General features: G+C 67.2%; 108 protein-coding genes, 4 pseudogenes and 1 riboswitch (2 of these 113 running past the window's edge). Of the genes and pseudogenes, 65 read left to right on the top strand and 47 right to left on the bottom strand.

Annotated elements, in window-relative coordinates:
* Nucleotides 1-295: the 5' end (the start) of a hypothetical protein gene (locus tag JVH1_RS14340; protein ID WP_009477467.1), read on the bottom strand. 1,025 nt of this gene lie to the left of the window's left edge; 295 of the gene's 1,320 nt are visible here — the first part of the coding sequence; it begins with the start codon at nt 293-295; its stop codon lies beyond the left edge, outside the window.
* Between the two features lie 82 nt (nt 296-377).
* Between JVH1_RS14340 and JVH1_RS14335 the strand changes: the two genes are divergently transcribed.
* Nucleotides 378-1,208, top strand: a complete 831-nt coding sequence (locus tag JVH1_RS14335; RefSeq protein WP_009477468.1) for a crotonase/enoyl-CoA hydratase family protein — start codon at nt 378-380, stop codon at nt 1,206-1,208.
* 114 nt (nt 1,209-1,322) lie between these two features.
* Entirely contained in the window at nt 1,323-3,020 is a 1,698-nt protein-coding gene (locus tag JVH1_RS14330) for an MDR family MFS transporter (RefSeq protein ID WP_157174048.1), read from the top strand.
* 86 nt (nt 3,021-3,106) lie between these two features.
* On the opposite strand, the gene JVH1_RS14325 is transcribed toward JVH1_RS14330, so the two are convergent.
* Entirely contained in the window at nt 3,107-3,598 is a 492-nt protein-coding gene (locus tag JVH1_RS14325) for an inorganic diphosphatase (RefSeq protein WP_009477470.1), read from the bottom strand.
* Between the two features lie 131 nt (nt 3,599-3,729).
* On the opposite strand from JVH1_RS14325, the gene dacB reads away from it, so the two are divergent.
* Genes dacB through hpt form a run of 4 tightly spaced genes read left to right on the top strand, consistent with a single transcriptional unit; the run spans nt 3,730 to nt 7,720 of the window.
* On the top strand, nt 3,730-5,115 hold the full coding sequence (gene dacB / locus JVH1_RS14320) for a D-alanyl-D-alanine carboxypeptidase/D-alanyl-D-alanine-endopeptidase (protein ID WP_016884167.1): 1,386 nt from the start codon (nt 3,730-3,732) through the stop codon (nt 5,113-5,115).
* Entirely contained in the window at nt 5,115-6,161 is a 1,047-nt protein-coding gene (locus tag JVH1_RS14315; RefSeq protein ID WP_011596818.1) for a zinc-dependent metalloprotease, read from the top strand. The genes dacB and JVH1_RS14315 overlap by 1 nt, the downstream gene beginning before the upstream one ends.
* Nucleotides 6,162-6,183: 22 nt before the next feature.
* The gene (gene tilS, locus JVH1_RS14310) at nt 6,184-7,161 is read left to right on the top strand and encodes a tRNA lysidine(34) synthetase TilS (protein WP_043780735.1); all 978 of its coding nucleotides are present in this window, start codon (nt 6,184-6,186) and stop codon (nt 7,159-7,161) included.
* A gap of 4 nt (nt 7,162-7,165) precedes the next feature.
* Entirely contained in the window at nt 7,166-7,720 is a 555-nt protein-coding gene (gene hpt / locus JVH1_RS14305; RefSeq protein WP_005244976.1) for a hypoxanthine phosphoribosyltransferase, read from the top strand.
* Between the two features lie 15 nt (nt 7,721-7,735).
* Here the strand turns inward: hpt and JVH1_RS14300 are convergent, their stop codons facing one another.
* On the bottom strand, nt 7,736-9,838 hold the full coding sequence (locus JVH1_RS14300; RefSeq protein WP_009477474.1) for a serine/threonine-protein kinase: 2,103 nt from the start codon (nt 9,836-9,838) through the stop codon (nt 7,736-7,738).
* Nucleotides 9,839-10,002: 164 nt separating this feature from the next.
* On the opposite strand from JVH1_RS14300, the gene JVH1_RS14295 reads away from it, so the two are divergent.
* The 18 genes from JVH1_RS14295 to JVH1_RS14210 all read left to right on the top strand — a co-directional run bounded on the left by JVH1_RS14295 (nt 10,003) and on the right by JVH1_RS14210 (nt 28,354).
* The gene (locus JVH1_RS14295) at nt 10,003-11,349 is read left to right on the top strand and encodes an amidase (protein ID WP_009477475.1); all 1,347 of its coding nucleotides are present in this window, start codon (nt 10,003-10,005) and stop codon (nt 11,347-11,349) included.
* A 211-nt stretch (nt 11,350-11,560) separates the two neighbouring features.
* Nucleotides 11,561-13,831, top strand: coding sequence for an ATP-dependent zinc metalloprotease FtsH (gene ftsH, locus JVH1_RS14290; protein WP_043780738.1), 2,271 nt, complete (start codon nt 11,561-11,563; stop codon nt 13,829-13,831).
* Nucleotides 13,832-13,891: 60 nt separating this feature from the next.
* A complete protein-coding gene (gene folE / locus JVH1_RS14285) occupies nt 13,892-14,509 on the top strand; it encodes a GTP cyclohydrolase I FolE (protein ID WP_009477477.1) in 618 nt (205 codons plus the stop codon).
* On the top strand, nt 14,506-15,363 hold the full coding sequence (folP, locus tag JVH1_RS14280; protein WP_083849814.1) for a dihydropteroate synthase: 858 nt from the start codon (nt 14,506-14,508) through the stop codon (nt 15,361-15,363). The genes folE and folP overlap by 4 nt, the downstream gene beginning before the upstream one ends.
* Nucleotides 15,356-15,718 carry a dihydroneopterin aldolase gene (gene folB / locus JVH1_RS14275; RefSeq protein ID WP_009477479.1) on the top strand — a complete coding sequence of 121 codons (363 nt, stop codon included), beginning with the start codon at nt 15,356-15,358 and terminating at the stop codon, nt 15,716-15,718. The genes folP and folB overlap by 8 nt, the downstream gene beginning before the upstream one ends.
* Nucleotides 15,715-16,227 carry a 2-amino-4-hydroxy-6-hydroxymethyldihydropteridine diphosphokinase gene (gene folK, locus JVH1_RS14270; RefSeq protein WP_011596823.1) on the top strand — a complete coding sequence of 171 codons (513 nt, stop codon included), beginning with the start codon at nt 15,715-15,717 and terminating at the stop codon, nt 16,225-16,227. Before folB ends, folK begins: the two co-directional genes overlap by 4 nt.
* 20 nt (nt 16,228-16,247) lie before the next feature.
* Nucleotides 16,248-16,715, top strand: coding sequence for a DUF3180 domain-containing protein (locus tag JVH1_RS14265; protein WP_192817860.1), 468 nt, complete (start codon nt 16,248-16,250; stop codon nt 16,713-16,715).
* A 70-nt stretch (nt 16,716-16,785) separates the two neighbouring features.
* On the top strand, nt 16,786-17,754 hold the full coding sequence (locus JVH1_RS14260; RefSeq protein ID WP_192817859.1) for a DUF6779 domain-containing protein: 969 nt from the start codon (nt 16,786-16,788) through the stop codon (nt 17,752-17,754).
* A gap of 147 nt (nt 17,755-17,901) precedes the next feature.
* Entirely contained in the window at nt 17,902-18,828 is a 927-nt protein-coding gene (locus JVH1_RS14255) for a Rossmann-like and DUF2520 domain-containing protein (protein WP_043780743.1), read from the top strand.
* Between the two features lie 5 nt (nt 18,829-18,833).
* A complete protein-coding gene (gene panC / locus JVH1_RS14250; protein ID WP_009477484.1) occupies nt 18,834-19,772 on the top strand; it encodes a pantoate--beta-alanine ligase in 939 nt (312 codons plus the stop codon).
* An 18-nt stretch (nt 19,773-19,790) separates the two neighbouring features.
* Nucleotides 19,791-20,237 carry an aspartate 1-decarboxylase gene (panD, locus tag JVH1_RS14245; RefSeq protein WP_005262154.1) on the top strand — a complete coding sequence of 149 codons (447 nt, stop codon included), beginning with the start codon at nt 19,791-19,793 and terminating at the stop codon, nt 20,235-20,237.
* 3 nt (nt 20,238-20,240) lie between these two features.
* Nucleotides 20,241-21,056 carry a type III pantothenate kinase gene (locus JVH1_RS14240; RefSeq protein WP_009477485.1) on the top strand — a complete coding sequence of 272 codons (816 nt, stop codon included), beginning with the start codon at nt 20,241-20,243 and terminating at the stop codon, nt 21,054-21,056.
* 122 nt (nt 21,057-21,178) lie between these two features.
* The gene (locus tag JVH1_RS14235; RefSeq protein ID WP_005244961.1) at nt 21,179-21,712 is read left to right on the top strand and encodes a cysteine dioxygenase family protein; all 534 of its coding nucleotides are present in this window, start codon (nt 21,179-21,181) and stop codon (nt 21,710-21,712) included.
* A complete protein-coding gene (locus JVH1_RS14230; protein WP_005244960.1) occupies nt 21,709-22,131 on the top strand; it encodes a rhodanese-like domain-containing protein in 423 nt (140 codons plus the stop codon). Before JVH1_RS14235 ends, JVH1_RS14230 begins: the two co-directional genes overlap by 4 nt.
* Nucleotides 22,132-22,176: 45 nt before the next feature.
* A complete protein-coding gene (lysS, locus tag JVH1_RS14225) occupies nt 22,177-23,688 on the top strand; it encodes a lysine--tRNA ligase (protein ID WP_009477486.1) in 1,512 nt (503 codons plus the stop codon).
* A 138-nt stretch (nt 23,689-23,826) separates the two neighbouring features.
* Nucleotides 23,827-24,177, top strand: a complete 351-nt coding sequence (locus JVH1_RS14220; protein WP_005244957.1) for an Lsr2 family protein — start codon at nt 23,827-23,829, stop codon at nt 24,175-24,177.
* Nucleotides 24,178-24,276: 99 nt separating this feature from the next.
* The gene (locus JVH1_RS14215) at nt 24,277-25,212 is read left to right on the top strand and encodes a triacylglycerol lipase (protein ID WP_043780746.1); all 936 of its coding nucleotides are present in this window, start codon (nt 24,277-24,279) and stop codon (nt 25,210-25,212) included.
* 604 nt (nt 25,213-25,816) lie between these two features.
* Nucleotides 25,817-28,354, top strand: coding sequence for an ATP-dependent Clp protease ATP-binding subunit (locus JVH1_RS14210; protein WP_005244954.1), 2,538 nt, complete (start codon nt 25,817-25,819; stop codon nt 28,352-28,354).
* 68 nt (nt 28,355-28,422) lie between these two features.
* Here the strand turns inward: JVH1_RS14210 and JVH1_RS14205 are convergent, their stop codons facing one another.
* Nucleotides 28,423-29,031, bottom strand: a complete 609-nt coding sequence (locus tag JVH1_RS14205; RefSeq protein WP_009477491.1) for a TIGR03086 family metal-binding protein — start codon at nt 29,029-29,031, stop codon at nt 28,423-28,425.
* Between the two features lie 37 nt (nt 29,032-29,068).
* Between JVH1_RS14205 and JVH1_RS14200 the strand changes: the two genes are divergently transcribed.
* Nucleotides 29,069-30,019 carry a YafY family protein gene (locus JVH1_RS14200; protein ID WP_043780765.1) on the top strand — a complete coding sequence of 317 codons (951 nt, stop codon included), beginning with the start codon at nt 29,069-29,071 and terminating at the stop codon, nt 30,017-30,019.
* A 39-nt stretch (nt 30,020-30,058) separates the two neighbouring features.
* Entirely contained in the window at nt 30,059-30,496 is a 438-nt protein-coding gene (locus tag JVH1_RS14195; protein ID WP_005244949.1) for an OsmC family protein, read from the top strand.
* A gap of 10 nt (nt 30,497-30,506) precedes the next feature.
* On the opposite strand, the gene JVH1_RS14190 is transcribed toward JVH1_RS14195, so the two are convergent.
* The 5 genes from JVH1_RS14190 to JVH1_RS14170 are packed head-to-tail and all read right to left on the bottom strand — an operon-like array spanning nt 30,507 to nt 32,481.
* Nucleotides 30,507-30,842 carry an SH3-like domain-containing protein gene (locus tag JVH1_RS14190; protein ID WP_009477493.1) on the bottom strand — a complete coding sequence of 112 codons (336 nt, stop codon included), beginning with the start codon at nt 30,840-30,842 and terminating at the stop codon, nt 30,507-30,509.
* Nucleotides 30,839-31,528, bottom strand: coding sequence for a thiocyanate hydrolase subunit gamma (gene scnC, locus JVH1_RS14185; RefSeq protein ID WP_009477494.1), 690 nt, complete (start codon nt 31,526-31,528; stop codon nt 30,839-30,841). Before scnC ends, JVH1_RS14190 begins: the two co-directional genes overlap by 4 nt.
* Nucleotides 31,525-31,824: an SH3-like domain-containing protein gene (locus JVH1_RS14180; RefSeq protein ID WP_009477495.1), complete on the bottom strand. Its 300-nt coding sequence runs from the start codon at nt 31,822-31,824 to the stop codon at nt 31,525-31,527. The genes scnC and JVH1_RS14180 overlap by 4 nt, the downstream gene beginning before the upstream one ends.
* The gene (locus tag JVH1_RS14175) at nt 31,821-32,264 is read right to left on the bottom strand and encodes an SH3-like domain-containing protein (protein ID WP_009477496.1); all 444 of its coding nucleotides are present in this window, start codon (nt 32,262-32,264) and stop codon (nt 31,821-31,823) included. The genes JVH1_RS14180 and JVH1_RS14175 overlap by 4 nt, the downstream gene beginning before the upstream one ends.
* A 22-nt stretch (nt 32,265-32,286) precedes the next feature.
* Nucleotides 32,287-32,481 (bottom strand): CbtB domain-containing protein, encoded by a 195-nt coding sequence (locus JVH1_RS14170; RefSeq protein WP_005244942.1) that lies wholly within the window; start codon nt 32,479-32,481, stop codon nt 32,287-32,289.
* Nucleotides 32,482-32,734: 253 nt separating this feature from the next.
* Between JVH1_RS14170 and JVH1_RS14165 the strand changes: the two genes are divergently transcribed.
* Nucleotides 32,735-33,400 carry a DsbA family protein gene (locus JVH1_RS14165; RefSeq protein WP_009477498.1) on the top strand — a complete coding sequence of 222 codons (666 nt, stop codon included), beginning with the start codon at nt 32,735-32,737 and terminating at the stop codon, nt 33,398-33,400.
* Here JVH1_RS14165 and JVH1_RS14160 read toward each other — a convergent pair.
* Complete coding sequence (locus JVH1_RS14160) at nt 33,397-33,852, bottom strand: membrane protein (RefSeq protein WP_043780752.1); 456 nt, start codon at nt 33,850-33,852, stop codon at nt 33,397-33,399. The two genes, JVH1_RS14165 and JVH1_RS14160, sit on opposite strands and share 4 nt — an antisense overlap.
* Before the next feature lie 142 nt (nt 33,853-33,994).
* Here JVH1_RS14160 and JVH1_RS14155 point away from each other — a divergent pair, with 142 nt between their 5' ends.
* Entirely contained in the window at nt 33,995-34,936 is a 942-nt protein-coding gene (locus tag JVH1_RS14155) for a DUF5996 family protein (RefSeq protein ID WP_009477500.1), read from the top strand.
* An 11-nt stretch (nt 34,937-34,947) separates the two neighbouring features.
* On the opposite strand, the gene JVH1_RS14150 is transcribed toward JVH1_RS14155, so the two are convergent.
* The 3 genes from JVH1_RS14150 to JVH1_RS14140 all read right to left on the bottom strand — a co-directional run bounded on the left by JVH1_RS14150 (nt 34,948) and on the right by JVH1_RS14140 (nt 36,449).
* Nucleotides 34,948-35,742 carry a CbtA family protein gene (locus JVH1_RS14150; RefSeq protein WP_009477501.1) on the bottom strand — a complete coding sequence of 265 codons (795 nt, stop codon included), beginning with the start codon at nt 35,740-35,742 and terminating at the stop codon, nt 34,948-34,950.
* On the bottom strand, nt 35,733-35,927 hold the full coding sequence (locus JVH1_RS14145) for a CbtB domain-containing protein (protein WP_005244930.1): 195 nt from the start codon (nt 35,925-35,927) through the stop codon (nt 35,733-35,735). The genes JVH1_RS14150 and JVH1_RS14145 overlap by 10 nt, the downstream gene beginning before the upstream one ends.
* Nucleotides 35,928-35,949: 22 nt before the next feature.
* Nucleotides 35,950-36,083: riboswitch (cobalamin riboswitch) on the bottom strand.
* A gap of 51 nt (nt 36,084-36,134) precedes the next feature.
* Nucleotides 36,135-36,449 carry an antibiotic biosynthesis monooxygenase gene (locus tag JVH1_RS14140; protein WP_009477502.1) on the bottom strand — a complete coding sequence of 105 codons (315 nt, stop codon included), beginning with the start codon at nt 36,447-36,449 and terminating at the stop codon, nt 36,135-36,137.
* Between the two features lie 32 nt (nt 36,450-36,481).
* On the opposite strand from JVH1_RS14140, the gene JVH1_RS14135 reads away from it, so the two are divergent.
* From JVH1_RS14135 to JVH1_RS14110, 6 genes and pseudogenes are all read left to right on the top strand, one after another.
* On the top strand, nt 36,482-37,237 hold the full coding sequence (locus JVH1_RS14135) for an alpha/beta fold hydrolase (protein ID WP_009477503.1): 756 nt from the start codon (nt 36,482-36,484) through the stop codon (nt 37,235-37,237).
* Between the two features lie 59 nt (nt 37,238-37,296).
* Nucleotides 37,297-37,488 (top strand): annotated as a pseudogene (locus tag JVH1_RS14130) (DNA-binding protein); the annotation flags it as partial.
* A 4-nt stretch (nt 37,489-37,492) separates the two neighbouring features.
* Nucleotides 37,493-37,798, top strand: a complete 306-nt coding sequence (locus JVH1_RS14125; protein ID WP_157180194.1) for a hypothetical protein — start codon at nt 37,493-37,495, stop codon at nt 37,796-37,798.
* 80 nt (nt 37,799-37,878) lie between these two features.
* On the top strand, nt 37,879-38,052 hold the full coding sequence (locus tag JVH1_RS14120) for a hypothetical protein (protein WP_009477505.1): 174 nt from the start codon (nt 37,879-37,881) through the stop codon (nt 38,050-38,052).
* A 147-nt stretch (nt 38,053-38,199) separates the two neighbouring features.
* Nucleotides 38,200-39,219, top strand: coding sequence for a methyltransferase (locus tag JVH1_RS14115; RefSeq protein ID WP_009477506.1), 1,020 nt, complete (start codon nt 38,200-38,202; stop codon nt 39,217-39,219).
* A gap of 58 nt (nt 39,220-39,277) precedes the next feature.
* Nucleotides 39,278-40,504 (top strand): ATP-grasp domain-containing protein, encoded by a 1,227-nt coding sequence (locus JVH1_RS14110; protein WP_009477507.1) that lies wholly within the window; start codon nt 39,278-39,280, stop codon nt 40,502-40,504.
* On the opposite strand, the pseudogene JVH1_RS14105 reads toward JVH1_RS14110, so the two are convergent.
* The 6 genes and pseudogenes from JVH1_RS14105 to JVH1_RS14080 all read right to left on the bottom strand — a co-directional run.
* Nucleotides 40,459-40,716, bottom strand: a pseudogene (locus JVH1_RS14105) (transposase); the annotation flags it as partial. The gene JVH1_RS14110 and the pseudogene JVH1_RS14105 sit on opposite strands and share 46 nt — an antisense overlap.
* Before the next feature lie 326 nt (nt 40,717-41,042).
* Complete coding sequence (locus JVH1_RS14100; protein ID WP_009477508.1) at nt 41,043-42,302, bottom strand: acetyl-CoA carboxylase biotin carboxylase subunit family protein; 1,260 nt, start codon at nt 42,300-42,302, stop codon at nt 41,043-41,045.
* Between the two features lie 124 nt (nt 42,303-42,426).
* Nucleotides 42,427-43,245 carry an aminotransferase class IV gene (locus tag JVH1_RS14095; RefSeq protein WP_005262186.1) on the bottom strand — a complete coding sequence of 273 codons (819 nt, stop codon included), beginning with the start codon at nt 43,243-43,245 and terminating at the stop codon, nt 42,427-42,429.
* 37 nt (nt 43,246-43,282) lie between these two features.
* Nucleotides 43,283-44,209, bottom strand: coding sequence for a hypothetical protein (locus JVH1_RS14090; protein WP_009477510.1), 927 nt, complete (start codon nt 44,207-44,209; stop codon nt 43,283-43,285).
* Nucleotides 44,175-47,615, bottom strand: coding sequence for an ATP-binding cassette domain-containing protein (locus JVH1_RS14085; protein WP_043780754.1), 3,441 nt, complete (start codon nt 47,613-47,615; stop codon nt 44,175-44,177). Before JVH1_RS14085 ends, JVH1_RS14090 begins: the two co-directional genes overlap by 35 nt.
* Nucleotides 47,609-48,661 carry a cupin domain-containing protein gene (locus tag JVH1_RS14080; protein ID WP_009477512.1) on the bottom strand — a complete coding sequence of 351 codons (1,053 nt, stop codon included), beginning with the start codon at nt 48,659-48,661 and terminating at the stop codon, nt 47,609-47,611. The genes JVH1_RS14085 and JVH1_RS14080 overlap by 7 nt, the downstream gene beginning before the upstream one ends.
* Before the next feature lie 217 nt (nt 48,662-48,878).
* Here JVH1_RS14080 and JVH1_RS14075 point away from each other — a divergent pair, with 217 nt between their 5' ends.
* A complete protein-coding gene (locus tag JVH1_RS14075) occupies nt 48,879-50,135 on the top strand; it encodes a hypothetical protein (protein WP_043780756.1) in 1,257 nt (418 codons plus the stop codon).
* 65 nt (nt 50,136-50,200) lie between these two features.
* On the opposite strand, the gene JVH1_RS14070 is transcribed toward JVH1_RS14075, so the two are convergent.
* On the bottom strand, nt 50,201-50,419 hold the full coding sequence (locus JVH1_RS14070; RefSeq protein WP_237724173.1) for a hypothetical protein: 219 nt from the start codon (nt 50,417-50,419) through the stop codon (nt 50,201-50,203).
* 12 nt (nt 50,420-50,431) lie between these two features.
* Between JVH1_RS14070 and JVH1_RS14065 the strand changes: the two genes are divergently transcribed.
* The gene (locus tag JVH1_RS14065; protein ID WP_237735242.1) at nt 50,432-51,133 is read left to right on the top strand and encodes a methyltransferase; all 702 of its coding nucleotides are present in this window, start codon (nt 50,432-50,434) and stop codon (nt 51,131-51,133) included.
* Between the two features lies 1 nt (nt 51,134).
* Here the strand turns inward: JVH1_RS14065 and JVH1_RS14060 are convergent, their stop codons facing one another.
* Nucleotides 51,135-52,013 carry an A/G-specific adenine glycosylase gene (locus JVH1_RS14060; protein WP_009477515.1) on the bottom strand — a complete coding sequence of 293 codons (879 nt, stop codon included), beginning with the start codon at nt 52,011-52,013 and terminating at the stop codon, nt 51,135-51,137.
* Between the two features lie 100 nt (nt 52,014-52,113).
* On the opposite strand from JVH1_RS14060, the gene JVH1_RS14055 reads away from it, so the two are divergent.
* Nucleotides 52,114-52,740 carry a carbonic anhydrase gene (locus JVH1_RS14055; RefSeq protein WP_005244926.1) on the top strand — a complete coding sequence of 209 codons (627 nt, stop codon included), beginning with the start codon at nt 52,114-52,116 and terminating at the stop codon, nt 52,738-52,740.
* A gap of 59 nt (nt 52,741-52,799) precedes the next feature.
* Nucleotides 52,800-53,564 (top strand): hypothetical protein, encoded by a 765-nt coding sequence (locus JVH1_RS14050; protein WP_009477517.1) that lies wholly within the window; start codon nt 52,800-52,802, stop codon nt 53,562-53,564.
* Here JVH1_RS14050 and JVH1_RS14045 read toward each other — a convergent pair.
* Genes JVH1_RS14045 through JVH1_RS14035 form a run of 3 tightly spaced genes read right to left on the bottom strand, consistent with a single transcriptional unit; the run spans nt 53,557 to nt 57,425 of the window.
* Complete coding sequence (locus JVH1_RS14045; RefSeq protein WP_009477518.1) at nt 53,557-54,519, bottom strand: asparaginase; 963 nt, start codon at nt 54,517-54,519, stop codon at nt 53,557-53,559. The two genes, JVH1_RS14050 and JVH1_RS14045, sit on opposite strands and share 8 nt — an antisense overlap.
* A 15-nt stretch (nt 54,520-54,534) precedes the next feature.
* Nucleotides 54,535-55,980 carry an amino acid permease gene (locus JVH1_RS14040; protein WP_009477519.1) on the bottom strand — a complete coding sequence of 482 codons (1,446 nt, stop codon included), beginning with the start codon at nt 55,978-55,980 and terminating at the stop codon, nt 54,535-54,537.
* Entirely contained in the window at nt 55,977-57,425 is a 1,449-nt protein-coding gene (locus JVH1_RS14035; RefSeq protein WP_009477520.1) for an aspartate ammonia-lyase, read from the bottom strand. The genes JVH1_RS14040 and JVH1_RS14035 overlap by 4 nt, the downstream gene beginning before the upstream one ends.
* Before the next feature lie 222 nt (nt 57,426-57,647).
* Here JVH1_RS14035 and JVH1_RS14030 point away from each other — a divergent pair, with 222 nt between their 5' ends.
* Nucleotides 57,648-58,367, top strand: a complete 720-nt coding sequence (locus tag JVH1_RS14030; protein WP_009477521.1) for a FadR/GntR family transcriptional regulator — start codon at nt 57,648-57,650, stop codon at nt 58,365-58,367.
* 15 nt (nt 58,368-58,382) lie between these two features.
* On the opposite strand, the gene disA is transcribed toward JVH1_RS14030, so the two are convergent.
* On the bottom strand, nt 58,383-59,468 hold the full coding sequence (disA, locus tag JVH1_RS14025; RefSeq protein WP_009477522.1) for a DNA integrity scanning diadenylate cyclase DisA: 1,086 nt from the start codon (nt 59,466-59,468) through the stop codon (nt 58,383-58,385).
* Between the two features lie 85 nt (nt 59,469-59,553).
* Here disA and JVH1_RS14020 point away from each other — a divergent pair, with 85 nt between their 5' ends.
* Entirely contained in the window at nt 59,554-60,117 is a 564-nt protein-coding gene (locus tag JVH1_RS14020; protein ID WP_043780759.1) for a PaaI family thioesterase, read from the top strand.
* A gap of 20 nt (nt 60,118-60,137) precedes the next feature.
* Here JVH1_RS14020 and radA read toward each other — a convergent pair whose 3' ends face one another.
* Nucleotides 60,138-61,520, bottom strand: coding sequence for a DNA repair protein RadA (radA, locus tag JVH1_RS14015; protein WP_037206067.1), 1,383 nt, complete (start codon nt 61,518-61,520; stop codon nt 60,138-60,140).
* A gap of 46 nt (nt 61,521-61,566) precedes the next feature.
* The gene (locus tag JVH1_RS14010; protein ID WP_009477524.1) at nt 61,567-62,199 is read right to left on the bottom strand and encodes a hypothetical protein; all 633 of its coding nucleotides are present in this window, start codon (nt 62,197-62,199) and stop codon (nt 61,567-61,569) included.
* A 263-nt stretch (nt 62,200-62,462) separates the two neighbouring features.
* On the opposite strand from JVH1_RS14010, the gene carD reads away from it, so the two are divergent.
* From carD to JVH1_RS13980, 6 genes and pseudogenes are all read left to right on the top strand, one after another.
* A complete protein-coding gene (carD, locus tag JVH1_RS14005; RefSeq protein WP_005262216.1) occupies nt 62,463-62,951 on the top strand; it encodes an RNA polymerase-binding transcription factor CarD in 489 nt (162 codons plus the stop codon).
* Nucleotides 62,952-62,969: 18 nt separating this feature from the next.
* Entirely contained in the window at nt 62,970-63,650 is a 681-nt protein-coding gene (gene ispD, locus JVH1_RS14000) for a 2-C-methyl-D-erythritol 4-phosphate cytidylyltransferase (protein ID WP_043780761.1), read from the top strand.
* The gene (gene ispF, locus JVH1_RS13995) at nt 63,650-64,126 is read left to right on the top strand and encodes a 2-C-methyl-D-erythritol 2,4-cyclodiphosphate synthase (protein WP_009477526.1); all 477 of its coding nucleotides are present in this window, start codon (nt 63,650-63,652) and stop codon (nt 64,124-64,126) included. The genes ispD and ispF overlap by 1 nt, the downstream gene beginning before the upstream one ends.
* Nucleotides 64,127-64,137: 11 nt before the next feature.
* On the top strand, nt 64,138-65,532 hold the full coding sequence (cysS, locus tag JVH1_RS13990; RefSeq protein WP_009477527.1) for a cysteine--tRNA ligase: 1,395 nt from the start codon (nt 64,138-64,140) through the stop codon (nt 65,530-65,532).
* A 2-nt stretch (nt 65,533-65,534) separates the two neighbouring features.
* Nucleotides 65,535-66,503: a 23S rRNA (guanosine(2251)-2'-O)-methyltransferase RlmB gene (gene rlmB, locus JVH1_RS13985; RefSeq protein WP_009477528.1), complete on the top strand. Its 969-nt coding sequence runs from the start codon at nt 65,535-65,537 to the stop codon at nt 66,501-66,503.
* A 172-nt stretch (nt 66,504-66,675) separates the two neighbouring features.
* Nucleotides 66,676-67,871 (top strand): annotated as a pseudogene (locus tag JVH1_RS13980) (fatty acid desaturase).
* A 4-nt stretch (nt 67,872-67,875) separates the two neighbouring features.
* Here JVH1_RS13980 and JVH1_RS13975 read toward each other — a convergent pair.
* The 3 genes from JVH1_RS13975 to JVH1_RS13965 form a co-directional block, all read right to left on the bottom strand.
* Complete coding sequence (locus tag JVH1_RS13975; protein WP_011596859.1) at nt 67,876-68,757, bottom strand: biotin-dependent carboxyltransferase family protein; 882 nt, start codon at nt 68,755-68,757, stop codon at nt 67,876-67,878.
* 57 nt (nt 68,758-68,814) lie between these two features.
* Nucleotides 68,815-69,912: an alanine dehydrogenase gene (gene ald / locus JVH1_RS13970; protein WP_009477530.1), complete on the bottom strand. Its 1,098-nt coding sequence runs from the start codon at nt 69,910-69,912 to the stop codon at nt 68,815-68,817.
* A gap of 214 nt (nt 69,913-70,126) precedes the next feature.
* The gene (locus JVH1_RS13965; protein WP_009477532.1) at nt 70,127-71,734 is read right to left on the bottom strand and encodes a PucR family transcriptional regulator ligand-binding domain-containing protein; all 1,608 of its coding nucleotides are present in this window, start codon (nt 71,732-71,734) and stop codon (nt 70,127-70,129) included.
* 132 nt (nt 71,735-71,866) lie between these two features.
* Between JVH1_RS13965 and JVH1_RS13960 the strand changes: the two genes are divergently transcribed.
* The 3 genes and pseudogenes from JVH1_RS13960 to JVH1_RS13950 all read left to right on the top strand — a co-directional run bounded on the left by JVH1_RS13960 (nt 71,867) and on the right by JVH1_RS13950 (nt 78,196).
* Nucleotides 71,867-73,384 carry a CoA-acylating methylmalonate-semialdehyde dehydrogenase gene (locus tag JVH1_RS13960; protein WP_371112983.1) on the top strand — a complete coding sequence of 506 codons (1,518 nt, stop codon included), beginning with the start codon at nt 71,867-71,869 and terminating at the stop codon, nt 73,382-73,384.
* A gap of 20 nt (nt 73,385-73,404) precedes the next feature.
* Entirely contained in the window at nt 73,405-74,793 is a 1,389-nt protein-coding gene (locus JVH1_RS13955; protein ID WP_009477534.1) for an aspartate aminotransferase family protein, read from the top strand.
* A 126-nt stretch (nt 74,794-74,919) separates the two neighbouring features.
* Nucleotides 74,920-78,196: pseudogene (locus JVH1_RS13950) on the top strand (NAD-glutamate dehydrogenase domain-containing protein).
* Here the strand turns inward: JVH1_RS13950 and JVH1_RS13945 are convergent.
* The gene (locus JVH1_RS13945; RefSeq protein WP_016884117.1) at nt 78,193-78,813 is read right to left on the bottom strand and encodes an allophanate hydrolase subunit 1; all 621 of its coding nucleotides are present in this window, start codon (nt 78,811-78,813) and stop codon (nt 78,193-78,195) included. The pseudogene JVH1_RS13950 and the gene JVH1_RS13945 sit on opposite strands and share 4 nt — an antisense overlap.
* Nucleotides 78,813-79,571 (bottom strand): LamB/YcsF family protein, encoded by a 759-nt coding sequence (locus JVH1_RS13940; RefSeq protein WP_009477537.1) that lies wholly within the window; start codon nt 79,569-79,571, stop codon nt 78,813-78,815. Before JVH1_RS13940 ends, JVH1_RS13945 begins: the two co-directional genes overlap by 1 nt.
* Nucleotides 79,572-79,700: 129 nt before the next feature.
* On the opposite strand from JVH1_RS13940, the gene JVH1_RS13935 reads away from it, so the two are divergent.
* Genes JVH1_RS13935 through JVH1_RS13920 form a run of 4 tightly spaced genes read left to right on the top strand, consistent with a single transcriptional unit; the run spans nt 79,701 to nt 82,596 of the window.
* The gene (locus tag JVH1_RS13935) at nt 79,701-80,849 is read left to right on the top strand and encodes a hypothetical protein (protein WP_009477538.1); all 1,149 of its coding nucleotides are present in this window, start codon (nt 79,701-79,703) and stop codon (nt 80,847-80,849) included.
* The gene (locus tag JVH1_RS13930) at nt 80,846-81,607 is read left to right on the top strand and encodes an ESX secretion-associated protein EspG (protein ID WP_009477539.1); all 762 of its coding nucleotides are present in this window, start codon (nt 80,846-80,848) and stop codon (nt 81,605-81,607) included. The genes JVH1_RS13935 and JVH1_RS13930 overlap by 4 nt, the downstream gene beginning before the upstream one ends.
* A gap of 51 nt (nt 81,608-81,658) precedes the next feature.
* Nucleotides 81,659-82,072 (top strand): hypothetical protein, encoded by a 414-nt coding sequence (locus tag JVH1_RS13925; protein WP_009477540.1) that lies wholly within the window; start codon nt 81,659-81,661, stop codon nt 82,070-82,072.
* Complete coding sequence (locus JVH1_RS13920; RefSeq protein ID WP_009477541.1) at nt 82,069-82,596, top strand: DUF3558 domain-containing protein; 528 nt, start codon at nt 82,069-82,071, stop codon at nt 82,594-82,596. Before JVH1_RS13925 ends, JVH1_RS13920 begins: the two co-directional genes overlap by 4 nt.
* A gap of 73 nt (nt 82,597-82,669) precedes the next feature.
* Here the strand turns inward: JVH1_RS13920 and JVH1_RS13915 are convergent, their stop codons facing one another.
* From JVH1_RS13915 to JVH1_RS13905, 3 genes are read right to left on the bottom strand one after another with little or no spacing between them, the layout of a single operon-like run.
* A complete protein-coding gene (locus tag JVH1_RS13915; RefSeq protein ID WP_009477542.1) occupies nt 82,670-83,563 on the bottom strand; it encodes a metal ABC transporter permease in 894 nt (297 codons plus the stop codon).
* Nucleotides 83,560-84,438, bottom strand: a complete 879-nt coding sequence (locus JVH1_RS13910) for a metal ABC transporter ATP-binding protein (protein WP_009477543.1) — start codon at nt 84,436-84,438, stop codon at nt 83,560-83,562. Before JVH1_RS13910 ends, JVH1_RS13915 begins: the two co-directional genes overlap by 4 nt.
* Before the next feature lie 13 nt (nt 84,439-84,451).
* On the bottom strand, nt 84,452-85,423 hold the full coding sequence (locus tag JVH1_RS13905; RefSeq protein WP_009477544.1) for a metal ABC transporter solute-binding protein, Zn/Mn family: 972 nt from the start codon (nt 85,421-85,423) through the stop codon (nt 84,452-84,454).
* A gap of 138 nt (nt 85,424-85,561) precedes the next feature.
* Here JVH1_RS13905 and JVH1_RS13900 point away from each other — a divergent pair, with 138 nt between their 5' ends.
* A complete protein-coding gene (locus JVH1_RS13900; protein ID WP_009477545.1) occupies nt 85,562-86,650 on the top strand; it encodes a substrate-binding domain-containing protein in 1,089 nt (362 codons plus the stop codon).
* A gap of 13 nt (nt 86,651-86,663) precedes the next feature.
* Here JVH1_RS13900 and otsB read toward each other — a convergent pair whose 3' ends face one another.
* Nucleotides 86,664-89,204 carry a trehalose-phosphatase gene (otsB, locus tag JVH1_RS13895; protein ID WP_009477546.1) on the bottom strand — a complete coding sequence of 847 codons (2,541 nt, stop codon included), beginning with the start codon at nt 89,202-89,204 and terminating at the stop codon, nt 86,664-86,666.
* Nucleotides 89,205-89,272: 68 nt separating this feature from the next.
* Nucleotides 89,273-89,911 (bottom strand): cholesterol catabolism transcriptional regulator KstR, encoded by a 639-nt coding sequence (kstR, locus tag JVH1_RS13890; protein WP_009477547.1) that lies wholly within the window; start codon nt 89,909-89,911, stop codon nt 89,273-89,275.
* 94 nt (nt 89,912-90,005) lie between these two features.
* Between kstR and JVH1_RS13885 the strand changes: the two genes are divergently transcribed.
* From JVH1_RS13885 to JVH1_RS13860, 6 genes are all read left to right on the top strand, one after another.
* Nucleotides 90,006-92,171: an acyl-CoA dehydrogenase gene (locus JVH1_RS13885; protein ID WP_009477548.1), complete on the top strand. Its 2,166-nt coding sequence runs from the start codon at nt 90,006-90,008 to the stop codon at nt 92,169-92,171.
* A gap of 82 nt (nt 92,172-92,253) precedes the next feature.
* Nucleotides 92,254-93,294 carry an acyl-CoA dehydrogenase family protein gene (locus tag JVH1_RS13880; RefSeq protein WP_009477549.1) on the top strand — a complete coding sequence of 347 codons (1,041 nt, stop codon included), beginning with the start codon at nt 92,254-92,256 and terminating at the stop codon, nt 93,292-93,294.
* On the top strand, nt 93,279-94,430 hold the full coding sequence (locus JVH1_RS13875; RefSeq protein ID WP_009477550.1) for an acyl-CoA dehydrogenase family protein: 1,152 nt from the start codon (nt 93,279-93,281) through the stop codon (nt 94,428-94,430). Before JVH1_RS13880 ends, JVH1_RS13875 begins: the two co-directional genes overlap by 16 nt.
* Nucleotides 94,431-94,444: 14 nt before the next feature.
* Nucleotides 94,445-95,455: a bifunctional MaoC family dehydratase N-terminal/OB-fold nucleic acid binding domain-containing protein gene (locus JVH1_RS13870; protein ID WP_009477551.1), complete on the top strand. Its 1,011-nt coding sequence runs from the start codon at nt 94,445-94,447 to the stop codon at nt 95,453-95,455.
* Nucleotides 95,452-95,874, top strand: coding sequence for a MaoC family dehydratase (locus JVH1_RS13865; RefSeq protein ID WP_009477552.1), 423 nt, complete (start codon nt 95,452-95,454; stop codon nt 95,872-95,874). The genes JVH1_RS13870 and JVH1_RS13865 overlap by 4 nt, the downstream gene beginning before the upstream one ends.
* Nucleotides 95,871-97,040: a lipid-transfer protein gene (locus tag JVH1_RS13860; protein ID WP_009477553.1), complete on the top strand. Its 1,170-nt coding sequence runs from the start codon at nt 95,871-95,873 to the stop codon at nt 97,038-97,040. Before JVH1_RS13865 ends, JVH1_RS13860 begins: the two co-directional genes overlap by 4 nt.
* On the opposite strand, the gene JVH1_RS13855 is transcribed toward JVH1_RS13860, so the two are convergent.
* Both JVH1_RS13855 and JVH1_RS13850 read right to left on the bottom strand, forming a co-directional pair.
* Entirely contained in the window at nt 97,012-98,121 is a 1,110-nt protein-coding gene (locus JVH1_RS13855) for an NAD(P)/FAD-dependent oxidoreductase (protein ID WP_009477554.1), read from the bottom strand. The two genes, JVH1_RS13860 and JVH1_RS13855, sit on opposite strands and share 29 nt — an antisense overlap.
* 109 nt (nt 98,122-98,230) lie before the next feature.
* Nucleotides 98,231-99,871 (bottom strand): helix-turn-helix transcriptional regulator, encoded by a 1,641-nt coding sequence (locus tag JVH1_RS13850; protein WP_009477555.1) that lies wholly within the window; start codon nt 99,869-99,871, stop codon nt 98,231-98,233.
* Between the two features lie 149 nt (nt 99,872-100,020).
* Here JVH1_RS13850 and JVH1_RS13845 point away from each other — a divergent pair, with 149 nt between their 5' ends.
* On the top strand, nt 100,021-100,977 hold the full coding sequence (locus tag JVH1_RS13845) for a daunorubicin resistance protein DrrA family ABC transporter ATP-binding protein (RefSeq protein ID WP_009477556.1): 957 nt from the start codon (nt 100,021-100,023) through the stop codon (nt 100,975-100,977).
* On the top strand, nt 100,974-101,792 hold the full coding sequence (locus JVH1_RS13840; RefSeq protein ID WP_007295540.1) for an ABC transporter permease: 819 nt from the start codon (nt 100,974-100,976) through the stop codon (nt 101,790-101,792). Before JVH1_RS13845 ends, JVH1_RS13840 begins: the two co-directional genes overlap by 4 nt.
* A 10-nt stretch (nt 101,793-101,802) precedes the next feature.
* Here the strand turns inward: JVH1_RS13840 and JVH1_RS13835 are convergent, their stop codons facing one another.
* The 3 genes from JVH1_RS13835 to JVH1_RS13825 all read right to left on the bottom strand — a co-directional run bounded on the left by JVH1_RS13835 (nt 101,803) and on the right by JVH1_RS13825 (nt 103,944).
* A complete protein-coding gene (locus JVH1_RS13835; protein WP_043780790.1) occupies nt 101,803-102,231 on the bottom strand; it encodes an ester cyclase in 429 nt (142 codons plus the stop codon).
* Between the two features lie 103 nt (nt 102,232-102,334).
* A complete protein-coding gene (locus tag JVH1_RS13830; protein ID WP_011596887.1) occupies nt 102,335-102,916 on the bottom strand; it encodes an NTP transferase domain-containing protein in 582 nt (193 codons plus the stop codon).
* 35 nt (nt 102,917-102,951) lie between these two features.
* Nucleotides 102,952-103,944 carry an isopenicillin N synthase family oxygenase gene (locus JVH1_RS13825; protein WP_009477559.1) on the bottom strand — a complete coding sequence of 331 codons (993 nt, stop codon included), beginning with the start codon at nt 103,942-103,944 and terminating at the stop codon, nt 102,952-102,954.
* A 245-nt stretch (nt 103,945-104,189) separates the two neighbouring features.
* Between JVH1_RS13825 and JVH1_RS13820 the strand changes: the two genes are divergently transcribed.
* Entirely contained in the window at nt 104,190-105,134 is a 945-nt protein-coding gene (locus tag JVH1_RS13820; protein WP_043780794.1) for an alpha/beta fold hydrolase, read from the top strand.
* On the opposite strand, the gene JVH1_RS13815 is transcribed toward JVH1_RS13820, so the two are convergent.
* Nucleotides 105,131-106,030: a LysR family transcriptional regulator gene (locus tag JVH1_RS13815; protein WP_009477562.1), complete on the bottom strand. Its 900-nt coding sequence runs from the start codon at nt 106,028-106,030 to the stop codon at nt 105,131-105,133. The genes JVH1_RS13820 and JVH1_RS13815 overlap by 4 nt on opposite strands.
* Before the next feature lie 154 nt (nt 106,031-106,184).
* Here JVH1_RS13815 and JVH1_RS13810 point away from each other — a divergent pair, with 154 nt between their 5' ends.
* On the top strand, nt 106,185-107,489 hold the full coding sequence (locus tag JVH1_RS13810; RefSeq protein WP_009477563.1) for an NAD(P)/FAD-dependent oxidoreductase: 1,305 nt from the start codon (nt 106,185-106,187) through the stop codon (nt 107,487-107,489).
* Between the two features lie 9 nt (nt 107,490-107,498).
* Nucleotides 107,499-107,963 (top strand): NUDIX domain-containing protein, encoded by a 465-nt coding sequence (locus JVH1_RS13805; RefSeq protein ID WP_011596890.1) that lies wholly within the window; start codon nt 107,499-107,501, stop codon nt 107,961-107,963.
* 32 nt (nt 107,964-107,995) lie between these two features.
* Here JVH1_RS13805 and JVH1_RS13800 read toward each other — a convergent pair whose 3' ends face one another.
* The 4 genes in view from JVH1_RS13800 to pucL are tightly spaced (at most 4 nt apart) and all read right to left on the bottom strand, a layout consistent with a single transcriptional unit that may run on beyond the window.
* Nucleotides 107,996-110,707 carry a molybdopterin cofactor-binding domain-containing protein gene (locus tag JVH1_RS13800; RefSeq protein WP_009477565.1) on the bottom strand — a complete coding sequence of 904 codons (2,712 nt, stop codon included), beginning with the start codon at nt 110,705-110,707 and terminating at the stop codon, nt 107,996-107,998.
* Complete coding sequence (locus tag JVH1_RS13795; protein ID WP_009477566.1) at nt 110,704-111,513, bottom strand: xanthine dehydrogenase family protein subunit M; 810 nt, start codon at nt 111,511-111,513, stop codon at nt 110,704-110,706. The genes JVH1_RS13800 and JVH1_RS13795 overlap by 4 nt, the downstream gene beginning before the upstream one ends.
* A gap of 4 nt (nt 111,514-111,517) precedes the next feature.
* Complete coding sequence (locus JVH1_RS13790; RefSeq protein ID WP_009477567.1) at nt 111,518-112,885, bottom strand: 8-oxoguanine deaminase; 1,368 nt, start codon at nt 112,883-112,885, stop codon at nt 111,518-111,520.
* Nucleotides 112,885-113,580: the 3' portion of a factor-independent urate hydroxylase gene (pucL, locus tag JVH1_RS13785; protein WP_009477568.1), read on the bottom strand. It continues 216 nt past the right edge of the window; only the last 696 of its 912 coding nucleotides appear in the window; its start codon lies off the right edge, out of view; the stop codon is at nt 112,885-112,887. Before pucL ends, JVH1_RS13790 begins: the two co-directional genes overlap by 1 nt.

Raw genomic sequence — 113,580 nt, 5'->3', positions numbered from 1 at the left:
CGACGATCCACCGGATGTCGCCAAGTGCGTCGCCCGCGGTGGCGCCGAGGGCCAGGAGCTCGGACACGAACCCCGGCAGGAGGTCCTCCATCGCGGCCTGCCCGCCTGCGAGAAGCGCGTGCACGTGCCGGGCCTGCGGCACGCACCTGCGCGGGACGGCCGTGTCGGGCAGGATGTCGCGGTCGAGGACGACGACGCTCCGGAACGAGCCGGCGAGAGCCGCCGCGGCAAGCAGTCCCCCCATTCCGGCGCCGACGACTACGGCGTTGCCGGCCGGGGTCGTCCGGTGCGTCATGGCGGCTGTCCGTTCACAAGACGGTGCAGAGACCTCCAGGGTATTTCGCCTGACCTCGGAGAGCGGTGGTTACTCTGGAGTAATGACCGAACAGAAGACCTGGAATGCGTTCTCCGTCGAGCGCAAGGATCACGTCGCGCAGGTGACGCTCATCGGACCCGGAAAGGGCAACGCGATGGGCCCGGATTTCTGGAGCGAGCTTCCCGAGATCTTCGGGGAACTCGACACCGATCCGGACGTGCGGGCCGTGGTGATCGCCGGCTCCGGCAAGAACTTCTCCTTCGGTCTCGACCTGCCCGCCATGAGCGGCAGCTTCGGGTCCGTCCTCGCCGACAAGGCGCAGGCCGGCCCGCGTACCACGTTCCACGACATGATCAAGCGGATGCAGTCCGGCATCAACGCGGTCGCCGACTGCCGCAAGCCGGTAGTCGCGGCCGTCCAGGGCTGGTGCATCGGCGGCGGCGTCGACCTGATCTCCGCGTGCGACATCCGCTACGCCAGCACCGACGCGAAGTTCAGCATCCGTGAGGTGAAGGTCGCGATCGTCGCCGACATGGGCAGCTTCGCCAGGCTGCCCGCCATCATCGGCGACGGCCACCTGCGGGAACTCGCGCTCACCGGCAAGGACATCGACTCCGGGCGCGCCGAGAAGATCGGTCTCGTCAACGACGTCTTCGCGGACGCCGACGCCGTCCTCGCCGCCGCGCACGCGACCGCGGCCGAGATCGCGGCGAACCCGCCGCTCGTCGTGCACGGCATCAAGGACGTCCTCGACCACTCCCGCGCGGCCGCCGTCGACGACAGTCTCCGCTACGTCGCCGCGTGGAACGCCGCGTTCCTGCCGTCGCAGGACCTGACCGAGGCGATCACCGCCGTCTTCGAGAAGCGCGCCCCCGAATTCACGGGCGAATAATCGGTCCGCCGACGCGGCCGCACCTCCGGGACGGGGTGCGGCTGTGTCGCAGACGCTTATCCGCAGGTAAAGCCCAGTTCATCAGTTGCCCGAAACCTCGACGCCCTCGCATACTTGCGGACTACAAGTAAACGACAGCGCAGCGAGGAAACAGTGTCGAATTCGGTCGAAACGCCGGTGGCCTACACCCACCGGCAGATCCTGGCTGTACTCAGTGGGTTGATGCTCGGCATGTTCCTCGCCGCGCTCGACCAGACGATCGTGGCGACGGCGATCCGGACCATCGCCGACGACCTCGACGGGTATTCGCTGCAGGCGTGGGCCACCACCGCGTACCTCGTCACCGCCACCCTGGCGACGCCGCTCTACGGCAAACTGTCCGACATCTACGGCCGCAAGCCGTTCTTCATGTTCGCGATCACGGTGTTCGTGATCGGCTCGGTGATGTGCACGTTCTCGACGTCGATGTACATGCTCGCGGCCTTTCGCGCAGTGCAGGGACTCGGCGCAGGCGGTCTGTTCTCGTTGGCGCTCACCATCATCGGCGACATCGTCTCCCCGCGTGAACGGGCCAAATACCAGGGCTACTTCCTGGCCGTGTTCGGCACCTCCAGCGTCCTCGGCCCCGTCCTCGGCGGAGTGTTCGCCGGGCAGGACGTGATCCTCGGAATCGATGGCTGGCGTTGGGTTTTCCTCGTCAACGTGCCGGTGGGACTGGTCGCGCTCACGGTCGTCTCCCGCGTGCTGCACCTGCCGCGACGACCGAGCGGAAGCCGGCGGATCGACTGGTGGGGCGCGATCGCCCTCGCAGTGGGTGTGGTGCCGCTGCTCGTGGTCGCCGAACAGGGGCACAGCTGGGGATGGGGCAGCTCGAAGTCGTTGGCGTGCTACGTGATCGGCGTCATCGGTGTGCTCGCCTTCGTGTCGGTGGAACTGGCGATGAAGGACGACGCACTCATCCCGATGCGCTTCTTCCGCAACAGCACCTTCGCGCTCGGTGTCGTGATCAGCCTCGTCGTTGGCGCCGTCATGTTCGGCGGCATCACCCTGCTACCGCAGTACCTACAGGTGGTGAAGGGCTCGAGCCCCACCCTGGCCGGGTTCCAGATCCTGCCGATGGTCCTCGGGCTCATGGCCGGCTCGGTGGTCAGCGGTCAGATGATCTCGCGGACCGGGCGGTACCGGTACTTCCCGATCCTGGGCACCGCCCTGATCGGGATCGGCGCGTTCCTGCTGCACACGCTGGCCGCGGACACCCCGATGCCCGTCGTGATGGTGTTCATGCTGATCCTCGGACTCGGTCTCGGAAACCTGATGCAGCCCCTCACCCTCGCCATTCAGAACGCACTGCCCCCGCAGGACATGGGGGTGTCGACCGGAGCGGCCACGTTCTTCCGGCAGATCGGCGGCACCGCAGGCGTCGCAATCTTCCTGTCGATCCTCTTCTCCCGCCTCACCCCTGCCATCGGCGAGCGGGTGACAGCCGCCGCCGGCACAGCCGACTTCCGTCGAGCCGTGGCCGCGGCCGCACAGAGCAACGACCCCGCGGAGGCCGCCATGGGCCAGGGCATGCTCAGCCCCGACCACACCGGCGTCAGCGGAGTCCTCACGGACAGCTCGGTGATCGGAAAACTCGACGACGTGCTGGCCCTGCCCTTCCGGGAAGGATTCGCCGACGCAATCGGATCCGTCTTCCTCAGCGTGTCGATGCTCGCCGTCGTCGCCTTCGTCCTCACCCTGATGTGGAAGGAAGTGCCGCTCCGCAGCGAGTCCGGCCTCCAGGCCGCGGCGCGGGGAGACGCGCAGGAGTGAGACGCCAACGGCGCCCACCCCCCGCGGGGGTGGGCGCCGTTGCCGCAAATATCGGGAGGCTCAGTGCCAGACGGTTCGCCGCCGGCTCAGTGCCCGCCGTTGTCCTTCAGACGCTTGAACGAGGCCTCGACCTCGGCCTTCGCCTCGGCCACCCCGACCCAGTCGGCGGCCTCGACGTGCTTGCCCGGCTCGAGGTCCTTGTAGTGGACGAAGAAGTGCTTGATGGCATCCAGTTCGAACTGCGGGACGTCGCCGATGTCCTGGATGTGATCCCAGCGCGGGTCGCCGGCCGGCACACACAGCACCTTGTCGTCGCCGCCGGCCTCGTCGACCATCTTGAACATGCCGACCGGACGTGCCTCGACGATGACGCCGGGGAACACGGACTCGGGGAGCAGGACCAGCGCGTCCAGCGGGTCGCCGTCCTCGCCGAGCGTGTTCTCGATGAAGCCGTAGTCGGCCGGGTAGCCGAACGCGGTGTAGAGGTAGCGGTCCAGCTTCACGCGACCGGTCACGTGGTCGACCTCGTATTTGTTTCGCTGACCCTTGGGGATCTCGATGGTGACGTCGAACTCCACGCCGATTCCTCGCTGTCGTGTCGATGATGATTCGGGGAGAGGATATCGGGTCGAGGATAAGGTTGGTTGTCTGACCACCCACGAATCACAGTGAAGACGGAGGCGCGTTGCCGGGCCAGGGAAAGAAGAAGATGGGCTCGTTGGCGGGACGCCACCGTCGGAACATGCGAATTCTGTTCGCGTCGGTCGTCGTCGTGGTGCTCGCGATGGCGGCTGTACTCGTGGTCGCGGTGACCGCGCACAACGCGTCGGCGGGCCGCGGTGAACTGACGATCGCGCCCGAACCGGCGCCGATCACGGCGGCCCCGCAGGTCACGCCGGTGCCGGACGACGCCCCGATGCCGACGGCGCAGGGGATCGCCGCCGCGGTCGGTCCGGCCGCCGCGAACCCCGACCTCGGCAAGTTCAGCGGAACGGTCGCCGACGCGGTCACCGGTCAGGTCCTGTGGAGCGTCAACCCGCAGACCCCGATGACCCCGGCGTCGACCACCAAGGTCCTCACCGCGGGATCCGCGTTGCTGGCGTTGCCGACCGACCGCCGTGTGACGACGAAGGTGGTGCAGGGCGCGACTCCCGGCGAGATCGTCCTCGTCGCCGGTGGTGATCCCACTCTCACCGCGAAACCGGTCGGGGAGAACGGCTACTACCCGGGTGCGGCGCACATCTCGCAACTGGTCGATCAGATCCGGAACGCGGGCATCCAGGTCACGAGCATCGTGGTCGACACCAGCATCTACTCGGGCGACACCATGGCGCAGGGGTGGTTCCCGACGGACGTCGGCGCCGGATTCATCACCCCCACCGAACCGATCATGATCGACGGCGGACGGGCCGACCCGCTCGTGGACGAATCGCCGCGCAGTTCGACACCCGCGCTCGACGCCGGGCGGACGCTCGCCGGTGCGCTCGGCGTCGCCCCGTCGGCGGTCACGTCGGGGGTCGCGGCGCCCGGTGCGGCTACCGTGGCGAGCGTGCAGTCCGCGCCGCTGCGCGACCGGTTGCGGCAGATGATGGAACACTCGGACAATGTGCTTGCCGAAGCGATCGGGCGGGAGGTTGCCATGAATGCCGGCGCGGAAGCATCGTTCGACGGCGCCGTCGCGACCATCGGCCAGACGCTGACCGCGGCCGGATTCGATCTGTCGGGGTTCACCCTGCACGATGCCAGCGGGTTGTCCGTCGACGACCGCATCGCCCCGCACACGCTCGACCAGGTCCTCACGGCCGCCGCGGGCGACGGCAATCCCGCCCTGCGGCCGATGCTCGACTACCTGCCGGTGGCCGGTGCCACGGGCAGTCTGTCGGACCGGTACGCGTCGGGGAACCGCACGGGCGCCGGATGGGTGCGGGCGAAGACCGGCACCCTGTCCACGGCCAGCGCGCTCGCCGGCTACGTGGTGGACCAGAACGGGCGTGTGCTCACGTTCGCGCTGATGTCCAACGACCGCCCGCCGGAGGTCAGCCGTCCCGCGCTCGACGCACTGGCGGCCGCGCTCCGCACGTGCGGGTGCCAGTGATGGCCGCCGAGGGAAATGCCTTCAGCGGTGCCGTCGACTGGAAGCTTGCAGCCAGGACGGGGGTGAAGCTCGCGCGCAGCGGACCGGTGACGTCGCGGTACACCGCCGAAACCGTGGTCGCGGAACTGGCCGACGCGTCGATGCGCGCGGAACTGCCCGTCCGGGAAGTCACCGGCCTCGCCGACGGACTTCCGGTGCCGACCGCCCAGATCCTCGACCGGGCCGGGTGGATCCACGCCGCCGCGCACTCGATGTCGCAACTCACGGGCGGCGACGCCGCTCCCGGCACGCTGGTCGGCAAGCCGGCAGGCATTCAGGCCGGGGCGATGCTCGCGTACCTGTCGTCGGCGATCCTCGGCCAGTACGACCCGTTCACCGGCGACAACGGAACCCTGCTGCTCGTGGCGCCCAACGTGGTGTCCGTCGAGCGCACATTGCGGGTGCGGCCCAGCGACTTCCGGCTCTGGGTGTGCCTCCACGAGGTGACGCACCGGGTGCAGTTCTCGTCCTCACCGTGGCTCACCGGATACATGCAGGAGTCGGTGGAGACCCTCGGATCCGCCGAGGACGAGTCCGTCACCGACATGGTCGGCCGATTGTCGTCCGCGCTGCGCGCCCGCGGGCGCACGGAACCGGACGAGTCGGGCGCACCGGGCGGCATCGTCGGACTGCTGCGCGCGGCTCAGGCGGAGCCGCAACGCGAAGCACTCGACCGTCTGCTGGTACTCGGCACCCTCCTCGAGGGACATGCGGACCACGTGATGGACGCCGTCGGCCCCGCGGTCGTGCCGTCGGTGGCCGCGATCCGGGCGGCGTTCGATCAGCGGCGCCGCCGCAAGAGCAATCCGGTGCAGCGTCTCATCCGGGCACTGCTCGGGATGGACGCCAAGATGGCGCAGTACGTGCGCGGCAAGGCATTCGTCGACGCGGTCGTGGACAGGGTCGGGATGGACCGGTTCAACGTCGTGTGGACCGGCCCCGACACCTTGCCGCGGCTCGCGGAGATCGACGCGCCGGACGCCTGGGTGTCCCGGGTTCTGGGCTGATTCGAGGAAGGGCTGAGCGGTGATGGTGCTTCCCGAGGAGCCGGCGATCCTCGAGGTTCGTCACGCCGTGCGGCGCTGGATCGCGGCGCACGCCCCGGACGGTGAGATCGCGGTCGCGTTGTCGGGTGGCGCCGACTCACTGGCACTGACCGCGGCGGCCGCCGCCGAGGCACGGTCGGTGTGTGTCCTCGTCGTCGATCATCGGCTGCAGCCGGGTTCCGCCGACGTGGCCGACGAGGCGGCCGCCCGTGCCCGAGCGCTCGGCTGCGCGTCCGCCGAGGTGCTTCCCGTCGATGTGACCGGGTCGGGCGGACTCGAGGCGGCCGCCAGGCAGGCCCGTTACCGCGCCCTCGACTCGGCGCGCGGAACCCGTCCGGTGCTGCTGGGACACACCCTCGACGACCAGGCCGAAACGGTGTTACTGGGGTTGTCGCGCGGTTCGGGCGGTCGATCCATCTGGGGGATGAGCGCGTACGACAGCCCGTGGGGGCGTCCGCTACTGGACGTGCGCCGCGCGGTGACCCGGCAGGCCTGCGCGGAACTGGGACTGAGCCCGCACGAGGACCCGCACAACGCCTCCCCCGACTTCGTGCGGGTGCGGCTGCGCACCGAGGTGCTGCCGCTGCTCGAGGACGTCCTGGGCGGCGGCGTCGCCGGGGCCCTCGCCCGCACCGGGGAACACCTGCGCGAGGAAGGTGCGGTCCTCGACGCGATGGCCGCCGACGCCCAGGCAAAAGTCGTGGTGGAAGGCGAAATCGACACCGCCCTGCTCGCTCTGTCGGCGCCACCGGTCCGCCGGCGGGTGCTGCGCAGCTGGCTCCTCGCGGCCGGTGCGCGCGGTCTCGGAGACACCCAGCTGCGGGCCGTGGACGACCTCGTCGCACGGTGGCGGGGACAGGGGCAGGTGGCGATCGGGGGCGGAACACCGGACGCGAGGTTGGTGGTCCGCCGACGACGTGGCAGGCTGAACGTCGGATTGGACGACCGACGAAGGGTTTGATCGCGTGTACGAAGGCGACATCGCATCGGTACTGATCTCCGAGGACGAGATCCGTCGACGTACCGTCGAACTGGCCGAGGAGATCGCCAAGCGCTACCCGGAGGGCGCCCCGGAGGGGGATCTGCTCCTGGTGGGTGTCCTCAAGGGCGCCATCTTCTTCATGACCGACTTCGCGCGGGCCCTCCCCATCCCCACCCAGATGGAGTTCATGGCCGTCAGCTCCTACGGGTCGTCCACGTCGTCCTCGGGCGTCGTGCGCATCCTCAAGGACCTCGACAAGGACATCGCAGGCCGGCACGTGCTGATCGTCGAGGACATCATCGACTCCGGTCTGACGCTGTCCTGGCTGATGCGCAACCTGTCGAGCCGCAACCCCGCGTCGCTCGAGGTCGTCACGCTGCTGCGCAAGCCCGACGCCATCAAGGTCGACGTCAACGTCGCGAACGTCGGCTTCGACATTCCCAACGAATTCGTCGTCGGGTACGGCCTCGACTACGCCGAGCGTTACCGCGACCTGCCGTACATCGGGACCCTCGAGCCTTCCGTCTACGGCGGCTGATCTCCGCGCCGCCCGTCAGCGGACGGGTTCGTGGGACACGGCGAGCTCCAGCGCCCGCAGGTCCTGCTCCAGTTGCCGGAACAGCCAGTACACGCCGACGAACGCGAAGATGCCGCCGACGCACAGGATGCGGACCGCGATGATCACCAGCGTGATCTCGTCGGGCGACAGGAACGTCACCCCGGCCACACCGGCCAGCGGAACCGAGGCGGCCACCGCGAGATACAGCGTGCTCCGGCGGTCGAGACCCCGCAGTTTGTGCGCGTCGGCGCTGCTGGCGATGTCCTGCGGCAGCAGGGTCGGGTAGATGCAGCGCACCGCGAAGAACGCCACCACGAAGAACGGGTACGCCACCGACACGGCACCGCACACGATCAGTGATGCGATGAAGTGCACGTACGCGCCCGGCGGCACGTTCCCCGCCGCGAGCTGCAGGGAAATCGGATAGGCGATGCCCGCGATGACCCACAACCCGAACACCACGAGCACGACGCGGTCGCCGAGCAGCAGCGTGTCGGTGCGGGCCCGGGCCAGCGTCTGGCGGTCGTACGTTTTTCCCTTACGCAGACCCCGCGGAACGAGCAGCGGATATCGGCACCAATAGAGCAGCATGATCGCGCCCAACGGGAACGCGATCGAATTGATCACCAATTGGATCGATTCGAACGAGTGCTGGGCCTCCGGCGTCAGATTGCTGATGATCAGCATCTTGTTGTGGTGATAGTTGTAGGCGCCCGCGAGGGCATTCGGCACCGCGATACCGATCACCAGAATCGGGAGCGCGAATCGGCGCAGCCGCATGCGCCAACTGTTCGGCGGCGGATCGACGAGGTCCCGGGCCCGCGGATTCAGGCACAGGTCGAATTGCTGGGCCAGTTCGGCGCCGGACGACCACCGGTCCTCCGGTTTCGGTGCCAGACACGTCAGCAGCACCCGTCGCAGCGACGGCGGGCAGTCGTAGGGCAACTGGTCCAGAAATTCGGGGTCGATGTCGCGGCTGCGGCGGTCCAGCATCGCTTCGAGTGCGACGAGCGACTCGCTCGACACGTCCTCGTCCTCGAACGGACGCCGCCCGCACATCAGCTCCCACAGCATCACCCCGAGGGCGAAGATGTCGCTGCGGGTGTCGAGGTCCGCCGCCGTCCCCGGCATGCCGCGGTGACACGCCTCGAGTTGTTCGGGCGACATGTACGCCAGGGATCCGCCGAAGTAGGCGAGCGGAGACGCCCCGGTGACGGTGTCGCTGAAACTGATGTTGAAATCGGCGAGCTTCGGCACACCCTCGGCCGTCAACAGGATGTTGGCGGGCTTGATGTCGCGGTGCAGGACGCCGCGCTTACCGGCGTAGTCGAGGGCTTCGGCCAGTCGCCGCCCCAGCCACGCGATGGTCTCCGGCCAGGTGAGCGACGCGATCTCGTCCCGCACACTCGAGTCGGTGGGCCTTAGCTCGCCCTTCTCCCGCATCTCCTCGTCGACCACGTCCAGCAGCAGACTGCCCGTCCGGTCCTGTTCCGGGGTCACACGCACGCGGCGCAGCACCCGCAGCAGGGTGCCACCCGGGAGGTACTGCATGTAGAGGAGGCGCAGCTGGCGGTCTTCGAGCAACCGCTGGTCGAACACACGCACGATGTAGTTGTGGTCGAGCTGAGCGAGGGTCTGCGGCTCGTTCCCCTTGTCGTGCGAGATCTTCACCGCGACGAGTCGCTGCATCGACCGCTGTCGTGCCAGGAACACGCGGCCGAACGCGCCGCTGCCCAGGCCCATCAGCAAGTCGAAGTCGTCGACCTGCTGACCGACCTCCACATCGTCGAGAGCCGCATTGCTCGGCGGCTTGGTGATGAGCGTGTCCGGCTGCCTGGCGGTCACGGTCGGACCGGCGGCCGCGGTTTGTTCGGCCGCGGCGGTCTGCTCGGCGGCGGCGGTTTGTTCGGCGGCGGCGGTCTGCTCGGCGGTCATCGTCCGTGCGGACACGGTGTGCGCAGCAACCACCGTCGACGGGCCGGCCGCGACCGTCGCTTCGCTGCTCTCGTGTTCGGAGTTCGTGACTCCGACGGTCCGTTCGGCAGAGTCCGATCCAGCGGCCGATCCGTCTCTGCCCGACCCGTTTCCTCTGGTCATTGCACATCGAGGGTTCTACTGGGCGGGTTCTCTGGGCACATCGAGGTTGTCTGGAGCGGTGTGAAGAGTCCCATCCAGGGACAAGCGAATGGTAACCCCACAGACCTACCGTATCCAGCGCGAATACTCGAAATGCCTGCTTCGCTGCACCATATACTCGGGTAATGGGGGACTCCCCGTTCACCTCAGCCGTCGTCGTCGCCGAGCAGGTTCGCTCGGGCGTCTCGAGCCCGATGGAGCATGTCGAGGCCGCGCTCGCGGCCATCGAACAGCGTGAACCGAAGATTCAGGCGTTCGTCACCGTCCTCGCCGAACAGGCCCGAGCCGACGCGCTCGCCCTCTCCCGCAGGCCGGATCTGTCCACACTTCCGCTGGCAGGAGTGCCCGTCGCGATCAAAGACGTCATCTCGGTGGCCGGGCTGCCGATGCGCGAGGGATCGGGTGCGACCAGTGCCGAACCGAGGGTCGCCGATCACCCGGTCGTCGCGCGACTGCGGGCGGCGGGAGCGGTGGTCGTGGGTCTGACCACCCTCCCCGAACTGGCGGTGTGGGGAACCACCGACGCGCCCGGCCACATCACCCGCAATCCGTGGAATCCGTCCCTGACCTGTGGGGGTTCGTCCGGGGGAGCGGCCGCCGCCGTCGCCGCGGGGATGGTGCCCCTGGCCCACGGGACCGACGGTCTGGGGTCGATCCGCATCCCGTCGGCGAACTGCGGAGTGTTCGGTATCAAACCGGGCAGGGGAGTCGTGCCGTCCGAACTCGGCGCCACCTCGTGGTTCGGCATGGCCGAGAACGGGCCCATCGCCACGACCGTCGACGACGCTGCCCTCATGCTGTCCGTCCTCGCCGATCGACCCGAACTCGCGCGGATCGGCGCATCGGAACCGTTGCGGATCGCGGTGGCGGCAGGGTCGCCGACGTTCCTTGCCACGGTCGATCCGCAGTGGCGGGACGCGGCCGTGCGCGCCGGCACGGAACTGACCGGCTCGGGTCACGACGTCGAGCCCGCGACGTTGCCCTACCCGGTCAACCTGCTCCCCGTGCTCGCCCGCTGGACCGCGGGAACGGCCGCCGACGCGAAGGGACTCGATCTGCGGCGACTGCAGCCGCGGACCCGCAGGCACGTCGCGCTGGGCCGCGCGCTGGGCCGGTTCGTCCGCCCGGAGCAGGTGGGCAGGCTCGAAGAGTCGCTACGCGCTTTCTTCGAGAACTACGACGTGGTGATCACACCCGCTCTCGCGCAGCCGCCGCTCGCGGCGACGACGTGGAGCGAGCGGTCGTGGCTGTCGAACATCGTGGCCAACGTGCGGTACGCCCCGCTCAGCGCGCTGTGGAATCTCGTCGGGTGGCCTGCGGCGAGTGTCCCCGTCGGCACGCACTCGCATTCGGGCACCCCGCTGGCCGTGCAGATCGCGGCGCCGCCCGGGGGTGAGGCCAGGATCCTGGCCCTGGCCGCTCACATCGAGCGGGTGGGCGGCGGCTGGCCGAGGGTCGCGCCCGCGCGGTGAACTCCCGCACATTCGGACCCGGATCGAGTCCGAGGGAACCGATGGGCAACCGCATGCGTTGAAAGAAAAGAGACCGCTCCCAACGGCGGTTGGCTGCTACCTGGAGTCGCCGGGGTGCCTTCGCGGTAACCTGGTTTGTCCGGTTGGCAGCCGGAAGGCGCACCCGGAAGACCCGCACTCTCGAAAGGACCGGCCATATCGGCCGACCTGTATGAACCGTAAGACTGTGTTTCGAAACCTGGCGATAGTTGCCGGCATCCTGCTGGTGATCTACGCCTTCAGCTACTTCGGCAACGACACGCGCGGATTCCAGGGTGTCGACACCTCCGTGGCGATCGCGCAGCTCGACGCGAACAACGTCGACAAGGCGCAGATCGACGACCGGGAGCAGCAGGTGCGCCTGTGGCTGAAGGACGGCAACGACGCCACCGACGGCAAGACCGAGATCCTCGCGAAGTATCCGGCGTCGGCGTCCGAGCAGATCTTCAACGAGATCTCGGACAAGGGCCTGCAGAGCTACAACACCACGGTCACGCAGGAGAGCTGGCTCACGTCCATCCTGCTGTTCGTCCTGCCGATGGTGATTCTGCTCGGCATCTTCTTCTTCGTGATGAGTCGCATGCAGGGCGGCGGTCGCGGCGGCGTCATGGGCTTCGGCAAGTCGAAGGCCAAGCAGCTCAACAAGGACATGCCGAAGACCACGTTCGCCGACGTCGCGGGTGCGGACGAGGCCGTCGAAGAGCTGTACGAGATCAAGGACTTCCTGCAGAACCCGATGCGCTACCAGTCGCTGGGCGCGAAGATCCCGCGCGGTGTGCTGCTGTACGGGCCGCCCGGAACCGGTAAGACCCTGCTCGCCCGCGCGGTGGCAGGTGAGGCCGGCGTCCCGTTCTTCACAATCTCCGGTTCGGACTTCGTCGAGATGTTCGTCGGTGTGGGTGCGTCCCGCGTGCGCGACATGTTCGACCAGGCCAAACAGAACAGCCCCTGCATCATCTTCGTCGACGAGATCGACGCCGTCGGACGCCAGCGTGGCGCCGGCCTCGGCGGCGGTCACGACGAGCGCGAGCAGACCCTCAACCAGTTGCTGGTCGAGATGGACGGTTTCGGTGACCGCACCGGCGTCATCCTCATCGCCGCCACCAACCGCCCCGACATCCTCGACCCGGCGTTGCTGCGCCCGGGCCGCTTCGACCGTCAGATCCCGGTCGGCGCCCCCGACCTCGCCGGTCGTCGCGCCATCCTGAAGGTCCACTCGCAGGGCAAGCCGATCGATCAGCACGCCGACCTCGAGGGCCTGGCCAAGCGCACCGTCGGAATGTCGGGTGCCGATCTGGCCAACGTCATCAACGAGGCCGCGCTGCTCACGGCCCGCGAGAACGGCACCGTCATCACGGAGGCCGCGCTCGAGGAGTCCGTCGACCGTGTCGTCGGCGGTCCCCGCCGCAAGAGCCGCATCATCAGCGAGCACGAAAAGAAGATCACCGCGTACCACGAGGGCGGGCACACGCTCGCCGCGTGGGCGATGCCCGACATCGAGCCCGTCTACAAGGTCACCATCCTCGCCCGCGGCCGCACCGGCGGTCACGCGATGACGGTGCCCGAGGACGACAAGGGCCTGATGACGCGGTCCGAGATGATCGCTCGACTCGTCATGGCGATGGGTGGCCGCGCGGCCGAGGAACTCGTGTTCCACGAGCCGACCACCGGTGCGTCCTCCGACATCGACATGGCGACGAAGATCGCCCGGTCGATGGTCACCGAGTACGGCATGAGCGCCAAGCTGGGTGCGGTGCGGTACGGCCAGGAGGGTGGAGACCCGTTCCTGGGCCGGTCGATGGGTCAGCAGTCCGACTACTCGCACGAGGTCGCGCGCGAGATCGACGAAGAGGTCCGCAACCTCATCGAGGCCGCGCACACCGAGGCGTGGGCGATCCTCAACGAGTACCGCGACGTGCTGGACATCCTGGCCACCGAACTGCTCGAACGCGAGACGCTCACCCGCAAGGATCTCGAGAAGATCTTCCACAGCGTCGAGAAGCGCCCGCGTATCACCGCGTTCAACGACTTCGGTCACCGGACGCCGTCCGACAAGCCGCCGGTCAAGACGCCGCGGGAACTCGCGGTCGAGCGCGGCGAGCCGTGGCCCCAGCAGCCCGAGCCGGTGTTCGCCCAGCAGCAGTCGCAGCAGGCTCCGCCGCAGCAGCAGTACCCGCAGCCGGCGCCCGCCAACGGTTACTCGCAGCCGGCACCGGCCCGGCCGCAGGGTGGGATGACGCAGCCGCGTCCGGACTACGGCGCCCCCGCGGGTTGGTCGGCTCCGGGCTGGCCGCCTCGCGATCCGGGCAACCAGAACCCGGAGGGGCAGTACCCCGGGAACCAGGGTCCGGGGAACCAGTGGAACCCGCCGCACGAGCAGCGTGGCACCGGCGACGACGACGCGCAGACGAGGGCCTGGAAAGGACCGGACGGATCCAACTGATCCGCCCGACACTAGGCTGTTGCTTCGGGACGATCGGTCCCGGTACTGGAGGAGTTTCGGTTGTCGGTGAATCATCTCGGTAGTGAGCCCGTGGCACTCGAGACGGGCCGGGTGTTCGATCAGCCGCGTGCCGAAGCTGCGGTGCGCGAACTGCTGATCGCGATCGGTGAAGATCCGGACCGTCCCGGACTCCGGGATACGCCCTCCCGCGTGGCGCGGTCGTACCGCGAGGTCTTCGCGGGCCTCTACACCGACCCGGACACGGTGCTGAACACGACGTTCGACGAGGGGCACCAGGAGCTGGTGCTCGTTCGCGACATTCCGCTGTACTCCACGTGTGAGCACCATCTCGTGTCGTTCCACGGGGTTGCCCACGTCGGGTACATCCCCGGTAAGACGGGCAAGGTGACCGGGCTGTCGAAGCTGGCGCGCGTCGTCGACCTGTACGCCAAGCGTCCGCAGGTCCAGGAGCGTCTGACCAGCCAGATCGCCGACGCCGTCATGCGCAAGCTCGACCCGCGCGGTGCGATCGTGGTCATCGAGGCCGAGCACCTGTGCATGGCGATGCGGGGCATCCGCAAGCCTGGTGCGAGTACCACCACCTCCGCGGTGCGTGGTCTGCTCCAGTCCAGCGCGGCCTCACGTTCCGAGGCTCTGGACCTTATTCTGCGGAAGTGACCGTGATCGAGCTGCCCTCGCCAGGCCGAACCGTGGTGATGGGCGTCCTGAACGTCACCACCGATTCCTTCTCCGACGGCGGACGCTTCCTCGATCGTGACGCCGCACTCGCGCGCGGTCTCGAGCTGAAGCGTCTCGGCGTCGACATCGTCGACGTCGGTGGCGAGTCCACCCGCCCGGGCGCGGCGCGGGTCGATCCCGACGTCGAAGCTGGTCGCGTCGCACCCGTGATCGCGGATCTGGTGGGCGAGGGCATCTGCGTCAGTGTCGACACGATGCGGGCGTCCGTCGCGGAGGCCGCGATCGAGGCGGGTGCGTCGATCATCAACGACGTCGCCGGTGGCCGCGCGGATGCCGCGATGGCCTCGGTGGTCGCGGACGCCGGAGTGCCGTGGATCCTGATGCACTGGCGTTCGGCTGCCGACTACGTGCACCGCGGCACCGCCGATCACTACGACGACGTGGTCCGGGAGGTTCGGGACGAGCTGATGACCCAGGTCGACCTGGCCGTGAAGGCCGGGGTGGATCCGGGTTCCCTGGTGCTGGATCCGGGTCTGGGTTTTGCGAAGAACGCCGACCACAACTGGGCGCTGCTGAAGGCGCTGCCCGAGTTCAACGAGCTGGGATTCCCCGTCCTGATCGGCGCGTCGCGCAAGCGGTTCCTGGGTTCGCTGTTGGCGGATGCGGACGGGGAGCCGCGGCCGCCCTCCGGACGGGAGATCGCGACCGCCGTCGTTTCGGCGCTCGCCGCGACCCACGGGGCGTGGGGAGTGCGCGTGCACGATGCGCAGGGTTCCCTCGACGCCATCGCGGTCGCCGAGGCCTGGGCAAAGGGTGCAGCCGGACGTGAGTGATCGAATCGAGTTGCGCGGCTTGAAGGTTCGTGGCAATCACGGCGTCTTCGAACACGAGAAGCGGGACGGTCAGGACTTCTACGTCGACATCACCGTGTGGATGGACCTCGCCCCGGCGGCCGCATCGGACGACCTCGACGACACCCTCGACTACGGCGGACTGGCCGAGCGCGCGGCCGCGATCGTCGCGGGGCCCCCACGGGACCTCATCGAGACCGTCGCCGCGGAGATCGCGGACGGGGTGATGACCGACCCTCGCGTCCGGAGCACGGAGGTGGTGTTGCACAAGCCGTCCGCGCCGATCCCGCTGACGTTCGCGGACGTCGCGGTGGTCGCGCACAGGTCGCGGCCATGAGTCGCGCGGTGTTGTCGATCGGATCGAACGTCGGCGACAGTCTTGCCCATCTGCAGTCCGTTCTCGACGGGCTGGGTGACGCGGTCGTGGCGGTCTCTCCGGTGTATTCGACGGCGCCGTGGGGCGGTGTGGAGCAGCAGGACTTCCTCAACGCGGTTCTCGTCGTCGACGATCCCGCACTCGACGGTTACGGCTGGCTGCGACGCGGGCAGGAACTCGAGGCCGCAGCCGACCGGGTGCGGATCGAACGGTGGGGCCCCCGCACGCTCGACGTCGACGTCGTCACGTGCGACGACGTCCGCAGCGACGACCCGGAACTGACGTTGCCGCACCCGAGAGCACACGAGCGTGCGTTCGTGCTGATTCCGTGGCTGGACGTCGAACCCGAGGCCGTCCTGCGGGTCGACGGGACGACGACCCGGGTGGATGCGCTGCTGCCACTGCTGGACGACGACGAACGGGCCGGCGTGCACCGGACGCAACTCGTTCTGGACCGGCGGTCGCGATGAAGCCGGAACCGACGGGCACGATGAAACCCACCCGGATCTGGGATCTGCTGTTCCTGGCCGCTCTCGCCGTCGCCGCCACCTGGATCCTGGTCCGGGTGTTCTACGGCTCGTTTCCGCCGATTCCCGTGTACGCCGGGGCGTCGCTGTACCCGGTCGCGCTGATCGAGGTCGTGCTCGCGTTCATGGTGCGATCCCGGGTCAGCAATCATCAGGTGGGCGACGGACCGCGTCAGCTGCACCCGATCACCGCCGCCCGGGTGGCGGCGCTCGCCAAGGCGTCCGCGCTCGTCGGTGCCGCAACGGCGGGGGTGTGGGGCGGTTTCCTGCTGTACCTGCTTCCGCAGCGGTCGGTGCTCCGGGCCGCGGTCTCGGACACTCCCGGCGCATGGGTGGGTCTCGTCGCCGCGCTTGCCCTCGTCGGCGCGGCGCTGTGGTTGGAACACTGCTGCCGCACCCCCGACGACCCCTCGGACGAGCCGGCGCATTAGGGACACGGGGGATCGCCGCAGGTCCGATGGAATGCGCGGCGCACCCTTCACGGCCAAGTACCCTGGCACCATGACGAATCCTGGTCGCCTCAAGTCTGCGCGCCGCAACAGGCGCAGCGCGAGCCAGATGATCGTTGCGGGGTTGCTCGCCCTCGCGGTGATCGCGTCCCTCTTCCTGATCTTCAGCGACAGCGTCCAACTCCTGCGGGTGGGCCTGGTGGCCGCACTGTGGGCCGCCACTGTCGGTGCCATCGCCATGACGAAGTACCGGCGCGAGTCGGCGCTCGACAAGGCGAAGGTCAACGACCTGCAGACCGTCTACGAGTTGCAGCTCGAGCGGGAGATCTCGGCACGGCGCGAATACGAGCTCACCGTCGAGAAGCGGGTGCGCAGCGAGGTGCGCGCCGACGCCGAAGAACTCGCCGCGCTGCGTGCCGAACTCTCGTCGCTCCGCAAGAATCTCGAGGCCCTGTTCGACGGCGCGATGCCGACCGAACGGATCGCGCTGCGGGCGGATTCGACGCGTGTGCAGGAACTTGCCGGCGGGTCGTACAGCAGCTACCAGCCTGCTGCGTCGGGCCTGTACATCCCGGGAGCGGGACATGCCGCCGGGGCGGGGCATCAGAGCGGTTCCGCCCAGTCGTCGCACCATTTCGCGAATCCGGACGACGACCCGGTCACCGCCGAGACGTCCATCGTCGAGCCCGCCTATGCCGGATCCACCGAACCCGAGATCGAGGTCGAGCCGGAACCGGAGCCCGAGCAGGTGGCCGAGACCCGGCAGGCACCCGAGCCGGAGCCGGTCGCGGAGGTCGAGCCCGAACCTGTCGCGAAGCCCGAGCCGGAGCCCGACTCAGAGGCAGCGGCAGGGGCAGAGGCCGAGTCCGAAGCGCGGCCGGGCCGCCGACGGGCGCCCGAGGACGACGAACGGCCGGGTGCGCACTCCAACGGGCTGTCCGTCGCCGAGATCATGGCCAACATGCAGTCGGCATCGGGGGCCGCCCAGAGCACCGGCGGCAGGCGTCGCCGGGCCGAATAAGGCCGGACGCGCCCGAGGATCAACCCGCATCGTGTGAGGCATATATCACTCTGCCTGCGCATGGCGGGGTGTGTTCGAGCCGGGCTATCCTCACCCTGGAACGTCTGGTACCCGCCGAGCGGGACTGGAACGAACGAGAGGACGAAGGTGACCTCTTTCGGGATCACTAATGGCCCTGCGCCTGCGAGGTTGACGGTGGGAATCGTCTCCGCCGGCCGGGTCGGTACAGCAATCGGTGCCGCGTTGGAGCGGGCAGGTCACGTCGTCGTCGCCTGCTCGGCCGTTTCCGACGCGTCACGTCACCGGGCGCGGACCCGGCTTCCCGAGACCGAGATTCTGCCGGTGGCAGAGGTCGCGGCCCGCTCCGAACTGCTCGTTCTCGCCGTCCCCGACGCCGAACTGCCGTCGCTGATCGCGGGGCTGGCCTCCACCCGTGCGGTGCCGAGTCGCGCAATCGTGGCCCACACGTCCGGCGCGAACGGCATCGGGATCCTCGACCCCCTCACCGAGCAGGGCGTCGTTCCGCTCGCGATTCACCCCGCGATGACGTTCACCGGGCACGACGAGGACACCGTCCGTCTCGCGTCCGCCTGTTTCGGCATCACCGCTGCCGACGACATCGGTTACGCCATCGCGCAGTCGCTGGTCCTCGAGATCGGCGGCGAGCCCGTCCGGGTCCGCGAGGACATGCGACCGCTGTACCACGCCGCTCTCGCCCACGGCAGCAACCATCTGGTGACGCTCGTCGTCGACGCCGTGGCCGCGCTGCGAGTCGCCCTCGAAGGCCAGGAACTGCTCGGCCAGGAGTTGATCGGCGACGATCCGAACGGCCTGGCCGAACGGGTTCTCCAGCCGCTGCTGTCAGCGGCGCTCGACAACGCCCTGCGGCGCGGGCCTTCGGCGCTGACCGGGCCGGTCGCGCGGGGCGATTCGGAAGCGGTGGCCACGCATCTGCGGGTGCTCGAAGAGGTCGATCCGCGGATCGCGGCCGGCTACCGCGCCCTGTCCCTGAGGTCGGCGCAACGCGCCGGTCCGACACCTGAACTGCTGGAAATCCTGGAAGACCGGAGGTGAGTTCCGTGAGCGACCTGCAGGGCGGATACAAGCGCGGCGAACTGACCGTGCACCACGACCCGAGCGTGCTGACCCGGGTCTCGAAGGCGCTGCGCGGTGTCGGCCGCCAGGTCGCGCTCGTGCCGACGATGGGGGCCCTCCACACGGGTCATCTGGAGCTGGTGCGGCAGGCCAAGCTCACCGGCGCGGTGGTGATCGTCTCGATCTTCGTCAACCCGTTACAGTTCGGTGCCGGCGAAGACCTCGACGCCTACCCGCGCACCCTCGACGCCGATCTCGAACTGCTGCGCGAGGCCGGAGTCGAGCTGGCGTTCGTGCCCACCGCAGCCACCATGTACCCGGCAGGACCGCGGACCACGATCCATCCCGGACCGCTGGGCGCCGAGTTGGAGGGCGCGTCCAGGCCGACGCACTTCGCGGGCATGCTCACCGTCGTCGCCAAGCTGCTGCAGATCGCGGCGCCCAACGTCGCGTATTTCGGTGAGAAGGACTACCAGCAGCTGACGTTGATCCGGCAGATGGTGACCGACCTGAATTTCGACGTCCGGATCTTCGGCGTGCCCACGGTGCGTGAGCACGACGGACTGGCACTGTCTTCGCGCAACCGCTACCTCGACGAGGCGCAGCGCAGCGCGGCGACGGCACTGTCCGCGGCTCTGATCGCCGGCGCCCACGCCGCCGCCGGTGGCGCCGAGGCGATCCTCGCCACTGCGCGCGAGGTGCTGGCGTCCGTCCCGGAGGTCGAGGTCGACTACCTCGAGGTGCGAGGCGTCGATCTCGGCCCCGCCCCCGAGCGCGGCGACGGCAGGCTGCTCGTCGCCGCCAAGCTCGGGACCACCCGCCTGATCGACAACGTCGGTGTCGCCGTCGGCACCGGATTCCTCGAACGCGACGCCGAACCACCGTCGGACGCGTCGGCCGCAGACGAACTTCTTTCCCGCTAGAAGAGTAAGGACCACAACATGTTTCGCACCATGATGAAGTCGAAGATTCATCGCGCCACCGTCACGCACGCCGACCTGCACTACGTGGGCTCGGTGACGGTCGACCAGGATCTGATGGACGCCGCCGACCTTCTCGAGGGCGAGCAGGTGTGCATCGTCGACATCGACAACGGCGCGCGGCTCGAAACCTATGTGATCGCAGGCGAGCGGGGAAGTGGCGTCATCGGGATCAACGGTGCGGCAGCACATCTGGTCAAGCCCGGCGACCTCGTCATCCTCATCGCGTACGGCGTCATGAACGAGCAGGAGGTGCGCGACTACGAGCCGCGTGTCGTGTTCGTCGACGCCGCCAACTCGCCGATCGAGCTCGGCGCCGACCCGGCGCACGCGCCGGAGGGCTCCGGTCTCATCACCCCGCGCATGCTGTCGACGCTCGACGCCGAGCGCGAATCCAGTTTGGTGTAACCCATGCTCCTCACCGTCGACGTCCGGAACACGAACATCGTTCTCGGACTGTTCACCGGTTCCGGTGAACACTCGAAGTTGGTGCAGGACTGGCGGATGCGCACCGATGCGAGGATGACGGCGGACGAACTGGCCCTCATCTTCCGGGGGCTCCTCGGCACGCACACCGATCAGATCACCGGTGTGTCCGCGCTGTCGACGGTGCCGTCGGTGCTGCGGGAGATCCGCGTGATGCTGACGCGGTACTGGGGGCACGTCCCGCACGTGCTGGTGGAACCCGGGGTGCGAACCGGTGTTCCGCTGCTCGTCGACAACCCCAAGGAGGTGGGCGCCGACCGGATCGTGAACAGTCTTGCGGCGCATCACCTCTACGACGCACCGTGCATCGTGGTCGACTTCGGGACGTCCACATGTGTCGACGTCGTGTCCGCCAAGGGCGAGTTTCTCGGCGGCGCCATCGCGCCCGGCCTCGAGATCTCCTCGGACGCACTCGCGTCGCAGTCGGCGGCGCTGCGCAAGGTCGAACTGGTGCGGCCCCGCTCCGTCGTCGGCAAGAACACCGTCGAGTGCATGCAGTCGGGTGCGGTGTTCGGTTTCGCCGGCCTCGTCGACGGGCTGGTCCGCCGCGTGCGCAAGGAACTGCCCGCCTTCTCCGGTTCCGACGTGGTGGTGATCGCGACCGGTGACCGCGCGCCGCTGATCATGCCCGAGACGGAAACCGTCGACGAGCACGAACCGGATCTCACGCTCGAAGGGCTGCGCCTGGTCTACGAGCGAAATCAGGCTCGCCGGGGTGCGCGTCGCAGCCCGCTCGAGTGACGGGTTCCCTCTTCGCGGAAGTTATGTCAGAATGGTCCCCGTGAATCTCTGCACGAGTGCTCAGGAGTGTTGTCGAGGCTGAACGCTGCCTTGACCAATTCACACTTCTGGGAGTCTCTCTCGTGCTCGCAACGTATTCTTCTGCATCTGTACCTACCCGTCTTCGCCCGGCTGACCTGCTGCGCATCACCGATCAGGGTGCATCCGAGGTACTCGACGGCCGCCACGACGTCCTGCTCCCGCAGAGCTGGCCCACCGACGAGCGCTGGTCGACCCGGCTCTACTCGGACGACGACGTCGACGTCTGGCTGATCAGCTGGGTTCCCGACCGGAACACCGAATTGCACGACCACGCAGGCTCTTTCGGCGCACTCACGGTTCTCAGTGGTGCACTGTCCGAGTTTCGTTGGGCGGGTGACCGTCTGCGTCACCGCACTCTCGAGGCCGGCGATCAGGCCTCGTTCCCGCTCGGCTGGGTCCACGACGTGGTGCGTGCGCCGGACGCGCCCGGGGCGGAGGTGGTGACGCCGACGCTGAGCGTGCACGCCTACTCACCGCCACTATCGGCCATGTCCTATTACGAGGTCACCGACCACGGCACGCTGCGCCGTACCCGGACCGAGCTCACCGATCTCCCCGAGGGTGGTTCGAAGTGAACATCGACCAGATGCTCGAAGAGGCCCGCACCCAGATCGACCGCATGTACGCATTCGAGCTGCCCGAGGCCGTGGCGCGTGGCGCGATCGTCGTGGACATCCGCCCGCAGGCGCAGCGGGCGATCGAGGGAACGCTCCCCGGCGCACTCGCCATCGAACGCAACGTCCTCGAGTGGCGTTGCGATCCCACCAGCTCGGCGCACCTGGCGCTCGCGGTGGACCACGACGTCGAGTGGATCATCGTCTGCTCCGAGGGCTACACGTCGAGTCTCGCCGCGGCGGCGCTGCAGCAGCTGGGTCTGCACAAGGCGACCGATCTCGTCGGCGGGTACAAGGCGATCAAGGCTGCGGGGTTGCTGGGCTCGCTCATCGCCACGCAGCACTGCGTGCGGGAGCTGGCCACCGTCTCGGCTCACTGACCTCTCAATAGGGGCACGCGCGGGCGTCGATTAGGCTGGTGACCCGTGAGTGAAGTAGCAGCCCAGCCAGTCGACGACACCCCCGAGCAGCTTCGCATCCGCCAGGAGAAGCGTGAGCGCATCCTCGCGGAGGGACGCGAGGCGTACCCGGTGTCGGTGGCGCGCACCCACTCGCTGGCGGAGATCCGGGCCAAGTACCCGGAACTCGAGCCCGACACGGCCACCGGCGACCAGGTCGGTGTCGTCGGCCGGGTGATCTTCGTGCGCAACACGGGCAAGTTGTGCTTCGCGACGCTGCAGGAAGGCGACGGCACCCAGCTGCAGGCGATGATCAGTCTCGCCGCTGTCGGTGAGGATGCTCTCGCGTTGTGGAAGGCCGATGTCGACCTCGGTGACTTCGTGTTCGTGCACGGCGAGGTGATCAGTTCCCGTCGCGGTGAGCTGAGCGTGATGGCCGATTCGTGGCAGATCGCGTCCAAGTCGCTCCGGCCCCTGCCGGTTGCGCACAAGGAGATGAACGAGGAGTCGCGGGTCCGGCAGCGTTACGCCGATCTGATCGTGCGCTCCGAGGCGCGGGAGAATGCGCGTAAGCGGGTGGCTGTCGTCCGTGAGCTCCGGAACGCGCTCGAGCTGCGCGGGTTCCTCGAGGTCGAGACGCCGATGCTGCAGACGGTGGCGGGTGGCGCCGCGGCCCGCCCGTTCATCACTCATTCCAATGCCCTGGATATCGACCTCTATCTCCGTATCGCTCCCGAACTGTTCCTGAAGCGGTGCGTCGTCGGCGGTATCGAGAAGGTCTTCGAGATCAACCGGAATTTCCGCAACGAGGGTGTCGATTCGACGCACTCGCCGGAATTCGCGATGCTCGAGACATACGAGGCGTACGGCACGTACGACGATTCCGCCGTGATGATCCGCGAACTCGTCCAGGAAGTGGCGCAGGCCGCTTTCGGTTCGCAGGTCGTCACACTCGCCGACGGCACCGAATACGACCTCAGTGGTGAATGGAAGACCCTCGAGATGTACCCGTCGCTGTCGCAGGCGATCGGTGTCGAGGTCACTCCGGATACCACCGTCGAGGAATTGCTGGCGCTCGCCGAGAAGGTGGGCCTCGAGGTCCCCAAGGACAAGGGTTACGGGCACGGGAAGCTCGTCGAGGAACTGTGGGAGCACCAGTGCGGCGACCAGCTGTTCGAGCCGACGTTCGTCCGTGATTTCCCGGTCGAGACGTCGCCGCTGACTCGTGACCACCGCAGCAAGGCCGGGGTCACCGAGAAGTGGGACCTCTACATCCGCGGGTTCGAGTTGGCCACGGGCTATTCGGAATTGGTCGATCCGGTCATCCAGCGTGAGCGGTTCGTCGATCAGGCGCGTCTCGCGTCGGCTGGTGACGACGAGGCGATGGCCCTCGACGAAGAATTCCTCGCCGCTATGGAGCAGGGAATGCCGCCGACCACCGGCACCGGAATGGGAATCGACCGTCTGCTGATGGCTTTGACAGGATTGGGAATCCGCGAAACAATCCTCTTTCCCATTGTTCGCCCTTCTTCTCGCTGATTCACCAGGGTGAATTCGCGCGGATAAATTCGATCCATTCCTCGTATTCCGAATCGGAAGAACAGGGGTATGGTTACCTCCGGGTCGTAGCTCACGTTGACGATGAGACGTCGCTTCATTCGAGAGGAATTTCATCCCATGGCTAAGAAGGTCACTGTCACCCTGATCGACGATGTCGATCAAGAGGCGTCTGCCGACGAGACGGTCGAGTTCGGCCTCGACGGTGTTCAGTACGAGATCGACCTTTCCTCGGAGAATGCGGCGAAATTGCGCGAGCAACTCGACGTGTGGGTTTCCCACGCGCGCAAGGTGAGCTCGCGCAAGCGCGGCAAGGCCGTGGCGGCTCCGGCCGCCACCAAGTCCCGAGTTTCGGTCGATCGAGAACAGAGCGCCGCTATCCGGGAATGGGCGCGCAAGAACAACAAAAAGGTTTCTGCGCGCGGACGTATCTCCGCGGAAATTATCGACGCCTACAACAAGGCGAACTGAAAGTTAGCTGGGGACAGAATTTGCTGATTCGCTCCGCGAGGTGACCTGCACTGTTACCGTCCCGCACTGATTCGTTAATCGGGAAGTCGGGGGGTAGCCGTGCGGCGCTGCGTGACCGTTTCAGGGATTCTGTTCCTGGCGTTCGTGATGTGGGCCGGGGTGGCGTCCGCGGCGCCGACCTATCCGGTGCCGGATTCGTTCCTCGCCGGCGTGCCTCTCGAATTGCGAAATCCGGGCGGTTCGGCCCCGGGTTCGAACGACTGGTCCTGCCGACCGAGTGACGCGCATCCCGAACCGGTGGTCCTCGTCCACGGCACGGGAGGCGCACGCCAGACCAACTGGGCGGTGTACGCACCGCTCATTGCCAACGAGGGCTACTGCGTGTATTCCCTCACCTACGGCAACTTCCCCGACCTGCCGTGGCCGCTCGATGCGATCGGCGGGATGACTCCCATCGATACAGGCACCGCTCAGATCGCCGTATTCGTCGATCAGGTGCTGTCGAGCACAGGCGCCTCGAAAGTCGACCTGGTGGGACATTCCCAGGGCACTCTGCAGGCGAACAACTACGTGAAGTTCTTCGGCGGAGCAGACAAGGTCGCGAAAGTCGTGTCACTGGCACCGCCGTGGCACGGCACGTACGGCACCGATCAGATCAGCGTCGGGCGGTACATGCGGTCGCTCGGCATCGACGACGAGGTGGCGGCAGGTTTCCCCGTCTGCCGGGCCTGCCCCGAGATGCTGCAGGGTTCCGCGTTCATCGACCGCATGCGGGCGGACGGGGTTTACGTCCCCGGCGTCGAGTACACGAACATCGCCACCCGCTACGACGAACTGGTCGTCCCGTACACGAGCGGCATCGAGCCGGGCCCCGACACGACGAACATCGTCGTCCAGGACGGTTGCGAGCAGGACTACTCCGACCACGTCGCCGTCGCCGGTTCTGCGCGGGCCGCGGGATTCGTGCTGAACGCGCTGGATCCCGCGCGCCCGCGCGACGTGCCCTGCCGGTTCGTCGCCCCCATCGCGGGGTAACCCTTTCTGGCCTCGTCGCCGGTTACCGGGAGAGTCCTGAGCAACCCGCTGGGTATCGCGGTCGCCGCCGGCGGAAACGTAAGGGTGGCGAACTCACAGCTCATCGACATACCCTGTCCGGACACGCAGGTCTGGCTTCCTTCGGAAAGCGGGCCGCGAACTTCGCGGGCAAGCGGTTGTCGCATTTCTGTGACACCACGGCCAGGACGTGCCCGGAGGATCCCGTACAGGACCGTCTGGATGGGGAACAACTGGAAAGAAGTGTCCATTCGAGCCGGTCCCGGCGGCTACGACATGGTGGTCCGCATCGGCATCGCGGAACCTGTTCGCTCCAGGCGTACAGCGAAGGGGAAACGATTGCCGGAGCTGGGGCGTTAAATACGGGTAAGCAGGCCTGCACTTCCATCTAAAGGGGTGGAGGGGCAGCAGGTCGATCGGCAGCCAACTAGAGTAATAGCTGGGGTCGTGGAACCTTCGTCGGTTCGGGGCTTCGGCCCTCGCAGCAGGCGCTGGCGATCTGCTTGTAGTGCCGGAGCGAAACGCGGCGAACAGGAACGAGACACCCGGTCTCGTGACTGCACGTCGGAAAGTGTGAGGGAGAGCGATGTTCGAGAGGTTCACCGATCGCGCACGGCGCGTTGTTGTCCTGGCTCAAGAAGAAGCCAGGATGCTCAACCACAACTACATCGGTACGGAGCACATCCTGCTCGGCCTCATTCACGAGGGCGAAGGTGTCGCTGCCAAGTCGCTGGAGTCGTTGGGCATCTCCCTCGAAGGAGTGCGCAGCCAGGTCGAGGAGATCATCGGCCAGGGCCAGCAGGCCCCGTCCGGCCACATCCCCTTCACCCCGCGTGCCAAAAAAGTCCTGGAGCTCAGCCTGCGCGAGGCACTGCAGCTCGGACACAACTACATCGGCACGGAGCACATCCTGCTCGGCCTCATCCGAGAGGGTGAAGGCGTCGCGGCGCAGGTGCTGGTCAAGCTCGGTGCCGACCTCAACCGGGTGCGTCAGCAGGTCATCCAGCTGCTCTCCGGCTACCAGGGCAAGGAGCCGGCCGAGGCCGGCGGCACTCGCGGCGAGGCGGGCACCCCGTCCACGTCGCTGGTGCTCGACCAGTTCGGTCGCAACCTCACCCAGGCCGCCCTCGAAGGCAAGCTCGACCCCGTCATCGGCCGCTCGAAGGAAATCGAGCGCGTCATGCAGGTGCTGTCGCGCCGTACCAAGAACAACCCGGTCCTGATCGGCGAGCCCGGTGTCGGTAAGACCGCCGTCGTCGAGGGTCTCGCTCAGGCCATCGTCAACGGCGAGGTCCCCGAGACGCTCAAGGACAAGCAGCTGTACACGCTCGACCTCGGGTCGCTCGTGGCAGGCAGCCGCTACCGCGGTGACTTCGAAGAGCGCCTGAAGAAGGTCCTCAAGGAGATCAACACCCGCGGCGACATCATCCTGTTCATCGACGAGCTGCACACCCTCGTGGGTGCAGGCGCGGCCGAGGGCGCCATCGACGCGGCCTCGATCCTCAAGCCGAAGCTCGCCCGCGGTGAGCTGCAGACCATCGGTGCCACCACCCTCGACGAGTACCGCAAGTACATCGAGAAGGACGCCGCACTGGAGCGCCGCTTCCAGCCGGTGCAGGTCGGCGAGCCGACGGTGGAACACACCATCGAGATCCTCAAGGGTCTTCGCGACCGTTACGAGGCGCACCACCGCGTGTCCATCACGGACGGTGCACTCGTCGCCGCGGCCACCCTGGCCGATCGCTACATCAACGACCGCTTCCTGCCGGACAAGGCCATCGACCTCATCGACGAGGCCGGAGCCCGGATGCGTATCCGCCGGATGACCGCACCGCCGGACCTCCGCGAGTTCGACGACAAGATCGCCGACGCCCGCCGCGAGAAGGAGTCCGCGATCGACGCGCAGGACTTCGAGAAGGCCGCGAACCTGCGCGACAAGGAGAAGACCCTCGTCGCCCAGCGTGCGGAGCGGGAGAAGCAGTGGCGTTCCGGCGACCTGGACGTCATCGCCGAGGTCGACGACGAGCAGATCGCCGAGGTCCTGGGTAACTGGACCGGCATCCCCGTGTTCAAGCTCACCGAGGAGGAGACCACGCGTCTGCTCCGCATGGAGGAGGAGCTGCACAAGCGGATCATCGGTCAGGAAGACGCGGTCAAGGCTGTCGCCAAGGCCATCCGTCGTACCCGTGCCGGCCTGAAGGACCCGAAGCGTCCGTCCGGTTCGTTCATCTTCGCCGGCCCGTCCGGTGTCGGTAAGACCGAGCTGGCCAAGTCGCTCGCCAACTTCCTGTTCGGTGAGGACGACGCTCTCATCCAGATCGACATGGGTGAGTTCCACGACCGCTTCACCGCGTCGCGGCTGTTCGGTGCCCCTCCCGGCTACGTCGGCTACGAAGAGGGCGGCCAGCTCACCGAGAAGGTGCGCCGCAAGCCGTTCAGCGTGGTGCTGTTCGACGAGATCGAGAAGGCACACCAGGAGATCTACAACACGCTCCTGCAGGTGCTCGAGGACGGCCGTCTCACCGACGGTCAGGGCCGGACCGTGGACTTCAAGAACACGGTGCTCATCTTCACCTCGAACCTCGGTACCTCGGACATCTCCAAGGCTGTGGGTCTCGGCTTCACGTCCGGTAAGGGCGACGAGTCGAACTACGAGCGGATGAAGCTCAAGGTGCACGACGAGCTGAAGAAGCACTTCCGTCCCGAGTTCCTCAACCGCATCGACGACATCGTCGTGTTCCACCAGCTCACCACCGAGCAGATCGTTCAGATGGTGGACCTGATGGTGGCGCGTGTCGAGGTGGCCTTGAAGAACAAGGACATGACGATGGAGGTCACCGACAAGGCCAAGTCGCTGCTGGCCAAGCGTGGCTTCGATCCGGTCCTGGGTGCGCGGCCGCTGCGTCGCACCATCCAGCGCGAGATCGAGGACCAGCTGTCGGAGAAGATCCTCTTCGGCGAGGTCGGCCCCGGTCAGATCGTGTACGTCGACGTCGAGAACTGGGACGGCGAAGGCGCGGGCGAGGACGCGAAGTTCACGTTCCGCGGCGAGACGAAGCCGGTCACGGTTCCCGACGAGGTTCCGGTCGACCTGGCCAAGTCCGGCGCAGCCGACTCGGAGTAGACAGGCAGTAGTCGAACGACAACGGGCCGCCGGTGGTTTTCCACCGGCGGCCCGTTCGTGTGTGCGGGTCAGATGCTCTTGCGTCCCGACCAGTTGGCGAGTCGCTCGGTAGGTCCGGCGGTGGGTTGCGGTTCGACCACGTCCGCGAACGGCACGTGGCCGCCGCGTGTCTCCGCCGGGATCGCGTGCCGTGCGACGGCGAGCATGGCCTCGGCGAGCTCAGGGCGGGTTTCGGAGGGCTGGCCGGTGGCGACGGCCAGGTCCCAGCCGTGCACGAGAGTCTCGTTGATGTAGCCCCAGATCGCGGCCCGGCCGGGGACGGTGCCCCACGGTGCGGTCACCGTCGCGTCGAGCCCGCTGTCGTCGGTCCAGACGGGCCACATGCGGTCCGCGGCGGACCGGTAGGCGTCTGGGTAGCCATCGTCGGGGATGTCGGTGACGACGAGCGGAACGGTGCCCGGGTCGCCGCCCTCACCGATCACGCGGGCACGCTCCACGGTGGCGACGAGGTGGCCGAGCAGGGTGCGGACGTCGAAGTCGGCGCAGGGAGTGGCTGCCGTCAGCTGGTCGTCGCGGACTTTCTCGACGAGGGCGGTGGTCCAGGAGAGGGCTTCGTGGTACAGAGGCCGGGGGTCTGTCGTGTTGTTTGTCATGAGGCAACTATCGCCGTGAAACATGACATCTCCTGTCATGTATTTCTGCCAGACTTTCCGCATGCGCGCCGACCGTCTGCTCTCGCTCGTCCTCCTGCTCCGTAACCGCGGGCGTATGTCGGCGTCGGCGCTGGCCCGCGAACTCGAGGTGTCCCCGCGCACCGTGTTGCGGGACATCGACGCACTGTCGACGGCGGGAATACCGGTGTACGCCGAACGCGGTCGTGACGGCGGCTTCGAGTTGCTTCCGGGATTCACCACCGACCTCACGGGCCTGACCGTCGACGAGGCCAAGGCCCTGCTGGCGGCAGGCTCGGCGATGACGTCGGAATCGCTGGGCATGGCGCCGGCGTTCGCGTCGGCGATGCGCAAGGTGGTGGCGGCGATGCCCGACGCGCACCGGGCGGCGGCGACGAAGGTGGCGGAGCGGGTGTACGTCACCCAGGGATCGTGGCTGACCGATCCGGAACCGGTGGACGATCACCTCGGGCTCATCCAGCAGGCGGTATTCGTGGGCCGGCGGCTGAGCATCCTGTACCCGTCGCGGGGCAACGACGCGGTGTGGCGCGTCATCGACCCGCAGGGGCTCATCCACGCGGCGGGACGGTGGTATCTGGTGGCGACGGACGCCGGCCGCGACCGGACGTACCGGCTCGAGCGCATCGAGGACGTCCGTGAACTCGACGAGCCGGCGCAGCGATCTGCCGACATCGACCTCGCCGCGATCTGGGAGCGTCGCCGTTCGGCGTTCCGGGCGCGCGGGACGCCGGTGGTCGCCGAGGTTCTCGTGGACCGTGAGCGCCGCGACGACCTGGTGGAGCGTGCCTACGCCGTCCGCTCCGAGCGGTCGGTCGGCGACGACCGGGTGCGGCTGGAAGCGGTGTTCGGCGACGACTCCCACGCACGCGGGGTTCTGTGGGCGTTCGGCGAGGCCGCGGAAGTGCTGGCACCGGACGCTCTGCGGGCCGCCCTGCGTTCCCGCGCGCTGCGCATGTCCGCCCGGTACGAGTAGGTTCGACACGTAAACCGAAGAACCACGAGAGGATGTGGCATGCCGACACGTACCGCACGGACCGCTTGGAACGGATCGCTCGAACAGGGAAGCGGTCAGGTGGAACTCACCAGTTCCGGTGTCGCGACCTTCGACGTCTCGTTCCCGAAGCGGGCGGCCGAGGAGGCTGGTGGAACCACCAGCCCGGAGGAGCTGATCGCCGCGGCGCATTCCTCCTGCTATGCGATGCAGTTGTCCGCGCTCATCGCGGAGGCAGGCGGCACCCCGCAGAGCCTCGAGGTGAAGGCGGATGTCTCACTCGGACCGGACAACCCGGGTTTCAAGCTCACCGGCATCAAGCTGACGGTCCGCGGCGAGGTTGACGGTCTCGACGCCGACGGATTCGCGAAGGCCGCTCAGGCCGCGAAGGAGTCGTGCCCGGTGAGCAAGGCGCTCACCGGAGTCGAGATCACGCTGGACGCCGCACTCGAGTCCTGAGTGCAGTCGGCTACTGACGGTTGAACCGTGCGCGCACTTCCTCCATCTTCGCTTGGAGTTCGTCCGGGCTGATGACGCCCTTGTCCATCAACGCGTGAGCGGTGGCGACGACGGACCGGGAGCGGACGGGGAAGTCGCGGTAGATGGTTTCGCCCAGTTGGTCCTCGGTGTGGCGCCTGTCGAGATTGTCCCAGGCGCCACGCCAGGACAGGCATTCCGCGGTGGCTTGCATGCTCGATTCCCACGGGTCGGGCTTGCGGTCGAGGTCCGGTAGCGTGACGTCGTCGCGGGTCGTCTCCGGCGTCAGCGTGTTCAGGATGACGTCGTAGGCCTTGTCCGTCATCATCGCGCGGTTCCTCCGTTGTCCGAGGGTGGTGTGGTCGCGGTCCAGTCGACCTGCGGTACGGCGACACCGATCATGGTGTCGCGGGTGACGATCGACGCCAGTTGCTCCTCACTCCACCCGTCGGTGCCCTCGGGGCGCATCGGCATCACCATGAACCGCGATTTCTGGTTCGAATCATGCACGCGCACTTCGACATCCGGTGGGAAGTGCAAGCCGAATTCGGCGATCACCTCGCGGGGCCAGCGCACCAACCGGCGGCGATAGTTGGGGGTGCGATACCAGTCCGGAGACATACCGAGGACGGGCCGCGGATAGCACGAACACAGCGTGCAGACGATGACGTTGTGGACTTTCGGGGTGTTCTCCAGCACGTAGAAGTACGTGTAGTCGCTCGGCGTGCCTGATCCGGTCGGGTCGCGCCAGTCGATCCCCACTTCCTTGCACGTTTCGGTGCCGTCGGCCAGCAGTCGCTTCTTGAACTCCGGGTCGACCCACGCCTTCGCGACCAATTTCGAACCACCCGACGGCCCTACCGATTCGGCCCATTCGGAGAAACGGCGGTGATCCTCGCGGGAGAACAGTCCGTGCTCGATGGACAGTTCCCGAATGGCGGTCTCCAGGATCTCGAACTCGCTGACCTCCTCCGAGGCCTGGATGGGGGCGTGATCGTCGTGCGAATGCGTCATGTGTCCGCCTCTCCTGCCGGCTCGAGCCAGCGCTCGGAGCACTCGGTTTCCAACGTGTCGATCTCGAATCCGGTGTAGCGGGGCCAGAGGTCGGTCTGCCGGAAGCGGACGACGTAGAACGGCTCGGTCCGGCCGTCCTCCACGCGTCCCCACGCCTCGTCCTCGGGAATCACCCACTCCGGGCGATGTTCGACGACCACGCCGGTGTGCCCGCGGATGAATGCCTGAGTTCGGGTGTGGAACATCGACGTCGCGTCCTTGACGGTGACCCGGTCGCCGATCTCGAACTTCGTCATGACTGGCCTCCAGTCGCGTTCCCGCCACCCGACCGGGCGCGGACCTCGTCGATCTTGGCGGACAGTTCATCGGGCGTGATCAGGCCCTTGTTGATGAGCGTCTTGGCGGCCACCGTGATCCACCGCGCGTAGTACGGCAGCCCGAAGTAGAGCGTGGCGCCCAGGTCGTTCTCGGCGCGACGGCGCTCCTCGGAGTTCCACACACCGCGCCACCCGAGGCATTCGCACGTGACGTATGTGCTCATCTCCCAGTCCTCTTCGACCTTCTCCTCGTACTTGACGGGAAGGGCGGCCTGGCCGCCGACGTCGTGGAGAACGTGCCGCAACGCGTCGAACGCGGAATTGGACAGGTAATACGGCGAATCCATCTCGACGTGATGGATCGGGCCGTACTCCGCGACCCTGTTCGCCTGTGCTTCGAAATCTGCTGGAGAGTTCATCGCGTGCTCCGTCGTGGTGGAACTAGTGACAGGGAACTCCCAGGAGGTGGCGGCCGTCGTGCATCAATTCGTGCAGGTACATGCCACTTCGGGAGATCGCACCCTGGTCGAATCCGACCAGGTAGAGGGTGAGCAGAGCGAGCAGGACGACTCCGACGGCGATCAACACGATTCCGAGTGACTCGACGGACTTGCTCGGTGAGGAGACGTAAACCATGGCTACTCCTGGAGGAGTTCGGATTCCACGATCTTCGGGTTCAATGATCATCGAACCGCCGATTGTCCGGGCATCGCGACGAGCGCCCCTCACTCAGCGGCACGATCGATACGACGTTACTCTCGCCGTGTCGATCCCCTCACCGTACCGTTCGGTCGAATCCGGCGTGCGGAAATGCAGCGCGGCGAACCAAGACAAACACCGCGTCGAACCTTGCGGAACAGAATGCACCATCGATTCGTTCCACTGAACTGTGACGAGACAGCAGAACACCGACAGCGACATCGAGATCGAGATCTGGTCCGACGTCGCCTGCCCCTGGTGCTACATCGGCAAGCACCGTTTCCTGTCGGCCCTCGCGGAGTTCGAAGGGCGCGACCGGGTGAACGTGGTGTGGCGGTCGTATCAGCTGTCGCCGGAGACACCGGTGGGGGAACGGCGCAGTGAACTCGACGCCCTGGTGGAGAGCAAGGGTATGCCCGCCGAGCAGGTCCGTCAGATGTTCGGTCACGTTGCGCGCACGGCGGCCGACGAGGGGCTGAGTCTCGACTTCGACACCGTGATCGCCGCCAACACCTTCGACGCCCACCGGTTGATCCACTTGGCGGGCGATGAGCGAGATGCCGTGGTGGAGGCACTGTTCCGTGCCCACTTCGGTGAGGGGGCCGTGATCGACGACCGCGAGGTGCTCGTCGACATCGCGTCGCGGGCCGGCCTCGACGCCGACACCGTGCGCGCCGAACTCGAGTCCGATGCCGGTGCGGACGCGGTCCGCGCCGACCTCGAGACCGCCCGTCGACTACAGGTGTCGGCGGTGCCGTTCTTCGTCGCCAACCGCCGCGTCGCCGTGTCCGGCGCGCAACCGAAGGACGTGTTCCTGCAGCTTCTGACGCAGGCGAGCGCGGTGCCGGTGAACTAGCGGCGCGTGAAGTACCGGTTGGCGTCGGGCCGGAACATGAGTGCCACCGCCGCGATCACCGCCACGAGATGGGTGAGCCGGGCGGTCGCGATCACCGCGGCGTCGAGGGTCAGGCCGGAGACGGCGGACATCGGGTCGTTGCCGGCCCACATCCAGGTGATCGGTTCCATCACGAGCGAAGCGACACCGAACACGCCGAGACCGATCGCGAGGGTGTTCCGCGCCCACGCCCTGCCACTGCGGAATCGGGTCATGACGAACAGCACCGCGCCGTAGACGACGATGCGGACCACGAGTTGCCGGGCGAGGCTGGCGACGTCGGCGGCCGGGCCCTCCAATGCCGGCGACGTGTGCGCGAGGGCCTCGACCACGCCGGCGAACAGGGCGAGTCCGAGCAGCCGGTACGCGCGCTCGACCGGCTGCGGGACCGAGGGTGCAGTGCGAGTGGTCATGTCCGCATGCTGGTATCGGCGACGTCGCGGCACATCACTCCGGGGAGTGGAGTCCACCCCTACCCGGGTATGGGTGCGACACGCTTGCCATCACCCCGTACGAGGGGCACATTGAAATGCACGTCGTCGGCAGGGAGGCACTGTGCGCGAGCAGACACGGTCCGGAGACGCGTGGCCGGCGTTGAAGGTGGACGACTGGGCGTCGACGCGGAACACCCTGCACATGTGGACGCAGATCGTCGGGAAGATCCGCTTGGCCCACGCACCGCTGATCAACCACTGGTGGCAGGTCCCGCTGTACGTGAGCCCCCGCGGTCTCACGACGTCGACGATTCCGTACGGCACCGACTGTTTCGACATCGAATTCGACTTCGCCGACCATCGACTGGTGATCCGCACCAGCACGGGCGGCACCGGGACGGTCGCCCTCGAACCGAAGTCGGTGGCCGATTTCTATGCGGAGACGATGGACACGCTGGCCGAACTGGGTGTGGCGACGACCATTCTGGCCCGGCCCAACGAGGTGGACCCCGCCGTCCCGTTCGCCGAGGACACGCAGCACTGTTCGTACGACGGTGAGTCGGTGCACCAGTTCTGGCGGCAGCTCGTGCAGGCCGACCGCGTCCTGCACGAGTTCCGTTCCCATTTCATCGGGAAGGTCAGTCCCGTGCACTTCTTCTGGGGTGCGCTCGACCTGGCCTGTACGCGGTTCTCCGGAAGAACAGCACCGACTCATCCTGGTGGAGCGCCGAACTGCGGCGACTGGGTGATGGTCGAGGGTTACTCGCATGAGCTGAGCAGCTGCGGTTTCTGGCCCGGTGGTGGCGTCGAAGGCGCGTTCTACGCGTACGCCTACCCGGAGCCGGACGGGTTCGCCGACTACCCGGTCGGGCCCGACGGAGCCTTCTACAGCAAGGAGAACGGCCAGTTCCTGCTGCCGTACGAGACCGTGCGCACCGCAGACGATCCCGATGCCGCACTGCTGAAGTTCCTGCACAGCACGTATGACGCGGCCGCCGAGCGGGGTGCCTGGGACCGGGCCGCCCTGGAGGCGGACCCGGCCCGATGGGACAAATCCCGCTGACGCCCTGTGGGTCAGGCGGCGTTCGCCGGCGCGGGTGCCGTGGCCCGGGTGGCGCGCTCCGTGAGGAACGCGAATGCCAGTCCGAGAACCAGCCACAACGTGGCCTGCGTCGCGAGGGACGACAGCCGGAACTGCCACAGCAGCACTGCGGGGAAGTCGTCGCCCACTTCGTCGACGGTGGGCAGCACGAGGTAGCCGATGGTCACCACCACGAGGAAGGCGAGAACCGGCGCCGCGATTCGCAGCGACAGGAATTCCTGCGCCGCGACGGCCTTCGCCGCGAAGACCGAGGCCACCACCGCGAGCAGACCCAGCACGACTGCGGCGAGCCACAGCCAGGTGCGCTGAGTGATCGTTTCGGGGTCTCCGACAGCCGGTGGGTTGGCGGGGTACTTGAAGAACGGCACCGCCTCGATTGCCAACCAGCCCAATGTGGCCAATGTCAGACCGAGCAACGGCCCGGACAGCGTCGTCACTCGTCGTGCGTAATTCGCGACGACGGCGAAGATCGCCCCCAGAGCCAGGCCCGCAAGGGACGTGGCGAGGAACAGCCCGAAGCGCTGTCCGTCACGGCTGACCAGTGCCTCTTCCTCGTCGTGCGAGTGCCCGGCCGGCTCGGCCGCCTGAGTGGCGTCGTGTGAGTGGACTTCGGCTTCGGCGGCGCTGTTCGACTCTTCGATCGCGATGGCCGCATCGATGTGCGACTCACCGAGGACGAACGCGACGCCACCGGCCAGGATGCCTGCGATCAGGCCGGCCAGCAGGCCGCGGATGAGGAGTTTCGCGAAGGAATCGGTCAGTGGCATGGCAGACCCAGGAGGTGGCGGCCGTCGTGCATCAGTTCATGCATGTACATGCCACTGCGCGAAATCGCGCCCTGGTCGAAACCAACGAGGTAGAGAGCGAGCATCGCGAACAGAACGATCGCGAAAGAGATGACGGCGAGACGGGTCGTGTCGACCGACGAGCCGGGTGCGTAGGCGAGTGCCATAGTTCCTCCTGGGATTTCGCGTCCCCTAGGTCCAGGCGATGGCCGCAGTATCTGGCTGTCGAGGTGGCTCCCGTGAAGGACTACTCCGATTTACAGTGGCGCGACCGCTCCGGGATTGCACCGGATTCCTGCCGAACCATCGCTTTGTCCTGCGAACTTTTGCACCCGGCGGGCCGTCGTGTCAATCCTCCCGCTCGGCCCCGTCTCTCAGCCCTTGTTCGCTGCCGCGACGTCGAGAACGACCTCGAACTCCAGCAGAGACGCTCCGGACGCCACCGGCTTCTTCTGCTCACCCGCGTGTGCTTCCCGGGCCGGACCGTCGCGCCACGCCGCGAATGCCTCTTCGCTCTCCCACTGGGTGACGACGAAGTAGCGGTTCTCGCCCTTGACGGGGCGCAGAAGCTGGAATCCGAGGAAGCCGGGGGAGTTCTCCACGGCGTGCGCGCGCGCTGCGAAGCGCTTCTCGAGTTCGGGGCCTGAGCCCTCGGGGATTTCGATTGCGTTGATCTTTACCACTGCCATGCGGGCGAGATTACTCCGCTAGCGTCGGAGGGGTGGCAGGTGAGAGTGCGTTGCACGACGAGGGTGGGACGGGGCAGCCGATTCTGCTGTTGCACGGGCTGATGGGCAGCGCGCGGACCTGGGGTCGGCACGTGCCGTGGTTGCGCGAGCACGGCCACGTCTTCACGTTCGACGCCGCAGGTCACGGCAGGCCCGCACCGTCGCGGTTGACGACGGAAGCGTTCGTGGCAGATCTGGCCGCCGCACTCGCGCCCTTCGCCGAGCCGTGGGTGGTGATCGGTCATTCGATGGGCGCCCTGCACGCGTGGTGCCTGGCGGCCGAACACCCCGAGAAGGTGTCGGCGCTCGTGCTCGAAGACATGGCCCCCGACTTCCGGGGCCGGACCGCCGCGGACTGGGCGGCGATGATCTCGAACTGGCCGCAGCCGTTCGCGACACGGGAAGACCTCTTCGAGTTCTTCGGTCCGGTTGCCGGACAGTACTTCCTGGACTCGTTCGAGCAGCGCGCCGACGGCTGGTACCTGCACGGGGACGTCGACACGTTCCGCGACATCTCCGAGGAGTGGGGCGGTAGGCACTTCTGGGACCAATGGGCGTCGATCACCGTTCCTGCCCTGCTGATCGAGGGGGAGTTCACGATCACCCCCGACGGTCAGATGCGGACCATGGCGGAGCGGCATCCCGGCGCCGAGTACGTCCGCATCGAGCACGCCGGGCACCTCGTCCACGACGACCAGCCGGAGCAGTACCGGAAAGTGGTCGAGGAGTTCCTCCACGGGCTGGGCTGAGAGCCACCTCGTCCGCTGCGCAGGAGATTGTGTTCGTTTTTTCGCTTCATGGTTGAGGTATGGCCGCTCGGATGAACCACACGGTGTTGCCGCCGGGCGCCGACGATCGGGACCTTCTCACCGCGTTGAAGTATGTTATCGCTGGTCAGGATGATGTGACGATCTCGACTCCGGAGGGTTCGGCGCCGTTGCCGGACAGTGTCCGGAGGCTGCTCCTCGACGCGGTCACGGCTCTGGATCGGGGGCAGAGCAACCGTGGCTGCCTGTCGGGTGGTTCTCGACGCGTGCGTCCGGCTTCCGCAGCTGGCCGACGAGCAGATCGACTCGTTGCCGCCCGAGGTGCGGCAGACGTACCGGCAGCTTCGTGCGGTGGATCCGGCCGAACTGGTGCGGTTTCTCGGGCATACCGATCTGGTGAATGCGGCGTGGGCATTCCTGATGCCGGTGTGTGTGGACGGGGATCTGCTGTCGGCATGGCCGAATGTGGATCCCGACTTCCGGGCGGTACTGGCGCAGAAGTGGGTGCGTGACAACCACTGTCAGATGACTGTTGACTGTTGACGGTTGGGAAAGTGAGGCGGTTGAGGCTGCCCTTGCCGGGCCGGTGCCGGCTCATCCGCTGTGGGTGCATTTCGACCAGGATGGTCGCCCCGGAGGTCGAGGCGCTCTACGTACTCGACGCCTCGGCGCTAGAGGGCGGTCTGTGGCAGCCGAACGATCCCCGGTACGTGTGCCCGGTCCTCATGCATCTCGTCGACGGGCGTTGGCTGGTGCGAAATCTGGGGTCGGAGTCGGACCCTGCGACTACCACCTGAAGCTACGTCGGTGCGGGCGGGGGGTGAATGGTTGCCAGCCCCTGGGTATCTATCGCGCGATGCGGTGAAACCTCACGCTGGTTGAACGCCCGGCAGTCCGGGAGTTCCACGTATTGCTGTACTCCACGACCTATTCGAAGGCGCACAATGTATTTCGACTTCCGTGACAAGCCCGACCGTCTCTGTGTCAAAGAAATGGTTCATGGTTACAACATATCCAGCTGCTTGTTCGTAGCCGTCGAGCTGGAGCTCGCCGATCTGCTGGCGGCGGGCCCAATGGCGCTTGCCGACCTTGCCCAACGAAGCGGCACTGATCCCGATGCGCTGAAGCGGATCCTCCGCCTACTCATGAGCGCGGGGATCTTCTCCGTGGACGAGCAGGACAGATGCGCACTCACGCCGCGAGCCGAATTCTTGCGCAGGGATAATCCGGAATCGATCGCAAGCGAGGTGGAGCTCTTTGCCGGCGCAGAAACGTACCTGGCCTGGAGCGAGCTGCTCCAATGCGCACGTACGGGACAGACAGGATTCGGCCAGTTCTTCGGCAAATCCCTCTTCGACTACCTGGCCGAGCACCCCGACTCCGCCCAGCGCTTCCATCTGGGCTGGCACGAGATCTCGATCCGCGCCGGTCTCGAGACCGCGGAAGCGATCGATTTCACGGACAATCGGCACGTCGTCGATGTCGGCGGTGGCTACGGCATCGTGACCGCCCAGCTGTTGCGCAAATACGAGCATCTGCGGGGCACGATTTACGACTTGGAGTTCTCGCTGGCCAGGGCCGGTCACACTTTGCGGGAATATGGCGTCGATGAGCGGTGTGGCATTGTGCCCGGCGACGGTTTCACAGAGGTGCCTGGCGGGGGCGACGTCCACCTGCTCAAGAGCGTTCTTCACACGATGAACGACGACGACTCGGTACGCGTCCTCATTAATTGCGCGAACGCACTCGAGCCCGGCGGCAGGATCCTGGTCCTGGAGCGGGTGATCAGCGAGGACGGCGGATACGTCTGGGGAAATGTGGTGGACGTCGCCATGCTGGTCATGACGGGCGGCCGGGAGCGAACGATTCAGGACTACGCGCGCCTATACGAGCGCGCAGGCCTCGAACTCACCGGCAGTACGCTCCTGCCCTGCGGCTTCAGCGCAATCGAGGGCCGGAAGTGAGACCGGCCGGACGAGCGCGACCTCCGGGAATCAGCGGACCTCGAGGAGCTGGGTCGGCATGGCTCACATTTTGATCGTCGGCGGACATGACGAGACTTTCCGAAGGATCGAAGATCTACCGGTCGAGCTGTCTGTGTTTCAGAATTCCGAATCGGTCACCGCGCGGCAGGCCAGGCGTGCCCACCGGCTGTGCGTATTCGACTACCGCAACCAGGCAGAGGCGCTCAGCATGGCGCAGGAGCTGCACGAGGTTGAACCCGTCGATGCCGTCGTGTCATTCACCGAGCACGGCCTCATGCCGGCCGCCGTGATCAAAGAGGCATTGGGCATCAAGGGCAATGCGCGGGAAGCCGTCCGGTTGACCCGCGACAAGATCGCCATGCGCGAGCACCTGGCCGGCCGTGATCTCGGAGCTGTGCTGACCCGAAGCTGCGATTCGGCCTCCGAGGTACGGAGCTTTCTTCGGTCAGTGGGCGGCCCGATCATAGTCAAGCCGGCTGAAGGCGCCGGCAGCTCCGGTGTTTTTCGCGTCTCCAGCCTTGACCAGGTCGAATCCGCATTCGCCTGCTCTCGCGGCGAGTACCCCGGGCCGACCCTCGTCGAAGAGTTCATCGACGGCCCCGAATACAGCGTCGAATCCTTCACCACGGATGGCCGGCACGACGTCATCGCGGTGACCGCAAAAACCACCACCGGCCCGCCACGGTATATCGAAACCGGTCATCTGATGCCGGCCGCGCTCGCGGCATCGGCCCTTGCCGAGCTCCGCCGTCTCGTCACCGATTTCCTCAGTTCGATCGGTCATTCCTTCGGGCCGGCTCATACCGAAGTGCGTATCGGTTCGGCCGGGCCCCGGATCATCGAGGGCAATACCCGTCCTGGAGGCGATTTCATTTGGGAGCTGGTGCACCGTGCGATGGGTCGCGATCTGGTCCGGGAGTCGATCTGTCATCTTGCCGGGCTGCCGCCGCAATCGCGAGCACCCGGGCGCGGTGCAGGCTGCGTCGCATTCTTTGGTTACGAGAATGTGGTGATCGAACGCGTGCAGGGCATCGAAGCCGCGCGTCAGGTCGAGGGGGTCATCCGGTTGCAGTGTTCTCTCGAACCAGGGCAACACCTCGGTCCGCTCCGGTCCTCTGCGGATCGTCAAGGTGTCATAGTCGCGGTCGGCACTGATCTCGTGGACGCCGAGCGCCGGTTGGCTGAGGCGCAGGCTCGGATTCGGGTGGAGACGAGCGTCTACGTAGATCTCGTACTATCTGCCACTGGTGTGGCTGATGGTTGAGATGTACGTGTGTCACGGCTACCCGCATCACCGTGTGGTGGTGTGGGTTGGACCGTGTCCCACACCGACGCTTCGGGTGCAGGAACATGCTGTTTCGGAGTCACCCCCGCCCGCGGCGTTGTGGTGCGGAGGCTGCGGCGGACCCGGCGATGCCGCGGCCGAGGTGGTGTCGGGCTGGTCTTGTCCCGGGACTTGCGCACCGGACCCTGCTTCTCGCGGCTCGGATCGCGATCATCCGCAGACACAATACATCTCATCTAAAGCGGGTCTCCCGCAGCAGCTTTCCTGATCGGCCGACGACCCTGGTGCCCTGCCGAGCCCGACACCCCGCAATGCAGCTTCCACCATCTCCGCCGTCGCTGCCGCACCTTCCGGCGGCGACCTGCGTACCCCAATGACCGACAACCCACGTATTTCGCAGCGTCACCAATTCGCGGTGAACAGACGAATACGAGAATCTGATAGATAGCTTTAGATAAATTGACAACAGCTGACAGCCCTCTCCCGCACTGACCGGGCAGATTCACGTTCTGTCCGGTCAGCCAGGTGTGGGGCATTGCGTGGGCTGCTCAATCGGTACGACTTGCACGGTCGTCAGGATTTCGCGAATGAGTGAGGTCACTTCAGAGGTCGACCGGCCGGCGACGATGCCGCTGACGGGCAATTCGAAATCGAAATAGCTTACGGTCTTCGGAAGAGAAGCGCCCGTCTCCAGTTCCTTCCATCGAACAACGTCTGGGTGGGCCTGAAACCGTTCCCCACCCGATATCGCGCAGTACCGCGACGGAAGCAGGTGACCCGGGAACATGAAATCCCCGTAGACCGTACTGCTCGCCGTACTTTCGAACCACCGTTTCAGTGGATTGATTTCGAGAGGTGACCAATCGAGGTTGCAGGCCAAACCGGCCGCGACCAAGTCGATGCCTGTGGCAAGCCGGAATGTCTCCTTGATATGTCCGCCGCCAGGGCGGGCGCCGACCTCCAGGAAAACCATTCCATCTGCGGCCTCGATCAGTTCGAGATGGAATGGGCCATTGTCGATACCCACGGCCCGAAGGTACTCGACCGCTACCTTGCAACGCCCACCGTCGTCGTCGACTTGAATCGATCCCTGCGGAACTCCCTGGGCAAACTCGAGGCAAGTGCCCAGATATCTGCTGGCGACGATCGCCACCGGCGCACCGGCAAGCATCAGGCCATCGAAGTGGAAGATCGGCCCCTCCACATATTCTTCGAGCTGGAAGCGTTCCGGATCCCAGTCCTCCAGACCCGTAGGGTGGTTGAGAATCGCAGTGCCGGCGTCAGCGTAGGTGGCGAAAACGAAAACATCCTTGCTGGCGGTTCCATCGAGTGGTTTGAGCACCGTCTTCCCAGCCCAGGGAGTGACATCGGCGGAGGAAGCGGTGAGCGCCTCATCGCAGCGAACAAATCTGGGCACGCGAAGTCCGCATCCTGCGACTGCGGCTTTCATCGCTACCTTGTCGTTCACGATGTGGACCTGCTCCGGTGATACTCCTTCTACTCCGAGGCTCCGTCTTATCTGCGCTGCCTCCATCATCTCGTACTGGGAGACGCTGATGACTCGGTCGAAGGCGTCGTCGGGGGAGAACAGGGTGCGAACTTCCTCGGCCAGACCTGCTCGACCCGGGCGTTCAACCCTCGTGCAAGGAAGGTCGGGCGGCACGGTCGCAAGTTGCGCGCTCGAGCCCACGTAGACGACATCGTGAATTCCATGATCGATTACACGATGGTACTCGATGAAGGAATACGGAACGCGATGGAGAATGAGCAGTTTCATTCAGAAGACCCCACTGGATGGAATATCGTTCGGCGAAATGGACTTCACCTTCCAGTACTATCCCGGGCCGACGGCCGTGAAGCTAGGAACCCTGGGGGGAAGGATGACCCACCTTGCTTGGTCGTCATCGGATCGCGGACCGGCCGTTGGTCAAGTGCCGATACTCGGTTGCTATCGCATCGACCACTGCGGACTTCGCATACCGGATCTCGTCGATGCCGGAAACCTCCATGATTTCGATCGCAGTCCCGCACAGAAATGCGGCGTCGAACGATCCGATCTCGCCGTAGGCGATGTCGCGTTCCGTTACCGAGAGCTTCAGTCGCGGACACAGCTCATCGATTATCACCCTTCGGGTAATCCCGTCGAGGGCCAATTCGGCAGTCGGCGTGAACAATGCGTTTCCCTTGACGAAGAACACGTTCGAGCCGCTCGACTCGCACACAGCGTCGGCTGTCGAGAGGAAGAGCACATCATCGTAACCGTCGGCCCGCCCGCGGTGGCTCAAGTAGCTCAACGCATAGGTAGACGACGTTTTCGCCTGATACGGGTGGCACGAGGCGGGTGCACGCCGCCACGTTGCCGTCGAGAGCCGATATTGCTCCGCGGCCGAATTCGAAGGAAAGGGCAGGGCAAACAGGACCACCTTGCTGGAAGAGCCCTGCGCCTTGAAACTCACATCGGTGTCGTCATAGAAGACCAAGCACTTGATGTACGCATCGGCCAGATCATTGGCCCTCACCAATTCGTGGCAAGCGTCGGCCAAGTCCGCATTCGAATAGTGCACGGTGTGCCCGAACAACTCGGCGGACCGCCGCAACCTCGCTATGTGGTCGTCGCATTTGAAGATGCTGCCGCCGTACGTGCGGATACCGTCGAACACCGACGTGGCATACGACAACCCATGGGTGGCAGGTGACAGGATCACCTCGTCGAATCGCACGCATCTTCCATCTGCCCAGGCTATTTCGCTGATCATCTCAGTCTCCATGTCGCGATCTCGCGTAGTCCTGCATCGCCTGTGTACGCTGTGTGTTGACCGGAATTAGCCAGTTGTCCAGGTCGACAATGTGAATTGCGCCCACCCGGACTTTCGCGTCGATGGCGCCTCGGCCGAGACAGATGTCCGCGAAACCCAGCCGATCCGCGAAACGATACATTTGGTAGTAGTCGGCGATATACAGATTCAACCCACGCGGAATTCGGTCATGGTCCAGTCCCCGAACGAGTTTCGTAAACACGCCACGGTGATCGTCGGCGTAGCTCAGTGATCCGGCCAACGGAGTATTCGAATACTTGTCGTAGTCCAGCTTCACGAAGTATTTCTCACCTTCGGACGAGCGTGCCAGCATACGCAGCACATCGCTCGTATAGAGGTTCTTGGCGTGTCCGTACTTGGCCACATTCAAGGCCTGAAGGCAGGCGAAATTGCGCAGGACCCGATTGTCTTCTGCCACGTCCGAGAGACGGTGTATCTCGGTTGTGCACGCCGCCTCGGCCTTCCTCGTGAGCCTGACGATTGATTTGTATTGGCTGGCTCCTACCGCGGTTCGCAGGGCGAGGTCCACACTTCGCGAAGACCGGAAGAATGCCGCCTTCATGAATGGAACTGCAATGACGTCGGCGCGCCGACGGCGATCGGATCTGCGAAGGGAAGGGACCAACAACCAGTCGGCGGTTGACGCCAGGCTCGACAACTCCGCCAATGTCCGATCGTCGGGCTCGTCGCACACGGGCATGTAGAAGTATCCGGGTGCGACGTACGCTCGCTCGTGATGCAGGGCGTCATTGCTCCTCACGCTGCCCTGGAGTACCGCGTTCCAGTGCGCGATGTTCCTCAGCGGAAGTTGTGGCCGTGGAACGTTGTGACTGTTACAGAACGCATCGCGTTGGGGCAGCCATTCCATGGTCTTCCTCCTGTCCATTCCAGTTCCGATCGGCTGTCGTGTGCGACTGGCCAGAATCCTCGAGGAGGCGTCGCTGGCCGTTGAAGTGGAAGACTCGGTTGGCAAGTTCGGTCAGCCCGGGATTGTGCGTGATGATGAAGAAGAGCGTGTCCGGCAAGGCAGAGATCACGGCCTGCAATATCGAGAGCTCCGCTGTTGTACTCAACTCGGAAGTCGCTTCGTCGAGAATTGCGACCGCCGGGCGATTGATCAACAGGTCGAGGAGCGCCAGCCGCTGCAGTTCCGTCTTGCTCAGATTCAACTGACCGGTGGCAGGGACGGGCTCGTCGAATCCGGACGGTAGTCGCCCGACGACGTCTGCCACGTCGAGATAGTCGACGAAGCGAGCCAATTCGAGCGGTAACGGGCTGTTGAAGTGTTCGATCAATCTGCCCGGCTTGAAGATCGGACTCGACGTCAGGAGGAGGATGTCTTCGGTGTGGGAATTCGAGACGTATCCCGTCGTCCGGCCCAATGTCGAGAGGACGCCTGTTGTCGGCTGCAGACTGCCCACAACCAACTTCGCAAATGTCGACTTACCGACCCCGCTCGGGCCCATGACGACCACGACGTCTCGGCTGGCAAAGGACTCGGAAAGCTCTTCCAGTAGCACCGCCCCGGTGTGCGGCGCGACGTACGTTACCTCCGAAAACGATACGAGCGCTGCGTCTTCAACTGCTGAGCCGGTCCAGCACTGCGCCGGGCCGGTCGGAGGCGTGAGGAGACGATCCGCGCTGTCGAGAACCTGTCTGAGGTCCACCAGGCAACGGCCCACTCGGGCGAAGACAGCGATGAGGCTGTACGAGAGACTGAGCGCGAGAACACCGCTGAGGCCGGATCCGCCGCCGGCCTGGACAAACACGGTTGAACCGACGACGACCGACAGGAAGAGCACACCCATCAAATCGAGCTTGTAATTGAACCAGCGGCGCGCGCCCGCATTGTCCATCGAAGCGAAGGCGCGATTCATCAAACTCTTGTTCAGCCAATTGACGAGGGCCGAGTTGTCGCGTGCCAAGTCGAATCTCGCTGAGCTCCAGGTAATGGCCTCGACCCGCTCCAACACGGTCGACGTCGTACCGATCTCTCTATCGTTGAAGTCCTGCAGTCGCCTTCCCGATCGCTTCGAACTGTGCCAGTAGGCGAAGCACATCCCGACAAGGGGCAGCAGGACGAAAATGTTCTTGCTCAATACGAACGCGGCGGTCGTGAGCAGCAACGTAACCGCACCCAGCGTATTCAGAAGTACTTCTGGCAGAAGTTCGTCGATACGTCGTTGATCCCAAGTCAGTTTGCTCTGATAGTCCTGATCGACCTCGTCGAAGGCCGGCCTGGGCTTTGGACTCATGACGGTCGAGAAGTAATTCCGACATTTGCGGGATGCCGCCACGATGCTGCGTTTGACTATGAACAGGGAGGTGAAAATCGACAGGAGGGCCCCGGCGGACAGTGCGGCGATGAGGGTTGTCGCTGCTGTCCGCGCATTCGTGGTCGAAATTCCGCTGGCAGCTGTGTAGTCACCGACAATCGTCAGAACGTCGCGGCACGCAAACAGGACGCATGCGACAACCGCGACCTTCGCGACGCCCAGGCTCATCAGACTGCGGCGTGACGAAGTCGAGAATTCCGCTCGGTCCACGCCCTGGGGACGGCGAGCGACCGACCGATCCTCTCGAGCGAGAAGCCTTTTGCGTTCTCGAGCGGGATTCGCCGCACGTGGTGTGAGGTTTCGCATCACCTCCACGACTTCGCCTCCGGCCACTAGCCATATCTCGTCTGCAGCATCTTTTTCATCGGGCTTGTCCGTTGCATAAATGACCGTGGTGTCGTGCCACGGCCCGCGCAGAAGGGAGGCCAACAGCCCATTCGCCAGGTCGTCGTCCAGCCCTGCTGTGGGCTGATCCAGGTAAACGAACTTCGGTTCGGCCAGTATTGCCCGTGCCAGTTCCAGCCGCTTCCCCTGCCCGCGGGACACGTTCCAGCCCTCGGTCCGGTCGCGTGACTTGCTCGAGAGGTAGTCGCCGTAGAAGGTTCCGGGAAGTCGGGACAGTGCCAAGGCTCGACGGGCCTCGTCGTCGGTGAATTCGCTTCGATAGAGACACAAATTCTCGTAGAGCCCGCCAGGGAATATCCACGGTTCATCCGGTACGAAGAACGTTTTGCTGTTCACCTGGCTGCTGTGGCGTGCACCGATTTTCAGAACGGACGTCTTGCCACTGCCTGCGGCGCCGACAACGGCGATGTGCTTCGCCGTTGTTGCCGGTAGGCGCGTTGCGGTCGCATCGGTGTCCAGCGAGTGCGGACTGGATAGATACTTCGCAACGTTGGTGTGCCCGACAATGCCCTGGGACAGACTCTGAACAATGAAGGGGATATTGTTGGCGACGGATTTCAAGCCTCCGACCAGCGCCATTGTGGACAACAGGCCTGCTGGATCGACGTAACCAACGTGGGCCAGCTGGGTAAACACCGCGGCAAGCATGGCAACGATCGGAGTGAGTGTCGATATGAGGTTGATCCGCGCGATGAGACGCGCCGCTTTCAGGAGCGCGCGCTCCTCGCCATCTCGCTTGTCGGCATAGCGCCGAAAGAGTTCGTCGTTCCAGTTCTTGAGCCACGCGAGCAGGCGATTGTTCAGCGAAAACAGGCCGACTTCGATGCGATCTGCCGCCGTCGCCGACAGTGCAGCGTGCGCGGCATTCAATTGTTTGGCGTTCCAGTAGATCACCGCGGAACTGACGAGAATCACCGACAGTGCCGCCAGAGCGCTCAGTCCCAACGCCACGAAGAAGTACGCGGAGGTAAAGGTGATGGTTGCGAGTGCCAGGATGATGAAAATGAGTCCCGACCAAGCATTTTCGACGCGTGCTGCCTCCCGGTCCAGAAGGGTGACCAGGTCGGCCGGTTGGTCGGAAGGGGCAATGCTGCGTTTCTTGTGCAGCAGCCTTTGTTCGATGTATGTCCGGGCTCCGATGCCTACCACGTCGGCTTGCATGAAGGTGTGATTCAATGCAAGCCACGCCAAGTAGGTCAGCACGATGCAGGTGATACCAAGCGTGAGGTTCGTCGTGAGTGCTGAATCGCCGGTGACGAGGTGCTGGATCAGCGATTTCAGCGTGATCGCAGCACCGAAGGCGCACCCTGCATTGACCGCGATGGCCACGAGCCCGAGCATGATGTCACGACGAAGTCCGCCGAAGACGGATCTGCTCAGTCGCTCGCCTCGGAGCGCGTTCACGCTGTCCCGCTGCGCCGCGTCACACCACCGCTGCCATCTGGCAAGGTGGGAGGCGTTGGGCACAGGGTCGAGTCGAGTTCGGGGTTTGGGAACCTCGAACCAGACGACTTTCCTGAGGACGCTCAGCATGTGGAGTACGTGGGGACCGCCGTGTCGGCCAGGGCGATCGACGCGATTCTGTCGCACAATTGCGTGATCATCTTCCATCCCTCGGCGAGTGCTTCGCGGAGTTCTCGAATCTCGGCCGGCGTTGCGCGATCGAGCAGATCGATCCCCATACTCACGTGCTGGCCGTCGTCTTCTCCGTGTTCTTGGAAGTGCGGAATTGCCGGAAACGCTCGCGCCGCTTCCCGGTGCCAGATTTCGCCGCTACCTTCAAGCACCACATGCATCAGCAGAGTGCGCACCATGTCGCTCCGGTACAGCATTTGATGCCTGAACCACTCCATTGTCGATACGAACGTCTCATCGGTGACCGGCGCGTGCGCTGATCCCCGTTGGTTGCGCAGGTTGTCGTTATGGCCCAGTTCCTCGACCAGATGGTCGAGCGCCACCTGCTTGTGCGCCGTATCGGTGGTCATCGCGACACGCAGGTGCAGCAGGTCCTGAAACACGTCCGACCACGTCTGCTGGCAGTCGAGCAGCCGTTCCCGAACGTGGGGGTCGTCGAACGAGGGGTCATCGATCAGCCGCAACAGGCTGCTGGTACCAAATTGCTGCAGGTACTTCTCGTTGTCCGCCAGGAGCACAGCCGCCCGATTCGGTACCTCGCCTGCAAACACCGCGTTGGGCTTCGCGGCGTCCTCGTAGAGTGCCTTGCCGTTGAACTGGATCGAGAGCGCCCAGAAACCGTCCCGGGTTCCTTCGAAGCCGTGCCAGGAGTCGCCGGGGACGAGGATCATGTCTCCCGCACCGACCTCCTGCTCAGCACTGCCCATCGTTCGTCCGGAACCCTCGCAGATCAGGATCAGACTGGGCTCCGGGTGCTTGTGCACCGCCAGCACCTCACCGCACTCCAACCTGACCCAGCTGATCGCCAAATTGCTGGAAGCAGGAATGAATTGCGCCAACTGAGGGTGTTGGCTGAATATCTTGACGACACCCAGGTTGTGGACACTCCCGCCGACAACGGCTTCGTTGATCGTCTCGAGTGCGCTTCTGGCGATTATGTGCATAGATTTCTTCCTTCTGTGGGATCGACCTGCCTCGAGTTCTGTATCGCTCCCAATCCTGGGCACGTGCCTGCGGGCGGAACAGGCACCCCAGGGTTGAAAACCTCACCCCCCCAGCGGAAAGGGTGTCGAGAAGTCTCCCTAGGGTGTCTATCCGCATTCGCCACGCGTCGTCGAAGCTAGCTGAACACCGCAGTACGGATGAGAGGCGAGTTTCGCATTGATTTCCGAAACGCTGCTCGAAGCCGAGCAGAAATTTGTTCGTTCCGGCGTGATCGGCGTCGGAGGCGCGTGCCTTCAGGCTGCTGAAGCGACGACCGATGAATTGTCTGGACGCAATATCGAGAATGCGCTCCGACAATGGGAGGCGGGACACGCGGAGTTTCCCCATGCGGCTGTCGCGGCCCATTATCAGACGGTCGGGCGTAACGGGGTCCGGCCCCACCTGGTCGCCATGCTGCAAAACTTCCATGACAACAACCGTGCGCATCATGTTCTCGGTGCCTGGCTACCGATGACGTTCGATGCTCAGAATGGCGACTATCTGTCATATGTCGGGCTCGACTATTTCGACCAGGTCGTCCGGTCCGATGACGCGCAGCGCGTGGACGCATTCGTTGCTGCCGCGGCCATGGACCTCGCGTTGTTGGAGGCGCGAGCACTCGGGAGGTCGGCACACGCCCCCCAGGTGGTCCGGACGCGCGCAGTGACACGGGTCGTGACCCAACTCGACAGGCTCGCACCCGATTTCTCGCTCGATCCTTCCGTCGCTGCGGCCGGTCTTGCGGCGCTGGCTCAGCCGGGCGCCGACTACAGTTCGTTTGCTTCACACGCCGCGCCGGCGCTGAACGGTGTCCCCGAAGAGATCGGAAGTGCAGTTCGGCTGACGTTGTTGCCGACGACGCGCCTGCACGACGAGCAGATGTTCATCCGCTGCATCCAGATCTTCGAAGGTCTGTATCGGCAAGTCGCGACAGCGATTTCGATGGCGATCCGTGACCTGGGTCATGGTCTGGCCGCAGTGGCAAAGAGTCGCCTCGACCGGGCGTCGATCCGCCTCGAAGCGGTGCCTGCGCTCTTCCGGGTTCTCACGACGATGCCGGTTGACGCCTTCTCGATTATTCGCGGCTTCACCCATGGGCGGAGCGCGGTGCAGTCGCGCGCGTTTCGTGAAGTGGAGTTCGCCTGCGCTCCACTCGATCCCCGTGACTTCGAGCATATTGGGAAGATCGATGTCGGGGACACTACGTTGCAGGACGTGTATCTCTCGATGCGGAAGACGCATCCGGATGCACACGTTCTCGAGGAGGCGATGCGGCGCCTGGACCGTGCGTGGGTTGCGATGAAGCGCGGCCACTGGGGCATCACCCTGAAAGTCATCGGAACGGTACCTGGCACCGGCGGTACGGCAGGCGCGTCATATTTGAAAGATGCTGCGATGATGTCACTCTTCCCGCGGCTGTCCGAGGTGGCGTGAACATGAGCGATGTCAACCACCGAGTGAGAAAGCAAATCATGGGATACATCGTGTCCCAATCTATTTCAGCCGTCTGCGAACTGGGTGTGCCCGACCGATTGGCGGACGGTGCGTGCTTGCTCGGCGATCTCGCGGCGAGCGTGGGCGCCGACGCCGACGCACTCGGTCGATTCCTGCGGGTCCTCGTCGCGGAAGGCTTGTTTGCGGAAGTCGGTGGAGGGCGATTTGCGTTGACGGAGGCCGGTGAGCTTCTGCGGGCAGACGCTCCGGGCTCGCTTCGTCACTTGGTCGGCTTGATGTCGAACGAGGCCTACCTCGTGTGGGGGCACGCAGCGCATTCGATCCGGACGGGGAAGGAGTCGTTTTCAACGGCGTTCGGAAACCCGTACTTCGAATGGTTGTCCGAGAATCCGTCGGCAGCCGATGAGTTCGCACGGGGCCAAGCAGGGCTGGTCGAGTTGCGTTTGCTGCCTTTGCTCGACCACGACTGGTCTGACGTGGGAACGGTCGTCGACGTCGGTGGCGGGACCGGCGCGCTGATCACCCGGTTGCTCGATCGGCACTCGCATCTACGCGGAGTTTTGTTCGATCTGCCTCATGTGGTCGCGGAAGCGCCGTCGACGTTTGGTTCGGCGGGCATCGGTGAACGAACGACAGTCGTGGGCGGAAGCTTCTTCGACGACGTCCCAGGCGATGGTGACGTGTACGTGCTGTCTCAGATTCTCCACGACTGGGATGACGCGTCCGCCGGCAAGATCCTCGGCAGTTGCCGGCAAGCGATCCCGCCAGGTGGACGATTGATGATTGTCGAGCAGGTCCTGCCGGAATCGGCGACAACCCACCCCATGGCTCTGCTGGATCTCCACATGCTGGTTCTCCTGGGAGGTCGCGAGCGCACGATCACCGAATGGCGCCGACTGTTGACCGACCACGGATTCACGCTGGATTCGATCACGCAAGGTCCCCGGTCATCCGTCATCGAAGCGGTTCCGGTGTGAGCTAGCTGCCCTCGCCCGCGAGGGCGAAGAGTCCGTCGTCGGTCTGTTCGACGAGGCCGTCGATCAGCAGGGAGTGGAGGGCGCGGTCGCGTTGGCCCGGATCGCCCGGCCACACCTGGTCGAGCCGCACGCGTTCGACCGGGGAGGAGCTCTCACGGAGTACGGCCATGAGCTTGCCGCGCACCTGACGGTCGGTTCCGGCGAATTTCTGGACCTTCCGGCGCTCACCGGTGTGCGCGGGACGTCCGGCATCCACCCAGGCGCAGCTGGGGAGCGGGCAGCGGGCGCATTCGGGGGAGCGTGCGGTGCACACGGTGGCCCCGAGTTCCATCAGGGCCGCGGAGAACGTGGCGGCCCGCGCGCGGGTGCGGGGGAGCAGCGCGGACACGTCGGCGAGGTCACGCGTCGTCGACGGATTTCCCGGCTCGGCGCTTCCGTGCACGGCCCTGGCCACCACTCGCCGGACGTTCGTGTCGACGACGGGGACCCGCTGTCCATAGGCGAAGCAGGCGACGGCGCGCGCAGTGTAGGCACCGATACCCGGCAGGCCGAGGAGAGTGTCGACGTCGCTCGGAACCACGTCGCCGTGTTCGGCGGCCAGCACGCCGGCGCACTCGTGGAGCCTCAGCGCGCGACGCGGGTAGCCCAGCTTGCCCCATGCGCGCAGTACGTCGGCCTGGCTCGACGCGGCCATGCGGGACGGGACGGGCCAGCGCCGCACCCATTCCTCCCAGATCGGGGCCACTCGGACGACGGGCGTCTGCTGCAGCATGATCTCGCTCATCAGGATGTGCCAGGCGGTGACGCCGTCGCGGCGCCACGGCAAAGCCCGGGCCTGTACGTCGTACCAGTTGATCAGCGCGGCGGAGTCAACGGCCACTTCGTCCTCACAAGTCCCTTCGTTCACGGGGGAAACAGATTTTCCGCGGTTGTCACATTCCCGTCGCGACGGTGCGTCACGCCCGGTGCACAATGATCCCATGCCTAATTCCAACCCCGTGTCCGCGTGGAAGGCCCTGCGTCAGGGTAACGACAGATTCGTGAGCGGTACCTCGCTCCATCCCAGCCAGGGCATCGCCGATCGCGCGAAGCTCGTCGGCGGCCAGCACCCCACGGCCGTCCTGTTCGGATGCGGAGACTCCCGCGTCGCCGCCGAGATCATCTTCGACCAGGGTCTGGGCGACATGTTCGTCGTCCGCACCGCCGGTCACGTGATCGACGACGCCGTGCTCGGGTCCATCGAGTACGCCGTCGGCGTGCTGAACGTGCCGCTCATCGTCGTGCTCGGTCACGACAGCTGCGGGGCCGTCAAGGCGACGCTCGACGCCCTCGACGACGGCAACGTGCCGCCCGGATTCATCCGCAGCATCGTGGAACGGGTCGCGCCGTCGATCCTCATGGGACGCCGCGAGGGCCTCAGCACCGTCGACGAACTCGAGGGCCGCCACGTGGTGGAGACCGGTGCCCTGCTCATGCAGCGGTCGCGCATCATCGCGGAGAAGGTGGAGAGCGGCGCGTGCGCCATCGCGGGTGTCACCTACAAGCTGTCCGACGGCCGCACCCACCTGCAGGGCGCTGTCGGTGACATCGGTGAGCTCACGGACTGACCGCGACACGCCGCACCCGCTGAGCCGTTGCCGCGCGACGCCGAACTACCGTTGACGTCGTGCTGGAACCGAATGGACCGTTGCCCCCCGAGATTTACTGGCGCCGCAGGGCGCTGGCGATCGGCGGCGCCATCGTCGTGTTGCTGCTCGTGGTGTGGTTGATCAACTCACTTCGTGGTGGCGGTGACTCCGAGACGGATCCGGCGGCAGCGAGTTCCTCGTTGACCACTCCTGTGTCGATTTCCCCGACAGCCTCGGGTTCGTCCACGTCCAGTGGCGGATCGGGCGGTTCCGGTGGCGGCGGGGGTGGCGCCGCTGCCGCCGGCGGGGAGGCCGCCTCGGGCACGTCCGGTTCGTCCGGGGCGTCGAGCAGCGGTGCCTCGAGCAGCGCTGCTCCGAGCGGTCAGCCGGTCGCGGCGGGACAGTGCCCGGACCAGTCGCTGGCCATCAAGGTGGCCGCCGACAAGCCGACGTACCTGGCAGGTGAGGAGCCGAGCTTCACCACGGTCGTCACCAACATCGGTACCACACCGTGCGAACGTGATCTGGGCAGCAGCCTCCAGCAGGTGCTCGTCTACACGATCGACGGTGCCGTGCGGCTGTGGTCCAACATCGACTGCTTCCCGCAGTCCGCAGCCGACGTGCGGACCCTCGCGCCCGGCGAGCAGGCTCAGTTCACCGTGAAGTGGTCGGCCAAGACGTCCGCTCCCGACTGCCTGACGCAACCGGAACCCCAGCGCGATCCGGTGGGGCCCGGTGCGTACACCGTGGTCGGCCAGCTCGGTCAGCTCCGCAGCGCGCCGGAGCCGTTCAACCTCAGCTGATCCTCGGTGCGGGGTCGATGCGTGAGCGTCGATCGAATTCCTTGTCGAGGTCGGTGTGCTCGGGGTCGGCGAGCAGCGCCGCGAGGAGGATGCGGGCCTGACCTGCTCTGAGGTCGGTGGAGAACAGTGCACCCGCCGAGACGAGGTCGTGCCCGCCGCCCCCACCGCCGTACGTGGCGGAGGTCGGGCCGTTCGGCACCCGGGTGGTGACCACGACCGGGATCCCGGCGGACGCGCAGTCCCGCACCGCCTCGACGATCGCCGGGTTCGCATTTCCGGATCCGAGCCCGTCGAGCACCAGCCCCTGGGCCCCGGCGGCCCGGCACGCGTCGATCTGGACGCGGTCGGCCCCCGGATAGGCGGCGACGATGTCGACGCGGGTTCCGGAGATCGGATGCCACGGCAGTGGATCGAGACGTCGGCGCGGGGTGACACCGGCGGGGTGGACGGATCGGAACGCGTCGAGTGACGTCGTGTCGACCTTCCGCGTACCCGACGCCGGGTGCAGGGCGCCTCCGAACGCGATGAGCACACCTGCTCCGCGCAGAGCGGGGTCCGATCCCGCGGCGACCGCGTCGGCCAGATTGGTCTGGGCATCGGATTCCGGGTGGTCGAACGTGCGTTGCGCACCCGTGAACACCACCGGCCGCGGGTCGGCGTGGTGGAGGTCGACCAGGAATGCCGTCTCCTCCATGGTGTCGGTTCCGTGGAGCACGACTACCGCGTCGAGATCGGGATCGCGAAGTTCCGCGGTGACGGCGTCGCGCACCCGGTCCATATCGGCGAACGTGATGCTCGAACTGTCCTTCGACATCACGTCGACGACACGGAGTTCCGTCCCGGTCCACGCATTGCCCAGCAGGTCCGGGCCTGCGACCACCGGCCTGCTGACACCCTGCCCGTCCCGCATGCTGGCGATGGTGCCTCCGGTGGTGACGATGGCGACTTTCGGCACTGTTGTCCTCTCTCGCTATCCGGTCGGGCGGTTCGAGGCCAGGCTGCGGATGCGGTTCCGCGCGCCGAACCAGCCGATCACCAACAGTGGGGCGATGATCGCGATGGACCCGACGGTCCAGGTTCCGACGGGGTGATCGAACGCCATCAGTATGACGACGCATCCGAGGAAGGCCAGCGTCAGGAGCCCGGTGTAGGGGGCGCCGAACATCCGGAAACCGGGCCGGGTGAGTTTCCCTTCTTTGGCGAATTTCCACAGTTTCAGCTGGCACAGCACGATCACGGCCCAAGCGCTGATGATCCCGAGCGCGGCGAGGTTCAGCACGATCTCGAACGCCTGCGCGGGGACGACGGCGTTGAGTCCGACGCCGAGCAGGATGACGAATCCGGTGAGGGCGATGCCGCCATAAGGCACTCCGGATTTGTTCATCCGGGCGGCGAACGAGGGCGCCGATCCGGCCATGGCCATGGAGTGCAGTATTCGGCCGGTGGAGTACAGGCCCGCATTGAGTGAGGAGAGCGCGGCCGTGAGCACCACGAGGTTCATGATCGCGTCGGCGCCCTGCACGTTGATGGAGCCGAAGAACGTGACGAACGGGCTCTCGCCGGCGTGGTACTCGGTGTAGGGGAGCAGCAGCGACAGCAGCAGGACGGACCCGACGTAGAAGACCAGGATCCGGATGATGACCGTGTTGATCGCCTTGGGGATGACCTTCTGTGGGTTCTTCGTCTCGCCCGCAGTGGTTCCCACGAGTTCGATCGAGGCGTAGGCGAAGACGACGCCCTGGATCACCACGACGGCGGGCAGGATTCCGTTGGGGAAGAGTCCGCCGTTGTCGGTGATCATGCTGAAGCCCGACGAATGTCCTTCGATCGGCGTTCCGAACAATACGAAGTAGATGCCGAAGCCGAGGAACGCGGCGAGGGCGACGACCTTGATGAGGGCGAACCAGAACTCCAGTTCACCGAACACTTTGACGGAGACGAGATTCAGTCCGAGGACCAGTACGACTGCGGCGAGGGCGAAGACCCATTGGTCGACGTTCCCGAGCGGTGCCCAGTACTTCTTGAAGAAGTTCATGTACAGCGCGACGGCGGTGACGTCGACGACGGCCGTCATCGCCCAGTTCATCCAGTACAGCCAGCCTGCGGCGAAGGCCATCTTCTCGCCGAAGAATTCGCGCGAGTACGACACGAACGACCCGGAGGTGGGTCGGTGCATCACGAGTTCGCCCAGGGCCCGCAGGATCAGGAATGCGAAGAACCCGCAGAGGGCGTAGACGAGCACGAGTGCGGGGCCGGCTTGCTGGAGGCGCCCGCCCGCGCCCATGAACAGGCCGGTGCCGATCGCTCCGCCGATCGCGATCATCTGGATCTGTCTGGGGCCGAGCGCTTTCCGGTAGCCGAGGTCTTCCTCGACGAAGATGTCTGCGCCGGAGGTGTCGTCCTTCTCGATCGTCACGAGACCACCTCCGCGGCAGCGGCGACGGGTGTCTGCCGTGGCGAACCGGACGCTCTCAAGTTGGCGAGGTGCTCGGGGCTGAGGAGGCGGTCGAGTTCCTCGCGGTCGAGCAGACCCGCCTCGATCACGAGGTCGGCGACCCTGCGGCCGGAGACCAGCGCTTCCTGCGCGATCCGAGTCGAGGCGGTGTAGCCGATGTACGGGTTGAGCGCGGTGACGAGTCCGATGGAGTCCTCGACCCGGGCACGCAGCAGATCGGTGTTGGCCGTGATGCCGAGTACGCAGCGGTCCGCCAGGATCCGGCAGGCGGCGCCGAGGTGGCGCATCCCCTCGGACAGGGAGTGCACGATGATCGGCTCGAACGCATTGAGCTGGAGCTGCCCGGATTCGGCGGCCATCGTGATGGTGACGTCGTTGCCGATGACCTCGTAGGCCACCTGGTTGAGGACTTCCGGGATCACCGGATTGACCTTGCCGGGCATGATCGACGAACCGGCCTGTACCGGTGGGAGATTGATCTCGTTCAGGCCCGCGCGCGGCCCCGACGACAGCAGGCGGAGGTCGTTGCACACCTTCGACAACTTGACCGCGATCCGCTTGAGCACGCCCGAGAGGTGGACGAACTGACCGACGTCCTGGGTTGCCTCGACCAGGTCTGTGGCCAGGACGAGGGGGAATCCGGTGAGTTCCCGCAGCGTGTCGCAGGCTGCCTCGGCGTAGCCGGCGGGGGCGTTCAGGCCCGTGCCGATCGCGGTGGCGCCGAGGTTGATCTCGTGGACGAGGAGAGCGGCCTCGTCGAGGCGGGTGCGGTCCTCGTCGATCATCACCGAGTAGGTGGCGAATTCCTGGCCGAGTGTCATCGGCACCGCGTCCTGGAGTTGGGTGCGCCCCATCTTCACGGTGTCGGTGAACTCGACCGCCTTGGTCGCGAAGGCCTCCTGCAGGACGCGCATCGCGTCCAGCAGGTCGTCGATCGCGAAGATCGTCGCGATGTTGACCGCGGTGGGGTAGACGTCGTTGGTCGACTGGCTGAGGTTCACGTGCTCGTTGGGATGGAGCTCCGCGTACTCCCCGCGCCCGTGTCCGAGGATCTCGAGTGCCCGGTTGGCGATCACCTCGTTGGCGTTCATGTTCGTCGACGTCCCGGCGCCGCCCTGGATGACGTCGACGACGAACTGCTCGTGCCAGCGGCCGTCGACGATCTCCCGGCACGCCTGCCCGATGGCGTCGGCCCGGCGGTGGTCGAGGATCCCGAGTTTCTCGTTGGCGGTTGCCGCGGCCCATTTGACGTAGGCGAGCCCGCGGATCAGATACGGGTTGGTGGAGATCGGCCGGCCGGTGATGGGGAAGTTCTCCACGGCCCGCAGCGTGTGGATTCCCCAGTAGGAATCCGCAGGCACTTGGCGGTCGCCGAGCAGATCGTGTTCTGTTCGCGTTTCGAGCACTTGATCATTCCTCACGGGGATTCGCGCGAGCTGCTGCTCTGCACGGATGCGGTGGACGGAGTCTGCTGCTCGAAGAGGGGTAGATTTCTCGGTCGAGCCACCCGGCTATCCACCTGCCAGGCTGTCAGACAGGTGCAATTGTTACCTCGCTCACTTGCAGGCGTCAACCCCGGGGGGTGTTCCGTATTGACGCTGCGGGCGGGGCGTGAGCAGAATATCCCCATGAACCTGTCAGACAGCTGGGCAGCCAGGCGTCCTGTCACGGCGCGGGTCAGCGCCGCGGAGGCGGTCCTCGCGGATCTTCGTGACGCGATCACGTCGGGTGAGCTGTCGGTCGGTGAACGACTTCCGTCCGAAGCATCCCTCGCGGCGCGGCACGGGGTCAGCCGGTCGGTGATCCGGGAGGCACTGCGGTCGTGCCATGCGCTCGGACTCACGGAGACGAAGTCGGGCCTCGGCACGTTCGTCGTCAGCGATTCGATCGCCCGAGACCTCGACTTCGGGAACTACGCGGCCAACGAACTCGTCGAGGCGCGCCCGCACGTGGAGATTCCCGCCGCCGGATGGGCGGCGCAGCGGCACACCGCCGAAGACCTGGCCGCCCTGCGCGGCCTGGTGGACCAGATGCGGGACGAGGACGATCCCCTCGTGTGGGTGTCCCTGGATGCGCAGTTCCATGCGTTCATCGCCCGGACGAGCCGGAACCGCGTGTTCGAATCCGTGATCGTCGACATCCGCGAGGCGCTCACCCGGCAGTCCGAAACGCTGAATCTCGTTGCGGGGCGGCAGCAGAAGTCGAACGACGAGCACGACCGGATCGTGGAGGGCATCGCCTCCGGAAGCTACGACAAGGCCGCCCGCGCCATGGCCGAACACCTGGACGCGGTCCGGGTCGCACTGGAATCCGTGGTCGGAGAAGCAGGCCCCGACCGCCGGCAGTAAGGACGAGAACAGGCCCTAGTCGTACGGGCCGGAGATCGACGTCTCGGCGAGCCGGGACAGGCCCTCGCGGATGTGCCGGGCCCACAGCCCGCCGATTCCCTCCACCGACTGCAGGTCGGCGGCGGTCGCGGCGAGCAGCGACTGCAGCGTCCCGAACGAGCCGACGAGCCGGTGAATCTGGTTGAACTGCAGTCGGGGAACGCGGGTGAGGACGCGGTAGCCGCGAGGACTCATCGGCGCCTCGAGCGCTTCGATGGTGCCCGGATAGCCGAACGCCCGGGCCAGCGTCGTGAGGTCGAGAAGGTCTGCGTCCGTGATCCGGTCGAGCGCAGAGAGCGACTTCGCGACATCCTCGGCCGGTGCCGGGCCGGTCCCGGCCAGGTAGTCGCGCACGATCAGTTCCCTCGCCACATCGTTGTCGCCGACGAGTTCCTCGAGCTGCAGTGCGAGCTGACGCCCGTCCGTGCCGAGTTCGAGCACGTCCTGCTCGATCTCGACGGACACGCGGCGCACCATCTCCAGGCGCTGCACCACGGTCAGGGCGTCGCGGAGTGTCACGAAATCCTCGATCTCGACCACCGACAGCTGACGGGTCACCTCGTCGAGCCGTGCCTTGTACCGCTCGAGGGTGGCCACCGCCTGATTGGCACGCGACAGGATCGTGGCGGACCCGTCGATGACGTGCCGGATGCCGCCGACGTACACGCTGACGATGCTCATCGACTGACTGACCGACACCACGGGGTACCCGGTCTGCATGGCCGTCCGCTCGGCGGCGCGGTGACGCGTGCCGGACTCGACGGTCGGGATCTTGTGGTCGGGGACCAGCTGGACGTTGGCGCGCACGATGCGGGACCCGTCGGTGGACAGGACCACGGCGCCGTCCATCTTCGACAGCTCACGCAGACGGGTCGGCGCGAACTCGACGTCGAGCTCGAAGCCGCCGTCGCAGATCTCTTCCATCTGCTCGTCGTAGCCGAGGACGATCAGCGCGCCCGTGCGACCGCGCAGAATGCGCTCCAGGCCGTCGCGAAGTGCCGTACCGGGAGCCAGCCGGGCTATCGTTTCGCGCAGCGCAGACGACGACTCGGCATCGTTCATCGCGCAATACTCCCGCTGAGGTAGACGTCACTTGTCGGGGACCGCCGCGTAAACACGTCCGGACCCGCGTTTAGATTACCTATCCATGAGTAGTACCTGGACTTTGCCCGACGACCTGACCCTGCCCGCACCGGTCGGCAGCTTCCCCGCCGCAGGTCAGCCCGTGCCGCAGCACTGGTCACGGTGCTTCGGGTGCGGCGACCAGTCGCCTGCCGGGATGTCGATGAGCTTCACGGCCGGGGAGGGGCTCGACGTGTGGGGCCGACTCGAGGTGGCCCCCCGCTACCAGGGCGGTCCGGGAGTGATCCACGGGGGCATCCTCTCGACCGCATTCGACGAGGCGCTGGGCATGGTGTGCCGATCGATCGTCGACGGTCCGGTGGTCACGGGTCATCTGGAGATCGACTTCGCCAGGCCCATCCCGCTGGGTTCCGTCCTCGAATTCCATGCGCGCATCGACGGATCGGTCCGCCGCAAGGTGTATGCGAGCGCCGAGGCGCGCATCGTCGAGGGGCCGACGGCCGACCCCGACGTGGTGGTGGCGACGTCGCGGGGACTGTTTATCACCGTCACCGCCGAGCACTTCGAGAAGACCAAGGATTTCGTGGACGGCGTGCCGGAGCGTCCGTTCGGCACGTCGTCGATCTGAGCGACATCTCGATCCGACCGTCACCGCAGTGACGCGATGGCTGCCCCCAGGTTCCCGACCTCGGTGACCTTCATGCCCTTCGGGGCCGCCCCGGAGTCGAGGGGAACGATGGCGCGGGTGAATCCGAGGCGGTAGGCCTCCGCGAGCCTGCGCCCGACGCCGGGTACCCGGCGGACCTCGCCGGCCAGTCCCACCTCGCCGAGGATCACCAGTCCGTCCGGAACGGGCTTGTCCTTCACCGCGGACGCGACGGCGAGGGCCAGCGCAAGATCGGCGGACGGCTCGGTCATCCGCATTCCGCCGACGGTGGCCGCGTAGACGTCGTTCTTCGCGATCGGCACCCCGCACCGGCGGTCGAGCACGGCCAGGACCATGGCCACGCGGGCGCTGTCGAGCCCGCTCACGGCGCGCCGGGGTGCGGGCATGGACGTGGCCGCCACAAGCGCCTGCACCTCGCCGAGGAGGGGCCGTTTGCCGTCCATCATGACGGTGACGGCGGTACCGGGAACGGCCTCGGCGCGGTGGTGGAGGAACAGTCCGGACGGGTCGCTGATGCCGGCGATGCCGTCTTCCCGCAGTTCGAAGCAACCGACCTCGTCGGCGGCGCCGAAACGGTTCTTGACGCCGCGCACCATCCGCAGCGTGGAGTGCTTGTCGCCCTCGAAGTGCAGCACCACGTCGACGAGATGCTCGAGCGACCGTGGTCCGGCGACCGCGCCGTCCTTGGTGACGTGGCCGATGAGGAGTACCGGCACGCCGCTTGCCTTCGCGAGGGAGGTGAGGGCGCTGGTGACCGCCTTCACCTGGGTGACTCCGCCGACCACGCCGTCGACGTCTGCGGCCAGCATGGTCTGCACCGAGTCGACGATCAGCAGGGTGGGACGCACCTGCTCGACGTGGCCGAGGATGGTCGCGAGGTCGGATTCGGCGGCGAGGTAGACCCGCTCGTGGACGGCGCCGGTGCGGTCGGCGCGCAGTCGCACCTGCCCGGCGGATTCCTCACCGGTGACGTAGAGGGAACGGTCGTCCGGGCCGCGGCGGGCCCACTGGTGGACCACCTCGAGGAGGAGGGTGGACTTGCCGACGCCGGGTTCGCCGGCGAGGAGAACGACGGAACCGGGCACCACGCCGCCGCCGAGAACACGGTCCAGTTCGTCGATGCCCGTGGGCTTGGCGCGGGTGGACGTGCTGTCGATCCGCGTGATCGGAGTGGCGGGGGTGGACGGAAGTACCGCTCCGGCGCCGGCTTTCGCGAGCGAGGCGCCGGGGCGGCTCGCGACGGACGCGACGATCGGGGCCTCGTCCATCGATCCCCAGCTACCGCACTCGGGGCACCGGCCGACCCATTTGGGAACCGTGCACTGGCACGACGAGCAGCGGAAGCTGGTTTTGAGTTTGGCCACCGGGCCAGCCTAGGTATCGGGTCCGACAGCGGACCCGATACGGCTGCTAGTGTCCGCCGCCCTCGGCTTCGGATCCGGGCGACGTGTCGGAGACGTGGCGCTCGGTCTCGTGGCCCGCGTCGACGGGAACGGACACGGTGACGTCGCCGGCCTTCTCGAACGCAAACGTGACGGGGAAGGTGAGGCCCGGGCGGACGCCCTCCTTCAGGCCGTCCAGGGTGACGAGGACGACGTCGGCCGGTGCGTCGGCGCTCTCGTCCGTCTGACCGGCGGCCTCGGCGCTCGCTTCGGCATCCTCGCCCGGCTGGCCGGCGACGAGAGCGGTCTGCGGCGCGATCTCCAGCCCGCCCGCCGTGTCGCCGAGGGTGACGGACTGCGCGAAGTCGGTGCTGATCCGCGTCAGCTTGTCCGGGGTGTCCTCGTTGTTGTTGATCGCGATGAACGAGAGGACGGCGTTGCCGCCCGGTTCGAGGCTGTACTCGGCGGAGTTGGGGTAGACCACGTGCACGTTGCGCAGGGCGATCGAGCCGACGTTCGCGCTGTTGCCGTTGACCGCGGCGACCTGACTCGACGTCTGAGTGATCTGGCCCGCGCTGCAGGCGGACAGCACGAGTGCTGCGCCGGCAGCGAGAGCGACGGCGGTAGCGACTCGGCGAGTCGACTTGTCGAGAGCAGTCACGAGTTGTCCTCCGGTGTCAGGTTCGCACTTCAACTAGGCAGAGTAGTAGTTCGCCCGCGTGGCCTGCTCGCTGGGTACTCACAATGGTTGTCTGCGTGCGGTTTCGGCGCTGGAGAACCGCCCGATCGGGGTGTCCGGAATGCACGTATCGGGGACCCTGTCAACCCCTACGGTCAGGCCATGATGCCCCTGACCTGCACCGTTGATGCGACCAGCTTCCGGACACGTGTTAAACTCGAATGATCGAAAGGGGCACGGGACAGATGATTTTTAAGGTCGGAGACACCGTCGTATACCCCCATCACGGTGCGGCGCTGATCGAAGCAATTGAAACCCGCACCATCAAGGGTGAGCAGAAGGAATATCTCGTTCTCAAGGTTGCTCAGGGCGATCTCACCGTACGGGTTCCCGCAGACAACGCAGAGTACGTGGGCGTACGCGACGTCGTCGGCCAGGAAGGTCTCGACAAGGTCTTCCAGGTACTGCGGGCACCGCACACCGAGGAACCCACCAACTGGTCACGCCGCTACAAGGCGAATCTCGAAAAGCTCGCGTCAGGTGACGTCAACAAGGTTGCCGAGGTCGTTCGGGACCTGTGGCGTCGTGAGCAGGATCGCGGCCTGTCCGCAGGAGAGAAGCGCATGCTCGCGAAGGCGCGGCAGATTCTTGTGGGCGAGCTCGCACTGGCCGAAGGCACCGACAGCGACAAGGCCGAGACCATCCTCGACGAGGTCCTCGCGGCCGCGTCCTAGACAGTCGCGATACACACAGTGGCCGACGGAAAAGGTCCTGTAGTCGCGCTGGTTCCCGCCGCAGGTCAGGGAGTGCGTTTGGGCGAGAACAAGCCCAAGGCATTCGTTGATCTGGGTGGAACGACCATGCTGACACGCGCGGTCGACGGGCTCCTGCAGTCGGGGGCTGTCGACCGCGTCGTCGTGATCGTTCCGGAGGAGCTCGTCGAGTCGACGCGAACCCTCCTTCCCGGTGAGGTCACCGTCGTGGCCGGCGGAAGTGAGCGGACCGATTCGGTTCGCGCCGGACTGGCCGTCGCGGACGACGCCGACTATGTGCTCGTGCACGACGCCGCCCGCGCGCTCACGCCACCGTCGCTCATCGCGCGGGTGGTCGCGGAGCTGCGATGCGGCCGCAATGCGGTCATCCCCGTCCTGCCGGTGACGGACACCATCAAGACCGTCGACGTTCTCGGCGCGGTCACCGGCACCCCCGAACGGTCCGAACTGCGGGCCGTACAGACGCCGCAGGGTTTCACCGCGGAACTGCTCCGGCGCGCCTACGCCGCCGCCGACGGCATCGCCACGGACGACGCCGGCCTGGTGGAGCGCCTCGGGGAACGGGTCCGCAGCATCGTCGGAGAACCCACAGCATTCAAGATCACCACGCCGCTGGACCTCGTGCTGGCCCGCGCGCTGGTGGAAGAGGGAGCGCACTAGTGCGAGTCGGAATCGGGACGGACGTCCACCCGATCGAGCAGGGGCGGCCGTGCTGGATGGCCGGCCTGCTGTTCGAGGACGAGAACGGCTGCGCGGGTCACTCCGACGGCGACGTCGCCGTTCACGCACTCTGCGACGCCCTGCTCTCCGCCGCCGGACTCGGCGACCTCGGCTCCGTCTTCGGAACCGGGCGGCCCGAGTGGTCCGGGGTGAGCGGTGCCGCGATGCTCGCCGAGGTACGCCGTCTCCTCGAAGAGGACGACTTCGACGTCGCCAACGCCGCGGTCCAGGTGATCGGGAACCGGCCGAAGATCGGCCCACGCCGAAACGAGGCACAGAAGGTGCTGAGCGACATTCTGGGCGCGCCGGTTTCGGTGTCCGCGACCACCACGGACGGGCTCGGCCTCACCGGGCGCGGCGAGGGGATCGCCGCCATGGCCACCGCGTTGGTCATTCCCGGTCGAAGCGCCAGGTAGGATCGCTGGTCGTGACCCTGCGCCTATTCGACACCGAGACGCGGGCCTTGCGTGACTTCGTTCCGCTGGCCCCTGGACACGCATCGGTGTACCTGTGTGGCGCCACGGTGCAGGGCGACCCCCATATCGGCCACGTACGCAGCGGCGTCGCATTCGACGTGCTGCGGCGGTGGCTGCTCGCCCACGACTACGACGTGGCGTTCGTCCGCAACGTCACGGACATCGAAGACAAGATCCTGAACAAGGCCGCGGAGGCGGGCAGGCCGTGGTGGGAGTGGGCCGCCACGTTCGAGCGGTCCTTCACCTGGGCCTACCAGCAGCTGGGTGTGCTGCCGCCGTCCGTCGAGCCGCGAGCCACCGGCCACATCACGCAGATGGTCGAGATGATGCAGCGCCTCATCGACAACGGCCATGCGTACGCGGCGGGCGGGGACGTCTACTTCGACGTCCGCAGCTACCCCCGGTACGGCAGCCTGTCCGGGCACAAGCTCGACGACGTCCACCAGGGCGAGAGCGCAGGCGAATGCAAGCGCGATCCCCGCGACTTCACGCTGTGGAAGGCGGAGAAGCCGGGAGAGCCGTCGTGGCCGACGCCGTGGGGCCGGGGCCGTCCCGGCTGGCACCTCGAATGCTCCGCGATGGCCGAGTTCTACCTCGGCGCCGCGTTCGACATCCACTGCGGTGGTCTGGACCTGGTGTTCCCGCACCACGAGAACGAGATCGCGCAGGCCAAGTGCGCCGGCGACGACTTTGCGCAGTACTGGCTGCACAACGGCTGGGTCACCATGGGTGGCGAGAAGATGTCGAAGTCGCTCGGCAACGTTCTCTCGGTGCCGAACGTGCTGAAAAAGGTTCGCCCGCAAGAGCTTCGGTACTACCTGGGCAGTGCCCACTACCGGTCGATGCTCGAATACTCCGACACCGCGCTCGACGAGGGGGCTGCGGCGTTCCGTCGGATCGAGTCGTTCGTCCTGCGCACGCAGGAACGTGCCGGTGAGGTTCCGGTCGGCCTGTGGACCGAGGCGTTCGCTCGCGCGCTCGACGACGACCTCGCCGTCCCCGCCGCGCTCGCCGAGGTGCACGGAAAGGTCCGCGAGGGCAACATCGCCCTCGACGGCGGAGATCTCGAGGGTGCGCGCGGGATCGCGTCGCAGGTCCGGGCCATGCTCGGAATCCTCGGCGTCGACCCGCTGGACGAGCACTGGACTCAGGAGACCGCGGACGCGTCCGCGGCAACCGATGCCCTGGACGTTCTGGTCCGGGCCGAACTCGAGCGCAGGCAGAGTGCCCGCGCCGAGAAGAACTGGGTTGTGGCCGACGAGGTGCGTGACCGTCTCATCCGGGCGGGCATCGAGGTCACCGATACCCCCAACGGGCCCGAGTGGTCTCTCAAGGCAGGACAGTAGTAATGGCTGGAAATTCGAGTAGGCGTGGAGCCATCCGCAAGACCGGTACCAAGAAGGGGCAGGTCGCCGGTTCCGGTGGCCAGCGCCGCAAGGGGCTGGAAGGCCGCGGCGCCACCCCGCCCGCGGAGGCCCGCACCAAACACCCCGCCGCCAAGCGCGCCGCCCGCGCAGCCAGGGAAGCCGACAAGCAGCCCGGCCGCGGTCGTCAGACCGCCGGACGCAAGGTGCTCGACGGCCCCGAGAACGTGCTGGGCCGCAACCCCGTCGTCGAGTGCCTGCGCGCCGGTGTCCCCGCGACCGCGCTGTACGTCGCGGTCGGGACCGAGAGCGACGATCGCCTGAAGGAATCCGTTCAGCGGGCGGCCGACGCGGGCATCTCCATCCTCGAGGTTCCCCGGACCGATCTCGACCGGCTCAGCGCCAACGGCATGCATCAGGGCATCGCGTTGCAGGTGCCGCCGTACCGCTACGCGCACCCCGACGACCTGATCGCGGAAGCGCGCAAGCACCAGGAGGCGCCGCTGCTCGTGGCCCTCGACAACATCACCGATCCCCGCAACCTCGGTGCCGTCGTGCGGTCGGTGGCCGCGTTCGGCGGTCACGGTGTGGTGATCCCGGAGCGCCGCAGTGCGTCGGTCACCGCGGTCGCGTGGCGGACGAGTGCCGGCGCGGCAGCCCGCCTGCCGATCGCCCGCGCTACCAATCTCACTCGCACGCTGAAGGATTGGGCGTCCAAGGGCGTTCAGGTGGTCGGTCTCGATGCGGGTGGTGACACCACACTCGACGAGTTCGACGGCAGCGGCCCTGTGGTGGTCGTGGTCGGCTCCGAGGGCAAGGGACTGTCGCGTCTCGTCCGCGAGAACTGCGACGCCATCCTCAGCATCCCGATGGCAGGCCCAGTCGAATCGCTCAACGCGTCCGTCGCCGCGGGTGTGGTGCTCGCCGACATCGCTCGCCGTCGCCGCGGCTAGGCTGCGGATCCGCGAACAGCAGGGCGTCCTCGGGGAAGCCCGCACAGTCGGTAGTGGTCCGAGGGCGTCGCTGTCAACGCTGTCGGCACCTACCGTAGACCTACAGTGTTGACAGGCCGCTACCAGCGGCGTTCACTGAGATCATCAGTGGCCGCGAGGTTGGAGGCCGGTCATGGCAATCACCGATATCAAGGAATACGCGCACCTCACCCAGCAAGACGTCGAGGCGCTCGGATTCGAACTCGACGCACTTCGCCGCGACGTCGCGGAGTCCCTCGGGGAGAAGGACGCGACGTACATCCGCCGCACCATCGCGTTCCAGCGCGTGCTCGACGGACTCGCACGACTGGTCATCCACGGCAGCCGGACGACCACGGGCGTGGTTCTCGGCACGACGGCACTGGGTGCGGCCAAGAGCATCGAGAACATGGAGATCAGCCACACGTCTCGCACGGCCAGTGGGACTGGATGAACGATCCCGAGATCCACTCGAGTACCTGGGAGTGGGATCAGGTAGGGCCGTCGTCGCAGTGGAAGTATGCACACAACTTCCGTCACCACAAGTACACCAACGTGCTCGGAATGGACGAGGACGTCGGGTTCGGCGTCATGCGGGTCACTCGTGATCAGGAATGGCGTCCGATCCACCTGCTGCAGCCGATTCAAAATCTGCTGCTTGCGGCGTCGTTCGAATGGGGCATCGCGCTCCACGATCTGCTTCCGCCCAGTGCCGAAGACAAGGCGAGTCGGCGTCTGCGTCCACCGGTGCGAGATCTGCTCGGCAAGATCGCGCGGCAGACGGGCAAGGACTACGTGCTGTTCCCCGTTCTCAGTGGGCGGCGGTGGCGGCGAACGCTGAAGGCGAATCTCGTCGCCAACCTCCTGCGGAACGTGTGGTCGCACGTCGTGATCTTCTGCGGGCACTTCCCCGACGGAGCGGAGAAGTTCACGCTCGCGGAGCTCGAGCACGAAAACCGGGCCGAGTGGTATCTCCGCCAGATGCTCGGCACCGCGAACTTCCGGGCCGGCGCCGTCATGGCCTTCATGAGCGGCAACCTGTGCTATCAGATCGAGCACCACCTCTTCCCCGACCTTCCCAGCAATCGGTACGCCGAGATCTCGACCGCGGTGCGCGGCTTGTGCGAGAAGTACGACTTGCCGTACACCACCGGTTCGCTTGCGCGGCAGTACCTTCTGACGCTGCGCACCATTCATAAACTGGCGCTGCCCAACCGGTTCCTCCGGGCGACGTCCGACGACGCGCCGGAGACGGCGTCGGAAGTGAAGTTCCGCGGGCGGTCGGCGCTCGGCGCCGGTCCCGTGACCGGACGCCTTCGCGGGCTCCGGACCGCCCTGGCCGCGAGGTAGACCGTCACCGCGGGATGGTCGACGCCACCGTTCGGTGGAAGCGGACTCGGTGCCCGGGACGCAATTGCGCGGCCACCGGCAGATCGGCCTCGGCCACCACGGCGATCACCGGATAGCCACCGGTCACCGGATGATCGGCCAGGAACAGGATGGGCCGACCGTTGGGCGGCACCTGCAACGCCCCCGCCACCATCGCCTCGCTCGGCATCTCTTCCGTCACGGCGCGGTGCAACGGTCCCGGACCTTCGAGCCGCGCCCCCACGCGATTGGTGTCGGAGCTGACCGTCCACGTCTCGCGGAGAAGGGCCTCGACGGACGCTGGTGTGAACCAGTCGTCCCGCGGTCCGAGCCGAACGCGCATCATCAGGGGATCCTCGGGAGCGACGGGTGGGGGGATGATCTCGTCCGCAGGCCAGTCGCCGGCATCCGCACCGACCAGCAGCCGATCACCCTCGGCGACAGGATCGGGGCCGATCCCCGACAGAGTGTCGGTGGACCGGCTCCCCATCACCGCGGGCACGTCGAAACCTCCGCGCACCGCGACGTAGCTGCGAAGTCCCTCCGACGCGAACGCGATCTCCAGCAGGTCGCCGGTCGTCAGGTGCAGCATCGTGTAGTCGGGCCGGGGTTCGGAGTTGACGGTGACGGGGTTGCGGGCGCCCGTGACGGCGACGGAGACGGTCCCGGCCGCACGCACCGCGAGCCCACCCAGCGTGACCTCCAGCGTGGCTGCGCCGGAGTGGTTGCCCACCAACCTGTTTGCGCTGTCGTGCGCGTCTCGGTCGGCGGCACCCGACTCGCCGACGCCGATCGACGCGTAACCGGGGCGGCCCCGATCCTGCACGGTGGTGAAGGGTCCGGTGCGCACGACCTCGAGCCAAGCCATCGTTCGATTGTCCCGCATCCACACGTCTGCTGGATACGCTCTCGTCGGATCAGTCGCTCAGGAGACTGCGGTGTAGCCGTGCGCGGCAGCGACTTCGGCGGACAGCAGCTGTCCGTCGTGGGTGGACAGTCCCGCGGCGAGTCCGGGGACGGTCGCGGTGGCTTCCTTCCAGCCCTTGTCGGCGAGCGCGACGACGTAGGGGAGGGTAGCGTTGGTGAGGGCGTAGGTGGAGGTGCGGGGGACGGCGCCGGGCATGTTGGCGACGCAGTAGAAGACGGAGTCGTGGACCTGGTAGGTGGGCTCGGCGTGGGTGGTGGGTCGTGAGTCCTCGAAGCAGCCGCCCTGGTCGATGGCGATGTCGACGAGCACCGAGCCGGGCTTCATCCGTGAGACGAGGTTGTTGGAGACGAGGGTGGGGGCCTTGGCGCCGGGGACGAGGACGGCGCCGATGACGAGGTCGGCGCCCTGGACGGCCTGTTCGAGTTCGAGGCTGTTCGAAGCGATGGTCTTGACCTGGCCGTGGTAGAGGGCGTCGATCTCTCGGAGGCGGGCGATGGACAGGTCCAGGACGGTGACGTCGGCCTGCATGCCGTAGGCGATCGCGATCGCGTTCTTGCCGGAGACGCCGGCGCCGATGACGACGACCTTGGCGGGGCGCACGCCGGGGACGCCGCCCATCAGGACGCCGCGGCCGCCGCCGTGGCGCATGAGGTGGTAGGCGCCGGCCTGTGGGGCGAGGCGTCCGGCGACCTCGCTCATCGGGGCGAGCAGCGGGAGGGAACCGTCGGCGCCGACGACGGTTTCGTAGGCGATGGAGGTGGTCTTCGACGCGAGCAGTGCGTCGGTGCACTCCTTCGATGCGGCCAGGTGCAGGTAGGTGAACAGCACCTGGTCCTGGCGCAGGCGGGCGTATTCCTCGGCGATGGGTTCCTTGACCTTCAGGAGCAGGTCGGCGGTGTCCCATACCTGGTCGGCGGCCTGGAGGATCTGGGCGCCTGCGGCTTTGAAGTCTTCGTCGGCGAAGGACGAGCCGATGCCTGCGCCGGATTCGATGACGACCTCGTGGCCGCGTTCGCTGAGTTCGTGGACACCGGCGGGGCTGATGGCCACGCGGTACTCGTGGTTCTTGATTTCGCGGGGGATGCCGATCTTCATGAGAGCTCCGTGCTGTCGAAAATTCGATTGGTAGGTGCCAATAGTGAAGAAAGCAACCATTCATGCCAAGAGTTGTGAAGATAATTCTCAACATGTCGGTGCTGGCTCGCGACTATTCGAATACGGGCACCCTGAGCCGGTCGTCGTCGAACGATGTTCGAGAATGGCTTCGCCCCGTGAGTACTTGTTAACCGCCCGACGTTTTAATAAGTACTCACGGGTGGCGGAGCCGCAGGATCAGCATGGCCGCGTGCAGCGACGTCCGGGACTCGGCGTCGTCGAGGCCGACACCGAGCAGTCGCTGGATCGTGGCCAGTTTCGCGTAGAGCGTGGGGCGGGAGAGATGGAGCTGTTTCGCGAGTTCCGTCTTGTTGCCACCGAGTTCGAGGAAGCTGCGCAGGACGTCGACGCTGTCGCCGCCGTGCCGCGCCTGATGCTCCAGCAGGCCGCGGAGTTCGGTCTCGGCGAAAGCCTGCACACGCGGATCGGTCCGGATGAGGGCGAGGAGACCGCGCAACCGGATGTCGGCTGCTCGGTGAAAGACCTTGTCGCCCGGTGGCAACGACAGCGCGACCTCGGCGATGTGAGCGGATTCCGTCAGGCCGCCTGCGGCGTCCAGGAGCCGGGTCGATTCGGGACCGACGCCGATCGTGCACTGCAGGACGCCGTCGAGCCGGGTGAGCGCGGCACGGATCGCCGCGCAGAGTTCGGGCAGCGCGTCGGGTGTGGACGCCGGTGGATGGGACAGGAGCAGGTCGATCTGTCCGGCACGGGTGTTCGCGGTGAGTGCGGTTTGCCGCGACGTCCGGACCGCGTGGCGGACGGCGTCCAGCATGTTCACTCGGCGTCGCTGCGCGAGAACCTGGTCGGCGCTGGCGGTTTCGCTGACCCGGACGGTCATCGGCAGGTAGGTCAGCGCCGGCCGGAGGCCGAGCGCATGGGCACGCGCGGTCGCTTCGGCCTCGTCCTGGATGCGTCCGCGGCGGAGTTCGTCGACGAGTCCGCTCTGGGCCTGCTGCTCGAGTGCGGTCCGGTCCTGCTCGACCATGCGGTTCAGTGCGAGCGCCTGCGCGGCACGTTCGAGGGTCATCCGCGCCCGACCTTCGGCGGCGACGGGTCGGGGGGCGACGAGTCGTCCCCATTCCTGCCGACGTGCGCCGACGGGCGTCGTCGTCCACGACTCCGGGCCGTCGACCGCGGTCTGGTGCGACACGGGCGTCAGCCGCGATCGACGTTCCCACTCGGCGAGGAGGTCCGCCGCCGTGGTTCCCTGCGCCGCGAACGCCAGTACCTGCCGGTTGAGGTCCTCGAGGACGATCGGGGCGCCGAGCATGCCGGCTGCGGCGTCGACGATCTCACCGAGTGACGCCCGCTTCATGCTCAGGTCGGTGAAGACCTCGTGCGCGTGCCGTGCGAAGGCGACCTCGTCGTACTGCTCCGCGACGATCGAGCGGTGCACTTCCTCGGTGACCTCGACGAACCGGATCTGACGGTGCAGTGCGATGACCGGAAACGACAGTCTGTCGGCGGCGCGTGCCACCCCGTCCGGCACGGTGTCGACGTGCACGCCGAGTTCGACGACGAGTCCGGCTGCGCCCGCCGCGGCCAGTCCCTCGAGGTACGCCACGCTCGACGAGTCGTCTGCGAGGGGTTGGCCGGTGGTGAGGACGAGTTCGCCACCCTGGAGAAGGTTCGACAGGTCGGGTAGATCGCTGACGTGCACCCATCGGACCGGTCTGTCGAGCGGTCCGCCGCCGATCACCTCGGGTGTTCCCGCCTGCACGACCGGGAGCGCCAGGATGTCGACGATGGTGGGCTGCATTTACGTAGTGTAAATCAGACGTCGAATTTCCTTACAGATCGTCGGGCTCCAGTGCTTGGTTCAGGGACCAGAGTGAAGACATCGCACTTCGCGCGGAGGTTCCGCGTATCGGCTCTCTCGGTAAGGACACCCATGACACACAGCGATGGCGCAGCGCAGACCCGGACCATCACGCACTGGTTCGACAACAAGAGCTTCACGGGTACGAGTGGCAACACCGCTGCGGTGACGAATCCGGCGACCGGTGCCGTCACCGGTCAGGTCGCCCTCGCCAGCGTCGAGGACGCCCGCGCCGTCATCGACGCCGCCGCCGCCGCGTTCCCCGCCTGGCGCGACACCTCCCTCGCCAAGCGCACCCAGGTGATCTTCACGTTCCGGGAACTGCTCAACGCCCGCAAGGGCGAGTTGGCGGAGATCATCACCGCCGAGCACGGCAAGGTCGTCTCCGACGCCCTCGGTGAGGTGAGCCGCGGCCAGGAGGTCGTCGAATTCGCCTGCGGCATCGCGCACCTGCTCGAGGGCGGCATGACCGAGAACGCCTCCACCAACATCGACGTCTCCTCCCTCCGCCAACCCGTCGGCCCGGTCGGGATCATCTCCCCGTTCAACTTCCCCGCCATGGTCCCGATGTGGTTCTTCCCCATCGCCATCGCCGCCGGCAACACCGTCGTCCTCAAGCCCAGCGAGAAGGACCCGACCGCCGCGATCTGGATGGCCGAACTCTGGGCCGAAGCCGGCCTGCCCGCCGGCGTGTTCAACGTCCTGCAGGGCGACAAGACCGCCGTCGACGAACTCCTCACCAACCCCGCCATCAAGGCCATCAGCTTCGTCGGCTCCACCCCCATCGCCCAGTACGTCTACGCCACCGGCACCGCCCACGGCAAACGCGTCCAAGCCCTCGGCGGGGCGAAGAACCACGCCATCGTCCTCCCCGACGCCGACCTCGACCTGGCCGCCGACGCCATGGTCAACGCCGGCTTCGGCTCCGCCGGCGAACGCTGCATGGCCATCAGTGCCCTGGTCGCGGTCGGCGACATCGCCGACGAACTGGTCGCCAAGATCAAGGACCGCACCGACACGCTCAAGATCGGCGACGGCACCCAGGACTCCGACATGGGACCGCTGGTGACCAAGGTGCACCGCGACAAGGTCGCCTCCTACATCGACGCCGGCGAAAAGGACGGCGCCACCATCGTCGTCGACGGGCGCACCGTGCAGGCCAATGGCGGTGCGGACGGGTTCTGGCTCGGCCCGACCCTGATCGACCACGTCACCACCGACATGTCCGTGTACACCGACGAAATCTTCGGACCCGTCCTCTCCGTCATCCGCGTCGGGTCCTACGACGAGGCCCTGGAATTGGTGAACTCGAGCCCGTTCGGGAACGGCACCGCCATCTTCACCAACGACGGCGGCGCCGCCCGACGGTTCCAGAACGAGGTCGAGGTCGGCATGGTCGGCATCAACGTCCCCATCCCCGTCCCGATGGCGTACTACTCCTTCGGGGGCTGGAAGAACTCGCTGTTCGGCGACACCCACGCCCACGGCACCGAAGGCGTGCACTTCTTCACCCGCGGCAAGGTCGTCACCACCCGCTGGCTCGACCCCAGCCACGGCGGCCTCAACCTCGGATTCCCCCAGAACAACTGAGCCGGAAAGGACCTACGGTAATGACGACGACAGTCTCCCAGGAACTCCTGCCCACCGGTCAGTCCCTCGATGCGGCGCGCGTCGAAGGGGAGCGCGCATATGCCCTCGACCGTGCGCACGTGTTCCACTCGTGGTCCGCGCAGGAGCAGATCACCCCGATGACGATCCTCGCGTCGGAGGGTTCGTACGTGTGGGACGGCGCCGGGAACCGCATGCTCGACTTCTCGTCCCAGCTCGTCAACACGAACATCGGGCACCAGCACCCCAAAGTCGTTGCCGCCATCCAGGATCAGGCTGCGAAGCTGTGTACCATCGCACCGCAGTACGCGAACGACGCCCGCTCCGAGGCCGCGCGGCTGATCGCCGAGCGGACCCCGGGTGACCTGAACAAGGTGTTCTTCACCAACGGCGGCGCCGACGCCAACGAGCACGCGGTGCGCATGGCCCGGTTGCACACCGGCCGCTACAAGGTGCTGTCGCGGTACCGCTCGTACCACGGCGGCACGGACACCGCGATCAACCTCACCGGCGACCCGCGCCGGTGGCCCAACGACTACGGCAACAGCGGAGTCGTCCACTTCCACGGGCCGTTCCTGTACCGGTCGCAGTTCCACTCGGAGAACGAGCAGCAGGAAACCGAGCGCGCGCTCGAGCACCTCGACCAGCTGATCCGCCTCGAGGGGCCGAACTCGATCGCTGCGATCGTGCTCGAATCGGTTCCCGGGACCGCGGGGATCATGGTGCCCCCGCCCGGCTACATGGCCGGTGTGCGCGAGATCTGCGACCGCTACGGCATCGTGTTCATCGCCGACGAGGTGATGTCCGGGTTCGGCCGGACCGGAAAGTGGTTCGCGATCGACCATGTCGGTGTCGTTCCCGACCTGATCACGTTCGCGAAGGGGGTCAACTCCGGCTACGTGCCGCTCGGTGGTGTCGCGATCAGCGAGAAGATCGCGGCGACGTTCGCCGACCGGCCGTACCCCGGCGGGCTCACCTACTCGGGACACCCGCTCGCCACCGCGGCCGCCGTCGCGACGATCAACGCGATGGAGGACGAGCGGATCGTCGAGAACGCGGCCCGGATCGGCAGCGAGATCCTCGGCCCCGGACTGCGGGGCCTCGCCGACCGGCACCCGTCGATCGGTGAAGTCCGCGGACTCGGCGTGTTCTGGGCGATCGAACTCGTCGCCGACCGTGCCACGAAGGAACCGCTGGCTCCGTACGGCGCCTCCAGCCCGGCGATGAACGAGGTGATCGCGGCGTGCAAGGCAGGAGGATTGCTGCCGTTCGCCAACTTCAATCGCATTCACGCCGTGCCGCCGTGCACCGTCACCGAGGCCGAGGCCCGTGAGGGGCTCGCGATCCTCGACACGGTTCTCGACATCGCGGACGCACACCGCAACTCCTGACACCCGTCTGCCGACACATCCGTGTCCTGACACTCGATCCGTCCCGCGGTCAATGGCGCCCGCGGGACGGATCTTTCTCGTTTTCCACGAAAACACACGGCGCCCGGATCTCAACGGAGAGAATCTATGAGCTCGACCACGTCCACGCTCGCACTGTCCCTGCCGGAAGGCTATGTCGAAGAACGGGATCGGCCGCCCGTTCCCGACGTCGCCGCCTGACCGCCTGACCGCCGACGCATTCGACCTGCAGGTCGACACCGTCGGACCGAACGAGAACCGGCAACTGCGGGTCGCGCTCTACAGCGGAGACTCGACCGTGTCGCTCGAACGGGTGCTGCGACTTCTCGGGAGCCTCGACCTCGAGGTCGAGGGTCAGCGGACGTCGGTGTTCCGCCGCGCCGACGGACTGGTGTGCCGGCTCTACGACTTCCGGGTGTCCGCGGGACCGCTCGTCGCGTCCGCGGTGGCCTCGGGATCCGTCGAACCCGAGTCCGTCCTGGAGACGTTTCGTGCGATGTGGTCGGGCCGCGCGGAGGCGGATCGGTTCAACGTGCTGGTGCTCGTCGCCGGCCTGGACTGGCAGGAGGTGGTGCTCCTGCGCGCGTACGCACGCTTCCTGCGGCAGAGTGCTCTGCCGTACGACCAGGGCCGGATCGAGGCGGTCCTGCTGTTGCGTCCCGAGTTCGCGTCGGCGCTCGTCGAGCTGTTCCATGCGCATTTCGATCCATCCCGTCCCGGTGGCGGCACGTCCCGCGACGACGACGTCGAACAGTGTGCGCGCCGGGTCGAATTGCTGCTCGCAGCCGTGGAAGGCCTCGACGCCGACCGTATCCTGCGCGCCTACTCGGGCCTCGTCGCGGCGACGACCCGCACCAACTTCTATCGGGACGGCGCGCTCGGTCCGGCTCGTCCCCAGTTGTCGCTGAAGTTCCGCTCCGGCGAGGTCGACGAACTTCCGCGGCCGCGGCCGTTCTACGAGGTCTTCGTGTATTCGCCGGACATGGAGGGCGTGCACCTGCGATACGGACCCGTCGCGCGCGGCGGGCTCCGCTGGTCCGACCGCCTCGACGACTACCGCACCGAGATCCTCGGTCTCGTCAAGGCGCAGGCAGTGAAGAACGCCGTCATCGTGCCCGTGGGCGCCAAGGGCGGTTTCGTCGTGCGCAACCCGTCGTCCACCGGCCAGGACTGCTACCGGCAGTTCATCTCCGGGCTGCTCGACGTCACCGACAACCGTTCGGACACAGCCGAATCGGCTCATCCGGAGGGTGTCGTCTGCCGGGACGGCGACGACCCCTACCTCGTGGTGGCGGCGGACAAGGGCACTGCCACGTTCTCCGACACCGCCAACGAGGTGGCCCGGACGTACGACTTCTGGCTCGGTGACGCGTTCGCGTCCGGTGGTTCGGTCGGCTACGACCACAAGAAGATGGGCATCACCGCGAAGGGTGCGTGGGTGAGCGTCACCCGGCATCTGGCCGAACTCGGAATCGACGTCGACCGTGACAGTTTCACGGTGACGGGGATCGGCGACATGAGCGGCGACGTCTTCGGGAACGCCATGCTGGCGAGTGCCGGCATCGGGCTGGTCGCCGCGTTCGACCACCGCCACATCTTCGTCGACCCCACTCCCCGCCGGGAGCAGGCCTGGCAGGAACGCCGCCGGTTGTTCGAGCTGCCGAGGTCGTCGTGGGCCGACTACGACCGGACCCTCATCAGTGAAGGCGGTGGCGTCTGGTCGCGTGAGAGCAAATCGATTCCGGTGAGCAGCCAGATGCGGACGGCGCTCGGTCTCGCCTCGTCGCTGACGACGCTGACGCCGCCGGAGATGATCCGCGCCATCCTCGCCGCCCCGGTGGATCTCCTGTTCAACGGCGGCGTCGGGACGTACGTCAAGGACTCGTCGGAGTCGCACACGGACGCGGGTGACAAAGCGAACGACACCGTCCGGATCGATGCGGGCCGGCTGCGTGCACGCGCTGTCGCCGAGGGCGGCAACCTGGGTATGACGCCGCTCGCTCGCATCGAATACGCCCGCACGGGTGGGCTCGTCAACACCGACGCACTGGACAATTCGGCCGGAGTGGACTGTTCCGACCACGAGGTCAACATCAAGATCCTGCTCGACTCGTTGCCCGTCGACCGGCGGTTGGACCCGGTGCGGCGCTCGGACCTGCTCGGTTCGCTCACCGACGACGTGTCGGAACTCGTGCTCGCGAACAATCGCGCGCAGAACCGGGTACTCGGCGACGCCCGGTCGAATGCCCACCGGATGGTGGACGTGCACGCGAGGATGGTGAACGACCTGGTCGACAAGCGCGGCCTGGACTGCGACCTGGAGGCGCTTCCGAACCCCGACGGCTTCGCCGAACTGTCGGAGGCAGGGGTCGGACTGACCTCGCCGGAACTGGCGACCCTCCTCGCCCACGCCAAGCTGGATCTGAAAGCGGAACTCGAGGATACGGACGTCTTCTCCGACGGGTACTTCTCCGAACGGCTCGGCGCGTACTTCGCCGCCGCGCTGCGCTCCGTCCTCCCCGTCGACGCGCACCCCCTCCGCCAGGAGATCCTCGCCACCGAGATCGTGAACGACATCTTCGCCCGCGGCGGGCTCACGTACGCGTACCGGCTGCGCGAGGAGACGGGGGCCGGACCCGCGGATGTGGTGCGCGCGTTCGTCATCACGTCGGAGGTGTTCGGGCTTGCGGAACTCTGGTCCGACATCGCCGCGGCGAAGCTGCCGCCGGCGACGGAGTACGAACTCGTCGTCGAGGCCCGCAGGCTGCTCGACCGGGCGTCGCGGTGGTTCCTCGCCAACCGTCGTCAGCCGCTGTCGGTGGACGCCGAGATCGACGATTTCCGACGCCACGTCCACATCCATTCCGGTGACGTCGGCGGATGGCTCGGCGGTGCGGAGGTGCTGGCGATGGAGGACACGCGTCGCTCCTACGACGAGGCGGGCGTCGAGACGTCCATCGCCCGTCGTATCGCGGACGGCCTCTACCGGTTCAGCCTGCTCGACATCGTGGACGTCGCCCGCGAACTGGAGCACGACGTCGCCGAGGTGGCGCCGCTCTACTTCGCGCTCTCCGATCACCTCGGCGTGGATCGATGGCTGATCAAGGTGTCGGCGCTTCCGCGGGGCGAGCGGTGGCACACCCTCGCCCGGGTGGCGCTGCGGGACGACCTGTACCGCTCCGTCCGCCTCCTGACCCGGGACGTACTGTCGTCGGGGGAGCCCGGTGACGAACCGGACTCCCGGATTCTGCTGTGGGAGAGTACGAATCGAGCGAGAATCGAGCGTGCTCGCCGGACGCTGTCGGAGATCGACGCCGCGTCCACCCACGATCGATGGCATAATGCGCTTCGCGCCTGTGAGTACTTATTAACGTCGGGCGGTTAATAAGTACTCACGGGCGCGAAGCGCACGACGACGCCGGGGCGGAGCAGGGCGGGGGGAGTGCGTTCGGCATCCCAGATCGGTTCGTCGGTGGTGCCGATGAGTTGCCACCCGCCGGGCGAGCTGCGGGGGTAGATTCCCGTGAACTCCCCGCCCAGTGCCACGGTCCCGGCGGGGACGGAGGTCCGAGGCGTCGCACGGCGCGGCACGTGCAGCTCGGGTGCGCCGCCGGTGAGGTAACCGAAACCCGGGGCGAAGCCGCAGAACGCCACCGTCCACGGTGTTCCGCTGTGTGCGGCGACGACGCCGTCGACACCGAGACCGGTCAGCTCGGCCACGTCCTCGAGGTCGGGACCGTCGTAGCGCACCGCTATCCGGATCTCGTCCGGGGGATCCTCGGCGACAGTCGCCTCCGGTTCCGTGGTCCGCACCCACTTCGCGACGCGGTCACGACTGGTCGCGCCGTGGTCGAACCGCACCAGGACGGTGCGCGCCGCGGGGATCACCTCCACGACCCCGGGTGGCCGGGAGTCGTCCAGCGCACGAAAATGCGCGAGCACGGTGTCGAGGTCCTCGAACTCGGCGAGGACCGCGCTTTCTCCGACGTCGAGGATGCGCATCACACGAACGGCTCCACCGTGATGCCCTCGGCGTCGAGCAACGACCGGATGGCGGTGGCCATCTCGACGGCTGCGGGCGTATCGCCGTGGACGCAGACGGATTCGGCGGTGACCGCGAGGACCGTACCGTCGACCGCTTCGAGGGTGTGATCGACGACGAGTCTGCGGACCCGTTCGGCCACCACCGCGGGATCGTGCAGTACGGCCCCGTCCGTCGTGCGCGGCACCAGCGTCCCCTCGGGTGTGTACGCGCGGTCTGCGAACGCCTCGGTGACCGTCCGCAGTCCGGCCTTCTCGGCCTCCTCGAGGAACACCGAACCGGGCAGGCCGAGGACGGGCAGCGTCTCGTCGTACGCGCTGACCGCCGCGACCACCGCGCGGGCCTGCTCACGATGGTGGACGATCGCGTTGTACAGCGCGCCGTGGGGTTTCACGTACGCCACCGCGGAGCCGGAAACCTGGGCGAGACCGTCGAGAGCACCGATCTGATAGACGACGTCGGCCGTCAGGTCACGCGGCGCGACGTCGATGAACCGGCGCCCGAACCCGGCGAGGTCGTGGTAGCCGACCTGCGCGCCGATCCGGACCGTCAGCTCGGACGCCGCCGAGCAGGTGGCTGACAGGGTTGTGGGATCGCCCGCATGAAAGCCGCAGGCCACATTGGCACTGGTCACGAGCTTCAGCATCGCCAGGTCGTCGCCGAGGGTCCAGGCGCCGTAGCTCTCGCCGAGGTCGCTGTTCAGATCGATTGCCGGCACATATTCGATACTAGGGTTCCGAGTGCAGTCTTGTAGATTCTCTCGCGGGGGCGGGCGGAACCGGTGAGGGCCCTGCTGCGTCAGAACAATTGACCGTGCGTGGTGGACTGCGCAATCGGAGGGGGACACATGACCGACCCGGCATACATCAAGGATCCCGAGAACTTTCACTCGGACCAGTGGGATCACGCGCGGATCGCGAGCGCCGTCGCCGGCATGAATGTCGAGAACGTCAGCGGCATCGCAAGAGCCTGGGCCGAACTGGGGACGACGGCCCACGACGCGATCGTCGAGTTCAGCGACGCGATCAAGAAGACGATCAGCGAGAGCTGGCACGGTGCTGCCTCGTCGGCGGCCTACGGCGAGACCGAACGGTACTCGACCTCCGCGCCGCTGGCGCAGCAGCAACTTCACGGAGTGGCGGACGCGCTGACGCCTCTGGCGGAGACGGTCGCGTCGCTTCGATCGCAGGTTCCCGAAATCATCGGCACCGGCCTGTGGGACAAGCTGACGCCCTGGGACACGGACACCGAAGACGAGTACTACCGGCGCGAGGGCGAAGCGCGCGAGAAGATGGCCACGATCTACAACCCCGGACTCGCGACGTCGGACGGAAACGTCCCGTCGTTCACGAAACCGGAGAGCATCGTCGACGTTCCTTCGGGTCCGGTCGGGCCCGGTGTCGACTACGCGAGCGGCAGCCCGAGTTCGAGCGACCGGTTCGGTGGACCGAGCGGCGGGCAGCCGACTTCCGGCGACGTGCTCGTCAGCGACCCGTCCGATGTGGACGGCGCGCCCGCTGCGGACGGCACGCAGCAGAATGCGGCAACCGCGCCGTCGGCTGCCACCACACCCGCGACGACGGTCCCGGCTTCGGCGACGGGGGATCAGGCGCAGAGCCGGACGGGCATGCCTTCCAGCGCCGATTCGTCCTCGGGTGCCGGCTCGCGATCCGCAGGTGTGGGTGGGGCTTCCGGTGGCGGCGGACTGGGAGTCGGCGGACTCGGCGGTGGCGTCGGCGCCGGGAATCAGCCGGGGGCCGTGGCCCGGCCCGGCACCGCACCCGGGGTTCCGGGGGCCAACGCCGGAGGTCGCGCGGGTGCCGGGATGCGGGGCACCGGCCCGATGGGCGGGGGAATGATGGGCAGCGGAGGAGCTGCCAAGGGCGGCGGCGAGGACAAGGAACACAAGACGCCCGACTACCTGATCACCCTCGACAACGGCAACGAATTGATCGGCAAACTGCCCCTCGTCTCGCCACCGGTGATCGGCGCATGAACATGCGCAACTGGCAGCTGCGTCCCGAACTGTTCGACGCCCTGTGGGTCGGCGCAGGGCTGGACCGCATCCCGTACCCGTTCCGGATCGTGAGCGCGCACCCCGGACTCAATGCGTATGTCGCCGAGCAGAACCGGATACGCGAAGCGTTCGCGGGAGCCGAGCACGACGATGTGAGGTCGGCGTTGGGTGTGCTCGCCGAGCCCGACGTGTATGTCGAGATCTCCGGTTCGACCGCCGACGAGACCCCGATCCGAATCGTCGGTGCACAACAGGGGCAACGGGTGGTGATCGCGTCGCAACTCCCCGGCCGGGCACCGCAGATCGGAGGCGATGTGGTGATCGGCGCCGGTGCGGCCGGGCGGCTGGGCGCCCAACTGGTCGGGCTGATCCCGCAGAACGCCGCCGGCCGCCGCCGGTTTCAGCGGCGCGACGAACAGGACACCCACTTCTCTCAGGGAATCCTGCAGGAGGTCAATCGGGCGGCCCCCGCCCCGCGACTCGAATCCGCCGTGCAGAAGGGATACGCGGGACGCGGGAAGATCCGCGTCTTCCGCGGCCCCCGCTACGGCACCGGCAGGGACGCCGGCGTCGTGCACTGGATCGACATCGCCGGGGACGGACGCTACGCGATCGGACCGCACGACCCATCCGCTGCGCACCCGGCAGGCCCCGAACAGCTCGTATCCTCGCTCGACACCCTGATCAGGGTCGGTACCACTCCTCGAGCGGGGTCGGTCGGTGCCCGCGGTTGGTAGATTGCCACGCGCCGGCGATTGCACAGCACGACACACGGAGGGGACACCGACATGGCGGGGCCAGAAGCACCGGAAGCCGGATGGAAGGCTTTCACCGAGAACGTCACCGGGGGAGGCAGGCTCGAACTCGACCCCGCAGGCATCGAGCAGTGCATCAAGCTGTGCCAGGAGCATGCGGATCTGATGGGCGACTTGGCTGACAACGCTCGTCAGAAACTTCGCGCAGCTGATCTGGGAATTGGAGAGCAGGACATCGACTCGGCGAAGCAGCTGGCACGCAAATTCGACGAGAAGGCCATCGGAGGCGGCGACATCGAGTTCGCGAATACCGCGGTGGGGCTATTCGGTGCGCATCAAACGTATGCGAAGGACATGAAGTCGATGTTCGAGTCGGTCCTCGCGCGATACAACGAGCAGGATGCGGCCATCGCGTCGAGTCTGGGGTCGGTCGGAGGGAACTTGTGAACCGTCGGTCCGGCGGAATCGCCTTCGTAACCGGCCTAATGGGTATTGGCGCAATTGCAGGCTGTTCAACTCCGGTGGATGGCGCAGCTGCGCAGCAACCGGCGAAGGCGATCGCGTTCCACCCCTGTGACGGTCTTGCCCAGGAGGCACTCCAAGCGGCGCAGATCGACGTGCGCGCAGGATCGCGGCTTTCGGATGAGCCGGCGAATCGTTCATGCTCATTTCGATCGCGCAATCCTGACTACGGCGTTGTCATTTCCGCGCTTGCTGAAACCGTCAGCAGCGTCGAGTCGAGCGACCGCTTCGACGTCCTGAGTGAGACGGAGATCGGCGGGCGGCGTGCTCTGGTGTCGGATTTCCGTGGCGGGAGTGCGTGCACGGTGTCGGTGGCGATCGAGCCGGGGATTCTGGAGTTCATGATCGGGTACAGCGAGTTGGAGGATTTCACGAGCGTCGACGCGGCGTGCGATCAGGCGACGAAGGTGGCTACGGCGTTGGCGCCGTATTTCCCCGACCGCTTGTAGGTGACTTGCACTGAGCCTCCACTCTTCGGCGTGGGAGGGCCGGTTCGGCCGTCTGATCGCGGGGAGTGGCGGCTCAGTGCGTGTGTGCGTGGGTGGGGGTGATTCGTCCCGCGTTCTTGCGTCGGGAGGAGCCGCTGAGCCGGCATACGAGGTAGATGACGAACGAGATCGTGGTGACGAAGCTCGACACCGGCACACCGGGTGCGAGGGACAGCAGGATGCCGCCGACGGCGGCGAGTTCGGCGAACACGATCGACAGGATCGTGGCCTTGAGTGGGCTGGCGGTGACGTAGGCGGCGGCCGCCGCGGGGGTAATGAGCAGTGCCATCACCAGCAGTGCCCCGACGATCTGGACGCCGAGCGCGGCCGTGATGCCGACGAGCACGGCGAACACGATCGACAGCGCACGCACCGAGACTCCGCGGGCCTCGGCGACGTCGGGATCGGTGCTCGCGAACAGGAGGGGGCGGTAGATCAGGCCGAGGACCCCGATGACCAGCACGGCGCAGAGCAGCAGCAGCTGGAGGCCGCTGTCTCCGGGTGCCACGATCTGGCCGATCAGCAGCGAGAAACTGGTGCCGGTGCGCCCTTGGTACGACCAGATGAACAGCACCGACAGGCCGAGCCCGAATGCCATGATCACGCCGATGACCGAGTCACGGTCGCGGGCCTTCGCGCCGAGTAGTCCGAACAGGACCGCCGCGACCACCGACCCGGCGATGGCGCCGGCCCCGACGCTGACACCGATGAGCAGGGCCGCCGACGCACCGGTCAGCGACAGTTCGCTCGTGCCGTGCACGGCGAACGACATCTGCCTGCTGACGATGAGGGGGCCGATGGCTCCTGCCAGCAGGCCGAGGATGGCGCCTGCGATCAGCGCTTGCTGGACGAAGTCGTACTGCAGGAGGTCGACGGTGGCCGAGACGTCGAACATGCGCGACATCGCGTCGGTGAACTTGTTGCTCATGCGTGTCCCTCGTCCGTGTGGTGCACACCCTCACCGGGGCGGAGGCCGCCCGCGCTGCCGAGCGCGTCGATGGCGTCGCCGGTGCCGATGACGACGAGGCGGCCGCGTACGTGCAGCACCTCCACGTCGGTGCGGTACAGCTCGGACAGCACCTCCGATGTCATGACCTCTTCGGGTTTGCCGATGCGGAACTGTCCGTCGACGAGGTAGAGCACGCGGTCGACGAGGGGGAGGATCGGGTTGATCTCGTGGGTGACGAACAGCACCGCGGTGTCGTGGGTGCGGCGCCGTCGGTCGATGAGGCCCGACACGAGATTCTGGTTGGCCAGGTCGAGGCTGAGCAGCGGTTCGTCGCACAGCAGGATCTGGGGGTTGCCGACGAGGGCCTGCGCGATCCGCAGTCGTTGCTGCTCACCGCCGGACATGGAACCGATCGGTGCGTCCGCGTAGTTCTCGGCGCCGACTTCGGCGATTGCCGCGTCGACGATCGCACGGCGTCGGCCTCGCCGGAGGAGACCGGTTCCCCACTGGTGGCCGTCGACGCCGAGGCCGACGAGGTCGCGGCCCCGCAGCGGCAGTCCGTCGTCGAGCGACTTCTGCTGGGGGATGTACCCGACGTGCGAATTGCCCTTCCGCGCCGGGGATCCGGCGATGCGCGCGGTACCGGAGCTGAGGGCGAGCTGGCCGAGCAGCACCTTCAGCAGCGACGTCTTGCCCGACCCGTTGGGTCCGAGGACGGCGACGAATTCGCCGGGTTCCACGGTGAGGTCGAGGTCCTGCCAGAGTGTGCGTTCGCCGAAGGACAGTCGCGCCCCCGTCAATTCCAGTGCGGGGACGCGACCGTTGCCGGCGTTCTTCGAAGTGGGTTCTGTCACAAGCCGATCAGTTCTATTGCAGAGCCGCAGCAAGCGACTCGGCGGTGTTGGTCTGCCACTGAATGTAGTCCAGGCCTTCGGGCAGGGTTTCGGTCACCTCGACGACGGGGATTCCCGCCGACTCGGCCGTGGCCCGCACGTCCTGGGTGACCCGGTCCTGCGTCTGCACGTTGTAGACGAGGGCCTGCACCTGCTTGCCGGTGAGCAGCTGTCGCGTCGCGGCGATGGCGGCGGGTGCGGGGTCGTTGCCGTTCTCGATGGCGCTCGTGAAATCGGGCGGGGTGACGTCCTTCAGGCCCGCGGACTGCAGCAGGTAGTAGGCGATCGGTTCGGTCTGGGCGACGGGTGCGTCCTTGTGCGCTGCCACGATGCCGTCGGTGATCGCGGAGATCTGCTCGAGCTGACCGTGGAAGGTGGCGGCGTTGGCCTTGTAGGCGTCGGCGTTGTCGGGGTCGAGTTGGCCGAGCTTGTCCGCGATGGACTGCGCGGTGGCGTCGACGGTGTCGACGTCGAACCAGACGTGCTCGTTGACGTCGCCGTGGTCGTGGCCCTCGTGCGAGTCGCCGCCGTCCGAGTCGCCGCCGCCGGAGTGCTCGTCCTCGCCCGCGTGCGCGCCGCCCTCGAGGAGGTCGAATGCGTTGACGGTGAGCTGGTCGCTGTTGCCGGTGCCGATGATGTCGTCGACGAAGTGGTCGTACCCGCCGCCGTTGTAGACGATCAGGGAGGCGTCGGTGAGCTTGGCGGCGTCGGTGGGGCTCGCCTCGAACGAGTGCGGGTCGGACGACGGTTCGGTGATGATCGAGGTGACGTCCACCTTGTCGCCGGCGACGGCCTGCGCGACGCTGCCCCACACGTTCGTCGACGCGACGACGGTCAGCGTGCCGTCACCGGTCGTGTCGGAGCCGCACGCGGTGAGGGTGAGGGCCGCGGCGAACGACAGCCCGACGGCCGCCGTGGCGGCACGAAAACCTGAGGAAGCGCGCACAGAAAACTCCTGACCGAAGACGAACGCTAAACGCTATTGGAAACCGTTACCGTTGCACTTTAGCGGATAGGTCCTGGTAGTGCACTTTCGGCGCAGCCCCGACGCGCCCGAACGGGGGCCAGGTACTAACGTCCCCCTATGCCCAGGTCTCGACAGCCTCGTCGCCAAGCCACGCTGGCGTCGCTCGCGGCCGAGCTCAATATTTCGCGCACGACGGTGTCCAACGCGTACAACCGGCCGGATCAACTCTCCGCGGAACTGCGCGACCGGGTGTTGCAGGCGGCCAAGCGCCGCGGCTACCCCGGCCCCGACCCGGTGGCCCGATCCCTGCGCACCCGCAGGGCCGGTGCCGTCGGACTGCTGCTCACCGAGGCCCTCAGTTACTCCTTCCGCGACCCCGCCGCGATGAGCTTTCTGTCCGGACTGGCTGAGTCGTGCGAGGCCGCCGGGCAGGGTCTGCTGCTGATTCCGGCCGGCCCGGGACGCGAGGAGGCGGACGCCGCCGCGGTCGTGCAGCAGGCGGGCGTCGACGGGTTCGTCGTGTACTCGGTGGCGGACGACGACCCGTACCTCGCGGCGGTGTGCGAACGTCACCTGCCGATGGTCGTGTGCGATCAGCCGCGCGAGATCCCGGGTGCGTCGCTCGTCGGGATCGACGACCGCGGCGCGATGCGGGGCCTCGCCGACTATCTGATCGGGCTCGGCCACCGCGACATCGGCGTGCTGAGCATGAGGCTGGGGCGCGACCGCTCGGACGGGGTCGCCGACGCCGAGCGTCTGCGGTCACCGAACTTCCACGTGCAGCGCGAACGCATCGAGGGAGTGCGCGACGCCATGTCGGACGCCGGCCTGGACCCTCGGACGCTGACCGTCGTCGAGCGGTTCGAGCACACCGGGAAGTCGGGGCACGCCGCTGCCGCGCAGGCGCTCGGCGTGAATCCGAGAATCACCGCACTCGTGTGCACCACCGACGTCCTCGCGCTCGGCGCGCTGGACTGGGCGCGCTGGCAGGGCATCGACGTGCCCGGCCGGCTGTCGATCACCGGATTCGACGGAGTCGACGACGCACTGCGTGAGGGCCTGACCACCGTGCGGCAACCCCAGGAGGAGAAGGGTCGCCGGGCGGGTGCCCTGCTCATGTCCCCGTCGCACTCCGGCGTCGCGATCGTCGAGATGCTCGAGACCGAACTGCTGCGGGGTTCGACGGCCGGGCCCGCCAAGCGCTGACCCGGCCTCACGTTCAGGCCAGGAGCTGAGCGCAACGCAGCAATCCCAGGTGGCTGTACGCCTGGGGGTGGTTGCCCAGCGACCGCTCGGCGACGGGGTCGTACTCCTCGCTGAGAAGCCCGGTCGGCCCGGCGGCGTCGACCAGTTGCGCGAACAACGCCTCCGCCTGCGACCGCTGACCGATCAGCAGGTACGCCTCGACCAGCCAGGCCGCACAGAGGTGGAACCCGCCCTCGGTGCCGGGCAGCCCGTCGTCGTGGTGGTACCGGTACACGGTCGAGCCGCTGCGCAGTTCCGCCTCGGTGGCCGTGACGGTGGCGGCGAACTTCTCGTCCGACGGGTCGATCAGCCCGGACAGTCCGATGTACAGGGTGGCGGCGTCGAGGTCGGTGCCGTCGTAGGCGGCGGTGTACGAGCGGACCTCGTCCTTCCAGCCCTTCTCGCGCACCTCCTCGGCGATCTTGTCGCGCAACGACGTCCAGCCGGGCTCGACGTCGCGGCCGAAGTGCTCGGCCAGCGCCACCGCACGGTCGACGGTGACCCAGCCCATCACCTTCGAGTACACGTGGTGACGCGGGTTGTCGCGGATCTCCCAGATGCCGTGATCGGGTTCGAACCAGCGACGTTCCACGGCCTCGACCATGGCGCAGACCAGTTCCCAGTCGCGGTCGTTGAGCGCCACTTCGACGCCCTGCTTCTCGCGGGCGTGGGACAGGTCGTGGATGAGTTCGACGATGGGCCCGAACACGTCGAGTTGCACCTGCTGGTTGGCCGCGTTGCCGATGCGGACCGGCCGCGAGCCCGCGTAGCCGGGCAGCGAGTCGATGACGGCCTCGGGCGGCAGACCGCCACCGTGCAGCGTGTAGAGGGGGTGCAGGCGTTCGGGGCCGGGCAGCGTCTCGAGGACGTCGTGCACCCAGTCGAGGTAGCCCTCGGCCTCGCTCAGCGAGCCGAGGCTGACGAGCGCGGACGCGGTAAGCGCCGCGTCGCGCAGCCAGCAGTAGCGGTAGTCCCAGTTGCGGACGCCGCCGATCTCCTCGGGCAGCGAGGTGGTGGCGGCCGCCATGATTGCTCCGGAGTCGACGTGCACCAGACCGCGGAGGGTGAGCGCGGAACGCTTCATCAGGTCGGGTTTGAGGGTGGGCAGGGTGAGGCTCTTCGCCCAGTCCGACCAATACGATTCGGCCAGCGCGCGACGCTCCTCCTCGGGTGTCTCCGACGGTCCGAGTTCTTCGGTACCGCATCGCAATTCCAGGACGACGTCACCGCCGGACGGGTCGACGACGGCATGCGCGGTCTGCTGGTTGCCGTCGGACGTGACGTTCCACTGCACGCCGGGGGAGCGCAGCACGATCGGCTCGTTGGTCCCGTGCACCCGCAGTCCCTCGGAGACCGCCTCGAGGATGACCTGGCCCTGCCCGAACTCGGGCCGCGGTGCGAACGTCACGACGGCGGCGGCCTGCCCGCTGATCACCCGGGTCAGGTCGGTGCGGCCCTGGCGGACGTCGTGCGGCAGGTAGTCGGTGACGGAGAGGCTGGCCCACCGTGTCTGCACAGTCATGGTGCTGTCGATGTACCGCTGGCTCAGCGGCAGCGCGCTGCGGTGCGGGCCGACACTGAAATGGCCGGCCTCCGGTCCGCCGAGCAGATGCGCGAACACGGACGCCGAGTCGGGTTCGGGATGACACAGCCAGGTGAGGGTCGCGTCGGGGGTGACGAGTGCGACGGTCCGCGGGCTGGCGAGCATGGTGAGGCGCTCGATCGGCGGGGCGTGTGCCCCGGACAGCCAGGTGCGGCGCTCCTCGAGCAGGAACGCGAGGGCCGCGGCCACGTCTTCGGTGGTCGACACCCGGAATTCGGCGAGACTCTCGCCGGGGCCCACCTTCACGCCGAGGTCGGGGCCCTGGAGACGCGCGAACGCCTTCTCGTCGGTGACGTCGTCGCCGACGAAGACGGCTGCCGTCGCACCGTCCTGGTGACGGATCAGGTCGAGCGCATGGCCCTTGTCGGTGGCGACGACGGCCAGTTCGATGACGGACTTGCCCTCGGTGACCTGCACGCCAACGCGCTGTCCGGCGTCGGCGCGCACGGCGGCCAGGGCCAGGGCACCTTCCTCGGCGTCGGCGTTGCGGACGTGGAGGGCGACGCTGGCCGGCTTCGCCTCCACCGACGTACCGGCGTGCAGCGTGGCGATCCGGGTGAGTTCCTCGGTGATCTCACCGAGAAGTTTCTTGGCGTCGGCGTCGATCGCATGGATGAACCCGATGTCGAATTCCGAGCCGTGGCTGCCGACCAGCTGAACCTCGGCGGGCAGCCGCGACAGCGCGGCAAGGTCCTTGAGTGCCCGGCCCGAGATCACGGCCGCCGTCGTTCCGGCGAGGCTGGCCAGGGCGCGGAGAGCGCGCACCGATTCGGCGTGGGGGAACGCCTTCTCGGGGTCGGAGACGATGGGGGCCATCGTGCCGTCGTAGTCGGAAGCGACGAGCAGGCGAGGGGTCCGCGCAACCCTCGAGAGGGCACGACGAAGTTCGATGGACAGATCATGGGCGCTCACATGTTCAAATCTAGGGGATGTGACGGCTGTGAGCGCGTTCTCGGCCGGGGCTGTGCCCCGATCGCGTCCTACTCGGGTCTGCGGCTTCCGTCACCGAGCAGCAGTTCGACGGTGAGTTCGAGCCGATTCGCGACATCGGTCGCGGACGAGCGGCGTGTGAGCCAGGCCACCAGGTTCGACAGCCACACGTCGGAGATGACGCGGGCGACGGCCAACTGGTCTTCGGTGGGCTCGGTGTCCGTCATCGCGCGGGCGAACAGGCGGTCCATCAGCTTGCCCACCTGATCGACCTCGGCGGCGGCGGAGGCGTCGGCGAACATGAAGGCGCGCGTCATGGCCTCGGTCAGCAGTGGGTCGCGCTGCATGGCCCGGGTGATCTGGCTGAGGATGAGCTGCATCCGCTCGAGCGGGTTCCGGCCCGGCGGGTTCTTTCCCCGCGAGTCGATTCGCTCGAACTCGCGGGCGAGCGCCGACACCAGCAGGTGCACCTTGGACGGGAAGTAGCGGTACAGCGTCCCCACGGCGACGTCGGCGCGTTCGGCGACGGCCCGCATCTGCACGGCTTCGTATCCGCCCTTGGAGGCCAGGGCCAGGGTCGCGTCGAGGATCCGCTTGCGCCGTTCCTTCTGCGCGTTGGAACTGAGATCGTCCTCGCCCAGCGTCGCCGCAGCGACCGTCGAGGACCGTGATCGAGAGCTGGTCGTCATTACCTGTTTTCCTTCGCGCCTTGACTCATGGCCAGGTGTCATATTAGAACACGTTCTAGACGAATGTGTCATTCAGGAGAGGCGGATACCCGTTGTGACAATCGCCACCACCGAGGAACAGAGGGCTGCAGCGGGTTCGATCCAGGCTTGGGCGCGGTCCACGGACCCGCTGGTCACAGTACGGCAAGGACCAGCAGATTCGTGGCGGACGTCGTGGCCGTCCTTCGCCTCGCTCGGAATTTTCTCGGTCGCCGTCCCCGAAGAGGTCGGGGGGTCGGGAGCGGAGATCGTCGATCTCGCCGCGATGCTCGAACAGGCCGCGACTGAACTCGTCCCGGGCCCTGTTCTCTCGACCGCTCTCGCCGCGCTCGTCGTCGGCCGCAGCTCCGGCGCCGCCGCGAAACGGTGGTCCGAGGACCTCGCCGACGGCGCGATGCCGTGCGCGGTGGCTCTCGGCAGCAACTCCCCGGTGAACGCGACGCTCGGGGCCGACGGCGGGTTGACCGTCACCGGCGACGCGGGCTTCGCGATCGGCGGTGACACGGGGGTGTCCGTGCTGCTGTCCGCCGACGCGGGCGACGGCGTCGTGTGGTGTCTGATCGACGGCGAAGCCGACGGCCTGGACGTCACGGTCGCCGACACGATCGACAAGAGCCGCCCGCTCGCGCGGGTGCGCTGCGATCGTGTGGCGGTGGCGGCCGACCGGGTGGTCACCGGCGTGCGGGACGGGCTCGTGGCCGACCTCGCCGCGACCCTCGCCGCCGTGGAGGCATCCGGGATCGCGGCCTGGTGTCTGCGAACGGCGGTGGAGTACGCCAAGATTCGCGAGCAGTTCGGCAAACCGATCGGATCGTTCCAGGCGATCAAGCATCTGTGCGCGGAGATGCTGTGCCGCGTCGAACAGTCCGGTGCAGCGGCGTGGGATGCGGCCGTGGCGGCGGAGGACGCGTGGGACGCGGACGGCGGCGAGCTGCCGATCGCGGCCGCGGTCGCGGCGTCGCTCACGCTCGACGCCGCCGTCGAGACCGCCAAGGACTGCATCCAGGTGCTCGGCGGGATCGGCTTCACCTGGGAACACGACGCGCACTTCTACCTGCGCCGGGCGACGTCGCTGCGGCAGCTGCTCGGCGGCTCCGCCCGCTGGCGGGCGCGGGTCACGGAACTGACGCGGGCCGGTGCTCGCAGGCACCTGTCGATCGACCTGTCCGGGCTCGACGACGAGCGGGCGCAGATCCGCGCCGAGATCGCCGACCTGGTGGCGCGGCCGGAGTCGGAGCGACGCGCGGCCCTCGCGGAGTCGGGTTACCTGGCCCCGCACTGGCCCGCACCCTACGGACGGGGTGCGCGCGCCGCCGAACAGATCCTGATCGAGGAGGAGCTGGCGGCCGCCGGGGTCGGCAGGCCCGACCTCGTGATCGGCTGGTGGGCCGTGCCGACGATCCTCGAGCACGGCAGCGCCGAGCAGATCGAACGCTTCGCCACCCCGACGCTGCGCGGCGAGATCATCTGGTGCCAGCTGTTCAGCGAACCCGGCGCCGGCTCCGACCTCGCGGCGCTGCGGACGTCGGCGGAGAAGGTGGACGGCGGGTGGCGGCTGAACGGTCAGAAGGTGTGGACGTCGAGGGCGCAGGAAGCGGACTGGGCGATCTGCCTGGCCCGCACCGACCGGGACGCGCCCAAACACAGGGGCATCAGCTACTTCCTCGTCGACATGACGAGCCCCGGCATCACCATCTCGCCGCTGCGCGAGATCACCGGCGACGCCCTGTTCAACGAGGTGTATCTCGAGGACGTGTTCGTGCCGGACGAGCTGGTGGTCGGGAATCTCGGCGACGGCTGGAAGCTGGCCCGCACCACGCTGGCCAACGAGCGGGTCGCGATGGGCGGGGGCTCCTCGCTCGGTGCGGCGATGGAGGAACTGCTCGCGCTCGCGGGGGTCGGCGACCCCGTGACCGACGACAGGCTCGGGCATCTCATCGGTAACGCGCTCGTCGGCTCGCAGCTCGAACTGCGCACCACCCTCCGGCAGCTGGACGGTCAGGACCCGGGACCGGAATCGAGTGTCCGCAAGCTGGTCGGGGTCCGCCAGCGGCAGGCGGTCGCGGAATTCGCGATGGAACTCGGTGGTGTGGACGGCTGGGTGGAGGGGCCGCTGGCGCGGGAGTTCCTCAATACGCGCTGCCTGTCCATTGCGGGCGGAACGACGCAGATCCTGCTGACGGTCGCGGCCGAGCGGATTCTCGGGCTGCCGCGGGGCTGAGCCGCGTCGCGATGGTCTTTCGCGAGGTCCGGGATGGTGATACAACTAGAACACGTTCTAAATTGAAAGTGGGATTGTCAGCGTGGACTTCACTCGAGACGAAACCCAGGAGGCCGTGGCCCAGGTCGCGGCCGGACTGCTGGCCCGCGACCTCGACGACGACGCCCTCTGGGCCGCGTTCGCCGACGCCGACCTGCTGACCCTCGCACTGCCGGAACGTCTCGGCGGTGAAGGGCTCTCGGTCACCGACGTCGGTGCGCTGCTCACCGAGGTCGGGCGGAAGGCGGCGCTGGTCCCGGCCCTCGCAACGCTCGGATTCGGTGTGCTGCCCATCGTCGCGCTGGGCGACGACGCCCAACAGGACGCACTGCTCACCGGTCTCGCCGACGGCCGCACGTTCACCGCGGCGCTCGCCGAACCCGGGGCGCAGTTCCCGGCCCGGCCCTCGGTGACCGCGGTCGCGGACGGGAACGGCTACTCCGTCACCGGGCGCGTGCTCGCGGTTCCCTTCGCCGAGCGGGCACACCGGATCCTCGTGCCCACGGACACCGGGGTGGTGCTGGTGGACCCGGGCGCGGCAGGCGTCACGCTCACGCCGACCCCCTCGGCGTCGGGTAGCCCGGAATTCGCGATCACGTTCGACGGCGCGCGCGGTGAACTGCTCGCGGCCGGCGACGACGCGGTGCAGACGCTGTACCGCATCGCCCTGGCGTCCATCGGAGCGGTCGCGGACGGACTGCTGTCGGGGGCAACGGTTCTGGCAGGAGAACACCTCGCGACGCGCCACCAGTTCGGCAAGCCGCTCGCCACGTTCCAGGCCGTCTCGCAGCAGATCGCCGACGTCTACGTCACGTCCCGTACCCTCCACGTGTCGGCGCTCGCGGCGTCGTGGCGGGTGTCCGAAGGCCTGGACGCCCAGGACGATCTGGACGTGATGGCGTACTGGATCGCCGCCGAAGTGCCTGCCGCCATGCAGGTTCTGCACCACCTGCACGGCGGGATCGGCGTCGATGTCACGTACCCGCTGCACCGCTACTACTCGACCGCCAAAGACCTGGCCCGCCTCGTGGGCGGCGCCTCGTACCGACTCGACCTCGTGGGGGCCCGGTGTTCATCGATCTGACCGACGAGCAGCGTGAGCTGCAAGCGGAACTGCGGCGCTACTTCTCCGGGCTGATCTCGCCTGCCGAGGCCGAGGTGATGCGCACGGAGCGCCACGGCAGCACCTACCGCGAGGTCATCCGCCGGATGGGCAAGGACGGCTGGCTCGGGGTGGGCTGGCCGGTGGACTTCGGGGGCCGCGGCTTCGGCGAGATCGAGCAGCAGATCTTCGTCAACGAGGCGACCCGCGCCGACGTTCCGCTGCCCGCGGTCACGCTGCAAACGGTGGGTCCGACGCTGCAGAAGTACGGGACGGAGGAGCAGAAGCGCAAGTTCCTGCCCGCGATCCTCGCCGGCGAGGTGCACTTCGCGATCGGCTACACCGAACCGGAAGCGGGCACCGACCTCGCGGCGCTGCGGACCACTGCCGTGCGCGTGGGTGACGAGTACATCGTCAACGGGCAGAAGATCTTCACCACCGGCGGTCACGACGCCGACTACCTGTGGCTCGCCGTCCGGACGGGCTCGGCGGATTCGCGTCACCGCGGCATCTCCATCCTGATCATGGACACCAAGGACCCGGGCTACAGCTGGACGCCGATCATCACGTGCGACGGTGCGCATCACGTCAACGCCACCTACTACTCCGACGTCCGGGTTCCCGCCGACATGCTGGTCGGTGAGGAGAATCAGGGCTGGCGACTCATCACCACCCAGCTCAACCACGAACGCGTCATGCTCGGGCCGGCGGGCCGGGTCGGCGGTCTCTACGACCGCATCCGCAACTGGGCGGTCGCGCACGACCTGCTCGACGAGCCGGACGTGCGGCGCGCGCTCGGCGAGATCCACGCGACGTTCCGCCTCAACGAACTACTCAACTGGCAGGTGGCGTCGAGTGAGGCGGACGCCGTCGACATCGCCGACGCGTCCGCGACGAAAGTGTTCGCCACCGAACGTATTCAGCGGATCGGCCGGCTCGTCGAAGAGATCGTCGGACGCTACGGCGACCCGTCCGAGCCGGAGACCGCCGATCTCATGAGGTGGCTCGACATGCAGGTGAAGCGCAACCTCGTCATCACGTTCGGTGGCGGTGTCAACGAGGTGATGCGTGAGCTGATCGCGACAGCCGGCCTGAAACTTCCCCGAGTCCCGCGATAGGAGCGCCGCGCGAAATGAGTTCCGAACAGATTCTCGCTGCCGCGGACGAGGTCCGGTCGGCGGGTCCGAGCGCCCCTCGCCCCGGACGTGACCCGATCAACCTGCCGATGATCCGCAACTGGGTGGAGGCGATCGGCGACCGGAATCCGATCTACGTCGACGAGGCGGCGGCGCGGGCAGCGGGACACGACGGCATCGTGGCCCCGCCCGCGATGGCGCAGGTGTGGACGATGCAGGGGCTGAACGCCGTCCGGCAACCCGACGACCCGCTCGGCCGCATGACGACGATCCTCGACGAGGCCGGGTTCACGTCCGTCGTCGCCACCAACTGCGATCAGATCTACCACCGCTACCTGAGGGTCGGTGAGGAGGTCACCATCACCACGACCCTCGAGGACCTCGTGGGTCCGAAGAAGACGGGCCTCGGTGAGGGGTGGTTCTTCACCACCCGCAGCCTGTGGCAGGTCGCCGGCGACGACGGCACCGACGAGGTCGTCGCCGAGATGCTGTTCCGCATCCTGAAGTTCGCGCCCAAACCCGCCGAACCGGTGTCACCGTCGGCGAACGGGCAGGGTGCATCTTTCGACGATCTGGACCCCACCAAGCTGATGCGGCCCAGCGCCTCGCAGGACACCCAGTTCTTCTGGGACGGGGTGGCCGCGCACGAGTTGCGGATCCAGCAGCGTGAGGACGGATCGCTGCAGCACCCACCGGTGCCCGCGCTGTGGAAGGACAAGACGGAGACGACGGACTACGTCGTCGCGTCGGGCCGCGGCACCGTGTTCAGTTACGTGGTCCACCACGCGCCGAAGGTGCCGGGACGCTCGCTGCCGTTCGTAGTGGCGCTGGTCGAACTGGAGGAAGGCGTCCGCATGCTCGGTGAGCTGCGCGGCGTCGACCCCGCCGAGGTGACGGTCGGGATGCCGGTGGAAGCGATCTACCTCGACTTCCCGGGCGACGACGAGACGGGCGGCACGCCGTGGACCCTGTACGCGTGGCAGCGCGGAGCGAAGGAGCAGTCATGACGTCCACTCTCGATGTCGCGGTGGGAACGACGCTTCCGGAATTGACCGTCACTGGCGACCCGACGTTCGTCGTCTCGGCCGCACTGGCGACACGCGACTTCCAGGACGTCCACCACGACCGCGACCTCGCGCAGCAACGCGGGTCGAAGGACATCTTCGTCAACATCCTCACCGACACGGGTCTGGTGCAGCGGTTCGTCACCGACTGGGCGGGGCCGACCGCGGTGATCAAGTCGATCGCGTTGCGCCTCGGCGTTCCGTGGTACGCGTACGACACCCTCACCCTGAGCGGCACGGTGGCGTCGGTGGGCGACGGCGTCGTCACGCTGGACGTCGTCGGGAAGAACGGTCTCGGCGACCACATCACGTCGAAGGTGACCCTCGTCCTGGACGGACGCACGAACGGAGCGGGTGCATGAGCGGGCTGTCGGGCAAGGCTGTCATCGCCGGTATCGGCGCCACGGACTTCTCGAAGAATTCGGGCCGCAGCGAATTACGGCTGGCGGCAGAGGCGGTCACGGCGGCGCTCGACGACGCCGGGCTGCCCCCCGCGGACGTCGACGGCCTGACATCTTTCACGATGGACACCAACACCGAAGCGGCCGTGGCCCGTTCGGTCGGGATTCCGGATCTGAAGTTCTTCAGCCGCATCCACTACGGCGGAGGTGCGGCGTGCGCGACCGTGCAGCAGGCGGCGATGGCGGTGGCCACCGGTGTCGCCGACGTGGTGGTGGCGTACCGGGCGTTCAACGAGCGGTCGGGGATGCGCTTCGGGCAGGTGAACTCCGGTCTGGTGCAGCAGGTGAACTCGTCGGGTACCGACAACGCGTTCTCCTACCCGCACGGCCTGTCGACGCCGGCGGCGTTCGTCGCGATGGTCGCCCAGCGGTACATGCACGAATACGGCGCTACGAGTGAGGATTTCGGTCGGGTCGCGGTCACCGACCGCAAGCATGCCGCCACCAATCCGAACGCCTTCTTCTACGGCAAACCGATCACGCTCGACGACCACCAGAACTCCCGCTTCATCGCCGAGCCCCTGCACCTGCTCGACTGCTGCCAGGAGTCGGACGGCGGCATCGCGATCGTGGTCACGTCACCGGAGCGGGCGAAGAACCTGAAGCAGAAACCGGCCGTGATCGCGGCGGCGGCCCAGGGGAGCGGCAGCGACCAGTACATCATGACCAGCTACTACCGCCCGGAGCTCGCGGGACTGCCCGAGATGGAGCTGGTCGGCAGGCAGCTGTGGGATCAGGCCGGGCTCGGACCGCAGGACATGGATCTGGCCGTCCTCTACGACCACTTCACCCCGTACGTATTGATGCAGCTCGAAGAACTCGGCTTCTGCGGCCGCGGTGAGGCCAAGGACTTCATCGCCGACGGTGCCATCGACCTCGACGGCAGCCTGCCGCTCAATACCCACGGAGGCCAGCTCGGCGAGGCCTACATCCACGGGATGAACGGCATCGCCGAGGGCGTGCGACAGATCCGCGGCACGTCCGTGAACCAGGTCTCCGGCGTGCAGAACGTCCTGGTCACCGCCGGGACCGGTGTGCCTACGTCAGGGTTGGTGCTGACGGCCTGAGCCCGGTCCGTGTCCGCCTGCGCGCAATGTGTTTCGCGACGTACCGGGCATCCCTGCCCACCCCGCCGGTGAGCATCGACGCGAACGCCTGCAGGAACGGCAGCCCCACGAAATACAGTCCCGGATGGTCCGGTGAGACTCCGCGGGACTGCTCGGGCCACCCGTCGGAGCCGGTGACGGGGATCTGGATCCACGACGTGTCCTTGCGGAACCCGGTGCACCAGATGACGTTGCGGACGTCGAATGCGGTGCCGTCGTCGAGGACCGGTCTGCCGTCGTGGACGCCGGTGACCTTCGCGGGGAAGTGCTCCACACCGGCCGCAGCCAGGTCGGCCCGCTTGACCCGCAGGAGTGGTCCGCCGCCCGAGCGGACGTGGGTGCACATCTTCCGGCCGACGGGGGTGCGTTCCGTCAGAACGTGATTGGCCATGAACCACATGATCGGGACCGCGAGGTGGGCGAGGCGTCCCTCGATGTCGAACGGCACCTCCCCGCGGACGGGCCCGCAGATCGTGGTGCGATGCGAACGGGAGGCCTCCAGCGCGATGTCCGCGCCGGAGTGGCTGCACCCGACCACCAGCACCGGCCCGTCCTGCAGTTGCGACGGATTGCGGTAGTCGCTCGAATGCAGTTGCCGGATCCGGGGGTCGAGGCGCTCGGCGAGATCCGGGACGACCGGGGACTGCCAGGTCCCGGAGGCGACGACGACGTTGTCGGCCTCGAATCGGTCCGTCCCGGCGGTGACGACGTAACGGTCGCCGTCACGGGACAGGCCGTCGACGGTGGTGCCGGTCCGGATCGGGAGCGCGAATCGCTGCGCGTAGGCCTCGAAGTAGTCGGCGACCTCGTCCTTCCCGGGCCAGGACCACGCCGGGGCGGGAATTCCCCAGCCGGGCAGTCCGTCGTACCGGGCGGGACTGTAGAGCCGGAGCGAGTCGAATCGCTCCCGCCACACGTCTCCGACGCGGTCGTGGGCGTCGAGGATCACGAATCGCTGCCCGCATCTTGTGAGGTGGTATCCGGTGGCGAGGCCGGCCTGTCCTGCGCCGATCACGATCGTCTCGAAGCGTTCTGTGGACATCGTCTGCCTTCTTCCCTGAGGTGATCGGTGGTCATGCTCAACGCTATGACCGGGCCCATCTCGGCGCGTCGGGAGAATGGCGCAGATACGTACGACCGTATGGGTACTTTCATGCAGACGGCCCGACGAGGCGATGCTCGTACGCATAGGCCGTGGCCGCGGACCGCGACGAGATCCCCAGCTTGACGAAGATGTTGCTCAGGTGCCGCGCGACCGTCTTCTCGCTGAGGAACAGTTCCGTCGCCACCGCCCGGTTGCTCTTGCCCGCCGCCACGAGGCGGAGCACGCACACCTCACGCGGGGTCAGGGGAGTGCTGACCGCCGGGTCGGGGCGGAACTCCGCCCGGAGTCGCTCGAGATCCGGGACCGCGCCCAGTTGCCGGTAGGTGGCGGACGCGAGGTCGTGCTCCATCTGCGCGGTGTCGTCGTCCCCCAGGTCGCGGCACACCAGCGCGACCGACTCCCGGACCCGCGCGCACTCGTAGGGAGCGCCGATGTCCTGCCAGCGTCGCCACGCGTCGCGCAGAACGGTCAGCGCGTCGCTGCCCCGACCTTCGGCGTGCAGCACCGACCCCGACGCCTGAGCGGACAGTGCGCACAGGTAGGGGATCGCGAATCGTGTTGCAATCGAGTCGAGTTCGTCGGCTGCGGCGCGAGCCGCCGGGACGTCGCCGGCGGCGAGCAGGATGTCCACGCAGGCGGGCAGCAGCCGGGCGCGTTCCACGGCGCCGGTGGACTCGTCCACCGCACAGCGGATCGAAGCGACCGCGCTGCCGACCCGCCCCTGCGCCATCCGCATCAGCGCGAGTCCGGGCTGCGGCCGCCTGCCCCAGCGGTTCGCCTCCAGAAACAGCTTCTCGGCCTGGGCGACCTCGCCGCGCAGGCGATGGAGGTCGGCCATCACGTAGGCGGCGGACCCGGCCGCGGCGTGCGAGGCGAGCCGCTCGTGCGCCCGCCGCGCCGAGTCCATCGCCGTGGGCCACTCGCCCTGCAGTTGCAGGATCTCGGCGCGGTGGACGAGGCACTGACCGCGGTAGGGGACGAGGTCGGGTTGCGAAGAGCACCACTCCTCCAGCGCCACAGTCCATTCCCTGGACCGGCGGAGATCGCACATGTTCTGGCACTGCTCGATCACGGCGCAGTACACGATCCCCGCCACCACCGGGGACACCTCGTCGGACGTCACCCCGACCATCGCCTCGTCGAACGCGGACACCGCGTCGGCGACCTCCCCCAGCAGGACGAGCGAATGACCGGTGCCCAGCACCCCCAGCGTCGTCAGGTCCGGGTCGGCGAACCGGGTGCCGGTCTCCGTGATCGCACGGAAGATGTCGCGCGCGGCGGTGCCGTCACCGGCGTCGATCCGCCTCAGTCCCTGCGGCACCAGTAGGTAGCCGCGTTCGGCGCAGTCCACCCCCGCGGTGTCCAGCAGTCGCTGGGCCTTGCTCAGCCAGCCGCCGCCGCGCGCCTGCTCGCCCCGCATGATCAAAACGAACGAGAGCCAGAACGCGCACCGCGCGGAGCGCACCGGCCGACCCGCGCGGGCCCACTCGTGCACCGCCCGTTCCCACCATTCGGTGCTGGCGTCGTCCTCACCGAGCAGGTAGGCGGCGGTGGCGACCAGTTCGAGGTCGTCACCGGACAGCGGGTCCTGCCGGTCGGCGCCCGACAGTCGGGCGTAGGCGTCGCGCCAGTCTCGTTGTTCGAAGGCCGCACGGCCCGTCCGGAGTTCCGACGCCGCGTCGGACATCACTGTCTCCTGCCGAAGATCTGCGCGCTGACCTGCTCGGATTTCAGACTACCGCCGCACCGGGCCCGCCGGGAACGTCGAATATTTCCTGCAACCTGTCGGTGCCTCGAGTCACACTGGGTCCAGACGCCAACGGATGGGAACTTCTGATGGTCGATGCGATAACGGCAGAGGGTCTGGTCAAGAAGTACGGCAAGGTCACGGCACTGGACGGGGTCGACCTCGCGGTCCCGTCGGGAACGGTGATGGCGCTGCTCGGCCCGAACGGCGCCGGCAAGACGACGGCGGTGCGGGTCTTCACCACCCTTCTCGTCCCGGATGCCGGCCGGGCGGAGGTGGCCGGTCTCGACGTCGTCCACGATGCGCGGGTGCTTCGATCCCGGATCGGGGCGTCGGGTCAGTACGCCGCCGTCGACGAGTACCTCACCGGTTTCGAGAACCTCGAGATGGTGGGGCGGCTCTACCACCTCGGGGGCAAGCGCAGTAAGGCGCGCGCCCGCGAACTGCTCGAACAGTTCGACCTGGTCGAGGCAGGAGATCGCCCCGTCAAGGGCTACTCGGGTGGCATGCGTCGTCGTCTCGACCTCGCGGGAGCACTCGTCGCCGAGCCGGAAGTGTTGTTCCTGGACGAACCGACCACCGGGCTCGACCCCCGCGCCCGGCTGGCGCTCTGGGATGTCATCGACAATCTCGTCGCCAGGGGCACCACGCTTCTCCTGACCACCCAGTACATGGAAGAAGCCGAGCGCCTCGCCGACCAGATCGCCGTGATCGACCACGGTTCGGTCATCGCCCGCGGAACTGCCGACGAATTGAAGGACCGCGTGGGCGGTGAGCGCATCGAGTTGAGCGTCCGGGAGGGCATCGAACTCTCCGTCGTGCGCGACGAACTGGCCCCACTCGCCGCTGGGGACATCCTGGTGGAGGAGAACGTCCGCCGTGTGACGGTGCCGGTGACCGGCGGTGCGGACGCCCTCGTCGAGGCGCTGGGCCGCCTCTCCGATCGAGGAGTGAAGGTGTTCGACGTCGGTCTGCGCCGACCGACCCTGGACGACGTGTTCCTCACCCTGACCGGACACGAAGCCGAAGAGGAGCACGTCTCATGAGCGCCCCACAGACCGCGTCCGTGCACACCGCGCTCGCGGACGGGCTCACGATCGCCAAGCGCAACATGATCAAGATCAAGCGCGTCCCCGACCTCATCGTGTTCACCACGTTGTCGCCGATCATGTTCGTGCTGCTGTTCGCGTACGTGTTCGGTAGTGCCATCCAGGTTCCCGGGATGTCCTACCGCGAGTTCCTGATCGCCGGGATCTTCACGCAGACAGTCATCTTCGGGGCCACGTGGACTGGTCTCGGGATGGTCGAGGATCTGCAGAAGGGGATCATCGACCGGTTCCGGTCGCTGCCGATGGCCCCGTCCGCCGTTCTCCTCGGCCGCACCTCCACCGACGTCCTGATCAACATCGTCAGCCTCGTCGTGATGTCACTGACGGGTCTGATCATCGGGTGGCGCATCCACTCGAGTCTCGGCGAAGCGCTGCTCGGCTACCTGCTCCTGCTGTTGTTCGCCTACGCGCTGTCGTGGGTGATGGCGGTGGTCGGCCTGTGGATCCGCACGCCGGAGGTGTTCAACAACGCCAGCTTCATCGTCATCTTCCCGCTCTCGTTCATCGCGAACACGTTCGTCGAGACCACCAACCTGCCCGGTCCGCTGAAGGTGATCGCGGAATGGAATCCGGTGTCCGCGGTGACGCAGGCCGTGCGAGAACTGTTCGGAAACACCAACCCGGACATGACCGTTCCCGACGCTTGGCCGTTGCAGCACCCGATCATCGCCTCACTGGCATGGTCGGCGGTGCTGCTGGTGATCTTCGTGCCGTTCGCGATCCGGCGCTACAAGAAGGCCGTCAGCCGCTGAGGGGCGGCGGTCACCGCCCCGCAGCCGGGATCACGCCCAACTGCTGGAGCATGGCGAGGACGTCCTTGTCCGACCACTTCTCCGCAATCCGCCCGTTCTCGATGCGGTGGATGACGGTGGCGGTCATTTTCATGCGGTTCCCCGTCGCGGGAATTCCGGGCAGATCACCCGTCTGCGTTCCGGCACACAGTAGCCGGGTAACGACCTTGTCGCCCTCGGCCACCTGATCCTCGATCACGTGCGTCCCCGGTGTGGCCTCCCAGAACAACCGGAACACCTGCTTCAGTCCCTCGCGCCCCGGTGCTTCGAGGCCGGGAAACGGCGGCGGTGAATGGTCGAGGTAATTCTCGTCGACGAGTTCGTCCAGTGCGTCGATGTTGCCTGCGTCGATCTCGGTGTAGAAACGCCGGATCAATTCCTTGTTCGCTTCCAGTGACATGTCTCCATTGTCTGCCGGTCGCGTCGCCGCGTACACCCACCTCCGCCGGACCAACGGGACGCTCGTTGCGGCAGATCGAACGAGCGTCCCGTTCGTTCAGGGGCTAGCGGAGTTCGCGCGGCGAATCGACGTCGCGTCCCGACCCCAGGTCGGAGCAGTCGACCGTCTCGGCGCCGTGTGCCCCGAGGTACGTGCGTGCGCCGGAGTCGCCGGTGAGACTGCGCCGCAACGGTAGCCAGTGGTCCCGGCCGATCAGCACGGGGTGACCCGGACGGCCGGCGTAATGAGCCTGACGGAGCGCCGCTCGGGCGTCGCCGGGCGGCACCGACGCCACCCGCCGGATTGCGTCGACACCGAGGTCGGGGAGATCGACGAGGGTGATGACGACGGCATCGACGTCGTCGAACGTCGCCGCGACCTCCAGCCCCCGGCGCAGGGAGGCGGACAATCCCGACTGCCAGTCCTCCGCGATCCCGACGGTGACGGGGGCGCCGTCGGGAAGTAGGTCCTCGGCCTCCTCGGCGCGGGCACCGAGCACCACGACGGTGGGCTCGCATCCCGCGGCCGACAGCACTCGCACGCCGCGCGCGAGCCACGGTTCTCCGTCCGCGCCGACGACGAGTGACTTGGGCATGCCCATGCGCGAACCGGCCCCGGCCGCGAGCAGCACGCCCCCGATCGTCATCGTGGTCTCACCGGTCCGCGCTGCATGCGTTCAACTTACTTTTCCTTGGCGAAGTTCGCGTTGACGCGCTGGTAGAGGTAGTCCTCGGCGGTGATGTCGGGGTACTTGCCCGCCGGTCCGGAGATGACGACGTCGCGGTTGGCCTGGGCGAAGAACGCGAGGCTGTAGCGGGCGCCGTGGTCGCCGTCCGGTCCGGGGTTCTTCACGCGGTGGAAGTTGGACGGCAACCGGTCGTCGCTCCACCGCATGAGCATGTCACCAATGTTGCAGGTGATCGCGTCCTCGGACGGCTCGATGGGCGTCCACTCCTGGGTGTCCATCTCCTTGCCCGGCAGCACCTGCAGACCGCCCTGGCCCTCCTGCTGGAACAGCAGCGTGAGGCAGTCGAAATCGGTGTGGGCGCCGGCGCGCCACAGGCCGAGGTCGCCGCGAAGGTGCTCCGGGATGGCGAAGTAGTGCAGCATCCGCAGGGTGCTCTGGTAGCTGTCCACCGACGGGTCGTGGGCCTCGGCGAAGAAGTTGCGCTCGAACCCGAGCTTGTCGGCGAAGCACGACAGCAGTCGCATGGCCACGTCCCAGCACTGCGCCTCGAATCCGAGCATCGTGTTGCGGAACCCGGCCAGTTCCTCCTCGGTGGGCCACAGGTCGCCCATGTGCGGCCGGGTGATCTGGTACGACTCCTTCTCGTCGGGGACGCCGATGGACGGGCGCACCTGGGTTTTGCTCTCCCACCCGGAGTTGAAGCCCTTCTTCAGCGGGTACTGCGCCTTCACAGCTGAATCGAGGGCGAAGAACTGCTCGGACATCGCAAACGCCTGGCGCACGTCGGCGAGGTCGATGCCGTGGTTGTAGACCTGGAAGAACCCGACGTCGACCGCCGCGTTCCACAGCTGTTCGGTGATGTCGGAGCGTCGAGCATCGAAGTCCGAGAGGTCGATTCGGCGGATCTCGCGGTCGGTGGACTCGGTCCCGAGCCCACCCATGCGGGATTCCTTGGCGAGCTCGTTCAGCGTGTGGCTGCCGGTCATCGTGTCTCTCCATTCTTGATTACATGCAATCTTGCGTGTTTGGCCCACTATTGCGCGTAAACGTGACGAGGAACGTCTCGGATGTGACGTGCGAGTTAAATGCATGAGCGGCACATAAGTTAAGTCGGCGGCCCGACGGGCCAAACAAAAATTACATGCAATCCATGCTTCGCACCCCCGGCGCGGCATGCACCGTAGACTGGCCGGTGGCCTCGACACGCCAAACAGTCGGAACGGACGGACACATGGTGGATCCGAACAGAGTCGGCGAACCTTCCCGGCAGGAGTTCGCGCAGCAGTGGGGCGGCTCCGGCAGCGTCGTCGACCTCGACGGTCCCGTCCACTGGGTCGAATACGGTGCCGACACCGGATCTCCTCCCGTGGTGATGGTTCACGGACTCGGCGGCTCGCATCTCAACTGGGTCCGGATCGCACCGGCCCTCGCGGAGCGCACCCGGGTGCTGACCGTGGATCTCCCCGGATTCGGGCTCAGTCCGTCCGGGCGCCGCCGGACGGGGGTCGGCGCCAATGCGAAGGTGCTGCATCGTTTCCTCCGCGACGTCGTCGGCGGTCCCGTGATCCTGATGGGCAACTCGATGGGCGGCATGATCTCGCTGTTCGAGACGGCGGCGCACCCCGAGACGGTTTCGGCGCTGGTTCTCGTCGACCCCGCACTTCCTGTCGCGCAACGAATCCCGGACCCGCGGATCGCCGCGCAGTTCGCGATGTACTTCACGCCGTTCGTGGGGGAGCGGTTCCTGCAGTACTCGAGCAGGAAGTTGACGGACCGGCAGTTGGTCGAGCGGATGATCGACCTGTGCTTCGCCGAGCCGAGCCGGGCGTCGGAAGATTCCCTCGACGCCGCAGCGGCTCTCGCGGGATACCGGCGCGGGCTGCCGTCCGAGGATGCGGCGTTCCTTCAGGCCAGCCGGTCGCTCATGCGGGTCCTGGCTCGCCCGCGCCGATACCTCGACACCATGCGGTCGATCGCACAACCCGTTCTCCTGCTCCACGGCGACCGCGACCGACTGGTCCCGGTCGCGGCGGCCCGCAAGGTGGCGACGGCAAACCCGCGGTGGGACAGCGTGATTCTCGGCAACGTGGGGCACACCCCGCAGCTCGAGGTTCCCGACACGATGCTCGACCACGTGCTCACGTGGGTGGACCGGCACGGACTGATCGACGCCTAGGTTTCGGCCGATCCGCGGGACCCGGCAATCGACTGTGCAAGCGCGCGGAACAGGTGGGTGAGTTCGGGTCTCGTCGCCGTTCCGCTCCGGACGACCCCGCACACCGGGATGCGCAGTCGGTCGTGCGCCTCGCGCAGAAAGCTCAGTCCGCGACGGGGAGTCGCGTCGGCCGTGTCGGCGTACAGCACCGTCCACGACCGCGGGGTCGTGAGGACGTCGAGGGTGGCGGTGTGGTCGCTGGGAATCGACGGTCCGAGCATGACCCGCTGTCCGACCTGCCGGAACGCGTCCTCGACCACGGTGTGGATCAGGATCTGACTGCTGCGTGGCGGCAGCAGCAGGGGGTACGGCGCCAGTTCGCTCAGATCGACGGTCGAGACCCCTGCCAGCGGGTGTTTGCTCGACGTGACGATCACCAGGTCCTCGAGCCCGAATTCCACGGTTTCGAGGCCCGGCCGGTCGACGCCGCCGCGGATGAGCGCGAGGTCGGCGTCGCCCGACGCGACGGCGGTCATCCGGTCGGTGAAGTCCTTGATGACGAATTCGATGTCGAGTTGTGGGAAGTCTTCGCGGACAGCCGATATCGCCTCGAGGCTCTGTGTCGCGAAGCTCATGCTCGCGCTGATGCGGAGCCGGTTGCGGGGATCGAGTCCCACCGACAGCGCGCGGGCCTCGAGGCCCATCATCTCCGCCGCGATGGGCATGAGCCGTTCGCCGGCCGCGGTCAGCCGCGTCGCGCGTGTCGACCGCTCCAGGAGGGTGGTGCCCAACTCGTGTTCGAGCTTGGCGATCTGGTGGCTGATCGCCGACTGGGAAATGAAGCAGCGTTGCGCCGCGCGCGAGAAACTGCCCTCCTCGCCGACCGCGAGGAAGTAGCGAAGCTGTCGGAACTCCATGACCTGAGGTTACGTCCTTCGGTGAAGACTTATGAGCAATCGAGATAACACAATTTCGATTTCCCCAGCTTACTGGCGATTAACCACGGGCGATCCCTAATGTGGAGCTCATACGCGGCGCTAAGTAGACGCCAGAAGCAGTAGGAGGTTTTCGGTGGATCGCACACAGGTCGTCATCGTGGGATCGGGATTCGGCGCCCTCGCGGCGGCGAAGAAGCTCGGCAAGGCAGGCACGCCGTTCGTGCTGATTTCCGAGACCACCGAGCATCTGTTCCAGCCCCTTCTGTACCAGGTCGCCACCGGTGTCATCTCGCCCGGCGAGATCGCCCCGTCCATCCGCGCGATCCTCGCCAAGTACCCCAGCGGCGACGTCCGGCTCGGACGCGTCGTCGACGTCGACCCGGACAAGAAAGAGGTCGTCTACGAGGCAGGCGGGGTCAGCCACACGATCGGCTACGACAGCCTGATCGCCGCGACCGGCGCCCGGCAGGCCTACTTCGGCCACGACGAGTTCGCCGAGGTCACGTACGCGCTCAAGACGGTCGCCGACGCCGACCGGCTGCGCAGGCAGATCGTCCGCTGCTTCGAGGAGGCGCACACCACCTCCGACCCGGAGCGTCGCCGCGACCTGCTGCACTTCATCGTGATCGGTGCCGGTCCGACCGGTGTCGAACTGGCAGGTCAGATCAAGGAACTGGCGGGCCGCTACTTCGAGAAGTCGCTCCGCGACATCACGTCCGAAGACGTCACCGTCACCCTCGTCGAGGGTGCGGGGGAGACGCTGCCCGTGTTCGGCGGCAAGCTCAGCAAGTACACCCAGGACTCGCTCGAACGGGCCGGTGTCGAGGTGGTGCTGGGCACGATGGTGACCGACATCGACGAACACGGCGCCACCCTGTCGTCGCCGAGCACCGGCTTCGAGAAGCGCCTCACGGCGGACACGATCATCTGGTCGGCAGGCATCCAGGCCAACGACTTCGCTGCGGTGCTCGCGGAACGGACCGGCTGCGAGACCGGCCGCGGCGGCCGTCTGCTGGTCGACGAGGACCTCACGGTGGGTCGCTACGACGACATCTACGCGATCGGCGACATGGCGTCGCTGAACAACCTGCCCGCACAGTCGCCGTTCGCGATGCAGGGTGGGCGGCACGTCGCGGCCATCATCACCGGGAAACGCGCCCTCGGTACGCCGTTCACGTACCGCGACAAGGGCAGCATGGCGATCATCAACCGGTTCCGTGCGATCACCCGCGTGGGCAAGATCGAGCTGACCGGTGTGCTCGCCTGGTTCCTGTGGCTCGCCGTGCACCTCGTCTACCTGGTCGGATTCCGCAACCGGTACGTCGCGGTGATGTCGTGGTGCGGTTCGTTCCTCGGACACCGGCGCCCGCACTTCCACTACGCCCAGGAAATCGAACCTGCCGAGCTGCGCGAGCAGCGGGAGGACGCCGCGGCCTAGCCTGGGTCCATGACCGTCACCAGCGCTGGAGTACTCCTGTATCGCACCGACGATGCGGGGGTGCTCCAGTTGTGGATCGTGCACATGGGTGGCCCGTTCTGGGCGCGCAAGGACGAGGCCGCGTGGTCGATCCCCAAGGGCGAATACGTCGAGGGCGAGGATCCCTACGCGGCCGCACTGCGCGAGTTCGAGGAAGAGATCGGCGCGCCGCCGCCGGCCGTCGAGTACGAGCTGCTCGGCGAATTCCGGCAACCCTCACGCAAGCTGATCACCGTCTACGCGGCGGAGGTGAGCGAGGACGTCACGTTCGTCGAGAGCAACACGTTCGAACTGGAGTGGCCGCCGCGGTCGGGGAAGCGTCAACAGTTCCCCGAGGTCGACGACGCCCGCTGGTTCCCGGCGGATGTGGCCGAGACGAAACTGGTCAAGGGGCAGCGTCCGATAATCCAGGCCTTGCGCCTTCGCCGCCCGTGAGTACTTATTAACCGCCGGACGTTAATAAGTACTCACGGGCGCGGGAGCGCACGCCAGACGGCGGCGGGGGTCATCGGGATCCGACGGAGCCGGGCGCCGGTGGCGTCCGCGATCGCATTGGCCAGGGCAGGGGCCACCGGGTTGTACGGGGACTCGCTCATCGACTTGGCGCCGTGCGGGCCCAGTTCGTCGTAGGTGTCCGCGAAGTAGACCTCGGTGTCCGGCACGTCCACGAGCTGCGGGAGGTGATAATTCCGGAGCTGCGGGTTGAGCACCGTCCCGGCGCCGTCGAGCAGGATCTCCTCGTACAGTGCGCTGCCGATCGCCTGCGCGACACCGCCCTCGACCTGCCCGCGGCACTGCTGCGGGTTGAGGACCGTACCCGCATCCGCCGCCTGGATGGACTGCAGGATGCGGACCTCCCCGGTGACGGTGTCGACGGCCACCCGGAACGCGTGCACGTTGAACACCACCGAGCGGGGGGTGCCGTCGTGCCTGCCCTCGGCGCGGATCGGGCCCTCGGGCACCAGCTTGTCGAGTTCGACGACCCTCCCAGCCACCTCGACGGCGTCGGGTGTCAGCGCGCAGTCGGCGTCCTCGGTCACACCCGCGACGCGGCGAGCAACCTCGAACAGCTGCTCCCGTAACCGGGTTCCCGCAAGATGCACCGCCTTCCCGGCGACCACCGTGCCTGCCGAACCGAACGCGCCGGTGTCGTACCCGGCGACGTCGGTGTCGGACTGCAGCACGCTGATCCGGTCGGCGGTGGTGCCCAACGCGGACGCGGCGAGCTGGGCGTGGACGGTGGTGGTGCCGTTGCCGAACTCCGCGGTGCCCACCCGCAGTTCGTACCGGCCACCTTCGACGAGGGTGCAGGACACGTCCGCGAAGTGCCCCCGCGGCGGAATGGTCGCGATCATCGACGCCGCCATGCCCTCACCGACCCGCCACTGCGGGCCATCCGGCGGGCGCACGTCGTTGCCGCGGCGCAGCGCGGCCTCCGCCAGGTCGAGGCATTGATCGAGTCCGTAACTGCCGTACGTGAGGTCGCCGTGCTCCACCTCGACGTCGACGAAATCGTCACCCGGAACGACCACGTTGCGGCGGCGCAGTTCGAACGGATCGATGCCCAGCTGCGTCGCCAGCTGATCGAGCGCGGATTCCACCGCGAAGATGACCTGGCCCAGACCGTAGCCGCGGAACGCCCCGGACGGCAGGTTGTTGGTGTAGACGGCCTGGGCGTCCACCCGCTTGTTCGGCGACCGGTACAGGGCAACGGATTCGCTGCAGCCGTGGAACATCACGCCCACCGAATGATTGCCGTACGCACCGGCGTCCGAGAGCACGTCGACGGCGAGCGCCGTCAGTTTTCCGTCGCCGTCGGCGCCGACCTTCACCGAGACCCGCATGGGATGCCGGCACGGGGCGATCGTGAACTGGTCGGAGCGGGTGAACTCGTACTGGACCGGTCTGCCGGTACGCAGAACGGCGAGGGCGACGAGATCCTCGACCAGCAATTCCTGCTTCGCACCGAAACCGCCCCCGATGCGGGCGGTGAACACCCGGACCTGTGAGCGGTCGCGCGAGAACAGGTGGGCGAGTTCGTCGCGGACGAGGAAGGGCACCTGGGTGCTGCTGCGGAGGGTGAGACGCCCGTCGGAGTCGAGCCAGCCGATGGCCGAGTGGGTTTCGAGATGCGCGTGCTGCACGCGTTGCGTCTGCCACGTGCCCTCCACCACGGCACCCGTGTCCCGCGCCGCCGCGAGCCCGGCAGCGAGGTCGCCGACTTCGCCGTGGACTTCCGCCACCAGGTTCCGTGCCGGGTCCGCGATCCGGGAATCGGCGCCCTTGTCACCGTGCAGCAGGGGGGCACCGGGACGGCGTGCCAGGTCGGGATCGAAGACCGCTTCCAGTACTTCGTACTCCACGTCGATCAGTTCCACTGCACGCCGGGCGATGTCGACGGAGTCGGCCACGACGGCCGCGACCCGTTGCCCCCGGAACCGGAGGATCGTGTCGAACACGTAGGTGTCGTCGGGGTCGTCGGTGCGGAACTCGTGGCGGGCCGTGGAGAAGGCGACGTCGGGACTGTCGCGGTGGGTGAGCACCGCGTGGACGCCGGGCAGCCTCTCCGCGGCGGACGTGTCGAGTCGGGTGATGCGGGCGTGCGCATGCGGGCTGCCGAGTATCTGGATGTGCGTCAGACCCTCGACGGCCAGGTCGAGTGTGTAGGGCTCGGCGCCGCACACCACCCGGGCGGCTGCGGGCGCGGGAATGGACCGGCCGAACGACTCACCGGCACGGTCCGATTCGGTGGTGCACACGCCGCCGACAGCGTCGCGAATGGCGCGATAGCCGGTGCAGCGGCACAGATTTCCCTTCAGTGAGCGCGGCAGGTCGGCGCGTTGACCGGAGTCGAGCGCGGACGCGGTCACGACAATCCCGGGTGTACAGAACCCGCACTGGAAGCCCGCCGCGTCGACGAACTGCTGCTGCACGGGGTGGAGTCGGTCGGGACTGCCGAGACCGGCCGCAGTGGTCACCTCGCGGTTCTCGGCGCGGTGCGCCGGCACCACACACGAGTGCACCGGGACGCCGTCGAGCAGTACGGAACAGGCGCCGCAATCGCCGGCGTCACAGCCCTTCTTGACCGCGAACCGCTGCTGTTCCCGCAGGAAGGTGCGCAGGCACTGACCGGGCCGGGGGTCGGCATCCACCGACTGTCCGTCGACCGTCAACTTCATTCCAGCTCCCTCCTGATCTCCTCGGCGAGTACTCCCGTGACGTGACGCCGCCAGTCCGCGGCGCCATGCGCGTCGGTCAGGTAGTCGTCGGGGGAGATCCGTTCCGACAGGGACTCGCTCACCACGCCGGGGCCGGGAACGGCGGGGAAGCGGAGGACGAACGGGCGGACGGTCGACGCGGTGACGGTCAGCGCGAAACCGTCCGCGTCGACCCGTCCGGCCAGCAGCGCGCCGGACCGTCCGAGCGGCGAGTACGCGATCTTGCGCAGCGACGTGCGGCCCCGCAACGCGCTGGCGGGGAGGTGGATGCTGCGGATCAGGTCACCGGCTCCGAGCACCGTGCGACCGGCATCGGTGACGAATCGGTCGACCGGAACCCGGCGATCGTCCCCGTCGGCCGTCCAGATCAGGAGTTCGGCGTCGAGCGCGCAGCACAGCGTGATCATGGCCCCGGCCGGGAGCGCCAGCGCGAGGTTGCCGCCGACGGTCGCGGTGTGCCAGATCTTCCACGACGCGACCAGGGACTCGGCGCACGGCCGGAACAGGCTCGTCGCCGTCCACTCGGCGGGAAGCGGTGCATTGCAGAGGTTCTCGATGGTGCACGTCGCGGCGAGCTCGAGTCCGTCGTCGTGGACGGTGATCGCAGGCCAGTCGAGGGTGGTCAGGTCCACCAATCGGGTCACCGTCGGCTGGGGTTCCGAATACAGCCAGGTTCCGCCCGCCAGGAACGCCGTTCCGGGTTCCGGGGCCGGCAGGTCGTCACGGCTGCGCGGCACCGAGAGTTCCGTCACGAACGACAGATCCATCGACTCACCCCGCCTTACGCACCAGGGCCCGGTGGGCCTGCTCGACCTCCGCGGCGACGTTCTCCTCGTTCACGGTGATCACTCTCCCACGCTCGACGACGGCCCGCCCGTTCACCAGAAGCAACTCCAGCGGCGGTGTGACTCCGAGCACGAGCGCCGCCACCGGGTCGGTGATGCCGGAATGTGCGAGGGTGTCGACCCGCCACAGTGCGAGATCGGCCAGTTTGCCGGGCTCGAGGGAGCCGAGTTCGTCCTCCCTGCCGAGGACCCGGGCCCCGCCGCGGGTGGCGAGTTCGAGGGCGGTGCGCACCGTCATCTCGCCCGGGCCGCCGCGGGCCCGGGCGAACAGCACGGCGTGCCGGGCCTCCTCGAGCATGTTGCACGCCTCGTTGCTGGCGGCGCCGTCGACTCCGAGCCCCAGCGGAACCCCCGCTGCGTGGAGATCCTTGGCGCGGGCGATCCCGGCGCCGAGGCGGGCATTGGACGTGGGGCAGTGGGCCGCCCCGGTTCCGGTGCCTGCCATCGCCGCGATCGCGACGTCGTCCAGGTGGACGGCATGCGCGTACCAGACGTCGGGGCCCACCCAGCCGAGTTGCTCCATGTACTGCACCGGGGTGCAGCCGAACCGCTCGTGGCAGAAGTCCTGCTCGTCAAAGGTTTCCGCGAGATGGGTGTGCAGCCGCACGCCTGCCGAACGGGCCAGGGCCGCGGCCTCGGTCAGGAGGTCGCCGGTGACGGAGAACGGCGAGCAGGGGGCCACCGCGATCCTCAGCATCGAGTCGGGAGCCGGGTCGTGCCAGCGGTCGATGACGTCCTGGGTGCCCTTCAGAACGTCCTCGAGACGCTCCACCACCGAATCCGGTGGCAGCCCGCCCTGACTGTGGCCGAGGTCCATCGACCCTCGGCTGGGGTGGAATCGGAGCCCGACGGTCTGCGCGGCCTCGATCTCGGCGCCGAACACGTCGCCGCCGTCGCGTGGCACGACGTAGTGGTGGTCCGTAGTGGTCGTGCACCCGTGCTTCGCCAGCCAGGCGAGACCGCCGGTGGCGGCGGTCCGGACGGCGTCGGCGTCGATGCCCGCCCAGATCGGGTAGAGGGTGGTCAGCCAGCCGAACAGGGTGTCGTCGGCCGCGAGCCCGCGGGTGATCCACTGGTACAGGTGATGGTGCGTGTTCACCAGCCCGGGAGTGAGCATGCAACCCCGTCCGTCGACCACCCGCGCACCGTCGATCACGGGCGCGCGGCCGGCACCGACGTCGACGATGCGGTTGCCCTGCACGACGACGTACCCGTCCGGGTACTCGGTGCCCGCCGCGTCGACAGTGGCGACGTACGCGCCGGAGACGACGACGGTGCCCGGGCCGGCGTTCATCAGCTGAGCCAGCCCGCGTACGCCGACCAGGCGGGTCCGGCGTCCGGAGCGTCGGACCGCTGCACCGTCGCCTGGATCAGGCCGTAGGGGCGGTCGGCGGCGTGGAAGACCTCGTTGTCGTTCTCCACACCGAAGCGGGCGAGGTCGTGGGCGAAGTGGTGCTTGTTCGGCGCGGACAGGCGCACTTCCGCGAGCACGGGGTAGCGTTCGAGGATCGCCTTGCCGATCTCGTACAGCGTCTGCTGGAGTGCGAGCGAGTGGACGGTCGCGAACGTCGCGACGATCTGCTCCTTGATGCCGGCGTAGACACCGTTCCAGTCCACGTCGGTGGTGACGAACCGCCATTGCACGACAAGCGAAGTCGCCATCACGCGGTCGTGGGTCTCCTCGAGGATCGTGTACTCGTCCTTCAGGAATCCGAAGAACTCGCTGCCCGTGGACTTGAGGATCACCAGATCCTTCAGCCCGCCGACCACCCACGTGCCGTCGCCGTCGACGGTGATCGCCGCGGTGCGCACCTCCTCACCCTTGCGCACCCAGGTGTGGTCGTGCTCCGCTCCGTCGACCACCGCGCGCTGCCAGGCGTATTCCTCGATCTCGATGCGGGCGCCCTCGACCGGGGCCACGTCGTCCACGAAGTGCCGTGCCAGCGTGAGCCCGTACTCCTCGATGGAGTCGAGTCCCTTCTCCTTCGC

The organism is Rhodococcus sp. JVH1 (assembly GCF_000280725.2).
In the GTDB taxonomy this organism is placed as follows: Bacteria; Actinomycetota; Actinomycetes; order Mycobacteriales; family Mycobacteriaceae; genus Rhodococcus_F; species Rhodococcus_F jostii_A.
Note: the sequence above shows the minus strand (reverse complement) of the source record. Positions and strands in the feature narration are given on the sequence as shown.

What these genes read in the sequence shown, in the direction of transcription:
- JVH1_RS14335 (WP_009477468.1), top strand. Translation starts at nt 378, where the DNA reads ATGACCGAACAGAAGACCTGGAATGCGTTCTCCGTCGAGCGCAAGGAT.
- dacB (WP_016884167.1), top strand. Translation starts at nt 3,730, where the DNA reads ATGGGCTCGTTGGCGGGACGCCACCGTCGGAACATGCGAATTCTGTTC.
- JVH1_RS14315 (WP_011596818.1), top strand. Translation starts at nt 5,115, where the DNA reads ATGGCCGCCGAGGGAAATGCCTTCAGCGGTGCCGTCGACTGGAAGCTT.
- tilS (WP_043780735.1), top strand. Translation starts at nt 6,184, where the DNA reads ATGGTGCTTCCCGAGGAGCCGGCGATCCTCGAGGTTCGTCACGCCGTG.
- JVH1_RS14300 (WP_009477474.1), bottom strand. Translation starts at nt 9,838, where the DNA reads ATGACCAGAGGAAACGGGTCGGGCAGAGACGGATCGGCCGCTGGATCG.
- JVH1_RS14295 (WP_009477475.1), top strand. Translation starts at nt 10,003, where the DNA reads ATGGGGGACTCCCCGTTCACCTCAGCCGTCGTCGTCGCCGAGCAGGTT.
- ftsH (WP_043780738.1), top strand. Translation starts at nt 11,561, where the DNA reads ATGAACCGTAAGACTGTGTTTCGAAACCTGGCGATAGTTGCCGGCATC.
- folK (WP_011596823.1), top strand. Translation starts at nt 15,715, where the DNA reads ATGAGTCGCGCGGTGTTGTCGATCGGATCGAACGTCGGCGACAGTCTT.
- JVH1_RS14265 (WP_192817860.1), top strand. Translation starts at nt 16,248, where the DNA reads ATGAAACCCACCCGGATCTGGGATCTGCTGTTCCTGGCCGCTCTCGCC.
- JVH1_RS14260 (WP_192817859.1), top strand. Translation starts at nt 16,786, where the DNA reads ATGACGAATCCTGGTCGCCTCAAGTCTGCGCGCCGCAACAGGCGCAGC.
- panD (WP_005262154.1), top strand. Translation starts at nt 19,791, where the DNA reads ATGTTTCGCACCATGATGAAGTCGAAGATTCATCGCGCCACCGTCACG.
- JVH1_RS14240 (WP_009477485.1), top strand. Translation starts at nt 20,241, where the DNA reads ATGCTCCTCACCGTCGACGTCCGGAACACGAACATCGTTCTCGGACTG.
- JVH1_RS14220 (WP_005244957.1), top strand. Translation starts at nt 23,827, where the DNA reads ATGGCTAAGAAGGTCACTGTCACCCTGATCGACGATGTCGATCAAGAG.
- JVH1_RS14210 (WP_005244954.1), top strand. Translation starts at nt 25,817, where the DNA reads ATGTTCGAGAGGTTCACCGATCGCGCACGGCGCGTTGTTGTCCTGGCT.
- JVH1_RS14205 (WP_009477491.1), bottom strand. Translation starts at nt 29,031, where the DNA reads ATGTTTCACGGCGATAGTTGCCTCATGACAAACAACACGACAGACCCC.
- JVH1_RS14200 (WP_043780765.1), top strand. Translation starts at nt 29,069, where the DNA reads ATGCGCGCCGACCGTCTGCTCTCGCTCGTCCTCCTGCTCCGTAACCGC.
- JVH1_RS14195 (WP_005244949.1), top strand. Translation starts at nt 30,059, where the DNA reads ATGCCGACACGTACCGCACGGACCGCTTGGAACGGATCGCTCGAACAG.
- JVH1_RS14190 (WP_009477493.1), bottom strand. Translation starts at nt 30,842, where the DNA reads ATGATGACGGACAAGGCCTACGACGTCATCCTGAACACGCTGACGCCG.
- scnC (WP_009477494.1), bottom strand. Translation starts at nt 31,528, where the DNA reads ATGACGCATTCGCACGACGATCACGCCCCCATCCAGGCCTCGGAGGAG.
- JVH1_RS14180 (WP_009477495.1), bottom strand. Translation starts at nt 31,824, where the DNA reads ATGACGAAGTTCGAGATCGGCGACCGGGTCACCGTCAAGGACGCGACG.
- JVH1_RS14175 (WP_009477496.1), bottom strand. Translation starts at nt 32,264, where the DNA reads ATGAACTCTCCAGCAGATTTCGAAGCACAGGCGAACAGGGTCGCGGAG.
- JVH1_RS14170 (WP_005244942.1), bottom strand. Translation starts at nt 32,481, where the DNA reads ATGGTTTACGTCTCCTCACCGAGCAAGTCCGTCGAGTCACTCGGAATC.
- JVH1_RS14160 (WP_043780752.1), bottom strand. Translation starts at nt 33,852, where the DNA reads ATGACCACTCGCACTGCACCCTCGGTCCCGCAGCCGGTCGAGCGCGCG.
- JVH1_RS14150 (WP_009477501.1), bottom strand. Translation starts at nt 35,742, where the DNA reads ATGCCACTGACCGATTCCTTCGCGAAACTCCTCATCCGCGGCCTGCTG.
- JVH1_RS14145 (WP_005244930.1), bottom strand. Translation starts at nt 35,927, where the DNA reads ATGGCACTCGCCTACGCACCCGGCTCGTCGGTCGACACGACCCGTCTC.
- JVH1_RS14140 (WP_009477502.1), bottom strand. Translation starts at nt 36,449, where the DNA reads ATGGCAGTGGTAAAGATCAACGCAATCGAAATCCCCGAGGGCTCAGGC.
- JVH1_RS14120 (WP_009477505.1), top strand. Translation starts at nt 37,879, where the DNA reads ATGGTCGCCCCGGAGGTCGAGGCGCTCTACGTACTCGACGCCTCGGCG.
- JVH1_RS14115 (WP_009477506.1), top strand. Translation starts at nt 38,200, where the DNA reads ATGTATTTCGACTTCCGTGACAAGCCCGACCGTCTCTGTGTCAAAGAA.
- JVH1_RS14110 (WP_009477507.1), top strand. Translation starts at nt 39,278, where the DNA reads ATGGCTCACATTTTGATCGTCGGCGGACATGACGAGACTTTCCGAAGG.
- JVH1_RS14100 (WP_009477508.1), bottom strand. Translation starts at nt 42,302, where the DNA reads ATGAAACTGCTCATTCTCCATCGCGTTCCGTATTCCTTCATCGAGTAC.
- JVH1_RS14090 (WP_009477510.1), bottom strand. Translation starts at nt 44,209, where the DNA reads ATGGAATGGCTGCCCCAACGCGATGCGTTCTGTAACAGTCACAACGTT.
- JVH1_RS14085 (WP_043780754.1), bottom strand. Translation starts at nt 47,615, where the DNA reads ATGCTGAGCGTCCTCAGGAAAGTCGTCTGGTTCGAGGTTCCCAAACCC.
- JVH1_RS14080 (WP_009477512.1), bottom strand. Translation starts at nt 48,661, where the DNA reads ATGCACATAATCGCCAGAAGCGCACTCGAGACGATCAACGAAGCCGTT.
- JVH1_RS14065 (WP_237735242.1), top strand. Translation starts at nt 50,432, where the DNA reads ATGTCGAACGAGGCCTACCTCGTGTGGGGGCACGCAGCGCATTCGATC.
- JVH1_RS14055 (WP_005244926.1), top strand. Translation starts at nt 52,114, where the DNA reads ATGCCTAATTCCAACCCCGTGTCCGCGTGGAAGGCCCTGCGTCAGGGT.
- JVH1_RS14030 (WP_009477521.1), top strand. Translation starts at nt 57,648, where the DNA reads ATGAACCTGTCAGACAGCTGGGCAGCCAGGCGTCCTGTCACGGCGCGG.
- disA (WP_009477522.1), bottom strand. Translation starts at nt 59,468, where the DNA reads ATGAACGATGCCGAGTCGTCGTCTGCGCTGCGCGAAACGATAGCCCGG.
- JVH1_RS14020 (WP_043780759.1), top strand. Translation starts at nt 59,554, where the DNA reads ATGAGTAGTACCTGGACTTTGCCCGACGACCTGACCCTGCCCGCACCG.
- carD (WP_005262216.1), top strand. Translation starts at nt 62,463, where the DNA reads ATGATTTTTAAGGTCGGAGACACCGTCGTATACCCCCATCACGGTGCG.
- rlmB (WP_009477528.1), top strand. Translation starts at nt 65,535, where the DNA reads ATGGCTGGAAATTCGAGTAGGCGTGGAGCCATCCGCAAGACCGGTACC.
- JVH1_RS13975 (WP_011596859.1), bottom strand. Translation starts at nt 68,757, where the DNA reads ATGGCTTGGCTCGAGGTCGTGCGCACCGGACCCTTCACCACCGTGCAG.
- ald (WP_009477530.1), bottom strand. Translation starts at nt 69,912, where the DNA reads ATGAAGATCGGCATCCCCCGCGAAATCAAGAACCACGAGTACCGCGTG.
- JVH1_RS13965 (WP_009477532.1), bottom strand. Translation starts at nt 71,734, where the DNA reads ATGCAGCCCACCATCGTCGACATCCTGGCGCTCCCGGTCGTGCAGGCG.
- JVH1_RS13960 (WP_371112983.1), top strand. Translation starts at nt 71,867, where the DNA reads ATGACACACAGCGATGGCGCAGCGCAGACCCGGACCATCACGCACTGG.
- JVH1_RS13955 (WP_009477534.1), top strand. Translation starts at nt 73,405, where the DNA reads ATGACGACGACAGTCTCCCAGGAACTCCTGCCCACCGGTCAGTCCCTC.
- JVH1_RS13945 (WP_016884117.1), bottom strand. Translation starts at nt 78,813, where the DNA reads ATGCGCATCCTCGACGTCGGAGAAAGCGCGGTCCTCGCCGAGTTCGAG.
- JVH1_RS13935 (WP_009477538.1), top strand. Translation starts at nt 79,701, where the DNA reads ATGACCGACCCGGCATACATCAAGGATCCCGAGAACTTTCACTCGGAC.
- JVH1_RS13930 (WP_009477539.1), top strand. Translation starts at nt 80,846, where the DNA reads ATGAACATGCGCAACTGGCAGCTGCGTCCCGAACTGTTCGACGCCCTG.
- JVH1_RS13925 (WP_009477540.1), top strand. Translation starts at nt 81,659, where the DNA reads ATGGCGGGGCCAGAAGCACCGGAAGCCGGATGGAAGGCTTTCACCGAG.
- JVH1_RS13915 (WP_009477542.1), bottom strand. Translation starts at nt 83,563, where the DNA reads ATGAGCAACAAGTTCACCGACGCGATGTCGCGCATGTTCGACGTCTCG.
- JVH1_RS13900 (WP_009477545.1), top strand. Translation starts at nt 85,562, where the DNA reads ATGCCCAGGTCTCGACAGCCTCGTCGCCAAGCCACGCTGGCGTCGCTC.
- kstR (WP_009477547.1), bottom strand. Translation starts at nt 89,911, where the DNA reads ATGACGACCAGCTCTCGATCACGGTCCTCGACGGTCGCTGCGGCGACG.
- JVH1_RS13870 (WP_009477551.1), top strand. Translation starts at nt 94,445, where the DNA reads ATGAGTTCCGAACAGATTCTCGCTGCCGCGGACGAGGTCCGGTCGGCG.
- JVH1_RS13865 (WP_009477552.1), top strand. Translation starts at nt 95,452, where the DNA reads ATGACGTCCACTCTCGATGTCGCGGTGGGAACGACGCTTCCGGAATTG.
- JVH1_RS13860 (WP_009477553.1), top strand. Translation starts at nt 95,871, where the DNA reads ATGAGCGGGCTGTCGGGCAAGGCTGTCATCGCCGGTATCGGCGCCACG.
- JVH1_RS13855 (WP_009477554.1), bottom strand. Translation starts at nt 98,121, where the DNA reads ATGTCCACAGAACGCTTCGAGACGATCGTGATCGGCGCAGGACAGGCC.
- JVH1_RS13850 (WP_009477555.1), bottom strand. Translation starts at nt 99,871, where the DNA reads ATGTCCGACGCGGCGTCGGAACTCCGGACGGGCCGTGCGGCCTTCGAA.
- JVH1_RS13845 (WP_009477556.1), top strand. Translation starts at nt 100,021, where the DNA reads ATGGTCGATGCGATAACGGCAGAGGGTCTGGTCAAGAAGTACGGCAAG.
- JVH1_RS13840 (WP_007295540.1), top strand. Translation starts at nt 100,974, where the DNA reads ATGAGCGCCCCACAGACCGCGTCCGTGCACACCGCGCTCGCGGACGGG.
- JVH1_RS13835 (WP_043780790.1), bottom strand. Translation starts at nt 102,231, where the DNA reads ATGTCACTGGAAGCGAACAAGGAATTGATCCGGCGTTTCTACACCGAG.
- JVH1_RS13830 (WP_011596887.1), bottom strand. Translation starts at nt 102,916, where the DNA reads ATGACGATCGGGGGCGTGCTGCTCGCGGCCGGGGCCGGTTCGCGCATG.
- JVH1_RS13825 (WP_009477559.1), bottom strand. Translation starts at nt 103,944, where the DNA reads ATGACCGGCAGCCACACGCTGAACGAGCTCGCCAAGGAATCCCGCATG.
- JVH1_RS13820 (WP_043780794.1), top strand. Translation starts at nt 104,190, where the DNA reads ATGGTGGATCCGAACAGAGTCGGCGAACCTTCCCGGCAGGAGTTCGCG.
- JVH1_RS13815 (WP_009477562.1), bottom strand. Translation starts at nt 106,030, where the DNA reads ATGGAGTTCCGACAGCTTCGCTACTTCCTCGCGGTCGGCGAGGAGGGC.
- JVH1_RS13805 (WP_011596890.1), top strand. Translation starts at nt 107,499, where the DNA reads ATGACCGTCACCAGCGCTGGAGTACTCCTGTATCGCACCGACGATGCG.
- JVH1_RS13800 (WP_009477565.1), bottom strand. Translation starts at nt 110,707, where the DNA reads ATGAAGTTGACGGTCGACGGACAGTCGGTGGATGCCGACCCCCGGCCC.
- JVH1_RS13795 (WP_009477566.1), bottom strand. Translation starts at nt 111,513, where the DNA reads ATGGATCTGTCGTTCGTGACGGAACTCTCGGTGCCGCGCAGCCGTGAC.
- JVH1_RS13790 (WP_009477567.1), bottom strand. Translation starts at nt 112,885, where the DNA reads ATGAACGCCGGCCCGGGCACCGTCGTCGTCTCCGGCGCGTACGTCGCC.